The organism is Polyangium sp. 6x1, from assembly GCF_029946515.1.
GTDB lineage: Bacteria > Myxococcota_A > Polyangia > Polyangiales > Polyangiaceae > Polyangium.
Genome location: NZ_JARZHH010000025.1, coordinates 57672 through 141711 on the forward strand (window position 1 = coordinate 57672; position 84040 = coordinate 141711).

Genomic DNA, 84040 nt, shown 5'->3' on the forward strand with positions numbered 1-84040 from the left:
ACGCGACGATGTCGCGGATCTGCTCGTCGGTGACCATGCCGGAGAGGCCGTCGGAGCAGAGGATGTAGACGTCGCCGAGGTGCGGCTCGTCGCTCATCAGGTCGACGGCGACGCTGTCCTGCATGCCGAGCGCGCGGGTGATCACGTTGCGCGGCAGCTCCGCCCGTTGCTCCTCGGTGAGCTCGGGCATCGCCATGAGGTAGTCGTTGATCAGCGAGTGATCCCGCGTGAGCTGCTGGATCGTGCCGCCGCGGACGCGGTAGGCGCGGCTGTCGCCGACGTGGCCCACGTAGAGGCGGTTGCGCCGGCGCGAGAAGACGGCGCTGACCACGGTGGTGCCCATGCCGGCGCACTCACGCGAACGGATGCTCCGCTCGAAGATCCGCCGGTTCGCGACCATGATGCCGCTGAGCAGGCGGTTCTCGTCTTCGGTCAGGTTCGCGTCGAAGTGGATCGGCCAGGTCGCGTCGTCGTTCGCCGTCGAGCGGAAGAACTCGGTGATGGAGTCGGTCGCGAGTCGGCTGGCCACGTCGCCGGCGCGATGGCCCCCCATGCCATCGGCGACGATGAACAGATCGAACTCCTGGAGGACAGCGTAGCTGTCCTCATTGTGATCGCGCTGGAGACCGACATCGGTCATCCCGGAAGCAAATGCGCGCATAAACCTCGGCAACCTGGGACCGGGTCAAAACCGACGATTTTTACGGTTTCACGCAGCGTTTCCGCTGTCAAGCCGTCTTCCACGCTCGAGGCGTGGAAGGCGTGCCGCGCGTGGTCTTCGCCGCGGAGCGGCGAGCGCCTTGGATCTCGGCTGCCTTGGGCCATGCGTTCCCCCTCCTCTTGCCTCCTCTGGAGACGCCTACACCTCCAGGATGTCCTTTTCCTTGTGAGCGATGACGGCGTCGACCTGCTTGATGCCCTCGGCGACCGTATCCTCGATCTTCTTCTTCGTCCGATCGGCGTCGTCGCCGCTGACCTCGCCGTCCTTGTCCAGCGTGTCGACGAGCTCGTTCGCGTCCCTGCGGTGCTTGCGGATCGCGACGCGCGCCTCCTCGCCGTACTTCTTGGTCAGCTTGACCATCTCCTTGCGCCGGTCCTCGGTGAGCGCCGGGATCGGGATGCGGATGAGGTCGGCGTCGACCTGGGGGTTCAGGTTCAGGTCGCTCTCGCGGATCGCCTTGTCCACGGCCTTCACCTGGTTCTTCTCCCAGGGCTTGATCGTGATGAGGCGAGGCTCGGGCACGCTCACCGTGGCCATCTGGTGGAGGGGCGTCGGGACGCCGTAGTAGTCGACGCGGACGCCATCGAGCATCCCGGCGTGGGCGCGGCCCGTGCGCACGCGCGTGAGATCGCGGCGAAGCGCCTCGATGGATTTCTCGATGCCTGTCCGCAAATCATTCAACACGTCTTCCAGCATGCCGGTCTCTCCTCGGTCTCGTGCGGCGGGGGCGAGCTTAGCTCTCTTTTGTGCAGGAGGGGGCAGTTGCGGAGGGGCCCCGCGCACGGAACCGAGGAACAGGGCGGCCCCGACGGCCCGCGCCGAGCAAGGCCAGGCAGGCCGGATCCCCTCGTTCGCGAGGCGGGCCGCCTCTGCCCGCTGACCGAGGCCGGCCCTCCGTAGTAGGTGTAGGGGAGGCGCCATGCGTGACCTCGACTGGAAGAGCTTCGACGTCCTGGTCGTGGACGACGAGCAGGACAACCTCGACGCCTTCCGCTTCGCCTTCCGCAAAACGTTCTCGCTCCACTACGCCCTCGGCGGGACGCAGGCGCTCGAGGAGCTCGCGCGGCTCGACGCGGCCCTCATCGTGACCGACCAGCGCATGCCGGGGATGAGCGGGCTCGAGCTCTTGCGCCGCGCCAAGCAGATGCGCCCCGACGCGCTCGGGATCTTGCTGACGGCGTACGCGGATCTCCCCGTGCTCGTCGACGCGCTGAACTCGGGCACGGTCTACCGCTACGTGCAGAAGCCCTGGGACGGCAGCGAGCTCGCCGCCATCCTGCGCCAGGGGATCGGCGTGTTCGCGACGATGCGCGAAAACAAGCGCTTGCGGGATCAGCTCGCGCACTACGCGGGCTACCTCGAACGCGAGCAACGCGACCCGATCGACTTCGGCGAGCTCATCTGCAACTCCGCCGCGATGAAGGAGGTCTCGGCGCGCATCGGCGAGGTCGCTCCGACCTCGACACACGTGCTCGTCGAGGGCCGGGTCGGCGCCGAGAAGGAGATCGTGGCGCGCGCGCTCCACGTGGGCTCGCCGCGCGAGGAGCGGCCGTTCGTGAAGGTCACGTGCGCGGCGTTCCGCGGCGAGGCGCTCGAGCGAGAGATCTTCGGCTATCTGCGCGGCGCGTTCGAGGGCGCGACCGCCGATCGCGCGGGGCGCGTCGAGCTCGCGCACGGCGGCACGCTCTACCTCGAAGATCCCGGCCCGCCGACCGCGGCGTTGCAAGCACGGCTCGCTCGCTTGCTCGCGACGGGCGAGGCCGAGCGCGTCGGCGACGCGGCGTCGCGCCGGCTCGACGTGCGCCTCGTCGTCTCCGTCACGCCCGACCTCGACGAGGCGTGGGGCCGCGACGTGCTGCCCGAGCTCGCCTCGCGCCTCACCGTCTTCCCGATCCGCCTGCCGCCGCTCAGCGAACGCCGCGAGGACATCCGCCCGCTCGCGGAGCACTTCCTCCGCAAGTACACGCGCCGCAACACGCGCGCCGCGCGCGCCCTCTCGAACGAGGCGTTCGCGAAGCTCGAAGCCTATGCCTTCCCGGGCAACGTGCGCGAGCTCGAGAACGTCGTCGAGCGCGCCGCCATCCTCGCGCGCGGCGACGTCATCCAGCCCGAACACCTCGCCTTCGTGCCGCCCGTCGCCGCCTGGGAAAAAGCGGCGAGCTCGCCTCCCTCGCAGCCCGTGGCGCCGGTCGAGCCGGAGTCGGGCGCGCGACGGCAGAACCTCGACTCGCAGCTCGAAGAGATCGAGCGCCGCGAGATGCTCGCCGCGCTCGAGCGCTGCGGCGGCAACAAGGCCGAGATGGCTCGCTTGCTGGGCGTGCAACGGACGACGCTCTACTACCGGCTGAAGCGCCTCGGCATCGACGTGTAGTTCGTGGTGAACGGATCGTCCGCGTCGCGGGCGAACGCACGAAACACCTCGATCCCGAAGCGAGCCGAAGAGTTGACGGATCCTCCTCGCCTGCGCGATGATCCCGTGGTTTCCCGGTTTTTCCGGAGCGCCGCCTTGGCGCCGCGAAGAGGACGACGAGAGGCGATGGCTTTCTGGAGCACGGCCGATGTGGAGCTCGTTTCGCGCGTCGTCACGGCGAAGACGAAGAACGATCGCCGCGTGCGCGGCAAGCTGACCTTGCACTTCGCCGAGGCGCAGACGCAGGGGAATGCCGACGACGCCGCCGATCGGTGTGCCACGCTCGCCGAGGAGCTCTTCGGCGAGGCCGACGATCACGAGCAGCTCATCGGCGCCGAGGCCGAGCTCGCCGCCGCGCTGCGGCTCCGCCTCCCGGCGCGGTTCCCCTCGATCCGCTCGCTCGACCTCGCGGCGCTGCACGTCGTCGGCGATCCGGGCACATCGGCCGCGCTGCGGCGCGCGTCGACCACCACCATGCGCGCCGTGACCGGGCCCGTCTCCACGCCGGCGCCGAACACGATGCGAGGACGCGCCACGCCCTCGTCGATGCCCCCGAGCGGCGACGTTCCCTCGGGCAGCTTCCGCGTCGCGCAGCTCGGGAGCGCGCCTTCGGGCACCTTCCGCGCGCCGATCGCGAGCTCGGGGCCGGCGAGCGGGCCGATCTCGACGCCTGGACCTCGCTCCTCGCCGCCGACGCGGCGGGGCACGCTCGGCCGGATGCGCGCGATCATGCCGGGGATGATGCTCGCGCCGGGCGCGCCGCCGGAGGCGATTGGCCAGGGGCTCGCGCCCTTCGTGCGGGACTGCGCCGGCCGCATCCTCGTCGGCTTCCTCCGCGGCTACGACCTGCTCGCGCTGCGCGGCCTCGCGCTCGAAGAAGGCTCGGCCGAGATGCTGGCCGCGCTCGTCCCGGTCTCCGACGCGCCGCTCGGCGGCTACGAGGCGAGCCGCACGGCCGAGCTCGCGCGCTGGCAAAATGCCTTCGGCGAGGCCGTCTTCCAGCGCGTGCGCCGCGAGAGCCAGGTCGCGGCCATCTACCTCGCGCACATGGCGCTCGGCCGCCTCGGCGTGCCGCCCAGCGTCGGCTTGCCCATCCTGCAGGAGGCTGCGCCTGCGGCCTTCGCCGGCGAGCGCGGCACGGTCCTCGAGATGGCGCGGTACGTCTCGACCCCCGCGGAGAGCTTCGTGCCCGCGCTCTGCCAGAACCTCGTGGAGATCGTCGGCCACGGCGACGCGCCGCAGCTCGCGGCCGCGCTCGCCCCGCTCGTCACGTCGGTCGAGGAAGACATGGCCATCGCCGCGACGTTCGCCAGGGACGCGTCGGGCGTCTAGCCGCCCTGCGGTTCGGACGCGGACGCGCGTTCGACGTCGACGTGCTCGCCGGGCTCGTCGGCAACGGCTGGGGTCTTCGTCGACATGCCCGCCGCGCTTGTCGGCAACGGCTGGGGTCCTTGTCGACATGCTCGCCGTGGTTGCTGGCAACGCCCGGGGTCCTTGTCGACATGCTCGCCGTGGTTGCCGGCAACGGCTGGGGTCCTTGTCGACATGCTCGACGTGGTTGCCGGCAACGGCTGGGGGCCTTGTCGACATGCTCGCCGCGCTTGCCGGCAACGGCTGGGGTCTCTGTCGACATGCTCGACGTGGTTGCCGGCAACGGCTGGGGGCTTTGTCGACATGCTCGACGTGGTTGCCGGCAACGGCTGGGGTCCTTGTCGACATGCTCGCCGTGGTTGCCGGCAACGGCTGGGGTCCTTGTCGACATGCTCGCCGTGGTTGCCGGCAATGGCTGGGGTCCTTGTCGACATACTCGCCGTGCTTGTCGGCAACGGTTGGGGGCCTGCAGCTCGAGCACGTCGCCGTCCTCGTGGCCGAGGAACCGGAGGAAGCGGGAGATGTTCGCGGGAAGCCCTTCGTCCGCCGCGTCGTTCAGGCGCTCGCGGAGGTCACGCGCTCGTGGCGTCGGGTGGGACGGATTGTCGGGAGGATGGTCGGTGCGCGTGGTGTCCACGTGCGGGCAAAGCCTGGGGGGATGGCGGGCGGGGACACGCGACGCGCACGGGCGGTGAACGTAGCCGTCCACACGCTAACGCACCCGAGCGCGGCAATATCAAGGAATGATTCCGATCGCAGTTCTGCCCGCAGGCGTGAGTCCATATCGGACGCTGGGTGCGACCGCCGCCGCAACTTCCTCCACAAGTCCGCGCCGCCCCAACTCGGCGAGCACGTCTAGGAGGTTGGGGCGCTCAGCAAGCGCTATCGTGGAGAGTCTACGCTCGATCTGGTACCAGCCGAGTGGCTCGCCGGCACGTGCCAGGACCGTGAGCACGGCTCGCTCGAATTCGGTCATTGCATCACGCTCGGGTGATAGAGAACACCGGGACCCTCGACGAGGCCGTAATCAGCAAGCGTCGCGGAGAGCCCTCGCGAGGTCCGGCCGCCGCCTGAGCCGGCGAGGTTGTCCGAGGACGCGGCTCGGGAGTATGAGGACTGGGGGCTCACCCCGGCGGACGTCTCTGCGCTCGCGGAGGACCGCGGCAGGGAGTGTCTCGAGCGGATTTGCCATGCGCGCCACCAGAACTTCATTCCGAAGGGCAAGAAGCCCGCCGCGACGCACGACGGGCAGTCGCTGTCGACGGGGAGCGGGAGCGGCGGAGGAGGTGGCGCGAAGACGACGGTCACGACGACGAAGCCGGTGTCGGGCAGTAGCCGCAGCGGCGAAACAGGATCATACACGAACGCACGCCAGCGGAAAAACGTACGATGGGAAAGGTAGTCGAGAGCGCTCCCAGGTATCCGGTCGTCGCATCGAGCGGAAAACCGGAGACCAGCATGTAGCAACAGACTGGAGGCCCGCGCCAAACGGGAGAGAAGCTTTCAAGGAAGAAGCACGTCGGCTGCAGAAACACGGCGGTCCGGCTCGCCCTGACAACTACAACGAGATCGAGTCTCCGGGGGAAAAGCTACTCGAACAGAAAAAATGATGGATTACCCCAACGATGCCGATGGCGCCGCCCTGCGTCGCATAGCGACACGGTGCGACATGTCGAAGCCGATGGATATCGAATTCGTTGTATCAGTCCCGGATCAAGCTGCGGGAGCAGAATTGGCGCATCTGGTGACGAAGCATGGCTATACCCCGTCGCTCGAGTTCGAAGAAGAAGCCAAGGAATGGATCTGCTACTGCACCAAGCGGATGGTTCCTACATACGAGGCGGTCGTCGCTGCGCAGCAGGAGCTCGATGAGCTGGGCGCACAGGTGGGAGGGTACTCCGATGGATGGGGGACATTCGGAGAGTGAGCGCGGAGGTGTCCGAACCATACAAATTCGCTTCCCTCTTTCACCCGAGGACCAGGCTGCGGGAGTAGACGCAGAGAATCTCTGGGACGTTCGAGGAAGGCCATGGCAGCCGCGGTGCTGGTGGAACCCGATAAACCGGTCGAGTAGCGGGAGCGAAGGCGGATGCGGAGGCGGAGGCGGGAGTCAAGCGAGCGCGAGCGTCTTCAGGTGCTCTCGGGCGAGATGCAGGCGGCCGTGGACGGTCTTCGTCTTGAGCCCGAGCGATCCGGCAATCTCCTGGATCGAGCGGCCCTCCAGGTACGGCATCACCACGGCCCGGATGCGTGGTCGGAGTTTCCCGAGAAATCGCTTGAGCCGAAACATCCCGTACGTCGCCTGCACGAGCAGCCCCGTCGAATCCGCTCCTTCCTGCTCGGCGAAGTCATCCGCGAGCCCTGAAAAGACCTCTCGCTCGTGACGCACCAGGGCTCGGTGATTGCGTGCGTGGTTGAGCCCGATCACCAGGAGCCACGGACGCGCCTGCTCCGGCGTCACAAGGCGCGAGAGGTTCCGCCACGCCGTGATGAAGACCTCCTGCAAGACGTCCTCCACGTCCCGGGAAGGAATGAACTGTCCGAGAAGGAGACGGCGAAGGAAGTCGCGGTGTTCGAGGTAAAGCCGCCCGAGGAGGGCGTGCGCCGCCGTAAAGTTTGCCGGCGGAGGATGGACGAGTATCGTGCTCACAGCTTGTGAACTCCAGTTCCGTTGGGGTTTGCAGGTGAGACGCCGGTCGGTGTTGAAGGCGCCGGCTGGCGTCGCTTGTTTTGTCTCACAGGTTGGGGGAGAAGGAAATCTATAAATGCGGAGATTGGTTCGTCTTGGAAGAACCAGGATCCGCCGGGATTGCGTGACGGGGCCGCGGGAATGAGAAGGAGATCGTGGCTGCCGCTGCCGCTGCCGCTGCCGTTGCCGCTGCCGTTGCCGCTGCCGTTGCCGCTGCCGTTGCCGTTGCCGTTGCCGTTGCTGGGGGAAGGCGTGCCGCCATGGGGGACGGCACGCCCCGGTCATTACTGGCGTGTGAGGCGGTGCAGGGTGGCTACGATACGGTCGAGCGTGTCGAGCAGGTTCGTGTCCACTTTTTCGATGTACCCGAGCGCTTCTGCGACTTCCAGGCATGCGCGGACCTCCGATGCCGACCCCATGGCGGTGTACCACCGTGCCCGTGCGTTCCTTCCCTGCGAATACGCGCCTTCGCCCAGGTTCAGCGCAATGCTCGTAGCCGCGCGCCGTAGCTGATCCCCGAGATTCGGATCCTTCGTCCCGACTCGTTCGATCACCGGCCGCAAAGTCCTGAGCATCTCGATCGCCACGCCATAAATCCTGAGTACCATTGTTTCCTCCGTATCCCCGACCGGGGACCCCGGACCCCGGCCCGCGCGCGGAGGAAGGCGAAAGGCTGCGAGGCGAAGCCTCGCACCGCGCGCAGCCGCCCGGAGCCGCGCGCAGCGAAGCGAGCACGGCGAGGACGGCGAGCACGGCTCGGCCTTTCGCCTTCCGAGCACGCGGGCACAATCGACCTCCCCGGACGAAAACAAAGAACAACCGTCCCGAAAGCCCCGGCAACGGCAACGGCAACGGCAACGGCAACGGCAACGGCAACGGCAACGGCAACGGCAACGGCAACGGCAACGGCAACGGCAGCGGCAACGGCAGCGGCAACGGCAGCGGCTCAGACTCCGGGCCGTTTCCGTTCCCTCCGCGCTCGCAAAAGGCTAAAGCGTCGATCGTGCTCCCCGCGTCCGCCCGGCGTCTCGCTGCGATCCTCGCCATGTCCACCGCCTCCACCATCTCCGCATTGTCGTGCTCTCCCGCCGGTGGAGCGCCGCCCGTCCAACCCGAAGGCACCTCCTCCCCAGACACCTCCTCCGCGCCCGGCCCCGCCGCTCCTCCCGCCCCGCCCGACGCTCCCGATCGCACCTTCGCCGCACTCGCCGAGCGCTTCCTCTCGGGTTACCTCGCGCGCGAGCCTGTCGCGGCCACCGAGGCGGGCGAGCACGCGCATGACGCGCGCTGGCCCGATCGCAGCGACGACGGCGAGGCTGAGGCACGCCGCTTCTACGTCGGCCTCCTCGAAGAGCTCGACCGCATCCCTGCCTCGACGCTCGATGCGCAGGGCCGCGTCGATCACGCGATGCTCGGCAACCAGCTCCGGTACGCGGTCTTCGCGATCGATGAGCTCCGCGAGGCATCCGAGAGCCCGCTCTACTACACGCGCCTCGTCGGCGACGGCCTCGATCCGCTCGTCACGCGGAGCTTCGGCACGCCCGCTTCCCGCGCGAAGAGCCTCGCCGGGAGGCTCCAAGGCATCCCCGCGATCGTCGCGGCCGCGAAGAAACGGCTCGGTCGTCCTCCGCGCCTGCACACCGAAACGGCCATCGTGCAGAACCGCGGCCTCGTCTCGCTTTGCCGCGGCGACGTCCTCGCTCCCTACGGAAAACTCCCCGACGCGGCGCTCGTCTCCGAGCTCGCCGCTGCGAGCGAGCGGGCGGCCAAGGCGCTCGAAGACTACCAGGCCTTCCTCGAAAAGGACCTCCTGCCCCGCAGCGACGGCGAGATCCGCCTCGGCCGCGCGCGCTTCGAGAAGAAGCTCCGGTTCTACCTCGACGACGACGTCCACGTCGACGCGATCGCCAAGGACGCCCGCGCGCTGCTCGAACGCACGCAGGCCGAGATGGTCGAGACCTCGAAGGAGCTCTGGCCGACGCTCTTCCCCAAGCGAAAGCTCCCCACGACGACGACGCTCGTCGACCGCAAGCAGCTCGTGCGCGAGGTCCTCGCGGCGCTCGGCGACGAGCATCCGACGAACGAGACGATCGTCTCCGAGGCGCGTGATCTCGTGCAGAAGGCGACGACGTTCGTCCGCGAGCACGACATCGTGCGCGTGCCCGACGAGGTCTGTCAGGTCATCGAGATGCCCGAGTACCGGCGCGGCGTGGCCATCGCGTATTGCGACGCCTCGGGCCCGCTCGAGCCTCGCGCCGAGACCTTCTACGCGATCGCGCCCACGCCGAACGACTGGGACGACAAGCGCAGGCTCTCGTTTTACCGCGAGTACAACCGCAGCATGCTCGCCGACCTCACGGTGCACGAGGCGATGCCCGGGCATTTCCTGCAGCTCATGCACAACAACCGCTTCCCTTCGAAGCTCCGGGCCGTGTTCTCGAGCGGCCCGTTCGTCGAGGGCTGGGCCGTCTACAGCGAGTGGGTCATGGCCAAGCACGGCTTCGGCGGCCCGAAGGTGCGCATCCAGCGCGAGAAGATGGTGCTCCGGCTCGCGGTGAACGCGCTGCTCGACCACGGCGTGCACGCCGGCTCCATGACCGAGGCCGAGGGGCTCGCGCTCATGACGAACGAGGCCTTCCAGGAGGAGGGCGAGGCCGTGGGCAAGTGGAAACGCGCGCTCCTCACGAGCGCCCAGCTCACGACCTACTATTACGGCTTCACCGAGATGATGAAGCTCCGCGCGGCGAACGAGGGCGCTCCGGGTTTCACGGAGCGAACCTTTCACGACAAAGTGCTGAGCTTCGGCTCGCCGCCGATGCGCCACCTGCGCGACCTCGTCCGGCCGTAAGGGAACCGCGCGATCGCATGCTCCGTCGCCTCCGCCGCGCCCTGCGTCGACGCATGTTCGAGCGCAAGCTCGCGTCCTTGCCTGCGCTGCTCGAACGCGCGCGGATCGCCGAGGCCGAGGCCGCGGCGTCGGAGGCGCTCGGGATCGGCGAGGAGGTCTTCGGCGCCGAGGCCGCCGAGCTCACGACGCCGCTCTACGTGATGGCCGCAGCGCGGCTCTCGGCGGGCCGCACGGAGGACGCGCTCGCCGCCTGCGCGCGGGCCATCCGCATCGCCGAGGCGCTCGCCGGCGCGCCCACCGAGCCTCGCCTGCCGAAGCTCTACGAGCTCGCGGCCGCGATCCACGAGCGCGCCGGCCGCCTCGACGAGACGACGCGCCTCTACCGCAGGCTCCTCGCGGGCTACGAGCGCATGCGCAGCCCCGACGAGGCCGCGATCGCCGATGTCGCGGGCCGGCTCGGCCTGCTCCTCGGCAAGCAGAAACAGGCCGCGGAGGCCGAGCTCCTCCTCGCCCGCGCGCTCACCACGACCGAGCGTGTCTTCGGCGCGCGCTCGCGTCCCGCGGCCGAGGCCCTCTACAACCTCGGCACGGTGCTCGCGGCGGCGGGCCGGCGCGACGACGCGGCGCGGTCGTTGCGGCGCGCGATCGGCATCCTCACGGAGGGCGACGCGCGCGCGGACAGGGGGATCCTCGCGCTCGCGCAGCACAACCTCGCGACCCTCGTCGAGGCCGAGGGCCGCGCCGACGAGGCCGAAGACCTCTACCGACGCGCGCTCGACGCCCACGCCGGAGCGACGCGCGTCGATCCCCCGGAGATGCGCCCGACCCTCGTCCGGCTCGGCAACCTCCTCGAAGCGAAGGGCCGCGTGGACGAGGCGATCCCGCTCTACGACCACGCGCTCTCCCTCGCGGAGGCCGATCTCGGGCCGGATCACGAGGTCACGCGCGGGATCCGCGCCTTTCGCGAGGCCGCCGCCCGGCGGAAATCTCCGCCCGCGTGTTGAGATCCAGGACACGACATCCGTCCGTTCACCTGAAAAGCCACCTTTCAGACACCCCTCTGTCACGGTGCTGTGACGGACGTGCACCTAGCGTGCGGGTGCTCGGTCCAGTAAGGAGACGGCGCCCCGCGTCTCCGACGCGCGACCCCTCGGGTCAAGGCGCGGATGGACAGCCCCGGGGCGCCGAAAGGCTCTCGTCTGCATGGAGGCTCTTTTCGATCCGTCGCTCAGCAGCGGGGTGCGCGCGCTCCTCGCCCTCTGCCTCTTGATCGCCCTCGGCTTCGAGTTCGTGAACGGCTTTCACGACACCGCCAACGCGGTCGCGACGGTCATCTACACGAACAGCCTGAAGCCCCACGTCGCCGTCGTCCTCTCCGGCATCTGCAACTTCGTCGGCGTCTTCGCGGGCGGCATCGCGGTCGCCATGGGCATCATGAAGCTCTTGCCCGTGGAGCTGCTCGTCTCGAGCGGCGTGGGCGCGGGGCTCGCGATGGTGCTCGCCCTCTTGCTCGCGGCGATCTCGTGGAACCTCGGCACCTGGTACCTCGGCCTGCCCGCGTCGAGCTCCCACACCCTCATCGGCGCGATCCTCGGCGTCGGCATCGCCAACTCGCTCCTGCCTGGCCACAAGTTCGGCGACGGCGTGAGCTGGAGCAAGGCCGCGGACATCGGCATCGCGCTGCTCGTCTCGCCGCTCTTCGGCTTCAGCCTCGCGGCGCTGCTCGTCGTGCTGATCAAGCGCTACACGACGAACAAGACGCTGCTCGAGCCGCCGCCGAAGGACGCGCCGCCGCCGCGCGGGACGCGCGCCCTGCTCGTCTCGACCTGCGCGGCCGTGAGCTTCGCCCACGGCTCGAACGACGGCCAGAAGGGCGTGGGCCTCGTGATGCTCATCCTGATCGGCCTGGTCCCGGCCGGCTTCGCGATCAACATGGACGCGAGCCCCGCGGAGCTCGAGCGCACGCTGAAGGCGGCCGACAACGTCGCCGCGCTGGTGCGCGACCACCACGATCAGCACTCCAAGGTCGAGGCCGAGAAGACGATCGTGCGCCTCGACGAGCTCCACAAGTTCCTCGAGGGCCGCAAGTCCGCGGCCGAGATCCCGCGCGAAGACCGCTTCAAGTTCCGGCAGGACCTCCTGCTCGCGGACAAGTCCATCGACACCATGCAGAAGGGCGGCCACCTCGGCCTCACGCCCGAGGAGTCGAAGAAGCTCGCGGAGGAGCGCAAGGCCCTGCGTGCGCTCACGGAGTACGCGCCGAACTGGGTCCTCGTGGCGATCGCGCTCGCGCTCGGCATCGGCACGATGGTCGGCTGGAAGCGCATCGTCGTGACGGTCGGCGAGAAGATCGGCAAGAGCCACCTCACGTACGCGCAGGGCGCCTCGGCGGAGATCGTCGCGGCGAGCACGATCGGCGTCTCGGCCTGGCTCGGCTTGCCGGTGAGCACGACGCACGTGCTCTCCTCGGGCATCGCCGGCACGATGGTGGCGCAGCGCTCGGGCCTGCAGGGCTCGACGGTCCGCAACATCGGCCTCGCGTGGGTGCTCACCCTGCCCGCGTCGATGACGCTCTCCGCGCTATTTTTCCTGCTCTTCCGCGCGATCTTCAGCTGACGGGCACACGCGGCCCCCGAGGCTTCTCGGCCAGGGCTGCCTTCGATATCCTGCGCCTCGCCCATGCGCACCTTCAGCACCGAGGGTCCTTGTGATCCCGCGCGCCACTACCATCTGCCCGCGGCGCCGCGGCTCGCGGAGGGCCTCGGCCTCGTCGACGAAGGCGCGTATTTCCTGGTGCGAGCGCCGCGGCGCACGGGCAAGACCACGAGCCTCCGCGCCCTCGCGGCCGAGCTCCTCGCGTCGGGTCGGTATGCCGCGCTCGTGGCCTCCGCCGAGGTCGGCGAGCCCCTCGGGGACGACCTCGCCCGCGCGGAGGAATCCCTGCTCGCCTCGATCCGCCTCTCCGCGGAGCACGATTTGCCGCCCGAGCTTCGGCCGCCGCCGTTCCCTGCCTCGGCGGAAGGGACGCGGATCTGGGCGGCGCTCTCGGCCTGGGCGCGGGTTTGTCCGCGCCCGCTCGTCCTCCTCTTCGACGGCGCGGACACGCTGCACGGCGCCGCGCTCCGGACGGTCCTGCGCCAGCTCGAGATCGGTTTTCCGCGACGCCCTGCGGCCTTCCCGTGGTCCGTCGTCCTCGCTGGCCAGCACGACCTGCGGCTCGAACCTTTTGCGGCCGCGGGCGACGCGCCGGTTCGTCCGGGCCTCACGGGCCCTTTCGAGGTTGCCCTGTCGCCCGAATCGCTTCGTCGCTTCTCCGAGGACGAGGTTCGCGCGCTTTACGCGCAGCACACCCACGAGACGGGCCAGACCTTCGACGAGGCCGCGATCCGGGCCGCGTGGGAGGCGACGGCCGGTCATCCCTTCCTCGTGCAGGCGCTCGGCCGCGAGCTCGTGACGATCGTCCCGCGCGCCGAATCCATTTCCGAGGCGCACGTCCACGCGGCCGTCCATCACCTCGTCGATCGCCGCGTGACCCCGATCGACGCCCTCGCTGCGCGCCTCGCCGAGCCACGCGTCCGCCGCGTCGTCGAGCCGCTCCTCGCGGGCACGGCGCTCGTGGCGCGGGCCCACGACGACGACATTCGCCACGCACGTGACCTCGGCCTGCTCGCCGAGGACGACCCTGCGCGTATCGAGGGCGGCATCCATCGCGCGCTCGTCCCCCGCCTGCTCGCATCGGGCATCGGGCGCGCCGTCGCGGACGACCCCGCGCGGTTTTACAAGACAGACGGCGCCCTCGACGTCGAGGTGCTCCTCCATGCTTTCGCGGTGTTTTACAGGACGCACGCTCGCCATCTCGTCGCGGACGCCGCGTACGAGGCGGTCGCGCCCGAGCTCGTCTTCCTGGGTTGGCTCTTCCGCATGGTCGAGCGCCGCGGCTGGGTCGACGTTCACTGGGGCGGCTCGCACGGCCGGATCGACGTGACGCTGCGCGTGCCGCTCCAGAGCGGGGGTGAGCAGCACGAGGCGTTCGTCCTCTCGTCACGGCGCAAAGGAGAGCCGGGCGCCAAGGCGCGCGCGGTGGGCTTCCTGGAGGACGTGCTCGACGCGGAGGATCTCGCGAGCGGCACGGTCGTGCTCTTCGATCGCCGGGTCAAACGAGCCGCGGGAGAGCGCGTGAAGCTCAAGCAGACGACGACGGCGAAGGGCCGGGCCGCGCGGATGCTCCGGGCCTAGAACTTTCGCCCCGCCAAACGAAATTCTACCGAGACGAATCCTGGCCGGGGCACATCCATTTGACGAAATCCCCGTCGCGTGGGACGGTGGCCGGGGTGCAGACGCGTTACGACCAGGCCTGCAAGCAGCTCCTCCGCGCGGCGCTCGCGCCCCTCGGGGCATTCACGCCCGAGGTCGAGGTGAGCCCCGATCCTCAGCGCGTCGATGGCTGGTTCGTCCCCGATCCGACGCGCTCCTCTTCCGTCGGCGCGAGCCTCCTTGGCCGGATGAGCCGCGCGGCGTGCACCTTCGAGGTCTTCTCGGATACCCCCGACGACACCGAGATCGTCTCGTGCGTTCGCAAGCAGCTCAATTTGAGGCATGTGCTCCTCGGACGCGCGTCGCCCCCGCCCTTGCCTCATCTATGGGTCCTCTCCTCCGGGCGTCCCACGAAGGGCCTGCGCGCGCTCGCGGCGCGCAGCAAGCGGGCCTGGCCGCGCGGCGTTTATGGCATCGCGCCCGGGCTCCATACGTCGGTCGTCGCCGTGAGCGAGCTCCCCGAGGACCGGTCGACCCTGCTTCTCCGGCTCATGGGACGCGGACGAACCCTTCGGCGGGCCATCGGGGAGCTCAAAACACTCGGGGCGGACGACTTCGAGCGATGCATCGCGCTGCCGATCCTGATACGCTACCGTATCGAAGCCGCGACGGCCCCTGTCACCCCCACGGACGAGGAGTTGCTGATGAACACGCAAGAAATCATGGACATGTGGGAGCGCCAGGCCAAGGAGCAGGGTCGCCAGGAAGGACGCCAGGAGGGACGCCAGGAAGGACGCCAGGAGGGACGCCAGGAAGGCGCCCAGGAAGGCCTCCTCCGCGGGCAACGTCGCACCATGCTCCAGCTCCTGCGCCTTCGCTTCGGCGAGTTGCCTCCGGCGGTCGTTGCTCGTATCGAGGCTGCGGATTCGGCCGCCCTCGATCAATGGACGGCGCGGGTCCTCGCGGCGAAGACGCCCGAGGAGGTCGTGGCGTAGCTCCGATCAGGACTCGGTCGGCGTCAGATCCGCCACACGGTGGATCGTCCAGCGCTCCGTGCCGTCCACGATCACCGCGGCGAGCTGCTTCTGGTATTCCGCGTGGTACGGCACCGCGGCCATATCTCGCCACGCCGCTTCGAGATCGTCCACGTTATCGATCGGCACTTCGAGCTCGACCAGCGACTCGGGCCCGCCGATGCTGCCGGAGAGGACACGCAGCGACCGCCAGCCGATGCGTTGTGCCACGTCGACGTACCACTTCCGCAGCACCCTCAGACACTCGTCCCTGCGGCCGAACCGGGCCGTGAACTGCCAACGTGCAACGTACATGATCCGGGCTCCCTTCTGGCGCGATCGTCCGCCCCCCCGCAGGCGCCCGCGTGCGCGCGGCGCGCGGAGAGGCCCGGGTCGCGGGGCCCCTCGGACCTCGCGCACCCCCGTGAGCCCGGCATCATAATCCCCGACGCGCACTCCGGGATCCAAAAACGTTCGAGCGAAACGTGACACGTCGCGTCACGGATCATCATCGAATCACGATCACGCCCGGCTCGCCGTCGCGGTAGAGCGCCTCGACCAGGCGCGAGCGGCGCGTGAGGACCGCGCGCTGGTTGATGTACCCCTTGTCGGTGATCTCGCCGGCGTCGATGCTCGGCGGCTCGACCAGGAACATCACGCGCGCGATTCGCGTGCTGCTCCCGGGGTGCGCCTCGTTGTACGCGCGGAGGCCCGCCGTGAGGCATGAAAGGACCTCCGGACGCAGCACGAGGGATTCGAGCGGCTCGCCTTCGTTTGCCGCCGGGCAGAGCGAACGGCACCCGACGAGGCTCGGAAAGACGAGCAGCCCGATCTCGTCCCGATCGTGCCCCGCCACCACCGCGTCCTGGATCACGGGCGCTGCCGCGGCGATGGCCGTGATCCGCACCTGACCCACGTGCACCCACGTCGCGCTCGTCAGCTTGAAATCCTCGGCCACGCGGCCATCGAAGACGACCCCTTTCGCGGGATCGGCCAGATCCGCGAGCTTGCCGGCGTCGCCGATCTTGTAAAACCCTTCCTCGTCGAAGGCCTCACGCGTGAGATCCTCGCGACCGAAATAGCCGGGCGTCACGTTCGGCCCGCGCACGCGCATCTCCAGCTTGCTGCCGTTCGGCACCATCTTGAGCTCGCATCCGGGCGCGGGCAGGCCGATCACGCCCGCGCGATCGATCTGGAAATGCACCGTGGTCACCATCGGCGCGGTCTCCGTCGAGCCCCACGCCGAGACCATCGTGACGCGCTCGCCGCGCGCCCTTCGGCTCACGTCTTCGAGCCGCTTCCACGTGCTCTGTGGCAGCGCGGCGGCGGCATAAAACAGCAGATCGAGCTCCCGAAAGAAATGGTCGCGCAGGCCGGCGTCGTTCTCGAGGTGCGGCAGGATCGCGTCGAACCCGCGCGGCACGTTGAAATAGAGCGTGGGCGCGACCTCGCGCAGGTTTCGCACGGTCTTCTCGACGAGCTCGAGCATCGGGCGGCCCTCGTCGATGAAGAGCGTGCCGCCGTGGAACAGCACCATGTTGAAGTTGTGGTTGCCCCCGAACGTGTGGCTCCACGGCAGCCAATCGACGACGACCGGCGGCCTTTTTCGCAGGAAAGGCCAGACCTCCACGATCGCTTGCTGGTTCGAGCAGAGCATGCGGTGCGTGTTGAGCACGCCCTTCGGCTCGCCCGTGGATCCCGAGGTGAACAGGATCTTCGCGACCGTGTCGGGACCGACCTTTTCCATCGCGCGGCCCGCCCGCTCGCCCGGCAGTTCGCGGCAAAGATCGTCGAAACGTGTCGCCGACGAGCTGCCCTCGGTCACCACGACCTCCGCGCCTCCGAGGTCGAGCGCCCCGAGCGCCCTGCCAAACCGGCCCTCGTCCCGCGCATAAACGAGGCCCGGCTTCACGAGGCCGAGGATGTACCTGAGCTTCTCGAAATCACGCGAGAGCAGCGCATACGCCGGCGACACCGGGCACACGGGGACCCCCACGAGCATCGCCCCGAGCGCGAGCAGCGCGTGGTCGATGCCATTCTCGCTCAGGATCACGATCGGGCGCGCGGCCGACAGATCCCGCCGCGCGAGCGCCTCGCCGATCGAAGCCACGACCGCCGCGGCATCGCCGTACGTCACCCGACGCACGCCCCCGGATGCCTCCCGTTCGGCGAGAAAAACCCGATCGGGCGCGCGATCCGCCCAGGCGTAGAGCAGCTCGCCGAGGTGCCGCGGATAGGCCGGCAGCGGCCTCGGCGAGCGCAGGATCATGCCTCCGCCCGGCAGGTTCGTCACGACGACCTCCGGCGGCGCGAATTCGAGGCGGACGGCCTTGTTCATGACGAACCTCGTCAGATCGCGATATCGTTGGCGAGCGCCGCGGCGAGCGCGCGATCCTCCTCGTCCCGCACGAGGTCCACCCCGCGCGTGAGGAATCGCAGCGCCGCCGCCCGCGGGCGGCCGTCGTTCTGGTGCACGAGCGCGTGCGACGCGTGCCCCACGAGCAGCGCGAGCTCGTACGCGCGGCCGAGCGTCAACGCGAACCGCCGCGCGCCCGCCTCGACGCCGAGCGCGTCTTTCTGGAACGTCGCGGCGAGCCACCGCGCCGCGTGCGTCGCCGCGGCCACCGCCGCCTCCCCTGCCCGCCGGAGCGCGTCGTCCGGCGCCGCCGACACGAGCGATCGAATGTCGGCGAGCAGATCCTCGAGCGGCGCCTCCTTTTGCAGAGCGCGCAGCGTGTCGAGCGAGAGCACGTTCGTCGTGCCCTCCCAGATCGGCAGGACCTGCGCGTCGCGATAGATACGCGGAATCCCCGTGTCCTCGACGTACCCGGCGCCGCCGAAGCATTCGAGCACCTCGCTCAGCACGGTGACCGCCTGCTTGCCCGTCGTGAGCTTCGCGAGCGGCGTCACGAGGCGCAGAAGGCGCGCCTCCGACTCCGTGATCACGCCCGCCTCCTCGCGCCCGAGCAGCTCGACGGCGCGGAACGCGAGGTGAAAGGCCCCCTCGGCCTCGGCCGCGAGGTCGGCGAGCGTGTCGACGTGCAATGGTTTGTCCGAGAGCGACGCGCCGAACTGCACGCGTCGACGCGCATAATCCCGGGCGAGCGCGAGGCCGCGCCGCATGCCCGCCGCCGCGCAGACGGCGTTCCACGTGCGCGTCACGTTCAGCATCGGCGTGATGTTGCGAATCCCGTCCGCGAGCCCCTTCACCGGCACGGCCAGCGCGCCCTCGAGCGAAAGCTCCGCCGTCGGCACCTTCCGGGTCCCGAGTTTGTCCTTCAGGCGATTGACCTGGATCCCGTTCATTCGCCCGTCCGGCCCGAAGACCTCCACGTAAAACAGCGCGAGCCCGCGGCCGCCGGGCGGGTTCCCCTCCGGCCGGCCCAGCGTCAGCGCCATTTGCGACGTCGTCGCCGACGTGAACCATTTCGTCCCGTAGAGCCGATAATTCCCCTCCGCGTCCTTCCGCGCCTCCGTCTCGGAGAGCCCGACGTCGCTGCCGCCGGTCCGCTCGGTCATCCATTGCCCGCTCGTCCACGCGAGCGCCGGATCGCGGTTCGTCAGGCGCGCGAACGCCCTCGCCGCGAAATCGTTCTCGTCCCGCACGTCGCGGTGCGAGAGCAGCGTCTTGGCGGCGCCGTCGGTCATCGCGAGCGGACAGGTGTACACGTCGGTCGAGGCATCGAAGAGATAGACCAGGGCAAACTGGTGCACGCGCGAGACCGCGCCGCTGCGTTTTTCATAGGCCGTCGCGACCACGCCCTTTTCGGCGGCGATCCGCGCCGCCCGCTTCCAGACCGGCGTCACTTCGATCTGATCGACACGATGGCCCCACGCGTCCCACTGCGTCAGCTTGGGCTCGTTCAGACGGTCTTCGAGCTGGAGCCGGTAGAGCTCGCCGCCGGCGAGCTCGCCCATCTCGCGGAGACCGGGCTCGGCCTCACGGAGGACGTCGGGCGGGCACACACGCTGGAGGTACGAGCGGAGGACCCGGTCGTCGTCGTACTGGTTGCCGATCGCAGGGGGGGCTTGGTAGAAGGCCATCGCGCGGGAGTATACGCAAAATCGGCTTCCCGCGTGACGCAGAATCGACTAGGGACGCCGCCATGCACCAAGGCCGGTTCTCGCTCGCTCTCGTTATCTCGATCGCCGCGCTCGCCGCGGGTTGCGGCGCTTCCACGCCCCCGCCCGCCTCTGCCGACGCCGCCAAGGCGGCCCCGAAATCCGAGACGCCCGCGCCCGAGGGCGAAGCGACGGCCGAAGCGCCGCCCTCCGAGGAGGGCGAAGGCGAGGCCGAGCCCCCGGAGCCGAGCTTTGCGGAGCTGCGCAAGGCCGCGATGGCCTGCGCTGCCGAGGAGGACGGCTCGCTCGACAACTGCGAAGCCTTCGACCAATGGATCGACGCGGAGCAAGCGTTCGAGAATGGCAAGGCGAACCCGGAGCTCCTGAAGATGCTCGGGAGCCAGGATGCCAAGGAGCGACGCGTCGCGGCCGAGAAGCTCATCCAGACGCTGAACGAAGAGACCACCGACGCCGCGAAGGCGGACGCCGTGCTCAACGCGGCCGAAAAGGAGCGCGACGAGAACCTCGCCAAGCTGTTCGGGCGGTTCGTCGGCGGCCTGCCCCTCGTCAAGGTGGGCAAGATCGATCGGGCGATCACGATCGCCAAGGCGCACCCGGTCTCCGATTACACGGAAGCGTTCCTGTTCGCGGTGGCCTCCGACAATCGTGACCCCAAGGTCGTGGCCTACGCGATCGAGGCCAGCAAACACACGTCCAGCTCGCTGCGCAGCCTCGCGCTGCATACCCTCGGCGAGCTCGCCCCGCACTTTCCCGCTGAAACCTGCAAGGTCCTCAACGGCCTCCGCGCCGACAAGGACAATTTCGTGAAGAACCGCGCGGCCGAGAGGCTCGCCGCGGTCGACGCGTGCGCGTCCTTCACGGACAAGCTCCTCGCCGACCTCGCCGCCGTCGACGTGAAGAAAGACGTCAACCAGGATCTCGGAATCGCGCTGCAAAAGATCTGCAAGCGGAGCGATCTCACGCCCGCCCAGCGCAGCGCGGGGAGCAAGGCCGCTCGTCGCATCACGGAGGCCCCCGCCGTCCACACGAACACGCGGTATTACACGATGGCGGCCGTCATCGGCTGCGATCCCAAGGACGGCATGGCCTACGTCGCCAAATACAAGAACGACAAGGACAAGACGATCGCCGGCCGCGCGGCCGAGCTGACGAACAAGGGCTACTGACGTCGGGGCGCCCAGGCGGCGCCCTCGTACGTGAGCACCGAGAGCGGGTACGAGGGGGCGCCGGCGGCGACCGCATTCAGGATCTCGCGCGCCTCCTCCCCGCGCAGGGGCAAACCCTGCAGTTCGTCGAGCTTCACCCAGCGGGCGCCGAGGGAGTGCTCGTCGGGCTCGCTCTTCGGGGTCGGGTCGCCGTCGGGTCGCGCCAGGAAAAACACGCGGCAGCGCGCCGTGCCGCTCGGGTGCGGCGAGTGCTCGACGCGCAGGACGCCCTGGATCGCCGCGCGCACGCCGGCCTCTTCGAGCGTCTCGCGCACCGCGGCGTCGACGATCCGCTCACCCGGCTCGACGCGCCCGCCGGGCAGGTACCACGTTTGCCCGTGCCCGCGCTCGTGCACGAGCAGGTACTCGTCACCACGCCGCACGACGACCATCGCGAAGAACCAGGTAGGGATGGGCCTGCGGGACACCCGTGCAGGATACCCGGCGCTCGCCGGGAGGGGAAGGCTTCGATGGGCAGGCCAAACAGCACCCCGATGGTTGGGACGACAACCTCACATGCTCGTGATCCGGGTATCCACGACCACGACGTCGAGGACGGCGCAGCCATTTCCGCAAATGTGCTGCAAAGACAAACATCGCGTGATGGCGCGGTAGATGTGCCGCGAAAAAAGCCATTACGCACCATTCGCGGGCGCCGCTGCAATCGGCAGCGGTCGCTCGCTCCGCCCCCTCGCGCCAGGCTCGACCCGCCGCCCCGTCCCCGGTGCGCTCTCCGGTCATCGGTCCGGGGGTTCTTGACTTTTCCGATGCAACAACCTAGACCAGGCCCCGTGAAGCTGTCCAACAAAGGCCGCTACGGGGTGCGCGCGTTGTTCGACATCGCCTTCCACAACGATGGCGGCCCCACGCAGATCCGCGAGATCGCCGGGCGCGAGATGATCCCCGCGCGGTTCCTGGAGCAGATCTTCCAGGACCTGAAGAAGGCCGGCATCCTCGGCGCGAAACGCGGGCCCCGCGGCGGCTACCACCTCGCGAGGCCCGCCTCCGAGATCACCATCGGCGACGTCTTCCGCGCGCTCGAAGGCCCGATCGTCGTGTGCTCCGCCGAGGACGAAGGCGCGCCCGGCGCCGAGCGCAGCGGCCCGGACGCGACCGCGGCCGCCTTCAAGGACCTCGGGGTCGCCATCGAAAAAGCCTTCGACGACATCTCGATCGCCGACATCGTGAAGCGCGGCGAGGCCCTCGGGCTCCGCCGCGGCAGCACCGACCGGGTCGACTACGTCATCTAGGAGCGTGATGCACGAGCCCGGACAAAAGCCTGCATTGCCCTCGCATCCGCGCGTCGTCGGCTCGGTGCTCGACCTCGTCGGCGACACGCCGCTCTTCGAGATCCGGCGGCTCGCTACAGACGCGCCGCGCGGCCGCGTCTTCGCGAAAGCCGAGCAGCAGAACCCGGGCGGATCGGTGAAGGATCGCATCTGCCTCGCGATGATCGAGGCCGCCGAGGGGAGTGGCGCGCTCGGGCCGGGCGGCGTCGTCGTCGAGCCGACGAGCGGCAACACGGGGATCGGGCTCGCGCTCGTCTGCGCGGCGAAGGGGTATCGCTGCGTGCTCACGATGCCCGCGAGCATGAGCCTCGAGCGCAGGCAGCTCCTCGAAGCGTACGGCGCCGAGGTGATCCTCACCGAGGCCGAAGCGCAGATGGAAGGCGCCATCGAGAAGGCGCGCGAGATCGTCCGGACGACGAAGGGCGCGTTCATGCCGGGGCAATTCGACAACCCCGAGAACCCGCGCATCCATGCCGAAGGCACGGCCCGCGAGATCCTGCACGCGATGGCGAACGAGCCGATCCACGCGTTCGTCGCGGGCGTCGGCACGGGCGGCACCGTGAGCGGCGTCGGCGAGGTGCTCCGCCGCAAAGCCCCGCGCCCGCGGATCGTCGCGGTCGAGCCCGAGGCCTGCGCCACGATCTCGCGCGGCGAGCGCGGACCCACGAAGATCCAGGGCCTCGCGCCGGGGTTCGTCCCGAAGAACTATCTGCCCGAGCACGTCGACGAGGTGCGCACCGTGAGTGATCGCGCGGCGTACGAGACGAAGGTCGCGCTCGCCCGCGAGGAGGGGCTTCTCGTGGGGATCAGCGCGGGCGCGGCCGTCCGGGTCGCGCTCGACGTCGCGCGCGAGCTCGGCCCCGGCGCCAACGTGGTCACGGTGCTCTGTGACACGGGAGAGCGCTATTTCAGCCTCGACGAGTACTTCAAGTAGCAGCGAGACCAGACGCACCACGGAGAGATCAACATGCCTGTCGTTCGTATCCCCACCCCCCTGCGCACGCTGACCGGAAGCAAAGACGAGGTCGAGGCGACGGGCGCGACCGTCGGTGAGCTCATCGAGGACCTCGAGAAGCGCCACCCGGGCATCCGCGATCGGCTTCTCGACGAGAAGGGCGTCCGCCGCTTCGTGAACATCTTCGTCGGCGACGAGGACATCCGCTTCCTCGACGGCCTGAAGACGGAGCTCAAGGCGACGGATCAGATCTCGATCGTGCCCGCCATCGCGGGCGGCAGCGATCGCTAGGATGCGCTCCACGCTCGTGCGGTCGCGCCGCCTCGGCTCGGTGACCGAGGCCGTCGGCAACACGCCGCTCGTCCGGCTGGATCGCGTGGCCCGGGAGGCGCCGAGCGTCGAGGTGTACGCGAAGCTCGAGTTCGCGAACCCCGGCGGCTCGGTGAAGGACCGGGCCGCGCTCCGGATGATGACGAAGGCGATCGAGGAGGGGAAGCTCGGCGCGGGCAAGATCCTCATCGACTCGACGAGCGGCAACACGGGCGTCGCGTACTCGATCTTCGGCGCCGCGCTCGGCGTGCCCGTGCGCCTCGTCATGCCCTCGAACGTGAGCAAGGCGCGCAAGGACATCGCGCGCGCCTTCGGCACCGAGATCATCTTCAGCGATCCGATGGAGGGCTCGGACGGAGCGATCCGGCACGTGCGCGAGATCGTCGCGAAGGACCCGGAGACCTACTTCTACCCGGATCAATACTCGAACCCGAACAACCCGCTCGCGCACTACCACGGCACGGCCGTGGAGATCCTCGACGCGCTCGGCGATCGCCTCACGCACTTCGTCGCAGGGATCGGCACGAGCGGGACCATCGTGGGCACGTCACGCAGGTTGAAGGAGCACACCCGCCCGATCCGCTGCGTCGCCGTCGAGCCCACGGAGCCCTTGCACGGGCTCGAAGGGCTCAAGCACCTGCCGAGCTCGCTCGTGCCGGCGATCCACGACTTCGGCGCCTACGACGAGACGCTCCGCGTGACCACGGAGGACGGCTGGGACATGGCCGACAGGCTCGCGCGCGAGGAGGCGCTGCACGTCGGGCATTCGAGCGGGGCGAACGTGTTCGCGGCCGTGGAGATCGCCAAGAAGCTGCACCAAACGCAAGGCGGCGGGTGCGTCGTCGCGATCGTGTGTGATCGCGGCGATCGGTACTTCGCGCCGATGAAATGGGAGAAGCGTTATCTATGGTGACGGATCACCCGTGGACGCGCGGCAACCTCACGATCACGCGCGCCGCGCTCGACATCGTGGAGAAGGACGCGCTCCGGGGCTACGCGGCCGACGAGGAGGCGTGCGGGTATTTGCGCGGCCCCGCGGAAAGCCCGCTCCTCTGCGACGAGGCCCTGCCCATGCAGAACGTCGCGAACAAGCTGCATGCGATCGATCCGGAGCGGTACTTCCGCACGGCGCGCACGTACTTCTCGTTCAACGAAAAGAAGTTCGACGACGCGGTCCGCGCCGCGGCGCGTGAGGGCCGCCCCGTGAAGATCCTCTACCATTCGCACCTCGATGCGGGCGCGTACTTCAGCCCCACGGACGCGGCCGTGATGAGCATGGGCGAGCCGCCCGCGCACGAAGGCGGCGACATCACGATGGGCCCGGGCCCGGCCTGGCCGATCGCGTTCCTCGTGACGAGCGTGCGCGGCGGCGTCGTCGAGGAACACCGGCTCTTCGTGTGGGACGCGGAGGCGCGATCGTTTGTGGATCAAGCGATCACGGTCCTCGATGCGTAGAGGCTCGTGAGCGGCTTCGTCGTCTGGTTCACGGGCCTCAGCGGCGCGGGCAAGAGCACGCTCGGCGCGCTGCTCGCGGCCGAGCTCCGCGCGCGCGGCGTGCACGTCGAGGTCCTCGACGGCGACGAGGTCCGCACGCACCTCTCGAAGGGGCTCGGTTTTTCCCGGGAGGATCGCGACACCAACGTGCGCCGCATCGGCTTCGTGGCGAAGCTCCTCGCGCGGAGCGGCGCGTGCGCGATCACCGGCGCGATCAGCCCGTTCCGCGCGATCCGCGACGAGCAACGCGCGGCCATCGGAAGGTTCGTCGAGGTGTACTGCTCGGCGTCGATCGACGCGCTCGCCGAGCGGGATCCGAAGGGCCTCTACCGCAAGGCGCTGGCGGGCGAGATCAAGGGTTTTACGGGGATCGACGATCCGTACGAGCCGCCGGCGTCGCCCGAGGTCACCGTCTCCACGGACCGCGAGAGCAAGGAAGAGAGCCTCGCGAAGATCGTCGGCAAGCTCGAGGAACTCGGGTTCGTCCCACGGCGGGCGTCGGTCCTCACGAAGACGACGGCAACCTCGCTCGTGCCTCCGCACGGGGGTGAGCTCGTGATCCGCAGGGCGCCGTTCGATGGGCGCGAGGGCGAAGAGCGCGCATGCTCGCTGCCGGTGATCGACCTCGACGCCGAGGGTGAGATCGATCTCGCGCTACTCGCCCAAGGGGCCCTCTCCCCGCTCAAGGGCTTCATGGGCTCGAAGGATTGGCTCCGGGTCGCCCGCGAGATGCGGCTCGAAAATGGCCTCCCTTGGCCCTCGCTCGTCACGCTCCCCGCGAGCGAGGAGGTGGCGCGTGCGGCGCAGGTCCGCGGGGAGGCTGCGCTCCGCACGAGGGATCGTGAGATCGTCGCAATCCTCGAGGTCAGCGACGTCTACCGCGCGGAAGACCTCGTGCGAGGGCGCGAGCTCACAGGGCCGCTCGGCGCGGACGACCCCGAGATCACGAGACAGCTTCGCCGTGGACCTTTCCTCATCGGTGGCGAGGTGCAGGTATTCGCGCGGCCGCTCTCCCTCGCGACGCCGTTCGAGCACGCGCCGCACGCGACGCGCGCGATCTTCGCAGAACGGGGCTACACGCGCGTCGCGGCGCTTCGGGCGCGATCGATCCCCCGCCGCGCCGAAGAGCACCTCGGGCGGCTCGCGCTCGACCTCACGGGGGCCCTCTGGATCCAGGCGCTCGGCGACGTCGAGGACCGCGACCCACGGTCGGACTTGAAACGAGGTTTGTACAACCACCTCCTCGGTTCCTTTCCGTCCGGGCGCGTGCTCCTCTCGGAGGGCTTCGAGGTGCGACGATCCGGCGCGCGCAGGGCGGTGCTCGACGCGATCATCAGCCAGAACCACGGGGCCTCTCACGCCGTGATCACGCTTTCCGCGGAGGACGGCGGCGCGAGCGGTGCAGAGCGGGCGTTCCGCGTCTATGCTCCCGGAGAGCTCGGGGTCACACCGCTTTGCATCGAGGAACCGTTTTACTCGACCACCGTGAACGCGATGGCGACCGAGAGGAGCGCGCCGGGGGACGCGTCCACCCGGATCACGGCGACGGATGCCGAGATCTTCGACATGATCCGGCGCGGCGAGACGCCCCCGCCGGAGATCCTGCGCCCCGAGGTCGCGCGCGAGCTCCACGCCTGGTACGAGCGCCTGAAGGGCTGATCGCAGCCCTCGCGGCGTTCGTCGCAGCGACGTTCGTATCGACGAACGCGAGCGCCGATCTCGCCGAGGACGCCGAACGCCTCGCGAGCACCTGGAAATCCCGCGGCGCCGAGACCACGCGCCTCTCACCGATCTTCCTCGAACACGGCCGAGACACGCGCGTCAAGGTCTCCAAGGAGCGCCCCGAGGACGAGGTCCCCGGATGCACGACGGTCGTCCTGCTCGGCGCGCCGAGCGCGGATTTCGCCGTCCTCACGGCCTCCGAGGCCGACATGCCAGCGCTGCCGCCAGGCCTGCTCCCGCAAGGCCATCCCGTGCTCGACACGGAGGATCGCGGCACGAAGAGCTCGCTCGGCGCCGTGTCGCTCGTTCGATGCGGCCCCCGCCGCGCCGATCTCGCTTCGCTCGTCGTCTCGATGCGCTCGCCCCGCGGCGCGATCGAGATCCTCGTCTCACGCTCGCCCGCGCCGCTCGGCGATCTGCGCGAAGCGCTCCCCGAGCGCGCGTTTGGCCTCGTCGCGCCGCGCGGCAACCCGGGGAGGCCCATCGAGCCGGGGCCACTCGCCGAGCGCGCGGTCCGCGCCGAGGAGCGAGCGCACGCCGAAGGCGCGGAGCGGGTCACGCGCACGCCCACGGTCGCCTCGCCCGAAGGCGCGGGCGAATACCAGCTCCGCCTCGGCGACGGCTGCCATCGCGTGCAGATCATGGCCGCCGTCCCGTCGACCTTCCCGCATCGCGCGACCGACGTCGACGCCGAGGCGCGCGACGACGCGGGACGCACGCTCGCGCGCGATCGCAGCGAGGCCGCGGACGCGCGGCTCGACTTCTGCCTCGGCGAGGCGACACGCGTCACCGTGCCCTACGCGGGCGCCGCGGGCATGGTGCCGGTGATCGCGACGGACGCCGTGTGGCCGATTCCACGCGCGATCCCGAACCACTGGGGCGCGCGCACGCGCGCCGGCTTCGCGTACGCGCTTCGCAGGCGAAACGCGCCCGAGCCGACGACGGCGCCCGTCTTCGAATCGCTCGGCGTCGCGGGCCCGACGATGGTGCCGATCACGCTCGAGCCGGGCCGCTGTTACCTCGCGGCCGTCGCCGTCGCGCGCGGCGAATCGCGCGGCCTCCGGCTCGCGGCGACCGTCGGCGACAGGTACATGCGCGACGAGGTGGTCGATCGTCCCGAGGGCGCCGCGCTCGCGTTCTGCGCCGAGAGCGAGGAACTGGCGCGGATCGACGTCGAGGCGCGCGGCTCGGGTGTCTGGTGGACGTTCGCGCTCTTCGCGCTCGGTGGAGGGGAACCTTGATGCGCCTGCCCGCGCCTCTCGCCTCGCTCGTCCTCGCCGCGCTCGCCGCGGGGTGCGGCGGCGCGCCCGTGACGCCCACGAAACCCGCGACGGCGACCCCTGCGCCTCCCCGCGTGCTCTCGGGCCGCGCCGATGGACGCGCGCTCCTCACCGCGGACGCCGCGCGCGTGCAGGCCGCGGGCGCGGGCGCGCTGGAGGTCGTCTCCTCGGAATATCTCTCCGAGGGCGACAGGCTCGGCGCGTTCGTCGAGGTCCCGCTCGACGCGTGCGCGCTCGTCATGGCGCGCGGCTCTCCCTCGGTCGTCGACGTGGATCTCTTCGCGTACGAGGACGACGGCGCGAGCTTCGCCGTGGACGAGTCGACCGACGCGCGCCCCGCGCTCCTCGTCTGCCCGCCGCACCCGAAGCGCCTCTGGCTCGCCGCGCGTGTCGTGTCGGGCTCGGGCCTCGTCGGCCTCGGCGTGCAGAGCGTGCCGACGTCGGCCGTGGCCGCGGTCGAGCAGGCCGCCGGCGCGCGCGGCCGATCGGGCGGCGAGACGGGCCGGCTCGAAGCGTGGCCGGGGCTCGAAGCGAAGCTCATCGCGCATCGCGCGTGGCTCGGCGGCCGCTGGGAGGACGTGCGCCGCGCCGCCGTGCCGGTCGCGCCTCGCGCCGCCACGCGCCTCACGGTCGCCGTCGAGGCGGGCCGTTGCCTCGACGTCTTCGTCTCCCCGAGCGACGAGATCGGCTCCCTCGAGGTCCTCGCCGAGGACCCCGCGGGCCGCATCCTCGCCCGCGGCAAGGAGCGCGGCAAAGACCGCGCGATCGTCCTCTGCTCGGCGACCACCAACGAGGTCACGGTCGCGATCCGGCCGCGCGCTTCCACGGGGCTCGTCGCCGTCGTCGCGAGCCGCTCCGCGCCGGGCGCGGGCGCGGCCCTCGACGTGTCTGCCCGCGCGGAGCACGTCACCGAGACACGCGAGCTCGACGCGGCCCGCGCGGCCCTCGCGAAGGACCTCGCCGGCAAGGGCCTCGGCGCCCCGAAGACCGTCTTCGTCGGCTCGGCCAAGCTCGGCAGCCGCGCCGCCACCTCGCTCGATTTGCCCGCTGGCTGCGCGCGCATCGACGTCGTCGCGGGCAAGCCCCTCGCCGACGCCTCGGCCTCGCTCTGGAACGATCGCGGCGCGCTCCTCGCCGAGGGCCGCGGCGGCGCGGGCGTCACGCTCTTCGCTTGTGGCCCGAGCGGCCCTGCGCGGCTCGACGTCGAGGCCCTCGCGCGCCCGGGCCCCTTCGCCGTCGAGCTCCGCAAGGACGACGCCGCGCCTGCCGCGCTCGTCGCGCATCCCCTGGCCGCCGCGCGCCTGCTCGCCGTCCTCGACGCCGGCGGCGCGCGGATCTCGGCCGCGGCGGCCTCCGCGGCCCAGGTCGTCTCCCTCGACGCCGGGGCGCGGACGTCCTTGCCCTTCGACGTCCCTGCGCGCGGCTGCGTCGAGGTCGCGGCGGCGCTCGATCGAGGCGGCAGCGGCCTCGATCTGCGCCTCGCCGACGCCTCCACCGGCGAGAACACCGTCACCCGCGGCCGGTTCGTCCTGACCGACCGCCTCTGCGCCGGCGACGCGGGGGCCAAGGGCAACGCGGAGCTCCGCCTCCTCGCGGGCAAGGCGGACGCCCTCGTGCTCGTGCGCCCGCTCGCGCCCTAGAAACCACCGAAACCACCCGACCTCTCCTCCAGGACCGCCCCGCGGCGTTATGCTGGGGCCGATGTCCTCCTCGCTCCGCCCCGGTCTCCTCGTGTTCTCCCTCCTCGGGCTCGCGGCCTGCGCGGAGATCGAGGCCGCGCCTCCGCCCCTGCATCCTCGCGGGAGCGCCTCCTCCGACGCGACCGTCGCGGCCGCGGATCCTGCGCCGCCCAAGCCCGCGGCCCCTGCGGAGGGCGCGCGGAACGAAGCGCTCGCGCCGCGCATCGGCGTCGAGGGCGTGGCGGACGGCCACCAGGCGCTCGCCGACGCGATCGTCTCCGCCTCCAAAACGCCGATGGCCGAATGCCGCGCGAACGGCGGCGGCGGCACTGTCCGCATCCGGGTCGCGGGCAACCACACCTCCGCTTCCTTCGCCGTCGACCCTGGCTCCACGGCCGACGACAAGATGCGCCATTGCGTGCTCGAAGCCCTCTCCACGCTCGACGTCCCCGACACGCTCTCGCAATCGAGCCCCTCCTCGCGCCCCTCCTCGGGCTTCTCCTCGATCATCACCGTTCAGTGGTAAAGACCGCGCGGCATGCATTCGAGCGACGACACCGGAACCCCCACGCTCCACGCCCCGCAGAAGGACGCCTCCTCGGGCCTGCTCACCGTGCGTGATTTCGAGCGGGCCGCGCGCGCCGCGCTCTCGGCCATGGCCTACGATTATTATCGCTCCGGCGCCGACGCCGAGCGCACGCTCCGGGAGAACCTGCGCGCCTATCGCCGCTGGGAGATTCATTCGCGCGTCCTCGTCGACGTCTCGCGCCTCACCCTCGAAACCGAGATCCTCGGCGCGCCCGTCTCGATGCCGATCCTCATCGCGCCGACGGCCTATCACAAGCTCGCGCACCCCGAAGGCGAGCTCGCCACCGCCCGCGCCGCCACCCGCGCCGGCACGCTTTATACCGTCTCCACCCTCGCCACGACCTCCCTCGAAGACATCGCGCGCGCCTCGAAAGGCCCGCTCTGGTTCCAGCTCTACGTGCACAAAGACCGCGAGCTCACCCGCTCGCTCGTGGAGCGCGCCGAGGCCGCCGGATATCGCGCCATCGTCCTCACCGTCGACACCCCCGTCCTCGGCCGCCGCCTCCGCGACGTGCGCAACGGGTTCGGCCTGCCGAACGGCCTCGTCATGGCGAACCTCGTGGACACGAAGGTCGCCGCCGGCGCCTCGGGATCGGCCCTCCACCGGTACATCGCGTCGCGGCACGACGCCTCGCTCTCCTGGCGCGACGTCGAGTGGCTGCGCGGCATCACCCGCCTACCTTTGATCCTCAAAGGAATCGTTCGTCCGGACGATACATTGCTCGCGATCGACGCCGGCGCCGCCGGGATCATCGTCTCGAACCACGGCGCGCGTCAGCTCGACAGCGCGCCGGCCACGCTCGACGTCCTGCCGCGCGTCGTCGAGGCCGCGGGGGGCCGGGTCCCCGTGCTCGTCGACGGCGGCGTGCGTTGGGGGACGGACGTGCTCAAGGCGCTCGCGCTCGGCGCGCGCGCGGTCATGCTCGGCCGGCCTGTCCTGTGGGGGCTCGCGACGGCCGGCGAGGCGGGCGTCTTGCGGGTCCTCGACATCCTGCGCGACGAGCTCGCGACGGCCATGGCGCTCGCTGGTTGCCCCTCGCTCGCGTCGATTGATCGCGCTCTCGTCGAACGACGGCCGCGGTAGCTGCCGCTTACCGCCTCCGCTCCCGCTTCCGCTTCCGCTTCCGCTGCCGCCGCTGCCACCCGCGCCGCCGCTGCCTGCGGTTCCGCCGGTGGTGCCGTCGCGGGCGCACCCATCACCAGGAGCACCTCACGGCGCGTCTTCCTCTTGCTGTTCGACATGTCGGGACCCTCCTCACTCCAGGGCCATCCACGCCCTGCGAGAGTCACTCTGCCGGACAGATCTTTGAGAAATACTTAATGGTGGGAGGCTGTTGACGACTCAGGCGCCGCCGTCGTTGCCCCGCCGCAATGCCGAGGGGGTCCGTCCGCTGTGACGCTTCAAGGCACGGCGCAACGAGCGCGCGTCGGAGAAGCCGACCTGCTCTGCGATCTCGTCCAGGCTCTTGCCCGAGCGGTCGAGCAGCGCGACGGCCATCTCGTAGCGGACCCCCTCGAGTAGCGCGGAGAACCGGACCCCCGCCTCGGCCAGGTGCCGTTGCAGCGTGCGGCTCGTCACCCCGAGCCGCCGCGCGGCCGAGCCCAGCGACGCCTCCGCGGCCCCGTCGAGCGCCTCGCGCAGGCTCTGCCGCACGGCCTCGACGATGTCGTCCTCCCTGGCCACCTGCTCGACCAGCGCATCGGCCTGGCGGCGCAGGTAGGCCGCCAGGCCGGGATCGGCGCTTTGGTGACGCAGATCGAGCACGGACGCCGGCAGCACGAGTTCCACGAACGGCGCTTCGAAGCGAAGGTCGGTCGTCCCGAAAAGCGCCACGTGCGGGGCAGGATCGGCGGGCGCTGCGTGCGGAAAACTCACGCGAGTGGCTTTGATGTCCACGCCGGTGAAGCGCCGCAGGATCACGACAATCGCGCCGATGCCCGCCTCCACGAGCTGGCGTGGCCATGCTGCGTCGCGCGGATCAAGGACGTAGCTTAGGTGAAGCAGGCCGTCGTCGCGCACGTGGCAGCGTCTGTTCGGCGCGCTGGAGTCGAGACGGCGACCATAATAGCCGCCGATCTCGATGGCGTCGCGGACGCTCGTGAGGGTCATGCCGAGGACGCCGGGGAGGGACATCCAGCTCGGGTCGGCCTCGCGGGCGAGGTGAATGCCGAGATTCTCGTCCCTGCTGCGCGCGCAGATCTCTTTCAGAAGCGCGAGCGCACCGGCCTGCGGGACGCGCGCCGTGAGGTCGTCGAGCGCAGCGCGGCGGATGCCATGGTGCGCACAACGGTCCGTGAGCTCCTCCTCGGACCAGCCAGCGCGCGAGGCGTGGAGCACGAACGGTGAAATCAAGCTGGCACTGAGAGTCTTCTGTCGCGAACTGTCCGCAAAGTGTCGCATCGGGTCCTTGGAATATGACATGCGGCGGCTCAGACTCGACGCCCGGAGGATAGCATGCGAACTTTCCGACTTGCAATTCCCTCGTTGCTCGCGCTTACCAGCATCGTAGGATGCGGCGGGGCCGAGGATCCGAACGAAACCGGACCGACGAACGCCACCGAGCCCACGTACTACAAGGACATTGCCCCGATCGTGAACCGTGAGTGCGCCGGCTGCCACCAGGCGGGCGGCATTGGAAATTTCTCTCTCACCGACGCTGCAATCGCGGCGCAAATGGCGCCCGCGATGGCGGCTGCGACCCATGCCCGCACGATGCCGCCGATGCCGGTCAACAACGACGGCTCCTGCCAAACGTTCGAGAACGCCCGGTGGCTCACCGACGAGCAGATCGCGCTCTTCCAGAGCTGGTCCAAGGCCGGCGCGCCGCTCGGCGATCCGGCCGACGCGCCCCCGCCGCCCGAGGCCAAAGGACCCACGCTCGCGGGGGACGTCCTCCAATTCGACCTGGGCGTCGATTACACGCCCAAACCCCCCGCGGACAAGCCGGACGACTACCATTGCTTCATCGTCGATCCTGGGATCGGCGCGGATGTGTTCATCACGGGCTACGACATCCAACCGGGCGACGGGCGGATCGTGCACCATGTGGCGCTCTTCGCTCTGCCGGACGCCCAGGCCGAGGCCGATGCGGCAGTCCTGGATGCTGCCGAGGAGGGGGCGGGGTACACGTGCTTCGGCGGCGCCGGGACCAACGCAGTCTCGCTCGTCGGCTCCTGGATCCCCGGCAGCGGTGCATCGGTTTTCCCCGAAGGCACGGGGATCCGCTATGCAGCGGGCCGCAAGATGGTCGTCCAGATGCACTACAACGTCCCGGCGACCGGAGGCCCGTTCACCGACCGCTCCACGATGAAGCTTCAGTTCAGCAAGGATCCCGCGCTGAAACCGGCGCTCTTCCTGTCGACCGGGGCCCCCCAGATCTCGCTGCCGCCCGGACAGGAGGTCGCCGAGGCCAAAGGCGAGCTTCCTCTGTCGTTGCTTGCGCAATACTTCAACCTGCCTGATTTCAACGGGATCCGTGTCTGGGGCGTGCTCCCGCACATGCACACGGCCGGCCGCACGCTGCGAAGCAAGGCGACGACGACGCAGGGCGCGGAGCAATGCATCACCGACGTCGACCGCTGGGACTTCCACTGGCAGAACCTGTGGTGGAACGAGACCCCGTTCGATGTGAGCGCCGACAGCACCATCAGCGTCACCTGCGGCTACGACACGCGCGGGCGCACGGAAACGACCGTAATGGGCGAAGGGACAAGCGACGAGATGTGCGTCAACGTCCTCTACGCGACGCTTTACTGAGCGCATGCGGCCGGGGAGGTCTCCCCTCCCCGGCTTCGTGGAACGCCGCTAAAGCGCAACGTTGGTCGAGCATTTTCGTGGATTTCTGAGCGAGGCAGTCATGGCGAACTGGAAACTTTCCGATATTCCGGATCTGTCCGGGAAGACGGCAGTCGTAACCGGCGGCAATGTGGGGCTCGGCTTCAAGTCCGCCCTGGAACTCGCGCGAAAGGGCGCGGAGATCGTGATCGGCTGTCGCCGCCTCGTCAGCGGTGAGGAGGCGATCGGGCGCATCCGGCAGGAACTGCCCGCAGCGAAGCTCTCCTGCGTGGCGCTGGACCTGACCAACCTCGCTTCGGTTGCGGCGTTCGGCGCGGCCTACAAGGAGCGCCATGTTCGGCTGGACATATTGATGAACAATGCCGGCGTCGTGAACCTGGAGACCCTCCAGCGCACCAGTGACGGGCACGAAATGCATATGGCCACCAACCATTACGGCCATTTCGCTCTGACCGCGCATCTGTTCGGCCTGTTGTGCCGCACCCGGGGCGCGCGAGTGGTGACGCTGACCAGCGGGTCCTATCGGATGGGCGAGATCCGTTTGGACGACATGGACTGGCGCAAGCGGCGTTATTCCCGCAGATCCTATGGCGACAGCAAGCTGGCAAACCTGCTTTTCATGCGGTCGCTCCAGCAGCGGTTCGATGCGGCCGAGGCAGATGCTATTTCGGTGGCGGCCCATCCAGGCCTGACGGGCACCGAACGCCAGCAGAGCATCGGCGTCGGCGGCATGCTGGCCAAATGGATCGCTTCTCCCGTGTCGGTCGGCGTGGCCCCGCAACTTCGGGCCGCGACAGACCCAGGCGTGAGGAAGTGCGAACTGTACGGGCCCCGTTACGTCATTCGCGGCGATGCCGTCGCGAATGAGATCAAGGGACACGGCACGGATGCCGCACTCGCGGAACGGTTGTGGTCGTTCACGGAGGAGTTGACCAACTGCCGTTTCGAGGCGGCGCGCTGAACCGATCCGTGCCGTCATGTGGCGGCGGCTTTGTCGTCCGCCCCCCTAAGTAGGAGAGCAGCGCGAACACGACGCCCGTCGCGCCGTCGCTCCCGCAACTGCGTCCGCGCTCGGATCCTCGGCGTGTGTGCCACTCGAACCCAACGGCGGATTCACCGCACTCCATCAGGTATTAGGGCATGATGCACCCGTAGAGGTTGTCGAATTCCATCTCGCAACCTGTCACGGTCGGTCGATTCATGGCATCGCATGAAAACGTGGGCATCGTGCCGATGCAGGCGAGCATCTGGTTGAAAAGGATCATGCAAGTCATTTGATTTTGCATGCAACCTTGGACGCACGTCATTTGATCCGGGGGACCTCCGGAGCACTGAGCGGCGACCACCGGTACACAAACGTCATCACACGACAGGCATGGCGCGGGGAATACCTCGACATTCGTCCACGCTCCATCCGTGCACCGTAAGAGGTTGCAAAACGCGCAGGGGTCCTCGCAACCCGGACTGCAAACTTCACCCTCGGTCGTGCATGCGCTTCCTTCAACGGGCAAATTCATCGGATCGCATGTAACGACCATGGCTCCGCCACTCCCGGTCGAGCTCGCCGTGCTCGAACTGCTGCTCCCGCCCGCTCCGCCCTGATCGATTGTCGTGGAGCCGCAAGCTGCGCCGTTGGCGGCCAATGCACACCCTATCGCTCCCATCATGAAATGAAACCACTTGGCACCCATGTCGAACGCTCCTTTGTCTTGCAAACGAATGGCGGACAATTCGGCTCGAATCCACCACGCATGAGGCTTTCATATCACTGTGTGCCCCCTTCGTACACCTCGGTCCACGGCGCCCCCTTCCTCAAAAGCGGTACACAAACAAATTCCGTTTGCCGAGTCCGCTCCCAGACCCGCGACCGGTTCCGCAGCACCGATCGAAGCGGTTTCACGTATAGCGAATCGTGTTCGCGACGAAGAGCTGAGAGGACCTGTTCGAAGACGTGCGGCGTGGGAGCCGAGGCCGGCGCGGAGGGTGACGAGCTCGGCACGTGTTGCTTCGCGCTCATCGAGGGGTTCGGCGCGCTCGCATGGCGCGGGCGGCTGTTCGCGCGTGGTCAAGGAAGCAAGGACGCTCGCCGCGGAGGCGCTGGAGGCGCGTGGCCCAGGAGGCGACGGCGCTCGATTCTTTTCGTCCGTGCCGAGCATCACCTGGGTCATCGCGGGATCGCCGTGGACATCGAGCCCTGCATGCGGCGCGGGTGCACGCCGCCGGACGTATCGCCCTGGTTTCCATGTCCGCCTGTAGCTATCGAGCCACACCGCGAAGCGTGGGTGGCGAGCAATGAGGAGCGTGCGAAGGGAGCTATACCACGTACGTGAGAGCATGGTTTTGGAGCGCCTGCGGTACGCACGTGCGATGACGAATTTCAGACACGCCGCCAAACGCAGCATCGGCATGTGGCTTGCTTGGCTGAGGTGCGAGATGAGGAGCTTCCCCATGAAATCGAGAATATCGAAAAAGTGCTTTGGTGTCAGCGTTGCGATCCTCATCTGCCTCTGCGCCGCGCCGGCCGCCGCGCAGGATTCCATGGGCGAGGACGCCGCAAAGGCAGGCGACGTGCCGCCGAGCGATCTCCAGTTGGGCGGCTATGCGGGCCTCTTCGCGCCCGACAAGGAGGGGACCGTGCTCGGGCTCCACGCGCGATATCGGCTCGGGTGGTTCGAATTCGGTGGGTTTGGCGAACTTGGCTCCGAGTTCATCAGCAAGTACGCTGGTCTCGGGGCAACGGCGGGGCTCGCGTGGCGCACCCCCTTCGGCCTGCGCCTCGCCGCGTCTGGCGCATTCGGGCTCCACGCATATCGGAAGGTGGGGGCAGGCTTGTTGACCTCCGATCCAGGGGCAGACGGGACCACGCCTTTCGCGGGTGCGCGCGTCTCCGCTGGTTACATCTTCGGCCGCGGTCGGAATCACTTCGAGCTTGGGATGACGGGGCTTTACGACGGAGATCTCACGCGCCCGACGGTCACGACTCATTACATGGATGAGAACTGGTTCAACGGCAATACGTACGAAGCGACCTCCACCCACACCATCGGCACCGACCGATTCGGCGCTCTCGTCACCGTCGGTTGGACTCGCGACTCGCTTTGAGAGCGCGCATTTCAGACCGCAGAGCTCGCGCGCCTGTAGGTTCTTCGCACATTACTTCTCGGAGCTTAGACCCAGGGCCAAGCCAACACCGGAAGGGGCTGGAACGACGACGACCTCGCGTCGTCATCCGACCACCGACCAGCGCGTCGAAAACCTCCACGATCTGTGTCGACGAAGCCCTCGGGCGTTGTCGGCAACCACGGCGAGCATGTCGACAATGGCCTCGGCCGTTGCCGTCAACCGCGGCGAGCATTGTCGACAAAGACCCCAGCCCTTGCCAACAACCACGGCGAGCATGTCGACAACCCCCCGGCCGTTGCCGACAACCGCGGCGAGCATGTCGACAAAGACCCCAGCCCTTGCCAACAACCACGGCGAGCATGTCCACAATGGCCTCGACCGTTGCCGGCAACCACGGCGAGCATGTCGACAATGGCCTCGGGCATGTCGACAATGGCCTCGGCCGTTGCCGACAACCGCGGCGAGCATGTCGACAAAGACCCCAGCCCTTGCCAACAACCACGGCGAGCATGCCAACAACCACCCCAGTCGTTGCCAACAACCACGGCGAGCATGCCGACAACCCCCCCGGCCGTTGCCAACAACCACGGCGAGCATGTCGACAACCACCCCAGCCCTTGCCAACAACCACGGCGAGCATGCCTTGGACCCGAGCCGAGCTCGCTCGCGATCTCGCAGAGCATCGAACGGCTGGATGCTCTTGCTCGACCTACTTGCACACCGAAATGCCCGCCACGGCCCCCGCCGACGAGCAGATCTCCGACAGCGCGCAGTCCTGATTCGCGTGACAAACCACCCGCGGCGCCACCGTCGTCCCGAGCCGCGGGTGCGTAAACGTCCCCGCGCACTCGCCTTTCGGCACGCATACGGCCGCGATCGTCCGGTCGCCCGGGATCAGGCAACACGCATCCGCGCCGCAGTCCTCGGGCCCGTCGCACTCGAAGATCACGCCCTCCCCGTTCGCCGTCCGCGGACACGACCTCCCATCCTGCGCGCACGACGCCGGCTCGAACGTCGCGCAACACGCCGCATCACAAAGGTTTGTCCCGCAACGAATCTGCTTCTTTGCGACCACCGGCCGGGGCCCCTTCGGCTCCCCTCCCCGCGCGGCCGTTTGCGCGGCGACCGGCGCATCACAAACGCACGGCAAAAACCGCGCGCCCTCCTCATCGCAAACCTGCGTCCCCTGCGCGCCCGCTGGGCAGGCACACGCGACCTGCTGACCCGGCACGCACTCCTTCGATCGACAGCCGCCTGACACGATGGCCCAAACGAGCAGCGCGCCACGCGTAAGGAAGCGACGGACGCGGGCAGAGCGAGTGCGAGGGGCGCGCATCACGCGCAAGCTTGCCATGGAGCCCTGCCGAAGGATCGTGATATGCTCACAGGTGGCTTCATTTTGCCCGATCACGGTCGGGCTCGCGGGAGGAGTGACGGGGCGTGTCCATCGCAGAGGGAGCGATCATCGGGGGCAAGCTTCGGCTCGTGCGACCCCTCGCCAAAGGCGGCATGGGCGCTGTGTGGGTCGCGCGCCATCAGCTTCTCGACACGGACGTCGCCGTGAAGTTCATGGAGGTCAGCATCGCGTCGAACGAGTCGCTCCGGCAGCGATTCGAGCGCGAGGCCAAGGCCGCGGCCCTCATCAAAAGCCCCCACGTCGTGCAGGTCCTCGACTACGGCGTCGAGGACGAGACGCCGTACATCGTGATGGAGCTGCTCGAAGGCGAGGACCTCGGCGCGCGCCTCGAGCGCGGCGGCCGCCTCGATCTCGCCGAGGCCTACCGCGTCCTCGAGCCGCTCGGCAAAGCGCTCCGCCGCGCGCACGACCTCGGCATCGTGCACCGCGACCTCAAGCCCGGAAACATCTTCCTCGCGCGGAGCGGCGACGACGAGATCGTCAAGGTCCTCGATTTCGGCATCGCCAAGGACGTCACGATCACCGGCCCCGCGACCTCCACGAGCTCCGGCATGATGCTCGGCTCGCCCTCGTACATGAGCCCCGAACAGATCCAGGAGGCCAAGCAGGTCGATCATCGCAGCGATCTCTGGTCGATCGGCGTCATTCTTTACGAGGCGATCACGGGCCGCCTCCCCTTCGACGAGGCCGAAAACATCGGCAAGCTGCTCGTCACGATCTGCACCGATACGGCCCCACCGCCCTCGTCGCTCGTCCCCTCGCTCGATCCGGCCGTCGATCGTTTCTTCGAACGCGCGCTCGCGCGGGACAAGGCCGTGCGATTCCAGAGCATGGCCGAGCTCGTCGAGGCCTTTGGCCTCCTCGCTGGCATCCGCGCGCCCTTGCGATCGCGGCCGAGTGGCGAGCTCGTCCCGTCGAGCGGCAGGGTCGTCGACGCGCGCACGAACAAGCTCGGCACCGACGTCACCGTCGCCGCTCCGATGACGTTCGACGATCGCGCCTCGACGCCCCGTGCGTCCGCGCCCGACCCGCGGAGCACGCTCTCGCCCGCGGAGAGCGGCGCGCGCTCCTCCTCGTCGCGCAGGTTCGTCCCCGTCCTGCTCGGCGCTACCCTCGCGCTGGGCGTCGGCGCCGGGATCCTCCTCACGCGCGACCGCTCGAACACGGGCGCGGATGCCTCCCCCGAGGCGCGCGCCGCCTCCGCGCCCCCTGTGAACACCTCGCTTTCGGGAGGGCCCGCAGTCGCTCCGGGCGAGGCGCTCCGCTCCGCGCGCCTCTCGATCACCCCGCCCGACGCGCAAGTCGAGGTCAATGGCCGCAGCGCCCCCGTCGATCGCGACGGCTACGTCACCATTCACGGCTCGCTCGGCAGCACCCACGTCTTGCGCATCCACAAGGACAGCCACGAGACCCGCGTCGAGGTCGCCATCACCGCGAATGGCGCTTTACCAGACAAACTCACGCTCGACGTCGACGACACCAAGCTCGCGCAGACGACCGCGAAGCCCAAGGCCGGGGCACCGCCCACGTCCGCGGCGGCCTCCACAGGCACGACGCCCGCGACCGCGCCGGTCACGACGGCGGCGCATCCGACCACGAAGTCCACGTCCACCGCCGCGACGCCCTCCAAAGATCCCCAGCCCGTGCGGACCTTCGAATGAAACGCTCTGCGGCCCTCCCCTCCCCGATTTGCAAGGCGCTCGCCGTCGCGCTCGCCTCCACCTTCGTCACGACCGCGCTCGCGCAAAATGCGCCGGGTGGACAAACCAATCCCAAGCCGCAGCCCTCGTGGCTGAAGAAGGGCGGCCCGCTCCCGCCGCCGCCGCCGCCCCCGCCTCCGCCGCCGGACCCCGCGGCCGAGGCCGAGGCCAAGGCCAAGGCCGACGCGCGCAAGCATTTCGAGCAGGGCCTCGCGCTCTTCGACGCCGGCTCCATGGAGGCCGCGCTGCCCGAGTTCCTCACCTCGCTCTCCATTTACCCGACCCGCGCCGCCAAGAAAAACGCCGCGCTTTGCCTCCGCCGCCTCAACCGCTTCGACGAGGCGTTCGACATGAACGAAGAGCTCCTCGCGTTCCCGGGCGTGACCGAGGAGGAAAAGCAGCTCGCGACCCACGAGATCGCCGAGCTCCGGCCCCTCGTCGGCGACCTCGTCGTCGAAGGCGTCCCCGACGGCGCGACCATTTCGATCGACGGCAAACCCCGCGGCACGACGCCCCTCAAAGGCCCGATTCACGTCCCCGTCGGCGAGCGCACGGTGCGCATCTTCAAGGCTGGCTTCGAGACGCTCGAAGCGCGGCTGCAGGTCGTTGGAGGCAAAACGGCCAAGCTCCCCGCCGTCCTCTCGCGGCTCGAGCTCGCCGGCTGGCTCCAGGTCGACGAGGCCTCCGGGTATTCGATGGACGTCCTCCTCGACGGCGCGGCCGTGGGCAAGACGCCCTGGCGTGGCCTCGTCGCGTCCGGCGACCACCTCGTCAGCCTGCGCGGCGACAAACGCCTCGGCACGCAGCCCGCGCGCATCGAGGTCCGCCCGAGCCTCATCACCCCGATCCTCCTCATCGCCGAGGAGCTGCCCTCGGTCCTGCGCGTCGAGACCAAGACGAAAGACGCGGACATCTCCGTCGACGGCGTGCGCGTCGGCCGCGGCGCCTGGGAAGGCCCCGTCCGCGCCGGCGCCCACCGCATCGAGGTCACCGCGAATGGGTTTGTTCGGGAAGAACGACGTGTCGACCTCGAATCCGGCAAACGCGAGGCCGTCGCGGTCGCCCTGGAGCCCGTCCCTCCGCCCTTGGGGTTCTGGGCGGACAAACGCTTTTTCGGCGAGCTCGGCGCCACGTTCGCGATTGCGCCCACGTTCGGCGGCAGCCTCGACGGGACCTGCACGGGGCCCTGCGCGGCGTCGCTCGGGCTGGGGGGCGGCGGCGCGCTCCGCTTCGGCCTCGAAATTCAGCGCAAATGGCTCATCGGCGTCGAGCTCGGCGGCCTCTTCGCGCGCCGCACCTTCACCGATCGCCCCGACGCGGACGTGCACGTCTTCGGCAACATCGCCGCCAACAAGGGCCTCACGGACGACGTCCTTTCCCTTCAGGGCGCGCACGTCGGCGCCTCCGTCGCGCGCACCGTGGGCGAGCGTTTCCCCATCACGTTCCGCCTCGGCGCGGGCGGATTCTTCGGCTCGGCGCAGGACGACCGCTCCGGCGATTACAAGACGACCGCGCGTGACGTCCCCGACCCGACCAGCACCACCGGCATTCGGCGCAAGGACAGCGTGCCGTATACCGTCGATCGGGTCACCGAGACCCAGGCCATGCTCGGCGCCTATGTCGCGCCCGAGATACGCGCTGGCATGCGGATCTCGGACAAGCTCGACGTCGCCGTCTCGGTCTCGGCGCTCGTGCTGTTCGTCCCCGAGCCTCCGAGCTGGGTGCCCGAGCAAGGGTATGTCCAGGCGAGCACGGACGGTCAGGGCAAATATGACTCCGACACGTTGACCGGCGCCGTGATTTTCACGGTCTCGCCCGGTCTCGTGGCGACATACCGATTCTGACTTTCCTACCTTACAAGGGAGGCCACCATGGGGACGAGATGGCGCAGGGCGTGGGCATTCGGTCTCGCGGCGGTTTTATGTGGAGCGTGCTCGGCGGAGGGTGACGCCCCGGGCGCGGGAGACACCCTCGCCGCGCAAGCGCTCGCGCCGCCTCCGGACGCGCGCGTCGCGGTGGAGACCGCCGAGGCGCTCCGCCTCCACCTCGCGCGCGGCGCGTATACGCTCGTGGAAACGATTTCGCCCGCGCCCCGCGCCGACGTGCGCTTGCCCTCGCGCGCGAGCGACGCCTTTCGCGTCGCGGACCCGGAAAGCGGGCTCTCCGTCGAGGTCACCCTCGCGGGCGCTCGTGAGGTCGCAGGGGAAGCGGGGGCGGGGCTCGTCGCGTATCCGGCGGGATATCGCGGCGTCGCGGACATCGTGCACCGCACGACCGACAGCGGCGCCGAGGATTACGTGTTTTTCCGGAACGCCCTCCCGGACGCCCCCGAGCTCCATTACATGATCACGCTCGGCGACGACGTCGCCGGCCTCCGCCTCGTCGGCAAGACGCTGGAGCTGCTCGACGCCGGCGGCGTCCCGCGCCTGCGCATGGCGCCGCCCTGGGCCATGGACGCAGACGGAAAAACCGTCTGGATGAACGTCACGGTGGAGGGCTGCAAGATCAGCGGGGACCCGCGATTGCCGATGGGCCGCCCGGTCGTCGATCCGGGCGCGCGGCAATGCGAGGTAAAACTCTCCTGGGAGGGCGCGAGCGTGCGCGCGCCGCTGCTCGTCGATCCCGCGTGGACCTTGACGGAAAACATGATCATCCGGCGCGCTCGTCATACCGCGAATCTCCTGCCCGACGGCCGTGTCCTCGTCGCGGGCGGGGACAAGGGCAACGATACCGCGCTGGAGTTCGCCGACATCTACGACCCGAACCTCAAGAAATGGTTCCAGGCCGACACGATGAGCCAATCCCGGTTCGGGCACACGGCCACGACGCTCAAGGATGGCCGCGTGCTCGTCGTGGGTGGAAAGGGATTCGTGGGAGGGGTCCTCAACGTGGTCGCCACGGCCGAGATCTTCGTCCCCGGGAACAACGCTGGCAGCTTGGGAATGTGGGTGCCGGCCAAACCCATGGCCTCTCCGCGCGCCCTGCACACCGCCACCCTCCTCGCCGATGGTCGTGTCCTCGTAGCGGCCGGGAAAACCTCCGTCCTCGTCAATACGGCCGAAATTTACGATCCCGAGATCGATGCGTGGGAGCCCGCGGGCGAGCTCAACCAGGCGCGTTACATGCACACGGCCACGTTGCTCGACGCGGGCCGCGTCCTCGTCGTGGGCGGCGAAAGCAATGGCGCTTCGGCCTCGGCCGAGATCTGGGAGCCGGGGACCAAGACCTGGAAGACGACGACCCCGATGCCCAGGCCGCGCACGGGGCACACGGCGACGAGGCTCGGCTCGGGGCGCGTGCTCGTCGCCGGCGGCAGCCCGATGCTCGCCCAGGCCGTCGATGTCTTCGATCCCGCGACGGAGGATTGGTCTCCGGGGCTCAATTTGACGCTCCCGCGCAAGGACCATGCGGTGAGCGTGATCGCGGGGAATCGCATCCTCGCCTCGGGCGGCGGATTCGAGGAGACGCCGTACACCGCCGAGATCTTCGACCCCTTCACGCAAAGCTGGACCGGGACGCCGCACCTCCTGAAGCCACGCTCGTTCCACACCTCCACGACGCTGCTCAATGGCCGCGTCCTCGTCGCGGGCGGGATGGGCGCGCAGGGCGTCCTCCAGGACGGGGAGATCTTCACGCCGCTCGGCGCCATGTGCGACCTGAAGACCCCGTGTGACGACTCCTTCTGCGTCGACGGCGTCTGCTGCAACGCGCCCTGCGAGGGGCAATGCGAGGCCTGCGACGGCCCTCGCCTCGGCATCTGCTCGCCGGTCGAGGGCAAACCCCACGGGTCGCGCCTGCCCTGCGACGGCACGAGCGAGGCCTGCGCCACGTGCGACGGCGTGAATCCGCAGCAATGCTCCTATCCCTCGGGAAATGGCTGCGACAAGAAATGCGACGTGTCGACGCTCACGGTGTTCTCCTGCGACGGCGCCGGCAATTGCGTGGAGTCGTTCAGCAACAACTGCGCGCCGTATGCCTGCAATGACGTCGAGCTCTCGTGCGAGACGGATTGCACGAGCAACGCCGCGTGCGCCATCGGCTCGACGTGCAACACGGAGCAAAAGACCTGCGTCAGCTTGCCCACGACGTGCCTCGATAACGAGACCCTCCAGCTCCCGGACAGCACCAAGCAGAGCTGCGCGCCGTATGCCTGCCGCAACGGCGCCTGCCTCGCGACGTGCGCGTCCGTGGACGATTGCTCCGGCAGCGAGGTCATCTGCGACGAGAAGACCTCGAACTGCATGAACTGGAAGTCGTTCGAGAACGCGCAATCCGCCTCCTCGTCCGGGAGCTGCGCCGTGGCGCCCCCCGGCGCGCCCGCTCCTTCCCGCGCGGCCTGGCTCTTCGCCCTCGCCGCCGCCTCCCTGCTCGCCGCGCGCCGCAATCGCCCGCGCCCGTGATTCAGCGCGCCGCGCCCCGCCCCGCCGCGCGATAGATCCCCGTCACCCCTTTCCCCGACGCATCCGCCGACACGAACACCATTTCGGCCCCCGCCGGCAGGACCCGCACGGCGGGCTCGCGCTCGCCGAGATACGCCCGCAGGTTCACGAGCCGCGCGTACATCGGCCCCACCGGGTACAGGGAAAACGTCTTCAGATCGGTCGTCGCCGCGAGCCCGATCGAGTCATTGGGATCCGGCGGCAGCGCGCCCTCCGGCCCCACCGCCGCGCGCCCCTCCACTCCGCGCGCCGTGAATGCGATCCGCACGATAGCTCCTTGGACGAACGCGTGTGGCGCCCCGACCTCCGTCACGCCGCGCCAGAACGCAGGATCCTCCACGTCCGCGGGCGCGATCACCGGGTTTGGCGAGGTACGCATGCAGCCCTGCTCGGTCACCTGGCAGAGGCCGATCCCCCGGCCGTGTCCCCCCTCGTAAAACATGTAGGTCGCGCCGTCGAAATCGAACACCGACGGCGATCCGACGGCGCCTTCCTCCCAGGGCTCGGCCGCGGCGAGCGCGGGATCCTGGTCCACGACGAAGCTCCGCCCCTCGTCCGTCGAAATGGCCCGCACGATCCTCGCCGGCGCGCCGACCTCCGCATGAAGCTCCACGCGGGTCCCGCGCCGCCGCACGCTCGGCGCCCCCACCCGCGTCTCGCCGACGAGGACGAACACCGGCGCTTCCGGATCCACCCGCCACCGCGCGGGCCCCTCGATATGCGCACGCAGCAAGGACGTCTCCGCCCCGCGCGTGAGCTCCACGAATACGATCGGCTCGTCCCCGAGCAGCGCGGGCTCGCCGAGCTCGGCCACCTCGGCGACCGCCACGCACGTGCTCCCGCCACCACACGAAGCGCCGCCGCCGCAGAGCGACGCCGTGCAGACATTGTCGAGCGCATCGCAGGCCTCCCCGTGATGGCAATCGCCGTCCGAACCACACGACCGCGCGCATCCCCCGGAGACGCAACGCTCGCCCGACGCGCAATCCCCGTCCGCCCCGCAGGCCCGCGTGCACCGCCTGCCCCGACAAACCTCCTGCCCCTCGCACGAGCCCGCGCCCTGGCAAGGCGCGACCACGCACCGGCCGCAGATGCACCGCTCGATCCCCTCGCAATCGCCTTCGGCCGCGCAAGCGCGCTCTGTTTGTCCGTTCGGCACACATAACGCCGTCGCGCCAGTCGCCAGCACAGGCGCCACGATCCGCGCCGTCCCCCGACAAACCTCCACCGGTAGAGCCTCCCCGAACGCGCCCACGCCGTCCGCGGGAAAGTCTGCCGTGTCCCCCTCCCCCGACACGAGCCCGCACGAGGCGAGGAGCAGCATCCACGCGGCCCCTCTTTTCATCGAAACGCCGCCTCCACCGAAATCGCGCCGTGGTACACGCGACCCGAGACCACGTACCGCGCGTTCGGCAGCGCCGGGCTCGCCTTCTCCTCCGCTCGCTCCGAGAGAAACGACACCTGCGCCCCCATATCCGCCCGCAGATCCACCCCCCAGACCCGCCCGAACGCGACGCCGCCACCGAGCCCCACCGCGTGCCGCGTCGCGTCCGCATAACTGGTGAATCCACGTTGCGGCGGCACCGGCGACGGCGAGAGCGCATACCCCGCGCGGGCCGCCCACCGCCCGCTCGTCCATTCAATGCCGAGCCGCGGAACCAGCACGTCCCGGAAGTTCGGCGCGACGAACCGCACCTCCGTCCGCCCGGGCGACGTCCCGAGCGCCACGTCGAGCGACACGTCCGCGACCGGCGGCGGGGCCTCCGCATACCCCTGCCATTCGATCGAGCCCAGCGCCGAGAGCCCGAAGCCGAGCTTCGCCCGCGCCCCGAACACGAACCGCGCCGGATCGTACCCGCTCACCCCGCGCACGCGCACCCGCGTCGTCCCATTGAGCGGATTTTCCGTGAGCGCGATCCGCACGTCGCTGTCCACCGCCACGGAGACGCCGAGCCCGCCGCGGAACGAGGCCCCGAGCGCGACGCGACCGAGATCCACCATGAGCCCCACGATCGGCGCCGCTCGATACGCGAGCGAGATATCGGACGCCGCGTCCGCATACGTCCCCTCCGCGTCCTGCCCCAGCTCGAAGCGCGTCCCCTCGCCGCCCATGTCGAGCGAGAGCGCCGCGCCGATCCCGAGGGCAAACGGCCCGCGACGCAAGCCGAGCGCGAGGTCGAACGTCGCCCGCTGCAAGGCCGCCTCGTACCGGACGAACTGAGGCTCGGTCCCCGGCCGAAAACCTATCTTTGCGATCTGCGCGTCCGGCACATGCGCCGCGAGCGCGAATCCCAGGACGAACGACGCGCGCAACCGAAATCCCACCTGCGCGCCGAGATCCAGGCCCGACACGTCGGCCACGTCGGCCCGTCGATCCTCGATCCGCAGATCCAGAAGCCCATACCCGTACCCGAGCCGCACCCGCGCCCCGGGCGCCGCCGCGAGCGCCGCATTTTGCACGGGCGCGCCCGCCGGATCCGCGTCCGCCACGTCCGCCCGCACGAGCGCCGCGCTCCGCGCCCCGTGCCCGAACGTCGACGGCGCCGTCGCCTCCGCGCGCCCGGCGCCGAGCAAGATTGCCAGGACAACCCCTCTCGAAAGCCGCCCTCCGCTCACAGGTCCACCCCCACGCCGAGCGACGTCGAGAACAAACTCCCCGCCCCCGACACGAATTGGCCATTGCCGCCGAGCCCGATCCGGAGCGCCTTTGCGAGCACGTCCGGGAGCACGAGCGTCGCCCCGAGCCCGACCGTGAGTTTGTCCCCGTCGACCAGGTTTGTCCTCCCCTGGGGCGCGCCCGTCATCATCGTCGGCTCGCCGCCTACGCCGACACGCACCACGAGCGCCCTGCGTTTTCCGAGGTCGAAGCGCACATTCGACGCGACTCGCAGCGAGACCACGTCCCGAAAAAGTCGGCCGATCGGGCGGGATCCCAGGTTCACCCCCGGAAGCGTCGAGCGGACCGAAAGAAAGGGCCCCTCCCACGCCGACCATTGATGCCACGCAGCGTCGATCTCGAAGCTCGCGCGCCCCACGTCGAAGCTCGACGCGAGCACCACCGTCAGCGGATCGAACATCGCCCGCTTCGTCTCGATGTTCGTCGCGAGCGGCACGCCGCCCACGTCCGCCGTTGTCTCGATGCGCAGCGGAATGCCGAACGGCTGCCGCAACACGAGCGCGAGCCGCGCGCCCTCGGCCGGATCGAAGCGGACGCCGAACACGCCGCCCATCACCGTATTCGCGTCGATGTCGATCCGCGGCTCCGGCGCCCCCGTCGCGCCCGCCTCGAGCCGCGCCGGACCCCGCACCCCGGCGAGCACGTTGACCGTCACGCCGATTCCGAGGTTTCGCGTGATCCGAACACCGAGCGAGGGCAGCACGACGAGCCGCTGCGTCCGGTTGTCGTAATACGGCAAAAAAGCCCGGTCGCCCTCCCGCGCGAGCAGCCGAAGCGCCCGCGTCGGCAAAAAATGCCCCGCGAAGCCCAGCCGGATGCGCCCCGCGAACGGCCCCTCCAGGGGAATGGTCCCGCTCGCGAAGACCGCGATTCCGAGCGGATCTTCGAATGGCAAGCGCTCGCCCTGCGCTTGCAGCGTCGACACCGAGAGGATCGGCGCGACGCCGATCGACGTCCCCTGCCCGAGCGCGAGCCCGCCCGGGTTGAAGAACGCGGCCGTCCCGTCCTCCGCGCGCGCGCTCCGCGCCGACGCCTCCGCGACGCCCTCAGGCCCGAGCCCTTGCACCTCGAACGCGCCCGCCCGCGCGCGCGAAGGCGCCCCCACCCACGCGAGCGCGACGCCGAACGAGAGCAGGAGACGCAGCCGAACGTCAGCCATCGCGGAATCGCACCCTACCCAGAAAACCCACGGGGAGGAACTTTCCCGCCCGAGCGCCATCGGTAGGACATATCTCGTCCGTAGGACAAATTCCGTCCGCTTGCCCGCTTTCCCGAACGGCGTGCGTCTGCCATGCTCTCCCTCGCGCCTGTCGCCGCGCCCGTTGCGTGTCCCCTCCACACGTCGCGGGCGCGGCGCGGCGCTAAACGACGCGAGCGCGCAGGCCGGGGGCGAGCGCCGCGCGCGCGTTCGGCAACGCGCACGACGTCACGCGTGCCACTTGAACGACACCAGGCTGATCGTGAACGTCGCCGCCGCCCAGAGCGCCATCATCCCGAGCCCTCCGGCGAGGCTCGAAACGTCGGTCACCCCGTAGAGCAGCACCGCGCGCGAGAGCCGCACCATCTCGGTCGACGGCAAGAGCGCCCCGACCGTGGCCAGAAATCGCGGCAGCGATTCCAGCGGGAAAAACATCTCCGAGAGGAAGACGATCGGCATGTTGATCGCGCTGATCACGTCGACGAGCAGCTCCGCGTTGTCGATCGCCGTCGCGAGCGCGAAGCCCGCGCCGAGGAACGTGACCACGCCGAGCATCGAGATCACGAGCAACCAGCCGAACGAGGCGAGCGTCAGCGGCAAATCGAAGAAGAGCCGCGCCGCCCCGACCAGCAAGACGACCTGCACGAGCACGATCGACGACCGCGCCGCCACGTTCGCCGCGATGAACGTGCCCTTCGGCAAAGGCGTCGTCGCGAGCTTCTTCAGGAAGAGGTTCTGCCGGAACAGGGCCATCGGATACCCCATCCCGAACAAGCCCGACGCGAGCACCGAGAACGCGAGGATGCCCGGGAAGAGGTAATGCACGTACCCCCACGCCGGCCCCTGCACGACGTCGAGGCGCGCTGTCGCGGGCAGCGCCGCCGCGAGCCCCCCGCCGAAGATCCGATCCCGCGTCCCCACCCGCAGGACCACGCCCTCACCGTCCGGCGCGGCCGAGAGCACCGCGCTCGCCATGCGCGCGCGCAGCTTGCCGAGCGCCTCGGCCTCGGTCCGCTCGCGCCCCACGCGCACCTCCTCGAACGCCCCGAGCTCCGCCACGCACCGCTCGATCGCCGCGCTCTCGCCCGCGGAGACCACGGCCACGTAACGCCGCTCGAACGGGTGCCCGTTCATGAACACGAGCCCGAGCACGGCGAGCAGCACGACCGGGAAGATCAACGTGAACCCGACCGAGCTCCGGTTCCGGAGCGTGTCGAGCAGCCGCATTCGTACGAGCACCAAGAATGCGCTCACGTCGCCTCCCCGCGCCCGATCGCCTGGCCCTCGCGGATCTCGATCGCGCAGAAATGGAAGAACGCGTCCTCGACGCCGAGCCCGCGCCGCTCGGCCTCGGGCACCGCCTGCACGAGCTCGTCCTTCGTCCCGCTCGCGCGCACGCGCCCGCCCACGAGGAACAGCAGCCGATCCGCGAGCGCGTCCGCCTCGCGCAGATCGTGCGTCGTCATGAAGAGCGTCCGCTCCTCGGCGAGCTCGCGCAGCATCTCGCCGACGATCCGTTTGTTCTCGGGATCGAGGTGCGCCGTGGGTTCGTCCAGGAACACGAGCGCCGGATCGTGCACCACCGCCGTCGCGATGAAGAGCCGCGCCGCCTCGCCGCCCGAGAGCCGCGTCACGGCCGTCTCCGCGCGATGTTCGAGCCGCGACCGCGCGAGGATCCGCTCGGGCCCTCCGCGCACGCCGTAGATCGACGAGAACAGCTCCGCGTACTCGCGCGCCGTCACCCGCTCGATCTGCGCCTCCTTCTGCATCACCACGCCCACGCGCCTCCGCGGATACGGCCGCGGCTCCGCCCCGAACAGCCGATACGCGCCGCGCGTCGGCCCCGCGAGCCCCTCCAGGATGTCGAGCAGCGTCGTCTTGCCCGCGCCGTTCGGGCCGAGCACCGCGACGAGCCCCGGCCCTTCGACGACGAAGCTCACGTCTTCGAGCGCGACGGTCTCGCCGAAGCGCTTTGTGAGCCCGACGGCTGCGACGATCTCCTCGGCCCGCGCCTCTGTCATGCCGCTCCGAAGCCTATCCGATTCGTCACGCTCTTCGAGTATCCTCGAACCATCATGCAGGTCGCAGAGCGACTTCTCCACGAAACCACGAGCCTCTGCAAGGTGTGCAAGGACGCCCTCCCGGCCCGCGTCGTGGCGACGGCGAACGGCGAGGCCTGGATGCAGAAGCGTTGCCCGAAGCACGGCGAGCAGGAAGCGCGCCTCTCGACGAGCGCGTCCTGGTACGAGCGTACGCGCGCCATCGTGCCGAAGGAGGCGCGCCCCGCGAAGATCCGGCGCGCCGTCGAGCATGGTTGCCCCTTCGATTGCGGCCCATGCGAGAGCCACACCCAGAAGGTCCGCTTGCCCGTCGTCACCATCACGAGCGCTTGCGACCTCGACTGCCCGATCTGCTACGTCCACAACAAGAACGACGACGCGTTCCACATGAGCCGGGAGGAGTTCGCCCGCGTCCTCGATCACCTCGTCGAGGATCACGGCGGCGACCTCGACATCGTCAACCTCACCGGCGGCGAGCCGCTCCTGCACCCGCACCTGCTCGAATTCGTGTCGATGGCCCACGCGCGCGGGATCCACCGCGTCAGCGTGTGTTCGAACGGCGTGCGCCTCGCGCGCGACGAGGATCTCGTCAAGCGCCTCGCCGATCAGGGCGCGCGCATTGCGCTCTCGTTCGACACGTTCGACAAACACGTCGATCGCGCCTTGCAAGGCGCGACGCTCGTCGACCTCAAGGCCCGCGTCCTCGAGCTCCTGGACAAACACCAGGTCGACACGACGCTCATCCCCGTGATGACGCGCGGCTACAACGACAAGGAGGTCGGCCGGATCATCCGCATGGGCCTCGAGCTCTCCTGCGTGCGCCACCTCGAAATCCACACGATCACGTACACGGGGCAAGGCGGCGTCTCTTTTGATCGCTCGGGCCGCATCTCCATGCTGGAGGTGCTCGAATCCATCGAGGAGACGACGGACGGGCTGCTCCGCGTCTCCGATTTCGTCTCCTCGCCGAGCGCGCACCCGCTCTGCTACCAGATCGCGTATCTCCTTCTCGACGACGAGGGCGGCCCGGCGCTGCCGTTCCTGCGTTTCCTCGATCGCGACACGATGTACGATTGCCTCGCCGATCACCTCTACCTGGAGCCGGGCACGCGCCTCGAACGCGCGCTGCAGGACGCGATCGACATGCTCTGGGCGCGCGGCGACGAGGGCGACGAGCGAGGATTGAAGCTGCTCGACCAGCTCGTCCGCAAGCTCTTCCCGAAAGACAAACGCCTCTCGCCGGCCGAGGCGCTGCGCATCTCGGAGCGCGCCGCGAAGGCCGTCTACGTGCACTCGCACATGGACGAGGAGACGTTCGACGTGGAGCGCACGTACCAGTGCTGCGATTCGAATTGTTATGCGGACGGCTCGACGATCCCCGTCTGCAATTACAACATCCTCTACCGCGACAAGGAGGCGCGCTTCATGGAGAAGCCGCGCGTCTGGGGCGAGCGCGCGGGGAGGCGCTCGCTGCCGCTCGTGCAAAGGGGGACGTGACATGACGCGCCTGCTCGAAGGAAAACGTTGCATCGTCACGGGCGGCACGCGGGGCCTCGGCCTCGCGATGTGCGTCGCGTTCGCGCGCCACGGGGCCCGCGTGGCGCTCACCTACCACAAGGACGACGCGAGCGCGGAGGACGCAAAACGCGCCGTCGCCGCGGCAGGGCACGAGCCGCTCGTCTTCAAAGGATCGGTCGCGGACGGCGCGCACGTCAAATCCACGGTCGCGGCCGTCGTCTCGGCGTTCGGCGGGGTCGACGTGCTCGTGAACAACGCGGCGATCACGCAGGTGCTCCCCATTTCGCTGCTCGAAGAGTCGGACTGGGACGAGCTCATGGACGTGAACGTGAAGGGCGTCTACCTCTACAGCCGCGCGGTCCTCCGCCACATGATCCGGGCGAAGCGGGGCAGCATCCTCAACATCGGCAATTTCGCCTCCGAGCGCATCATCGAATCGCCGATCCATTACGCCGCCTCGAAATCGGCGTTGCGCGGGCTCACGGAGGCGCTCGCGCGCGAGGTCGGCCGCTATGCGATCCGGGTGAACCTGCTCGCGCCGGGGCTCGCCGAGGTCGGCATGGCGCAGGGATTGCCGCAGCACCGGCAGAAAGAATACCTCGACAAATGCCCGCTCGGCCGCCTCGCGCGGCCCGAGGAGATCGCCGAGATGGCCGCGTTCCTCGTCTCCGATTCGAACGCTTTCATGACCGGCTCCAAAGTGGTGCTCGACGGAGGGCTCTAGTGGATTCCTACGACGACATCCTGCGGCGTGGCTTCGACGAATACCGCGAGTTCGTGAACCCGCTCATCGCGCAGCGCGCCGCGCTCGCCGGCGAGCCCATCAAGCTCGTCCGCGCCGAGGGCGGCGTCCTGTACGACGACGAGGGCCACGCCGTCGAGGATTTCCACGGCACGCAGGCCTTCGGCCATCGAAACCCGTACATCGCCGACGCGATCCGCCGGTACCTCGACTCCGACGCGCCCTCCTGGTACCCCGCCCGCGTCAATCCCTTCGCCGGCCGCCTCGCGAAGAGGCTCTGCGAGCGCGCCGGCCATTACGATAACGCCTTCTTCGCCTGCACCGGCAGCGACGCGGTCGAAGCCGCCTTGAAGCTCGCCCGCGCGCTCACGAAGCGCCCGCGCCTGCTCGGCCTCGAAGGCGCCTATCACGGCTGCACGTTCGGCAGCGTCTCGCTCATGACGAAGGGGTATCTCCGCGATCCCTTCGCCCCGTTCGTCGAGGGCGCCGAGCACGTGCCATTCGGCGACGTGGACGCGCTCGCAAAGGCCCTCGCGCCCGGCGACGTCGCCGCCATCGTCGTCGAGCCCATCCAGGGCGAAGGCGGCGTGCGCGAATTGCCGGCGCCGTTCGTCGAGGCGCTCTGCGAGCTCACGGAGAAACACGGCACGCTGCTCGTCGCCGACGAGGTCCAGACCGCGCTCGGCCGCACGGGCCGCGGGTTCCTCGCCACCGCGAGCTGGCCGCGGCGCCCGGACGTGGTTCTCCTCGCCAAACACCTCGGCGGCGGCATCACGCCGATCTCGGCCATGCTCACGAAACGGGAAACCTTCCTCCGCGCCTACGGCGACCATTTCGCGTCCGGCGAGAGCCACAACACGACGATGGGGTTCAATGCGCTCTCCTGCGTCGCCGCGCTCGCCGCGCTCGACCTCCTCACCGACGAGCGAATCGAGCGCGTCGGGCGGCTCGGCGCGAAGCTCAAGAAAGGTTTGTCGGACACGCTCGCTCGTTCGCCGCTCTTCCGCGAGGCGCGCGGCGCCGGCTTCATGCAGGGCGTCGCACTGAACAGCCCCGATCACCCCTGGCTCTCGTTCGCGCATTTCGGCTTCGAGGACCTCGGTCAGAAATCGACCATCTCCCCGCTCGTCTGCCACCGGCTCTACCGCCGCGGCTTCTTCTGCTTCACCTGCGGCCACGACTGGAGCCTCTTCCGGCTCCAGCCTCGCTTCGACATCCCCGAGGAAAAACTCGACGCGTTCGTCGTCGCGGTGGCCGAGGAGCTCGAATACATCGAGGGTCTCGGATGAACGAATCGAAACGCAGAGCGCTCGTGCTCGGTGGCACGGGCGCGGTCGGGAGCGCCGTCCTCACGGAGCTCGCGCGCGCCGGCATCCCTTCCGCATTCACCTACCACCACGAAGAGGCCCGCGCCCGCGCGCTCGAACACGAGCTCTCGGCGCGCCCGCTAAAGCTCGACCTCGCCGATCCCGCGGCGCTCGGCCGCCTCGTGGCCTCCCTCGAAGCCGAAGGCGCGCTCCCGGACGTCGTGATTCATTGCGCCGCCATCGTCCGCCCGGCGCGGGTCTTCGAGGCGACCGACGACGACTGGGAGGCCACGATGGCCGTCAACGCCCGATCGGTCTTCCAGGTTTGCCGCGAATTCGGCCGGCGGCTCGAAGGCCGCGGCGGCGATCTCCTCTTCGTCTCGGCGCTCGACCGCACGCAATCGCTGCCCGTGCCCGCGGTCTTCGCCGCGTCGCAGGGCACGACGTCCGCGCTCGTGATGGCGGCGGCGAAGGAGCTCGGCCCGCGCGGCGTGCGCGCGAACGTCGTGGCCCTCGGCCTGCTCGATGCCGGAATCGGAAAAGAGCTCGATTCGAAGCTCGCCGACGAATACAAGAGCTTCAGCGCGCTCCGGCGCCTCGGGACGCCCGAGGAAGCGGCCAAAACGATCACGTGGCTCGCGCTGCACAACACCTACGCGAACGGAAAGGTCTTCAGCGCGAACGGCGGGATCTGATTCGCCTTCAGGCCGAGACGCGGGCCGGCTCGTGGCGCAGCAAGGGCAAATGAACGCGAAAGGTCGTGCCCTCCCCGAGTCGGCTCTCGACGTCGACACGGCCGCCGTGGGCCTCGACGATTTTCCGCGCGACCGAGAGCCCGAGCCCGACGCCGTGCGCCACCTTCCGCGTCGAGGTCGCGCGATGAAAAGGCTCGAAGATCCGCTCGATCTCCGTCGGCTCGATCCCGACCCCCTGGTCCGAGACGGCCACGACCGCCTCCTCGCCGATGCGATGCGCCACGACCCGGATCTCGCCGCCCGTGGGGGAATACTTGATCGCATTGCCGATCAGGTTGTCGAGAACCTGCTCCACCCGCGCCGCGTCGACGTCGCAGACCAAGGTTCCCTCGGGGATCGCGAGCGAGATGCGGTGGTTCGGCGACGTCGAGGCATAAAGCTCGACCGATTCATTCAGGATCCGGCAGAGATCACTCGGCTTCTTCGCGAGCTCGAGCTGACCGGCCTGGATGCGCGCGGCTTGCAGGAGATCGTCCGTCATCCGCGCCAGGCGATCGATTTGCCGATCCACGATGGACAGCGTCCGGAGCACGCGCGGCTCCGTGGAAGGCGCGCCGCGCGCGAGGACGGTGGTGGACATCTTGATCGCCGTGAGCGGGTTGCGGATGTCGTGGGCGACGGCCGCGAGCACGGCGATTTGCTCCTCGCGTTTTCGCGCGATCGACGCGGCCATGTCGTTGAACACCGCCGCGAGCTCGCGGATCTCGATGGGCCCGACGTCGGGGGCGCGGGTATGGTCGTCGCCGCGCGCGAAGCGCTCGATGGCGCCCCGGAGCGCGGATAGCGGCACGTAGATCTGGCTGCGCGCGCCCTGCACGAGCGCGAGGACGAGCAGGAGCAGGCCACTGATGACGACGACGCTCACCGTGTCCAGCGCGTCGTCCCAGAACTGCGCGCTCTTCCGCGCGTCCGCCGCGTCCGCCAGGTTGATCGTGACGAGCTCGGCCGCCTTCGCCAGCGCGTCATCGAAATCGATCTGGGTCTGCTGCAAGGCCTGGTCGAGCGGCAGGCGGGCCCGCTCCATCCGGTCCCGCGCCGAAAAATACGTCTCCGTCCGGGTCGAGAGCTCGCCGAGGACCTGCTTTTCCATGTCGCTCCCGACGTGCGCCTCGGCCTCGACCAGCCGCTCCTGAACGGCTCGATGGACCGCCCTTCGCTGGTCGTCCGGCTCGAGCCCGTCGCGCTCGGCGGCGTGCTCGGCGAGGCGCCCGTAATGCAGGAGCTCGAGCTCCACGTCACGCGCGAGGCCGGCGCCCGTCATGGCATTGTCGAGCCGCGCCGTGTTCCGATGAAGGACCGCGGTCGATAAAAACAAGGACAGCGCCGAGAGGATGACCAGGAACGAGAGTGCGGCGATCGCCAGAGAGAGAAGCCGGCTCAGCCGCAGAGGGCGCCCCCATTGCCACCGTGTATTGCGCTCACGCTCCATGGCTCAAGCATGATTCGATATCAACAGAGCCGCCAACCGCCCCGATAGCTGGCATGGGTCGAGGACGTTTGCCCGCGTTCGGTCTTTCTTGCCCCTGGTCGATCGCTTCGGCGCTATTTCAGCATTTCCGCGGCACGAGAGCGACCGCCCCCTCAAGCCCCCCACGCCGACGCGAGCGCCATCGTCCGCGCGTGGACCTCGACCTTTTCGAGAAAACTCCGGCGCAGCTCGGGCTCGCCGATTCGCGTCGCGCTGCCCAGGATCTCGGCCTTCGCCTTTTCAATCGCCGCCCGCGCCTCCTCCTTCGCGCCGGCCGCCCACAGCACCTCCGCGTGGACCAATCGCACGAGCTTGTCGAGCGTCTCCCGCTTCCCGCTCTCGACGATTGCATTCGCGCGCCTCGACTCCAGGAGCGCCTCCTCCACGCGCCCGAGCGCCACGAGCGCGCGCGCCCGCGACGCCATCGCCCCCGCGCAGAGCGGCGGCACGTTCAAGAGCGTCGCCTCCGCTTTGCGCGAAAGCGCCTCGGCCTCCACGAAATCGCCCCTGCGATAAGCAATCCCGGACCGATGCACCTCCGCCGCGCCCGCGATGCGATACCCGCCGTGCGCCCGGCCCTGCTCCTCCGCGCGCGTCGCCGCGATCGAAGCCTCCTCGAGCCGCCCTCGTTCCGCGAGCACGCGCGCCAGGTTCAAATGGCACGCGGCCTCCACCGTCCCGAGCCGCATCCGTTGCGCCGCTGCGAGGCACGTCGACAAGACCTCCTCGGCCCGGTCGAAATCCCCGAGCTCCGCGCAGACGTGCCCCAAGTTGATTCGCTCGACGCACGCTTGCCGCACGTGCCCGGCGCTCTCGAACAGCGCCATCGAGCGCACGTAGCCGCGCCGCGCCCCCGCGAGATCCCCCTCGTGCAGCGCGCGAAATGCCCGGAGCTGCCCGATGCGCCCCACCGCATAAGGTTCGAGGTCCCGGACCCCGCTCGCGAGCGCCTGCGCCCGCTCCGAGACCCGCGCCGCCCGCTCGGTCCGGCCTGCCTGTAAGAGCAATGTAGCGCCGGGACAAACGCATGCGATCTGCGCGCTCCGCGCCTCGCGGGAGGCTTCGAGCGCGAGCGCCTCGTCGAGCCAGCGCTCCACCTCGTCCCAGGCCCCGCGCCGCCCCGCCGACGACACGATCTCCCCGATGGCGCGGAAATACGCGGACGAGCCGCGCGGCAAGAGAGAGACGGCCTTCCTCGCCCACGACGAACCCCGCTCGGCGTCGCCGCTCCATCGGCTCGCCTCGGCCTGCACGAGCCGGAGGCTCCCGAGCATCTCGCCCTCCGCGCACCTCGCCCCGCGCTCCGCCCGCTCGATCGCCGCGTCGAAATCATTGCCCACGAGCGCCTGCTCCGCCGCCCGCAGCCACCAGCGGATCGCGAGCTCCGGCTCGCCGCCTCGCTCGAAGTGCGTCGCCACGAGCGCCGCGTCCGTCTCGCCCGACGCGCCGAGCCACTCGGCCGCGAGCTTGTGCCCACGCCCGAGGTCCTCCGGCGAGAGCATCGCATACGCCGCCTCGCGCACGAGCGCGTGCCGGAACGCGAGGTCGTCGCGCGACGCCTGCGCCGGATCCGGGCAACGGATCAGCACCTCGCGCTCCACGAGCTCATCGAGCGCGTCCGAGACGAGCGCCGCGTCGCCCCCGCAGAGCGCGCGCACGCCCGCCGGGGAGAACCGCTCGCCGAAGATACTTGCAGCTCGAAGGACCCGCTTCGACGCCCGCCCGAGCGCGTCGAGGCGCGCCTGCACGAGCCCCAGCACCGAGTCGGGCAGCCCCTCCTTGCCCTCGGCCGCGGCCCGGATCATCTCCTCCAGGTAAAACGCGTTCCCGCCCGCGCGCTCGGCCACGAGCCGCACCACGGCCGGATCCGCGCCCGCGCCGAGCACCGCGCGCGCGAGCCGCTCGCAGGCCTCCGGCCGCAGCGCCTCGAGCCGTATCCCCGTGACGCGCTCCTCCTTCGCGAGCGACGGAAAAAGCGCGTGCACCTCGGGCCGCGCGAGCGCGAGCACGTAAAGCGGCATGACGCGCGCGGCCGCGACGACGGAGGTCACGAGCTTGACCGTCGGCAGATCCCCCCAGTGCAGATCTTCGAGCAGGATCACCACCGGCGCGCGCGCGCATTCGGCCGCGATCCAGTCCTCGAAGGCCATCCGCGTCGCGTCGCCCATGAGCGCCGGATCCGAGCGCGCGGCCCGCAGCGCGGCGCTCGCGACGCCCGGCGCGGCCGGCACTTGCCCGAGCTCGCCGAGGAAATCGACCAGCCGACGCACGTCGACCGGGCTCACGAGCGGCGCGATGCGCGCCTCGATCTTGCGGCGTTGCGCTTCGGGAGGCTCGCCCTCGACGATCCCCGCCGCCCTCCGCACGAGGTCGGCGATCATCGCGTAAGGCGACCCCGCGCGCAGCGACTCGCCCCGACCGAGCAGGATCGTCGGCGCCTCGGCGCGCCCCGCGAGCCGCGTCGAGAGCTCCCAGCGGAGCCGCGATTTCCCCACGCCCGCGGGCCCCGTCACGAGCCCGAGCCGCGCGGCCCGCTCGGCGACGCACGACGTGAACATCGCTTCGAGCATCGCGAGCTCCCCATCCCGGCCCACCGTCGGCGTCGCTCGACCGAGCAGGCGCGGATGCGCGGGCACGTCCGCGCCGATCTCGCCGCAGAGGAGAAACCCTTGGTCGATCTCCTCGACCGCGAGCTGCGCGCCCACGAGCCGCGCCGTCGGCGCGTCGAGCACGATCGCCTCCCCGGCGCCCGGCGGCCGGAGCCCCGAGCCGCGCTCGATCACGTCCGCCGAAAGCCCCGTCTCGCCCACGCGCGCGCGCGACGTCGCCACCACGATCCGCACGCCCGGCACCCGCGCCCGCACCGAGAGCGCGAGCCGCGCGCCCCGCAGCGCCTCGTCCCCGGCCGACGCGGCGCTGCCGAACACGACGATCACCTGATGGCCGAGCGTGCCATGACAAACACCCCCGAGCTCCGCCGCGGCGAGCTCCAAGGCGAGCCGCCCGGCCGTCCTGTCCGCGGCGGCCGAGAGATCGGCGAAGACCGCGGTGATCACGCGTTGCTCGCCGCGCCCCGAGAGCAGCTCGCTCGCGGGCCTCGCTGGCGTCGCCGCTTGCGGCACCGGCGCGATCCCCGAGGCGGGCCTCGACGGATCGGCCCGCACCTCGGCCCACGACGGCGGCGGTCCGCTCGCGCGCCGGGCGAGCTCGATCGCCACGCCTTCGAGCGCGCGGGCCATTTCCAGCGCCGATCCGAACCGCTCGGCGGGGCGCTTCGCCAGCGCGCGCGCCACGAGGGCCGAGAGCTCCGCGGGCACGTCGGGGCGCGCGACGTCGAGCGGCGGCGGGTCGTGCAGCACGATCTTCGCCAGCACGATGAGCGTCCGGTCCCCGGTGAACGGGCGTCTCCCGGAGGCGAGCTCGTACAGCACGATCCCCAGCGAAAAGAGGTCCGAGGCCGCGGTCACGTCCTCCTCGCCGCGGGCCTGCTCGGGCGACATGTAGACCGGCGTCCCGAGCCGACTCCCCCGCTCCGTCAGGGCCCGTTCGCCCGAGGCGCGCGCGATGCCGAGGTCGATCAGTTTGACCGGAAACGATCCGAGCTCGGCGAGCCGCGCGGCGTCGCCCACGACGAAGAAATTCGCGGGTTTGACGTCCCGGTGCACGATGCCCTGCTCGTGCAGCGCGTGGAGGCCGAGCGCCGCGCGCCGGGCGATCTCCACGGCGATTTCGACTGGCAGCGGCCCGCGCCGCTGCACGTGCGCGAGATCCGTGCCCGGAAGCCATTCGAGGGCAATGCACGGTTTGCCCTGCCTGTCCATCCCTTCGGCCACGAAACGGACGACGTGGGGGCTCGTGATGCACGCGAGATATCGCGCCTCGCGGTGGAAGCGCTCGCGGAGCTCGGCGCTCGCGTCCGCGTCGAAGAGCCGCTTGATCGCCACGAGGCCGCCGGTCGCGTGATCCCGGGCGCGGAGCACCTCGCCGAACGAGCCCTTGCCGACGCGCTCGAGGATCTCGAACCGTCCGCCGATCACGCGCTCGGGCGCCCCCATGAATATCGCGTCCCCCCTCCGTATGCCCGCCGCCAGCCTCTGCCTCGATTTCCCGACGAAAAATACCGGAGGATCGATCCGCGGTAAAGCGCGGCCTTGCTACGATGGCGCGCGAGATCTCTCGCCCATGAACAAGAAACCCCGTTTCCGCGCCGACCCCGCGCTCCTCGGCGCGCCGGCGCTCGGCCTCTGGTTCGCGTACCGCGGCGACGAGCTCCTCGTTCGCCTCGTGGACGGCGACGCGCCCGCGCCGCCGTTCCCCCACGACGTCCCGTGCCTCGAAACCCTCGGCGCGCTCGGCCTCGAACCCGTCCGCGTCCAGCCGCTCGGCTGGCTCGACGCCGTTCCTTGTCGATCGGCCGAGCTCCCGCGAGACGCGCCCGTCCCGCCCGGCTTCGCCTATGCATCGCTGCGCCGCCTGCATGGCCGCATCGATCCGGACCTCGAAGTCGCCGCGGGCACGGCGTATCAGGTGCAGTACTGGGACCGCACGCACCAGTTCTGCGGGATATGCGGCGCGCCGCTCGACCTCGAAACCGGGCGTCGCTCGAAGCGCTGCACCGGCTGCGCGCACCAGCATTTCCCGCACGTCACGCCTGCGATCATCGTCCTCGTCGAGGATGGCCCGCGTATCTTGATGACACGCCAGCCCCGTTTTCCCCCGGGCATGTACGGCCTCGTCGCGGGGTTCGTCGAGCCCGGCGAGACGCTCGAGGCCTGCGCCCAGCGCGAGACGCTCGAGGAGACCGGCATCGAGATCGACGATATCCGTTACTTCGGCAGCCAGCCCTGGCCTTTCCCTCACCAGATCATGATCGGCTTCTTCGCGCGCCGCGTGGGCGGCGAGCTCGTCGTCGATCGGAACGAGCTCGAAGAGGCCGCGTGGTTCGACCGGAGCGCCCTCCCCAAGCTCCCGGGGCCGATGAGCATTGCGCGCAAGCTCATCGACGAATGGCTCACGCGTCTCCCCTGACGCGAGCGCGCCCCGACGCGCATCGGCATGTTCGTCCGGTTCCCCTCACGCACTGCATTCGTGCGATTGCTTTCTGGTCGCTCTCCTGACCAGTGAAACATGCCACTGCGCTCTCGGTTTTCCGCGCGACGCGAGGGTTGATGGGCAAGCGGCGTGGTTGTAGAAATGGTCGTGTGGCGGCGCGCGGCCGATTGTCCGGCCCGCGCATTCCTTGGTTTCCGATTCGCGGAGGCACCATGCGATCCAGTCATCTCTTCGGACTCTTGCTTTCGACGCTGTCGCTCGTGGCCGTCGGCTCCATGGGAACGGGGTGCGGCGACGACCCCGGGGGGACGGCGGGCAGCGGCGGCAGCGGCGCGCAGGGCGGCAGCGGCGGCAGCGGCGCGCAGGGCGGCGGCGGGCCGGACACCGACGGAAACAACGGCTGCGACACCGCGGAGGTCCTCGACCTGCTCGGGGAGGATCTCCCGTCGAAGCTCGACCCGGTCACGTCCGACAGGGATTACTACAAGGTCGACCTCAAAAAGGGTCAGGCGATCTACCTCGGCGCGACGAGCAAGCCCGACGCGGATCCTTATGGCGAGACATACCCCGACACGGTCATCACGCTCTGGTCGGCCGACGGCAAGACGCAGATCGCGCAGAACGACGACATGTCGGGCAGCAACAACAGCGAGCTGCTCTACCTCGTGCCCGAGGACGGCACGTATTGCCTCGAGGTCTCCGAGTGCGGCGTCGTCTTCGGCCCCGATTTCTGCGCGCCGGCCGAGGGCATCACGAACCTCGATTACAGTGTGGGCTCGTTCGAGCTCAATCCGGCGGGCGATCTCATCACGGCCGAAAAGGAGCCGAACGAGACGCCCGCGAATGCCACGCCCGTCAACAAGGTCTCCTTCCCCGAGGGCGGCCCCGTCGAGGGCTACCAATCGATTGGCTGGGGCGCGTTCTCCGCGGTCACGGACAAGGACGTCTTCACCTTCAAGGTCGAAAACGACGTCGCGGTCGACGCGAACAGCCGCGCGCTCTGCATCTTCGACTTCTGGGCCCCCGCCGGCACCGACGGCAGCGGCTCCACCGCGACGAACGGCGTCCTCGTGCGCGTGGCCGCGGCGAGCGCGCCCGACGTCGCGCTCGCCCAGACCGACATGAGCGTCCTCGACGTCACGTTCGGTTATCCCGAGCTGCCGAGCCTCACGGTGCCCTGCGACAAGGGCAAGGATTACCTCGTCTTCCTCTCGCGGCCCGACGGGATCACCGCCGGCACGAACGACTTCTATTTCTTCTCGCACGTCCAGGCGGCCTCGAACACCGTCGAGAAGGAGCCGAACGACAACAATGCCCAGGGCCTCGAGCTCTCGCCGACGGACGACGGGACCGGCCACGTCACGGCCGTCACGGGCAACCTCGGGGCCGGCGACAGCGACGTCTTTTCGGTCCCCGTCCCCGCGGGCATGGGCCTCGCGAGCGCGTACTGCACCGCGGAGCGCAGCGGCTCGGGCATCCGCGGCCTGCAGGTCTCGCTGCTCGACAACAATGATCAGTTCCTCAAAAACGGCTCCGGCGCCGAAGGCCAGGACCACGCGCTCTGGATCGACGGCGCGCTGATCACGACCGGCGCGACGAACGTCAAGATGCAGGTCAAGGCGGATTCGCAGGATCCGGCCGTCACGGGGACCTATTACTACTGCTCGTTGATCCTGAACCCGCAGTGACGGACAGGTGATAAAAATCACCTCGACGTAGCCTGTATCCATCATCCCCAATGATGCCCACCCGCAGGGCATCACGTCGGCCCTCGACGAAACATTTCACGAATTCGAGGGCCATTTCGCTCCCACTGCGCCATTTCCTCCACGCCCCGTCCGGGGCATCGGTGTACCCTCGCCGACCGAGGAGGAAAACGATGCCTCGTTCCATAACTTCCCAAAGGCCGCGCCCGAGGAGGCGCGGCGGGTCCCTTCCCCCGCTCGTCCTCGCCGCGGTGCTCGCTCCGGCCGCGATCGGGTGCTCCGGCGACGATGCGCCCCCCGCGACGGACCCCGGGCGCGTCACCATGCACCGGCTCAACCGGGCCGAGTACGACAATACCGTCCGCGACCTGCTCGGGACCGCGCTTCGGCCCGCGGAGGATTTTCCCGCCGACGATCGCGGCTACGGCTTCGACAACATCGCCGACGTGTTATCGATCTCGCCGCTCCAGGCCGAACTTTATGCCCGCGCAGCCGAGGACCTCGCCCGCGAGGCGATGAACCTCCCGTCGCACTCCACGACGCTGCGCGTAGAAGCGGAGACGCTCACGGGCCAGGTCGGCGCTGCCGGGGGCGAGGACTGGAACCTGTGGAGCGGCGGCGAGCTGCCACTCACGCATGAATTCCCCTCGTCGGGAAAGTATCGCATCGCCGCGCGCGTCTGGGGGGATCAGGCGGGCCCGGATCCCGTGAACGTGAATTTGCTCGTCGGCGGCACCATCGCCGGCACCTTCGACGTCAGCGAGACGAGCGCGAATCCCGTGGTCGTCGAGGCCGAGGCCGACGCGAACGCGGGCACGCAGGTCGTGTCCGTCGAATTCACGAACGATTATTACGACGAGGCCGCGAGCGCCGACAGAAACCTCCACGTCGACTGGATGGAGATCGAGGGCCCGCTCGGGGTCGTCGGGGAAAACCCGATTCGGGAGCGAATCGTCGTCTGCGATCCGACGGGCGGCGCCGCGTGCGTCCGGGAGATCCTTCAAAAATTCGCCGAACGTGCGTTCCGCAGGCCCGTCACGGAGGCCGAGCTCGACAGGCTCGCGGGCGTGGTCGCGCTCGCCGAGCAGCAAGGACAAACCGTCGACATCGGCCTCGAAATCGCGCTCCGCGCCATCCTCACGTCGCCGCATTTCCTGTTCCGGCCGGAGCTCGATCCGAACCCGAACGCCGATGCGCCGGCGCACCCGCTCGACGATTTCGAGCTCGCGTCGCGGCTCTCGTATTTCCTCTGGAGCAGCATGCCGGACGAGGCGCTCTTCGCGGCCGCGCGCGAGGGCAAATTGCAGGATCCGGCCGAGATCGAGGCGCAGGTCGAGCGCATGCTCGCCGATCCGAAGGCCGATGCGCTCATCGACAACTTCGCCGGGCAATGGCTCTTCACCCGGGCCCTCGACGATCACCAGCCCGACTATTACGCGTTCCCGACCTGGGACGACGCGCTGCGCGAGTCGATGCGAGAGGAGACGCGCCTCTTCTTTCGCGAGTTCCTGAAGAACGATCTCCCGATCCCCGGGATGCTCACGGCCGATTTCACGTACATCGACGAGCGGCTCGCGACGCATTACGGCATGCCCTCGCCCGGGCCGGACGGCTTCGTCAAGGTCACGATCGAGGATCCAAACCGGAAGGGCCTGCTCGCGCAGGGCAGCATCCTCACGGTCACGTCTTACCCGACGCGCACGTCGCCGGTGAAGCGTGGCAAATGGGTGATGACGCAAATGCTCTGCACCGAGCCCGACGCGCCGCCGCCGGGCGTCGAGGGGCTCGTCACCGAGGAGGTGCCCACGGGCTCGATCCGGCAGCGGCTCGAAATCCACCGCGCGAACCCGATCTGCGCCGGCTGCCACGTGGAAATGGACAACCTCGGCTTCGGCTTCGAGAACTTCGACGGCATCGGCTCGTTCCGCACGGAGGACCTCGGCTTCCCCGTCGATGCGAGCGGCGAGCTGCCGGGCGGCAAGACGTTCACGGGCCTCACGCAGCTCAGCGGCATCCTCGCGGAGGACCCGCGCTTCATGCATTGCGTCTCCGAGAAGATGCTCACGTACGCGCTCGGCCGCGGCCACGAGCCGGCCGACGCGGACGACCTCGAACACCTGACGAAGGCGCTGAACGATCGCGGGCAGAGGTTCGTCGATCTGATCAAGCTCGTCGCGACGAGCGAGCCGTTCCGGATGCGGCGCGGAGAGACGCCGGGAGGTGCAAAGTGAAACGTTTCAAGCTGTCGCGACGCGCGTTCCTCGGCGGAGCGGGCGCGCTCCTCGCCCTGCCGGCCCTGGAGATGTTCTCCCCGAAAAACGCGAAAGCCGAGCCGAACGACCTCCGACGCATCCTCGCGTTTTACGTGCCAAACGGCATCCACATGCCCGCCTGGACGCCGACGACCGAGGGGGAGCAATACGAGCTGCCCACGATCCTCGAGCCGCTCGCCCCGATCCGGGACAAAGTCCTCGTCCTCTCGGGCCTGGCGAACACGCCCGCGCGGCCCGACGGTCCCGGCGATCACGCCGCGGGCACGGCCGGCTTCTTGACGTGCCGCCACGTCGTGAAGACCGAGGGCGCGAACATCAAGAATGGCATTTCGATGGACCAGGTCGCCGCGGCGCACCTCGGCCAGTTCACGCGGATCCCCTCGCTCCAGCTCGGCATCGACGGCGGATCGAGCGCGGGTGATTGCGACTCGGGGTATAGCTGCGCCTACGCGCGAAACATCTCCTGGGCCTCGGAGACGCAGCCGCTCCCGAAAGCCGTGAACCCGCAGGTCGTCTGGGACATCCTCTTCGGCGGCTTCGACCCCAAGGCCACGGCCGAGGAGCAGGCGCGGCAGAAGATCTACCGCACGAGCGTCCTCGATTACGTGCTCGAAGAGGCAAACTCGCTGAACGGCAAGCTCGGCACGACGGATCGGCGCAAGCTCGACGAGTACATGACGGGCGTCAACGAGCTCGAAAAGAAGATCCAGAAGACGGGCGAGGGCCCGCAATGCACGCCGATGAACCGCCCGCCGGGCGACCTGCCCTACCCCGAGCACGTGCTCATGATGCTCGACCTCATCGCGCTCGCGGTCCAATGCGACGCGACGCGGGTCGTGAGCTTCATGCTGGGCAACGCGGGCAGCGGCCGGAGTTATCCGTTCCTGCTCGTGAACGAGGGCCATCACGAGATCTCGCACCACCAGAACCTCGATACGAACTACGCGAAGCTCACGACGATCGACCGCTGGGAGGTGGAGCAATTCGCCTACCTGCTCGGCAAGCTCCAGGCGATCGACGAGGGCAATGGCCTGAGCGCGCTCGACACCTCGGCCGTGTTCTTCTCGAGCGAGATCGAGGACGGCAACGCGCACAGGCACACGAACCTGCCGGTCCTCGTCGGCGGCGGCCTCGGCGGGGCATTCAAGCCCGGCAGGCACGTGGTGTACCCGGACGAGACGCCGCTCGCGAACCTGTTCCTTTCGATGCTGCAGGGCGCGGGCGTCCCGGCGACGACGTTCGGCGACAACGGCACGGGCCCGCTGCCGAACCTCTGATGCACGCGGCGCGGGCGGCGATCCCTCGTCGCCCGCGCATTCCCTTCTCAGGGCACTTCCGCAAGAACGCGCATCGCATTGCCCCGGAGGATCTTCCCGATCGTCTCCGGCCGCATCCCCGCTTCGAGCAGCGCGTCCGTGAGCAGCGGCAATCGCGCGGCGTCGCAAAGATCACGGGTCGGCACGATGAACCCGTCCCAGTCCGACCCGAGCGCGGGCGTATCCTCGCCGCAGACGTCGATGATGTGCTTCATGTGCTTCACGACGGGCGCGAGCCCGTCGCCGCCGAGGAATTGCGGGCAAAAGATGACGCCCACGACGCCGCCCTTGCCCGCAATGGCGCGGAGCTGGTCGTCGTCCACGTTGCGCCAGTGCTCGAACGCGCCGATGACGCCGGTGTGGCTGACGATCGGAGGGCGCTTGGCCATCTCGCACGCTTCGAGGAACCCCGCGCGATTGATGTGCGCGAGGTCCACGACGACGCCGAGCGCCTCGCAAGCCGCGACGACCTCGCGGCCGAACGCCGTGAGCCCGGCGTCGTCCTTGCGCCCGCGGCCATACGCCGGATAACAGAGCTCGTTCCGGCTGAAATGGCAGAGGCCGAGATAACGCACCCCACGTCGCGCAAAATGCGCGAGTTTGTCGAGCGAACCCTCGAGCGCGTGCCCGCCCTCGATGCCGAGCAGCGCGCCCACCTGCCCGCGCGCCCGCGCCGCCTCGATCTCGGCCGCCGTGCGCACCTTGGCGAGGCGGTGCGGCGCGCGCGAGATCTGCCCTTCGAGCGCGTCGATCTGCTCGTCGACGACCCGCGCGAGCCCATGCCGCTGGCCGATCGGCAGCGAGACGAGCCCGAAGAACTGCGCCCCCATCCCGCCCTCTTTCATGCGCGGCACGTCGACGTGCCCGCCGAGCGCGGCGCGCGGCAGCGGCGGATCGTGCCGGGCGTGCAGGTCGTAGCCCACCCAGCGCGACCACATCAGGCTGTCGGCGTGCAAATCAATCGCGGGATAAAGGTCGTGGAGCGCGCGCGCTTCGGGGGAGCCGTGCATGGCGCGCCGAGGATAGCAGAAAACGCTACGACCGGGACCAACCCCCAAGCGCGAAGCCGGGGTGCGACTGCAAGAACTTCACGACGGCGACGGGCGGGGTCGACCAAGGCGCGAATCGCTCGGGCATCCATTCGCTCGGCACGATGGCGCTCCGCGTGTACCCGCTCCAGAGGCCGTCGCTGCACACATAACAATCGGCACGCGCAAACTGCGCGTCGATGCGGAGCCCACCGCGCTCGCCATGGACGGGGAGGATCTGCACGAGCTCGGGCACATCTTCTTGTTGCCGCGCCTCCTCCGGATCCCTGTCGCCCTCGTCGAGCAGGGACTCGGCGCTGCGCGCGAGCGCGTCCTTGTTCGGCAGGTGGTGCATGAGATCGATCTCCTTGCCCGCCTCCGCGTCCCACAGCTTGAAGCTCGCCGCGGTGTTCCCGTGCGCGCCGCACGCGAAAATGAACACGTCTTCGCGCACGAAGAGGTACGGCCCGACGCTGCCGAGCAGCTCGACGCGATGCGAGAGCTCGCCGGCGCCGTCGCCGTCCTCGCCAGGATCCACGACCACCTGCCGCGCCTGATCGTCGCGCGGCCCGAGCCAGGCATGCGTCACGGTCCCCGGCCCGAGGCTCTCCAAAGGCCCGCCCTCGCCGCAGCCGGTGAGCTTGATCTCGGCCTCGCGCTCGCGCCAGACGAGCTCGCCGCGGCTCGTCGCAATCACGATCCCCGGCTCTTCGCCGAGCACATGCCCGTCGTCCGCCACGCGATACGTCATCGGTCGCCCGTCGCCCTGCTTGCCCCAGACGAGCACGTCGCCGTCGCGCTCCGCCTCCGGAGGCGTAGCGCGCGGCCCCGCGGCGAGATCGACGGCAGGGGCCACGGCCGGGCGATTTCCGCCGCAAGCCGAGGCCAGGGCGATCGACGCCGCGAGGAGGGCGAACGGGCGCACCGACACGTGCATCACGCGCCTTCGACGACGACGCGGTTCATGCGGACGGGGTTGACGGGTCGATCGTTGCGATCGGTGGGGGTCTTCTCGATCTGGTGCACGACGTCCATGCCCTCGATGACGCGGCCGAAGACGGGGTGCTTCGATTCGCCGGGCGTGAACCAGTCGAGGTAATGGTTGTGCACGGTGTTGATGAAGAACTGGCACGAGCCGCTGTTGCGCTCGCCGGTGTTCGCCATGGAGAGCGTGCCGGGCTCGTTCGAGAGCTTCGCGTCGGCCGGATGCTCGTCCTTGATCGTCCCGTCGGGCCCGTCGCCCGTGCCCGCGCGCGGGCTCTTCGGGTCGCGGCTGTGCGGACAGCCGAACTGGAGCATGAACTTGTTGATGACGCGGTGGAAATGCAGGCCGTCGTAAAAGCCGCTCTTCGCGAGCTTGATGAAGTTATTGGCCGTGATCGGCATCTTGTCGACGAAGAGCTCGACCTTGATGTTGCCGAGAGAGGTCTCGAGGAGTGCAGTCGGGTTTGCCATGAGCGCGGAGCGTAGGCCCTCCGGGGCGAGGTCGGCAAGGGGCTCGGGAACAAACATCCTCTTGCGCGAAGGGCTTCTCGAGCGTACGCCCCGGACCGACGACATGCGAACCGAGCGGAAGAACCGGGGCGAGGTGATGCGTTTCTTCGCGACGGCCGCGAAGGGGACGGAAGGCGCGCTGCGCGACGAGCTGCGCGAGGGGCGCTTCCGCGAGGTGCGCGCGGATCGAGGCGGCGTGCACTTCGAGGGCCCGATCGAGGAGGGCATGCGCGCGTGCCTCACGCTGCGCATCGCGGTGCGCGTGCTCGCGCAGCTCGCCGAGTTCGAGGCTGCGTCGGGAGAGGCGCTCTACGAGGGCGTTTCGCGCGTGGATTTCAGCCCATACGTCGACCCCAAGCGCACGCTCGCGGTGCGCGCGGCGTGCAAGGACAGCCGCCTGACGCACACGCAGTTCATCGCGCAGAAGACGAAGGACGCGATCGTCGATCAGGAGCGCAAGCAGCTCGGCGCGCGATCGAGCGTGGATCTCGACGACCCGGATCTCTCGGTGTTCGTGCACGTGGTGCGGGATCGGGCGAGCCTGTACGTGGATCTCGCGGGCGAATCGCTGCACCGGCGCGGCTACCGCACGCGCATCGAGGAGGCGCCGCTCAAGGAGACGCTGGCCGCGGCGATCCTGCGTCTCTCCGGCTGGGATCGGCAAAGCCCGCTCGTGGATCCGATGTGCGGCTCGGGGACGATCCCGATCGAAGCGGCGCTCTGGGCGCGCGACGTGGCGCCGGGGCTCCTCAGGCCGCGGCACGGCTTCGAGCGGTGGCCGAGCCACGACGAGACGCGGAAGAAGCGAATCGCCGAGATGCGCGAGGCCGCGCGGGCGCAGGTGAAGAGCGAGGGGCCGTTCATCGCGGGGAGCGACGTGTCGCCGCAGGCGATCGAGACGGCGAAGCAAAACGCGAAAGCCGCGGGCGTGCGGATGCATTTCTCGCGCGCAGACGTGCGGGACGTGGAGCCGCTGGAGCCGCCGGGGTTCATCGTGACGAACCCGCCGTACGGAGAGCGTTTGACCGGGGGAGAAGAGCTCTACCGGGGGATGGCGGATGCATTTCGGCGGTTGTCGGGGCATACCGTCGTTCTGCTCGCGGGGACACCGGAGATCTCGCGGGCGATGCGGATCCGGCCGGACAAGGAGATCACCGTCTGGAATGGGCCGATCGAGTGCCGGTTGTTTTCCTATTCGATACGGTGATAGGAAAACACCCATGAGAACCGCCGGGGACATCTCTCGACTCGAAGAAGCCCGCCAGGTGCAAGGCTTCGCCTCCATCGCGCCCGAATCCATCCGCGTCGCCGGCGGGATCGCCTGCTTCGCGGGGGTCGGCTCCTGGTGCAACGTGGTCGTCGGAATCGGCCTCGAAGGGCCCGTCACGGCCGAGGAGCTCGATCGGATCGAGGCGTTTTACGAGGGACGCGGCGTGCCGATCCGGATGGAGCTCTCGCCGTACGCGGACCCGGGGCTGCTCCCCCTGCTCGCCGCGCGGCGGTTCGTGCTGACGCGCTTCGAGAACCTACTCGCGCGGGAGCTCTCCGCGGACGAGGATCCGCTGGCCGGCGCGGCGCTGCCCGAGGGCATCGTGGTGCGAAAGGTCGCGCCGGGCGAGGAGGAGCAGTTCGTCGAGGTGTCCAGCAGCGGATTCCGGCCCGAGGGCGAGCCCCTGTCGGATGCCGATCGCGAGGTGAGCCTGCGCATGGCGCAGAACCCGCGCGCGATCAACGTGATGGCCTGGGCCGGCAGCGAGGCGGTGGGCGCGGGGGGCGCGGAGGTGCGGGGCGAGGTCGCGTCGCTCTTCGGGACGAGCGTCCTTCCGGCGTGGCGGCGGCGCGGCATTCAGCAGGCGCTCATCCGCGCGCGGCTCGCGGAGGCGCGGGCGCGGGGCGCGACGGTGGCGACGATCGGATCGATGCCCGGCGAGCCCACCGAGCGAAACGTGCAACGGGTGGGCTTCCGGGTCGTTTGCACGCGCGTGCACCTCGAACGAGCGTGACGCACGCGCCGCCGGCGCCGCCTCAGAATCGCAGCACGATCTTTCCGAAATGCCCGCCGGTCTCCATGTAGGTGAGCGCCTCGCGCGCCTCGCCGAAGGAGAACGTCTTGTCGTCGATCACCGGCCGGAGCGCGCCCGCCTCGATCGCGCGGTTCATCGCCTCGAACATCGCGCGTGAGCCGACCATGATGCCCTGGAGCCTGAGGTGCTTCATCAGGATCGGCAGCACGCTCATCTCCTGCGCGCCGCCCGAGAGCACGCCGATCACGCTCACCGTGCCCGCGATACGCGTGGCGCGCATCGCGCGCGCGAGCGTGCCTGCGCCGCCGACCTCGACCACGTGGTCGACGCCCGCGCCGCCCGTGAGCTCGAGGGCCTTCTTGTCCCAGTCGGGCGTGGTCTTGTAGTTGATCGTGGCCCACGCGCCGAGCGCTTTGGCGCGCTCGAGCTTCGCGTCGCTGCTCGACGTCACGATCACGCGCGCGCCTGCGAGGCGAGCGAATTGCAGCGCGAAGATCGACACGCCGCCCGTGCCTTGCACGAGCACCGTATCGCCCGGAGAAACCCTGCCGGAGAAAAGGAGCGCATTGTACGCCGTCACGGCCGCGCAGGGGAGCGTCGCGGCTTCCTCGTCGGAGAGGTGGGCGGGCACCTTCACGAGCCCCGACTCGCCCGTCACGAAGAGCTCGGAGAGCACGCCGGGCAGGGGCCCGCCGAGCGTCGTCTTGAGCTTCGCGGCGTCGAGCTCGCCGTCTTGCCAGGCTTGCGCGAAGATGGGGCAGACGCGGTCGCCTTTTTTGAGGCGCGTCACGGAGGGGCCCACCTCGATCACCTCGCCGACGCCGTCCGAGAACGGCACGAGCGGGAGGGGCTGACGGGGGTTGTATTGGCCCCGCACCATCATGAGGTCGCGATAGTTGAGCGACGCGGCGCGCATCCGAATCACGACCTGGCCGTGCCCGGGGGTGGGATCGGGCAGCGTGACCTCGGCCAGGGAGCCGAGCCCGAACGAGCCCTGAACGACGATTGCCTTCACGAAAACCTCCTGATCCTCAGCCTCCGCCCGTTCCCACGGTCCGAAGGCGGCGTCAACCCTCGGATCGAAAACGACCGATCGCGGGGCGCGCGGGGGCGCGATCGGACATTCTGTGGCTCATCATTGCCGCGATGCCTCCAGCCCATGGGACATATTGCGTCCGCGCGTGATCCGGAGAGGCCGTCTTCGATGCCGAAGCGGGCGACCCGATCGCGGATTTCTCGTGTTCAGGTGGGACATTCTTCGTCGCATCCACCCCGATCGAGGGGCAGCATTCGAATCACGTTCGTGATAAATGTGGAATCGTGATGTCGACCTCGGGGGGGCTCGACATTCCGGCCCGGAGCCGCACGGGAGGATTCCCCATGGAGAAGGTCTCGCTGACGTACTTCGTCGACTTCGTGCTGAGATCCGGGACACCCAAGCTGACCGGCGTCCGCGAATACAAGGAACGCAAGGACGAGCTGAGCACGGATTTTTATCGCTCGATCCGGGAAGGCATCGTGGCCATGCACCGGCGCGGCGAGTGCGAATCCGTCCTCGACACGGTCATCGCGGGGCAGACCGACGAGAAAAGGAGACGCATCTACCCCCAGGTCGTCGCCGGATACCGGAAATTCCTGGCCGTGGGTGACAAGCGCTGGTTCGAGCCCCCGCACGGCGCAATGAAGCTCGGCGACCTCGAGATCAACCTGAACCCCGAGGTCGGCTTCGTGATCGACAAGAAGCCCCACCTCGTCAAGCTCTATTTCCGCCAGGAGCCGCTCGCCTCGAAGCGCAGCGGCGTGGCCCTCGCGCTGCTCACGAGCGGGCTCGCGCGCCTGTATCCAAATCACGTGATCACGATGCTCGACGTGCCGCGCGCAAAGCTCCACACCGCGAAGGAACTGCCGAATCCGCGCCTCGAGGTGCTCCTGCGCGGCGAGGCCGCCGCGTTCTCGACCATTTACGACGCGCTCTGACGCAAACGGACGCGAAACGAGTTTCGCAGGGGTGGTCGCTCCACTTTCCGGAGCGCGTCGATTTCCGCGCTGGATCGTGTTGACCTGGACGCAAGGATCCCGCTGTAGGGGTCCGCACGGACATTTTTCGTCAGGGGAAGTCTGCCATGGCCGGTCGGCGCGCGGGGATCCGTGGTATGGAAGCGTGTGCCGGTACGCAAGCGGCTGCTTGTCCTTGAAGATGTGGCGGAGGGATCATGGATAGAATCTCGCTGACGGGATTCGTCGACTTCGTGCTCGAAGCTGGTGCGGGCGGCGACGCGGATCCGTTGAAGGAGCGCAAGGGAGACGCGTCCCCCGATTATTATCGTCCGCTCCGCGACGCGATCGTGACGATGCACCGCGAGGATCTCCTGCCCGTGACGCTCGACGCAGCGGTCACGCGCGAGACGAGCGAGAAGAAGCGCCGCGTGTTCGCGCGCGCCATCGAGGGCTACCGGCGCTTCCTTTCGACCGGGACCATGAAATGGTTCGATCCGCCCCGGACCAGCTATCGCATGGGCGCCCACAACGTCGACGTGAACCCGGAGCTCGGGCTCGCGATCGACGAGACGCCCCACGTGATCAAGATGTACTTCCGCGGCGAGCCGCTCACGCCGCGCCGCACGAGCGTGATGCTGAGCCTGCTCGCAGGCCGCCTCGGCCGCATCTGCCCAGGGCACGTATTCGCAGTGCTCGATGTCCGTCACGGCAAACTGCACGCCGTGAGCACGCCGGAAGAGCGCTTCGGCATGTTGCGCGCCTCGAACGAAGGGCGCTGACGGAAGCGCCCGCCGGCCGCCCGGCCGCTGGATCTTGGCGGGCCGTGGTACGTCTGTAGAGGTCCCGCGCGCGCCCCTCCCCCACCCGAGCGCCCGATCGAGGTCCCCCGATGAAGCTCCAAAACGTCGCCCTGCTGAGCGCCCTCGGCATGCTGGTGTCCGGTTCAGCCGTGTACTTCCTCGCCCCCACGTCCTCGGGCGCCACGGCGCTCGGCGCAGCCCCAGAGGCGCAGAGCGGCGACGTCGCGCCGGAGACGACGCCCCAGGACGTCGCCGCGACGTTCAGCACGGGCACGACGCTACGAATGGAGGGGCGGCTCGGGCACGGGCGGCTCGAAAAAGGCGCGGCGCGGACGACGTACGTGATGGTCGAGGTGAAGGCCGACGGGGCCGAGGACGGGAGGCGCGTCGCCGAGAACCACCTCGCGATCGTGATCGATCGCTCGGGCTCGATGAAAGGCGACAGGCTCCCGCGGGCGCTCGCAGCAGCAAACGCGGCCGTCGATCACCTCGAAGACGGCGATCGCGTCAGCGTGATCTCGTTCGACACGCTCCCCACGACCGACGTCCCCATGACGACGGTCAACACGTCGACCCGCCAGGCGATCCGGTCCCGGATCCAGACCATCTCCCTCGGCGGCGACACGTGCATCTCGTGCGGAATCCAGGCCGGCGTCGAGGAGCTGCGGAAGAGCGAAGGCGCGGCCGATCGAATGATCGTGCTCAGCGACGGCGACGCGACAGCCGGCGTGCGCGACGTGCCAGGCTTCGAGTCGATCGCCCGGTCCGCGCGAGACGCCGGAATCGGCGTGAGCACGATCGGCGTGGGCACCTCGTACAACCAGAAGATCATGGGCGCGATCGCGCTGCACTCGGGCGGGCGCCACCATTTCATCGAGGACGCCGCCTCGCTCGAGCGCGTCTTCCTCGCCGAGGCCGACAAGCTGCGCAAGACCGTCGCAGTCTCGGCCGCCGTGACCGTCGATCTCGCCGAAGGCGTCACACTGGAGCGCGTCTTCGATCGTTCGTTCACGCGGAACGGGCAGCGCCTCACAGTCCCGCTCGGCAATTTCTCCGCAGGCGACACGAAGACGCTGCTGCTCGAGCTACGCGTGCCCGCCGAAGCCGAAGGAATCACGCCCGTCGCCGACATGCGCCTGCGGTTCGACGATCGAAAGACGGGCAGCGAAGGCTCGTGCAACGGCAAGCTCGACGTGCGCATCGGCGCAGACGGGGAGCCAGGCTCGGAGCTCGATCCAATCATCGCGACGCGCATCGAGCGGACCCGGACGGCCGACACACTCGACGCCGTGAACGAGCTCTTGGAGCAAGGTCGCACCGAGGAAGCAGAGGCAAAGCTCGCAGCGCAGGAGAAGTCGCTGCGCGAGGTGACCGAGCGGGCGAGGCGCGCAGGAGGAGGGACCAAAGGCGAGGCGCTCGCCCAGGATCTGGAGGCGCAGACGAGCACGATCTCGGGCGCGAAGATGGACGTCGCCGCAAAGCCGAAGGGGATCGACAAGGCTCGCGCGCAGCGGAAGTACGTGGAAGCAGCGAACCCCTATCGGGAGTAGCGCCGCAGGCCGTCGCGCCGGGGCTCTGCCCCGGGCCCCGCGGGGGCTATCCGCCCCTCGACCCGGACCAGGGCCAGCCCTGGACCTCTGGGCATCGACTGCGCGAAGCGCAGTCGATGCGGGGAAAGATTTTCAAGCTGTCCGCCCCCTCTTTGCAGGGCCAGCCCTGGACCTCAGGGGGAAGAACTGCGCTGCGCGCAGTTCTTCCCACAGGCCGTTGGGACCGCGTCGCCGGCTGCACCAGCCCCGCTGCCGTCTTGGCTGGCAGGGTCGTCGCTCGTCTTGACCCGGCTGTTCGATGAACTGCGCGGAGCGCAGTTCATCGACCCTCAGTCCAGCGCGGGCGCTGGTCCAGGTCCAGGAGCGGACAGCTCCTGGTGGGGCCTGGGGCGACGCCCCAGCGAGGCGCCCTCGAGAACCTCACGACCGCATCGCGGCTTCCACCTCCGACGCGTCCTTCGGGACGAGCGAGGTGAGCACCTCGGGATCGCCGTTCGTGCAGAGGACATCGTCCTCGATGCGGATGCCGCGCACGTCGGCGTATCGCGCGAGCACGTCGCGGCGCAGATCGTCGCCGACGGCGCCGACGTAGCGCGCGTCGCGGAGGATCGCCGGGACCTGGTAAAACCCGGGCTCGATGGTCACGGCCATGCCGGGCTCGAGGTCGCGATCGAGCCGGAGGTAGCAGTCGCCGAACGACTTCGAGCGCGCGCGGCCGGGCGCGTAGCCGGCGCGATCGCCGAGGTCTTCCATGTCGTGCACGTCGAGCCCGATGAGGTGGCCGATCCCGTGCGGGAAGAAGATCGCGGCCGCGCCGCGCTCGAGCAGGCCGCTCGGATCGCCGCGGAAGATCCCGAGGTGGCAGAGGCCTTCGACGATGATGCGCTTGGCTGTCTCGTGCACCTCGCGGTACGGGACGCCCGGACGAACCTTGTTCACGGCGGCGCGCTGGGCGGCGAGCACGACGTCGTAGATCGCGCGTTGCGTGGGGGAGAACGTGCCTGAGACGGGCCAGGTGCGGGTGATGTCGCCGGCGAAGCCCTCGGGCGTCTCGCCGCCCACGTCGGCGAGCAGGAGGTCGCCTGCGGCGAGTGCGCCGTGGTGGTGCTCGTTGTGCAGGACCTCGCCGTGGACCGTGACGATCGGGCCGTAGGCGTCCTCGAAGCCCTCGCGGCGCAGCGAGCCGATCATCACGCCTGCGACCTCGGCCTCGGTGCCGCCTGGGCGCGTCGCGCGCATGCCTGCGAGGTGCGCGCGCGCGCTCACCTCGCCTGCGGCGCGGAGCTGCGTGATCGCGGCCTCGTCGTGCCGCAGGCGCAGCCCGATCATCGCCTCGGCGAGCCCGGCGTCGGGGCTCTCCGCGGCGAGTTTGTCCCCGCCCGTGGCCGTGATCACGCGGCCGAGCCGCTGCGAGAGCCATGTGGCGCTCGGCGCGTCCTCGGTCGGGAGCGTGGCCACGGGCGCGCCGAGATCACGCAGCACCGCGTCCACGTCGGCGAGCGCGCGGACCTCGTCGACGGCGTGCGCCGCGCGAAGCTCCTCGAAGGACGGGCGTGGCCCGTGCCAGAGCGCATCTCCGTCGGCCTCTGGCTCGACGAACAGGATCTGCCGCTCCCGCGTGACGAGCAGGGCTGCGCCGGCGATGTGCGCGCCGACGAGGTAGAGAAAGTGGCTCTTGGCGCGGAACGGGTAGGTGTTCGCGCGGTACTGGCGCGCCGGGGGAAGACCGGCGGCGAGGAGCACCGGGGCTTTCGTGCGCTCGGCGAGCGCGCGGCGGCGGGCGACGAAGACGGCGGAGGGGGTGCGCGGGGAGAGCATGGATCCGAGTATAGCCTCGCCTTGAAGCGGCCAGGGAAAACGGCTAGACACGCGCCGCCCTCATGAAAATCCTGACTTCCCTCCCTCTTATCGCGTCGGTCCTTGCCCTCGGGTGCGCCTCGACGCAGCCGCCGACCGACGGCGCGGCCCCCACGACCACGGTCGCCACGGTCCCCGTCGAGCCCGTGCCCACGGCCGAGGTCCCTGTCCCTCCGCCGGACAAGACGGCGGACACGGACGCGCCCCCGCCCGGAGACAAACCCGCGGGCCGGCTCGCGTTCCAGGCGTGCTCGGAGGAGGCGCGCAAGGCGGCGGGGTGTACGAGGGATCTGCGGCCCGTCTGCGGCGAGATGGATAACGGCATCCGCTGCATCAAGGCGCCCTGCCCCTCGACGACGCCGCGCACGTTCGCGAACCCGTGCACGGCGTGCATCGAGCCCAAGGTGACCGGCTACTGGCCCATGTCCTGCGAGGACATGAACAAGCCCACGGCGCCGTGAACGAAGGCAAAGGCGGAGGGGACATCGTGCGAAAAACACGGGAGCCCGGGTCGTTCCGGTGGTTCGCCTCGGCGGCGCTCGCGGGGCTCGTCGTCGGCCTCGGCTCGCTCGGCGGAGGCTGCCAGAGCGAAACGGCGTCGTATTGCGAGGCGCGCTGCGATTGTCAGGGTTGCAGCCAGCGCGAGACCGAAGACTGCGCCGACGACGTCGAAGACGCCGAGCGCCTCGCGGAGCACGACGGCTGCGCGAACGAGTATTCGAGTTATCTCACTTGTTACGTGGATGAAGGGACGTGCGAGAATGGCGCCTTCATCGTGTCGAGCTGCAAAGCGGCGGTCGACGCGCTCCGGGCTTGCTCGTCGCGGTCGGCGACGTTCATCAAGACGGCCTGCCAGGAAGAGCGCTTGAAGCGCGAGTCGTGCGGGCTCAGCGGCGGCGGCGGCCCGACGTGCACGGGCGGGGACGAGTGCGCGGCGTACTGCGGGCTCAAGGCGAGCTGCGAAGAGCTCTCGGACCCGCAGCCGAATTCATCGTACGTCAATTGCGTGGTCGCCTGCTCGAACGGGGGCTCTGGCTCCGGCGGTAGTGGTCCGTGAGCGGGAGGAGGACACCGATGGAAACGAAGAATCGGCGGGGCTCGAACGTGCGTCCCTCCCCGCTCGCGAGGCTCGGCGCGTGGCTCGCCCTCGGCGTCGGGCTCGCGTCGTTCGCTGGGTCGGCGGGCGGCTGCAGCCCCGGGGCCTCGGACATCTGCGAGCTCAAGTGCGGGTGCGAGGGTTGCTCCGAGGCGGAGCGCGACGATTGCATCAACGACATCGAGAGCACGGTGACGCTGGCCGAGAGCAAGGGCTGCACGGACCAGTACGACGCGTGGCTCGTCTGTGTCGAGAGCGAAGCCGAGTGCCGGGACGGGACGAAGTTCGCCTTCGACGGCTGCGACATCGAAGAGGACGCGCTCGCGGAGTGCGGCGGCGGCAACCAGTGCAGCGCGGCGGCGAAGAAGCTCTGCGACGAATGCAACTTCGTCTGCTCGGAGCCGGACCCGGACAAGTGCACGGGGCAATACGCGTGTGAATCGGCGTGCATCGTGAATGCGACATGCACGGAGATCGCGAGTCCGACGCCGGGCGGCACGTTCGACAAGTGCATGCAAGGTTGCTGACCGCCATGGACCTGCGCTCCTTCCTCAGCATCGCCGCTGCGGCCGCGTTTTTCTGCGTCGGCTGCGGCGGCAAGGTCGTCATCGACCGCGAGTCGCCCGACGATCCGCCCGATCTCACGCCGCCGCCGTGCGGCCGTGACCCGCTCGCGGAGCCCGCGCCCGACGACGCGCTCGGGCTCCTCCGGTATGGGTTCGCCGCGAAATGGCGGGGGATGGCAAAGACCCCGCCCGGCTGGGTTCCCTACGACGAGTATCCGGTCGAAATCACGTTCGACGCGCTCGGGCGGTACGAGGCCAAGTGCCTCTTCGAGAATTGTGCGGCCTTTTATTATGGGACCTCCTCGCCCGTCCCGGAGCAGACCTACGAGATCTTCGGCATCCTCGTGGACGGCTCAGGCTTCGGGCCGATCCGCATTTCCTTCGCGGGCACGTCGGGCAGCGTCGAGTCGGGCGGCCTCTCGGACATCCGCGTGAGCGAGGACCTCGCGCACCTCACGTTCCTCTTTTCCCCGTCGTGGACCAGCAACGACCACGTCGAGCCCATCAAATACGATCTCCGCTGCGCGCCGGAGTGAAGGGGCGAGGGCGCCCCCGCCGCCGCCCGTGCCGGCGCTGCCACCCCACACAGCCGCTCCCGCGAAGGGCACAGTCGCTCGCACGAAGGACACAGCCGCTCGCGCGAAGGGCACAGCCGCTCGCGCGAAGGGCACAGCCGCTCGCGCGAAGGGCACAGCCGCTCGCGCGAAGGGCACAGCCGCTCGCGCGAAGGGCACAGTCGCTCGCGCGAAGGACACAGCCGCTCGCGCGAAGGGCACAGCCGCTCGCGCGAAGGGCACAGCCGCTCGCACGAAGGGCACAGTCGCTCGCACGAAGGGCACAGTCGCTCGCACGAAGGGCACAGTCGCTCGTCCGCGCCCTCGGCGACCGTATCCGAGCGAACCCCCCACCGCGCCCGAGCCCTGCCTGATCGCGAATCCAGGCTCGGAGACCCAACCCGCCCGTTTGTCAAGCTCTCCCTGGTGACGATTCCGTGACTTGGACGCCTCGTCACGACGCACGGCGGCGCGGCCTGGTTCCGGCCCCTCGAACCCCCCCGTTTTTCGGGGGCGTCCGGGCGAACCCTGGATCCTAGGCTCCTCTGGTGTGTTCACCTACCACGTTTTTCCCTTGAGCCACGCGGGGCATCCTGCCTAGGTTACGCCCGCTCGATGCGCTTCCGACGCTTCTTGGCTCCCCTCCTGGCCGCACCCCTGGTCGCGACCTTGGCCCTGGGCTCGGGCTGTGAGACGTCCGCGCCCACCCCACGCCTCAAGGGTCAGACACACCTGACCCTCATCCATACCTCCGACATCCACTCACGGCTCTATCCGTACAACCTGCAGCTCGGCCAGGTCGACGCCGGGCTCGGGCTCGGCGAGGCGCTCAGCATCGCCAACGTCGGCGGCGCCGCGCGGATCTCGCATATCGTCGGACGGGAACGGGCCCGCGCCTCGCGGGTCCTCCACGTGGACGGCGGCGACTGCTTCCAGGGCGCGCCCGTCTTCAACTTCTTCTCCGGCGAGGCCGAGATTCGCGCGCTCAGCGCGATGGGCACCGACGCGATGCTCGTGGCGAACCACGAGTTCGATCGCGGCGCCCTGAACCTCGGGCTCCAGCTCCAGAACTGGGCGAGCTTCCCGGTCCTCGCGGCGAATTACATGCTCGAGGATCCCTCGCTGCCCGGCGCCTCGCCGCTCGGCGCGGTCCTGCAGCCCTACACCGTGTTCAACCTCGACGGGCTGCGCGTCGGCCTCATCGGCATGGGCAACCTGTCGAGCATGACGTCGATCTTCGACGCGCCGAACCGGCTCGGGATCACGCCGCTCAACACCGTCGAGGTCGCGCAGTTCTACACCGACCTCGTCCGGCCCCTCGTCGACGTCGTCGTCTTCGTCACGCACCTCGGCCTCGAGGTCGACGAGCGCATGATCCAGAACACGACGGGCATCGACGTCGTGCTCGGCGGGCACAACCACATCGTGCTGCAGCCGCCGAAGCGCGTGCGGGATTGCTCGGCGAACTTCGACGCCGCGGAGAACAGCTACTACATCGAGCTGAACGATCCGAACGCGGGCGGCGGCAAGGTCCGCAGGTATTGCCGGCCGCGCGACGTCGTCCTCTCCCATTCCGGCGCGTTCGCGAAGTTCGTGGGCCGGCTCGACCTCGTCGTGTCGAACGACCCGGCGGATTTCCCCTCCGAGACGAACGGCGTGTCGGACTACGATCCGGTGAATGGCTTCGAGGTCATCTCGAAGGATTATCGCCTCTTCCCGGTGACGGAGGACGTGCCCGAGGATCCGATCGTGCTCGCGACGCTCGAGCCGTATGCGCAGAGCCTCGACGCGCTGGCGAACCTCGATCTGCTCGTCGGGTATGCGCGGGACGGGTCGCGGCGCTTCTCCACGAGCGGCGGCGATTCTCCGCTCGGCAACATGATCTCCACCGCGATGTGGCTGCGCCTCGGCGTGCAGACCGACTTCTCGCTGACGAACACCACGGGCATCCGCGCCGATCTCGTGCCCGGGCCGGTGACCGTCGAGCAGATGTACAACATCTTCCCGTTCGACAACTCGATCTCGAAGATGCAGCTCTCGGGCGTCGAGGTGCAGGACCTCTTCGATTTCGTGGCGCGCAGGTCCGCCGGCCGCGGCTGCGTCTCGCAGGTGCAGATCGCGGGCGCCCGCATCGTGGTCGATTGCACGCAGCAGAAGACGCCCGACAGCCCGCCCGGGATCGCGACGAACATCTACATCGGCGCGCGCAACCCCAAGGTCCCCTGCACGAGCGACGCGCAATGCCCCGACAAGGGCCTCGGGAGCTGCGACGTCGAGGGCGGCGTCTGCTGGCAGCCGTTCGATCCGCTCGCGAGCTACGAGCTCGCGACGTCGAACTACCTCGCGGCCGGCGGCAGCGGCTTCCGCGTCCTGCAGCGCAACACGACGCAGTTCGACACGCAGATCCAGCAGCGCGACGCGCTCATCGATTACATCCGCGCCGGCGAGCCGTGCACCATCCGGCCCCCTTGCCCCGCCGACGTGAACGGCAACGGCCAATCCGACGAGTGCGGAAAGCTCCTCGGCCTGCCCGCCACGTGCACGAACGACGGCGTGTGCGACCACGACGAGCCCATCGATTGCAAGGTCGACGCCGATTGCCAGAAGCTCGACAAGGACTTCGTCTGCGCGTGTCCCGAGTCCGTCGTCGAGGGGGACGTTTGCGCCTCCGACGCGACGCGCCCCTGCGCGGCCGGGACGTGCGTGCTCAGGGCCTGCCGCGACGACATCGCGGCGTTCCAGCGGACGGTCTGTGAGAATGCGCCGTCAGCCGCGATCGAGCGCGAATGCGAGCAGGAGCTCGCGCCCTGCAGGACCGCGGGCGAGACCTGCAAGTACCTCGCTTGCGTGGATCGTTACATCGGAAACTTCTCCGATGGTCGCATCCGGATGGTCGGGCAATGAAATTCTTCACGGCTCCCGCCAGGGCTTCTCTCGCCCTCGCCTCGCTCCTCGCCCTCGCCGCCTGCAGCGATCAGGTCGCGCCGCTGAGCGGGGCCTCGACGTTCGTCGTGCGGATCACGCAGGTGAACGACGCGGACGCCCCCTCGGAGGACGCGCCGCTGCCCGCGAACCGCGGGGATCGCAAGGATACGTGGGCGTTCGAGATCGAGGCGCGCTCGCCGTACGGTGAGCCCGTCGATTTCGACGGCACGGTCCGGCTCAGCGTGGAGCCGGGCGTCGTCCTCGACGTCACCGGCGACGGCGCGGCGGGTCGGAACATCCGCGTCGTCGATGGCAAAGCGAAGGGCGTCGCCACGGTGACGGCCGTGTACGGCCCGTCGCGGCTCTGGGTCGAGGATCTCGGGTATACGCCGGTGCCGCTCGCGGACAAACCCGCCTGCTCGAACGGCAAGGACGACGATGAGGACGTGCTCATCGATTTCCCCGCCGATCCGGGCTGCGCGTTCGCGGACGACGACAACGAGGAGACGGGCACGTTCGCGGCCGGCATCTCGCCGCCCGTGCATTACGAGCTCCCGCGGATCAGCGACATCCAGGGCTTCGGCGCGACGACGCCGTTCCCGTACGAGGCCATCGAGATCAACACGCATCGGCCGAAGCCGCTCGTCGTGACGCGCATCGCGAGCGATGGGTTTTACGTGACGGACCTGTCGGAGCAGGCGACGGGGTACAACCACATCTTCGCGTTCAACTTCTCGACGCCGCCCGGGATGCGCGTCTGCGACCGCGTGACGTTCCTGACGGGCACCGTGGTCGAGTTCTTCGGCTTCACGGAGCTCTCGTTCCCCTCGTACGTCGTGAGTTATCCGCTCGAGGGCGAGGACACGTGTGAGGTGCCCGAGCCGGTCGTGCTCGAGGACGCCACGATCGCGAATTCGGACGCGATGGAAAAGCTCGAATCCGGCCTCGTGCGGCTCGAGGGCTTCCGCGTCGCCACGAAGTTCGGCCCGAAGCCGGTCGTCGACAACAAGCCGGACGAGGATCACTCGAATTGCGACCTCAATGGCGACGGGCAGGTCGATTTCGAGAGCCAGGCCGAGGGCGCGTGCTCGGACGCCTGCGCCGCGGATGAGCAGTGTACGGAGTGGACGTCGTACTCGGCCCGCGGCAATTACAAGGTCTTCAAAGGGAACACGCAGATCCAGATCCAGACCGGCACCGCGGCTGGCTTCGATCCGACGGGGCACAAGGGCGAGCTGCTCGACGCCGTCACCGGCACGCTGCGCAATTTCTCGGGTGGCTCCTTGAACTGGACCGTCGAGACGCGCTGCTCGGACGATCTCGTGTGCCAGTCGCAGGGGTGCGTGAAGGCGGTCGTGCCGTCCACGAAAGCCTGCGTACGCCTCCGGACCATCGACGACAACGATCAAGGCTCGAACTGAAGGACCCTCGATTTCATGCATTCCCGCATGCGACTCCGCAAGGCCGCTGGCACGTCTCTGGCCCTGATCCCTGCCCTCCTCCTCGCGACCGCCGGCGCGTCTGCGCAGCCGGTTCCGCCGACGGATCCGGCGGCGGCGCCTCCCGCCGGGGCGGCCCCCCAGCCCACGGAGACGAACCCCGGGACCCCGCCCCCGCCGCCGCCCGCGCCGACGACCGAAGCGCCGCCCCCGCCGCCGCCGCCCGCCGCC

Annotated in this window: 68 protein-coding genes and 1 pseudogene (1 of these 69 running past the window's edge); 45 read left to right on the forward strand and 24 right to left on the reverse strand. The window is 69.4% G+C overall.

Annotated features, from left to right (window positions below):
• Both QHF85_RS23345 and frr read right to left on the reverse strand, forming a co-directional pair.
• Positions 1-661 carry the 5' portion of a Stp1/IreP family PP2C-type Ser/Thr phosphatase gene (locus QHF85_RS23345; protein ID WP_281329492.1) on the reverse strand. It extends 188 nt beyond the left edge of the window, so the window shows 661 of its 849 coding nt (coding positions 1-661); the start codon lies at positions 659-661; its stop codon lies off the left edge, out of view.
• A 198-nt stretch (positions 662-859) separates the two neighbouring features.
• On the reverse strand, positions 860-1417 hold the full coding sequence (gene frr / locus QHF85_RS23350; protein WP_281329493.1) for a ribosome recycling factor: 558 nt from the start codon (positions 1415-1417) through the stop codon (positions 860-862).
• A gap of 223 nt (positions 1418-1640) precedes the next feature.
• Here frr and QHF85_RS23355 point away from each other — a divergent pair, with 223 nt between their 5' ends.
• Both QHF85_RS23355 and QHF85_RS23360 read left to right on the forward strand, forming a co-directional pair.
• On the forward strand, positions 1641-3092 hold the full coding sequence (locus QHF85_RS23355) for a sigma-54 dependent transcriptional regulator (protein WP_281329494.1): 1452 nt from the start codon (positions 1641-1643) through the stop codon (positions 3090-3092).
• Between the two features lie 165 nt (positions 3093-3257).
• On the forward strand, positions 3258-4463 hold the full coding sequence (locus QHF85_RS23360; protein WP_281329495.1) for a hypothetical protein: 1206 nt from the start codon (positions 3258-3260) through the stop codon (positions 4461-4463).
• 775 nt (positions 4464-5238) lie between these two features.
• On the opposite strand, the gene QHF85_RS23365 is transcribed toward QHF85_RS23360, so the two are convergent.
• The gene (locus QHF85_RS23365) at positions 5239-5478 is read right to left on the reverse strand and encodes a hypothetical protein (RefSeq protein ID WP_281329496.1); all 240 of its coding nucleotides are present in this window, start codon (positions 5476-5478) and stop codon (positions 5239-5241) included.
• A gap of 630 nt (positions 5479-6108) precedes the next feature.
• Here QHF85_RS23365 and QHF85_RS23370 point away from each other — a divergent pair.
• Positions 6109-6429 (forward strand): ribonuclease E inhibitor RraB, encoded by a 321-nt coding sequence (locus QHF85_RS23370; RefSeq protein ID WP_281329497.1) that lies wholly within the window; start codon positions 6109-6111, stop codon positions 6427-6429.
• A gap of 183 nt (positions 6430-6612) precedes the next feature.
• Here the strand turns inward: QHF85_RS23370 and QHF85_RS23375 are convergent, their stop codons facing one another.
• Both QHF85_RS23375 and QHF85_RS23380 read right to left on the reverse strand, forming a co-directional pair.
• A complete protein-coding gene (locus QHF85_RS23375) occupies positions 6613-7152 on the reverse strand; it encodes a sigma-70 family RNA polymerase sigma factor (protein ID WP_281329498.1) in 540 nt (179 codons plus the stop codon).
• A gap of 323 nt (positions 7153-7475) precedes the next feature.
• Positions 7476-7778: a four helix bundle protein gene (locus QHF85_RS23380; RefSeq protein WP_281329499.1), complete on the reverse strand. Its 303-nt coding sequence runs from the start codon at positions 7776-7778 to the stop codon at positions 7476-7478.
• Between the two features lie 458 nt (positions 7779-8236).
• Between QHF85_RS23380 and QHF85_RS23385 the strand changes: the two genes are divergently transcribed.
• The 5 genes from QHF85_RS23385 (at position 8237) to QHF85_RS23405 (ending at position 15288) form a co-directional block, all read left to right on the forward strand.
• On the forward strand, positions 8237-10039 hold the full coding sequence (locus QHF85_RS23385; RefSeq protein ID WP_281329500.1) for a DUF885 domain-containing protein: 1803 nt from the start codon (positions 8237-8239) through the stop codon (positions 10037-10039).
• A gap of 17 nt (positions 10040-10056) precedes the next feature.
• Positions 10057-11043, forward strand: coding sequence for a tetratricopeptide repeat protein (locus QHF85_RS23390; protein WP_281329501.1), 987 nt, complete (start codon positions 10057-10059; stop codon positions 11041-11043).
• A 199-nt stretch (positions 11044-11242) separates the two neighbouring features.
• Positions 11243-12655, forward strand: coding sequence for an inorganic phosphate transporter (locus tag QHF85_RS23395; RefSeq protein ID WP_281329502.1), 1413 nt, complete (start codon positions 11243-11245; stop codon positions 12653-12655).
• Between the two features lie 63 nt (positions 12656-12718).
• Positions 12719-14275, forward strand: coding sequence for an ATP-binding protein (locus QHF85_RS23400; protein ID WP_281329503.1), 1557 nt, complete (start codon positions 12719-12721; stop codon positions 14273-14275).
• A 95-nt stretch (positions 14276-14370) separates the two neighbouring features.
• Complete coding sequence (locus QHF85_RS23405; RefSeq protein WP_281329504.1) at positions 14371-15288, forward strand: hypothetical protein; 918 nt, start codon at positions 14371-14373, stop codon at positions 15286-15288.
• A gap of 6 nt (positions 15289-15294) precedes the next feature.
• On the opposite strand, the gene QHF85_RS23410 is transcribed toward QHF85_RS23405, so the two are convergent.
• The 3 genes from QHF85_RS23410 to QHF85_RS23420 all read right to left on the reverse strand — a co-directional run bounded on the left by QHF85_RS23410 (position 15295) and on the right by QHF85_RS23420 (position 19350).
• The gene (locus QHF85_RS23410) at positions 15295-15621 is read right to left on the reverse strand and encodes a hypothetical protein (RefSeq protein ID WP_281329505.1); all 327 of its coding nucleotides are present in this window, start codon (positions 15619-15621) and stop codon (positions 15295-15297) included.
• A gap of 193 nt (positions 15622-15814) precedes the next feature.
• Positions 15815-17644: a feruloyl-CoA synthase gene (locus tag QHF85_RS23415; protein WP_281329506.1), complete on the reverse strand. Its 1830-nt coding sequence runs from the start codon at positions 17642-17644 to the stop codon at positions 15815-15817.
• A gap of 11 nt (positions 17645-17655) precedes the next feature.
• Positions 17656-19350 (reverse strand): acyl-CoA dehydrogenase family protein, encoded by a 1695-nt coding sequence (locus QHF85_RS23420; protein WP_281329507.1) that lies wholly within the window; start codon positions 19348-19350, stop codon positions 17656-17658.
• 62 nt (positions 19351-19412) lie between these two features.
• On the opposite strand from QHF85_RS23420, the gene QHF85_RS23425 reads away from it, so the two are divergent.
• Positions 19413-20555, forward strand: coding sequence for a hypothetical protein (locus QHF85_RS23425; protein ID WP_281329508.1), 1143 nt, complete (start codon positions 19413-19415; stop codon positions 20553-20555).
• On the opposite strand, the gene QHF85_RS23430 is transcribed toward QHF85_RS23425, so the two are convergent.
• On the reverse strand, positions 20549-21022 hold the full coding sequence (locus tag QHF85_RS23430) for an NUDIX hydrolase (protein WP_281329509.1): 474 nt from the start codon (positions 21020-21022) through the stop codon (positions 20549-20551). The genes QHF85_RS23425 and QHF85_RS23430 overlap by 7 nt on opposite strands.
• Before the next feature lie 363 nt (positions 21023-21385).
• On the opposite strand from QHF85_RS23430, the gene QHF85_RS23435 reads away from it, so the two are divergent.
• From QHF85_RS23435 to QHF85_RS23480, 10 genes are all read left to right on the forward strand, one after another.
• Complete coding sequence (locus QHF85_RS23435; protein WP_281329510.1) at positions 21386-21844, forward strand: Rrf2 family transcriptional regulator; 459 nt, start codon at positions 21386-21388, stop codon at positions 21842-21844.
• 7 nt (positions 21845-21851) lie between these two features.
• Positions 21852-22817 (forward strand): cysteine synthase A, encoded by a 966-nt coding sequence (cysK, locus tag QHF85_RS23440; protein WP_281329511.1) that lies wholly within the window; start codon positions 21852-21854, stop codon positions 22815-22817.
• Positions 22818-22850: 33 nt separating this feature from the next.
• Positions 22851-23129 (forward strand): MoaD/ThiS family protein, encoded by a 279-nt coding sequence (locus tag QHF85_RS23445; protein ID WP_281329512.1) that lies wholly within the window; start codon positions 22851-22853, stop codon positions 23127-23129.
• Between the two features lies 1 nt (position 23130).
• Positions 23131-24081 (forward strand): cysteine synthase family protein, encoded by a 951-nt coding sequence (locus QHF85_RS23450; protein ID WP_281329513.1) that lies wholly within the window; start codon positions 23131-23133, stop codon positions 24079-24081.
• Entirely contained in the window at positions 24075-24623 is a 549-nt protein-coding gene (locus QHF85_RS23455; protein WP_281329514.1) for a Mov34/MPN/PAD-1 family protein, read from the forward strand. Before QHF85_RS23450 ends, QHF85_RS23455 begins: the two co-directional genes overlap by 7 nt.
• Before the next feature lie 6 nt (positions 24624-24629).
• On the forward strand, positions 24630-26321 hold the full coding sequence (gene cysC / locus QHF85_RS23460) for an adenylyl-sulfate kinase (protein ID WP_281329515.1): 1692 nt from the start codon (positions 24630-24632) through the stop codon (positions 26319-26321).
• A 272-nt stretch (positions 26322-26593) separates the two neighbouring features.
• On the forward strand, positions 26594-27625 hold the full coding sequence (locus QHF85_RS23465) for a hypothetical protein (protein WP_281329516.1): 1032 nt from the start codon (positions 26594-26596) through the stop codon (positions 27623-27625).
• Positions 27622-29304 (forward strand): hypothetical protein, encoded by a 1683-nt coding sequence (locus tag QHF85_RS23470; RefSeq protein WP_281329517.1) that lies wholly within the window; start codon positions 27622-27624, stop codon positions 29302-29304. Before QHF85_RS23465 ends, QHF85_RS23470 begins: the two co-directional genes overlap by 4 nt.
• Positions 29305-29365: 61 nt before the next feature.
• Positions 29366-29869: a hypothetical protein gene (locus QHF85_RS23475; protein ID WP_281329518.1), complete on the forward strand. Its 504-nt coding sequence runs from the start codon at positions 29366-29368 to the stop codon at positions 29867-29869.
• Between the two features lie 12 nt (positions 29870-29881).
• On the forward strand, positions 29882-31015 hold the full coding sequence (locus QHF85_RS23480; RefSeq protein WP_281329519.1) for an alpha-hydroxy acid oxidase: 1134 nt from the start codon (positions 29882-29884) through the stop codon (positions 31013-31015).
• Positions 31016-31273: 258 nt separating this feature from the next.
• On the opposite strand, the gene QHF85_RS23485 is transcribed toward QHF85_RS23480, so the two are convergent.
• On the reverse strand, positions 31274-32353 hold the full coding sequence (locus tag QHF85_RS23485) for an AraC family transcriptional regulator (RefSeq protein ID WP_281329520.1): 1080 nt from the start codon (positions 32351-32353) through the stop codon (positions 31274-31276).
• Between the two features lie 33 nt (positions 32354-32386).
• On the opposite strand from QHF85_RS23485, the gene QHF85_RS23490 reads away from it, so the two are divergent.
• Positions 32387-33688, forward strand: coding sequence for a hypothetical protein (locus QHF85_RS23490; RefSeq protein WP_281329521.1), 1302 nt, complete (start codon positions 32387-32389; stop codon positions 33686-33688).
• Between the two features lie 100 nt (positions 33689-33788).
• A complete protein-coding gene (locus tag QHF85_RS23495) occupies positions 33789-34688 on the forward strand; it encodes an oxidoreductase (RefSeq protein ID WP_281329522.1) in 900 nt (299 codons plus the stop codon).
• A gap of 172 nt (positions 34689-34860) precedes the next feature.
• On the opposite strand, the gene QHF85_RS23500 is transcribed toward QHF85_RS23495, so the two are convergent.
• The gene (locus QHF85_RS23500; RefSeq protein ID WP_281329523.1) at positions 34861-34992 is read right to left on the reverse strand and encodes a hypothetical protein; all 132 of its coding nucleotides are present in this window, start codon (positions 34990-34992) and stop codon (positions 34861-34863) included.
• A 1069-nt stretch (positions 34993-36061) separates the two neighbouring features.
• Between QHF85_RS23500 and QHF85_RS23505 the strand changes: the two genes are divergently transcribed.
• Positions 36062-36829 (forward strand): hypothetical protein, encoded by a 768-nt coding sequence (locus tag QHF85_RS23505; RefSeq protein WP_281329524.1) that lies wholly within the window; start codon positions 36062-36064, stop codon positions 36827-36829.
• A gap of 730 nt (positions 36830-37559) precedes the next feature.
• Here QHF85_RS23505 and QHF85_RS23510 read toward each other — a convergent pair.
• Positions 37560-37799, reverse strand: a complete 240-nt coding sequence (locus QHF85_RS23510; RefSeq protein WP_281329525.1) for a hypothetical protein — start codon at positions 37797-37799, stop codon at positions 37560-37562.
• A gap of 491 nt (positions 37800-38290) precedes the next feature.
• On the opposite strand from QHF85_RS23510, the gene QHF85_RS23515 reads away from it, so the two are divergent.
• The 3 genes from QHF85_RS23515 to QHF85_RS23525 are packed head-to-tail and all read left to right on the forward strand — an operon-like array spanning position 38291 to position 44367.
• Positions 38291-39928, forward strand: a complete 1638-nt coding sequence (locus tag QHF85_RS23515; RefSeq protein WP_281329526.1) for a serine/threonine-protein kinase — start codon at positions 38291-38293, stop codon at positions 39926-39928.
• Entirely contained in the window at positions 39925-41811 is a 1887-nt protein-coding gene (locus QHF85_RS23520) for a PEGA domain-containing protein (protein ID WP_281329527.1), read from the forward strand. Before QHF85_RS23515 ends, QHF85_RS23520 begins: the two co-directional genes overlap by 4 nt.
• Before the next feature lie 27 nt (positions 41812-41838).
• The gene (locus tag QHF85_RS23525) at positions 41839-44367 is read left to right on the forward strand and encodes a kelch repeat-containing protein (protein WP_281329528.1); all 2529 of its coding nucleotides are present in this window, start codon (positions 41839-41841) and stop codon (positions 44365-44367) included.
• Between the two features lies 1 nt (position 44368).
• Here QHF85_RS23525 and QHF85_RS23530 read toward each other — a convergent pair whose 3' ends face one another.
• The 5 genes from QHF85_RS23530 to QHF85_RS23550 all read right to left on the reverse strand — a co-directional run bounded on the left by QHF85_RS23530 (position 44369) and on the right by QHF85_RS23550 (position 50302).
• Positions 44369-45751 carry a hypothetical protein gene (locus QHF85_RS23530; protein WP_281329529.1) on the reverse strand — a complete coding sequence of 461 codons (1383 nt, stop codon included), beginning with the start codon at positions 45749-45751 and terminating at the stop codon, positions 44369-44371.
• Positions 45748-46980, reverse strand: a complete 1233-nt coding sequence (locus tag QHF85_RS23535) for a hypothetical protein (protein WP_281329530.1) — start codon at positions 46978-46980, stop codon at positions 45748-45750. Before QHF85_RS23535 ends, QHF85_RS23530 begins: the two co-directional genes overlap by 4 nt.
• Positions 46981-47018: 38 nt before the next feature.
• Positions 47019-48242 carry a hypothetical protein gene (locus tag QHF85_RS23540; RefSeq protein WP_281329531.1) on the reverse strand — a complete coding sequence of 408 codons (1224 nt, stop codon included), beginning with the start codon at positions 48240-48242 and terminating at the stop codon, positions 47019-47021.
• A gap of 267 nt (positions 48243-48509) precedes the next feature.
• Positions 48510-49535, reverse strand: a complete 1026-nt coding sequence (locus QHF85_RS23545; RefSeq protein ID WP_281329532.1) for an ABC transporter permease — start codon at positions 49533-49535, stop codon at positions 48510-48512.
• The gene (locus QHF85_RS23550) at positions 49532-50302 is read right to left on the reverse strand and encodes an ABC transporter ATP-binding protein (protein ID WP_281329533.1); all 771 of its coding nucleotides are present in this window, start codon (positions 50300-50302) and stop codon (positions 49532-49534) included. Before QHF85_RS23550 ends, QHF85_RS23545 begins: the two co-directional genes overlap by 4 nt.
• Positions 50303-50356: 54 nt before the next feature.
• Between QHF85_RS23550 and QHF85_RS23555 the strand changes: the two genes are divergently transcribed.
• The 4 genes from QHF85_RS23555 to QHF85_RS23570 are packed head-to-tail and all read left to right on the forward strand — an operon-like array spanning position 50357 to position 54603.
• Positions 50357-51838 (forward strand): radical SAM protein, encoded by a 1482-nt coding sequence (locus QHF85_RS23555; RefSeq protein WP_281329534.1) that lies wholly within the window; start codon positions 50357-50359, stop codon positions 51836-51838.
• Position 51839: 1 nt separating this feature from the next.
• Positions 51840-52583 carry an SDR family oxidoreductase gene (locus QHF85_RS23560; protein ID WP_281329535.1) on the forward strand — a complete coding sequence of 248 codons (744 nt, stop codon included), beginning with the start codon at positions 51840-51842 and terminating at the stop codon, positions 52581-52583.
• Positions 52583-53890: an aspartate aminotransferase family protein gene (locus QHF85_RS23565; RefSeq protein WP_281329536.1), complete on the forward strand. Its 1308-nt coding sequence runs from the start codon at positions 52583-52585 to the stop codon at positions 53888-53890. The genes QHF85_RS23560 and QHF85_RS23565 overlap by 1 nt, the downstream gene beginning before the upstream one ends.
• The gene (locus QHF85_RS23570) at positions 53887-54603 is read left to right on the forward strand and encodes an SDR family oxidoreductase (protein WP_281329537.1); all 717 of its coding nucleotides are present in this window, start codon (positions 53887-53889) and stop codon (positions 54601-54603) included. The genes QHF85_RS23565 and QHF85_RS23570 overlap by 4 nt, the downstream gene beginning before the upstream one ends.
• A 7-nt stretch (positions 54604-54610) precedes the next feature.
• Here QHF85_RS23570 and QHF85_RS23575 read toward each other — a convergent pair whose 3' ends face one another.
• The gene (locus tag QHF85_RS23575) at positions 54611-56092 is read right to left on the reverse strand and encodes a HAMP domain-containing sensor histidine kinase (RefSeq protein WP_281329538.1); all 1482 of its coding nucleotides are present in this window, start codon (positions 56090-56092) and stop codon (positions 54611-54613) included.
• Between the two features lie 152 nt (positions 56093-56244).
• Complete coding sequence (locus QHF85_RS23580; protein ID WP_281329539.1) at positions 56245-60186, reverse strand: serine/threonine-protein kinase; 3942 nt, start codon at positions 60184-60186, stop codon at positions 56245-56247.
• A 127-nt stretch (positions 60187-60313) separates the two neighbouring features.
• Between QHF85_RS23580 and nudC the strand changes: the two genes are divergently transcribed.
• The 4 genes from nudC (at position 60314) to QHF85_RS23600 (ending at position 66439) form a co-directional block, all read left to right on the forward strand.
• A complete protein-coding gene (nudC, locus tag QHF85_RS23585; protein WP_281329540.1) occupies positions 60314-61159 on the forward strand; it encodes an NAD(+) diphosphatase in 846 nt (281 codons plus the stop codon).
• Positions 61160-61395: 236 nt separating this feature from the next.
• The gene (locus QHF85_RS23590) at positions 61396-62871 is read left to right on the forward strand and encodes a hypothetical protein (RefSeq protein WP_281329541.1); all 1476 of its coding nucleotides are present in this window, start codon (positions 61396-61398) and stop codon (positions 62869-62871) included.
• 191 nt (positions 62872-63062) lie between these two features.
• Positions 63063-65120 carry a DUF1592 domain-containing protein gene (locus tag QHF85_RS23595; RefSeq protein ID WP_281329542.1) on the forward strand — a complete coding sequence of 686 codons (2058 nt, stop codon included), beginning with the start codon at positions 63063-63065 and terminating at the stop codon, positions 65118-65120.
• Positions 65117-66439, forward strand: a complete 1323-nt coding sequence (locus tag QHF85_RS23600; RefSeq protein WP_281329543.1) for a DUF1552 domain-containing protein — start codon at positions 65117-65119, stop codon at positions 66437-66439. Before QHF85_RS23595 ends, QHF85_RS23600 begins: the two co-directional genes overlap by 4 nt.
• Positions 66440-66486: 47 nt before the next feature.
• Here the strand turns inward: QHF85_RS23600 and QHF85_RS23605 are convergent, their stop codons facing one another.
• The 3 genes from QHF85_RS23605 to QHF85_RS23615 are packed head-to-tail and all read right to left on the reverse strand — an operon-like array spanning position 66487 to position 68961.
• The gene (locus tag QHF85_RS23605) at positions 66487-67488 is read right to left on the reverse strand and encodes a dipeptidase (protein ID WP_281329544.1); all 1002 of its coding nucleotides are present in this window, start codon (positions 67486-67488) and stop codon (positions 66487-66489) included.
• A 25-nt stretch (positions 67489-67513) separates the two neighbouring features.
• Positions 67514-68446: a hypothetical protein gene (locus tag QHF85_RS23610; RefSeq protein WP_281329545.1), complete on the reverse strand. Its 933-nt coding sequence runs from the start codon at positions 68444-68446 to the stop codon at positions 67514-67516.
• Complete coding sequence (locus QHF85_RS23615; protein ID WP_281329546.1) at positions 68443-68961, reverse strand: peptidylprolyl isomerase; 519 nt, start codon at positions 68959-68961, stop codon at positions 68443-68445. Before QHF85_RS23615 ends, QHF85_RS23610 begins: the two co-directional genes overlap by 4 nt.
• Before the next feature lie 103 nt (positions 68962-69064).
• Here QHF85_RS23615 and QHF85_RS23620 point away from each other — a divergent pair, with 103 nt between their 5' ends.
• Together QHF85_RS23620 and QHF85_RS23625 are read left to right on the forward strand one after the other, a co-directional pair.
• Complete coding sequence (locus QHF85_RS23620; protein WP_281329547.1) at positions 69065-70207, forward strand: THUMP domain-containing protein; 1143 nt, start codon at positions 69065-69067, stop codon at positions 70205-70207.
• 13 nt (positions 70208-70220) lie between these two features.
• Positions 70221-71003 carry a GNAT family N-acetyltransferase gene (locus QHF85_RS23625; protein WP_281329548.1) on the forward strand — a complete coding sequence of 261 codons (783 nt, stop codon included), beginning with the start codon at positions 70221-70223 and terminating at the stop codon, positions 71001-71003.
• 22 nt (positions 71004-71025) lie between these two features.
• On the opposite strand, the gene QHF85_RS23630 is transcribed toward QHF85_RS23625, so the two are convergent.
• Positions 71026-72039, reverse strand: a complete 1014-nt coding sequence (locus QHF85_RS23630; RefSeq protein ID WP_281329549.1) for an NAD(P)-dependent alcohol dehydrogenase — start codon at positions 72037-72039, stop codon at positions 71026-71028.
• Between the two features lie 365 nt (positions 72040-72404).
• Between QHF85_RS23630 and QHF85_RS23635 the strand changes: the two genes are divergently transcribed.
• The 3 genes from QHF85_RS23635 (at position 72405) to QHF85_RS23645 (ending at position 75372) form a co-directional block, all read left to right on the forward strand.
• Entirely contained in the window at positions 72405-73001 is a 597-nt protein-coding gene (locus QHF85_RS23635) for a hypothetical protein (protein ID WP_281329550.1), read from the forward strand.
• Positions 73002-73237: 236 nt separating this feature from the next.
• Positions 73238-73801: a hypothetical protein gene (locus QHF85_RS23640; protein WP_281329551.1), complete on the forward strand. Its 564-nt coding sequence runs from the start codon at positions 73238-73240 to the stop codon at positions 73799-73801.
• A 110-nt stretch (positions 73802-73911) separates the two neighbouring features.
• A complete protein-coding gene (locus tag QHF85_RS23645; RefSeq protein WP_281329552.1) occupies positions 73912-75372 on the forward strand; it encodes a VWA domain-containing protein in 1461 nt (486 codons plus the stop codon).
• A 420-nt stretch (positions 75373-75792) separates the two neighbouring features.
• Here QHF85_RS23645 and QHF85_RS23650 read toward each other — a convergent pair whose 3' ends face one another.
• Positions 75793-77190, reverse strand: a complete 1398-nt coding sequence (locus QHF85_RS23650; protein ID WP_281329553.1) for an aminopeptidase P family protein — start codon at positions 77188-77190, stop codon at positions 75793-75795.
• A gap of 62 nt (positions 77191-77252) precedes the next feature.
• Here QHF85_RS23650 and QHF85_RS23655 point away from each other — a divergent pair, with 62 nt between their 5' ends.
• The 7 genes and pseudogenes from QHF85_RS23655 to QHF85_RS23685 all read left to right on the forward strand — a co-directional run.
• Complete coding sequence (locus tag QHF85_RS23655) at positions 77253-77690, forward strand: hypothetical protein (RefSeq protein WP_281329554.1); 438 nt, start codon at positions 77253-77255, stop codon at positions 77688-77690.
• A gap of 26 nt (positions 77691-77716) precedes the next feature.
• Complete coding sequence (locus QHF85_RS23660) at positions 77717-78286, forward strand: hypothetical protein (RefSeq protein ID WP_281329555.1); 570 nt, start codon at positions 77717-77719, stop codon at positions 78284-78286.
• Positions 78287-78303: 17 nt separating this feature from the next.
• A complete protein-coding gene (locus QHF85_RS23665; protein WP_281329556.1) occupies positions 78304-78852 on the forward strand; it encodes a hypothetical protein in 549 nt (182 codons plus the stop codon).
• A 5-nt stretch (positions 78853-78857) separates the two neighbouring features.
• A complete protein-coding gene (locus QHF85_RS23670) occupies positions 78858-79427 on the forward strand; it encodes a hypothetical protein (protein ID WP_281329557.1) in 570 nt (189 codons plus the stop codon).
• Positions 79428-80060: 633 nt separating this feature from the next.
• Entirely contained in the window at positions 80061-82349 is a 2289-nt protein-coding gene (locus QHF85_RS23675) for a bifunctional UDP-sugar hydrolase/5'-nucleotidase (RefSeq protein WP_281329558.1), read from the forward strand.
• Positions 82346-83791: a hypothetical protein gene (locus tag QHF85_RS23680; RefSeq protein WP_281329559.1), complete on the forward strand. Its 1446-nt coding sequence runs from the start codon at positions 82346-82348 to the stop codon at positions 83789-83791. Before QHF85_RS23675 ends, QHF85_RS23680 begins: the two co-directional genes overlap by 4 nt.
• 27 nt (positions 83792-83818) lie before the next feature.
• Positions 83819-84040, forward strand: a pseudogene (locus tag QHF85_RS23685) (hypothetical protein); the annotation flags it as partial.

Bases quoted from the DNA above. Each gene is read 5' to 3' on its own strand.
- QHF85_RS23625 (WP_281329548.1), top strand. From the start codon at position 70,221: ATGAGAACCGCCGGGGACATCTCTCGACTCGAAGAAGCCCGCCAGGTG.
- QHF85_RS23495 (WP_281329522.1), top strand. From the start codon at position 33,789: ATGGCGAACTGGAAACTTTCCGATATTCCGGATCTGTCCGGGAAGACG.
- QHF85_RS23675 (WP_281329558.1), top strand. From the start codon at position 80,061: ATGCGCTTCCGACGCTTCTTGGCTCCCCTCCTGGCCGCACCCCTGGTC.
- QHF85_RS23640 (WP_281329551.1), top strand. From the start codon at position 73,238: ATGGATAGAATCTCGCTGACGGGATTCGTCGACTTCGTGCTCGAAGCT.
- QHF85_RS23445 (WP_281329512.1), top strand. From the start codon at position 22,851: ATGCCTGTCGTTCGTATCCCCACCCCCCTGCGCACGCTGACCGGAAGC.
- QHF85_RS23475 (WP_281329518.1), top strand. From the start codon at position 29,366: ATGTCCTCCTCGCTCCGCCCCGGTCTCCTCGTGTTCTCCCTCCTCGGG.
- QHF85_RS23555 (WP_281329534.1), top strand. From the start codon at position 50,357: ATGCAGGTCGCAGAGCGACTTCTCCACGAAACCACGAGCCTCTGCAAG.
- QHF85_RS23525 (WP_281329528.1), top strand. From the start codon at position 41,839: ATGGGGACGAGATGGCGCAGGGCGTGGGCATTCGGTCTCGCGGCGGTT.
- QHF85_RS23355 (WP_281329494.1), top strand. From the start codon at position 1,641: ATGCGTGACCTCGACTGGAAGAGCTTCGACGTCCTGGTCGTGGACGAC.
- QHF85_RS23400 (WP_281329503.1), top strand. From the start codon at position 12,719: ATGCGCACCTTCAGCACCGAGGGTCCTTGTGATCCCGCGCGCCACTAC.
- QHF85_RS23385 (WP_281329500.1), top strand. From the start codon at position 8,237: ATGTCCACCGCCTCCACCATCTCCGCATTGTCGTGCTCTCCCGCCGGT.
- QHF85_RS23410 (WP_281329505.1), bottom strand. From the start codon at position 15,621: ATGTACGTTGCACGTTGGCAGTTCACGGCCCGGTTCGGCCGCAGGGAC.
- QHF85_RS23580 (WP_281329539.1), bottom strand. From the start codon at position 60,186: ATGGGGGCGCCCGAGCGCGTGATCGGCGGACGGTTCGAGATCCTCGAG.
- QHF85_RS23665 (WP_281329556.1), top strand. From the start codon at position 78,304: ATGGAAACGAAGAATCGGCGGGGCTCGAACGTGCGTCCCTCCCCGCTC.
- QHF85_RS23360 (WP_281329495.1), top strand. From the start codon at position 3,258: ATGGCTTTCTGGAGCACGGCCGATGTGGAGCTCGTTTCGCGCGTCGTC.
- QHF85_RS23465 (WP_281329516.1), top strand. From the start codon at position 26,594: ATGCCAGCGCTGCCGCCAGGCCTGCTCCCGCAAGGCCATCCCGTGCTC.
- nudC (WP_281329540.1), top strand. From the start codon at position 60,314: ATGAACAAGAAACCCCGTTTCCGCGCCGACCCCGCGCTCCTCGGCGCG.
- QHF85_RS23645 (WP_281329552.1), top strand. From the start codon at position 73,912: ATGAAGCTCCAAAACGTCGCCCTGCTGAGCGCCCTCGGCATGCTGGTG.
- QHF85_RS23635 (WP_281329550.1), top strand. From the start codon at position 72,405: ATGGAGAAGGTCTCGCTGACGTACTTCGTCGACTTCGTGCTGAGATCC.
- cysK (WP_281329511.1), top strand. From the start codon at position 21,852: ATGCACGAGCCCGGACAAAAGCCTGCATTGCCCTCGCATCCGCGCGTC.
- frr (WP_281329493.1), bottom strand. From the start codon at position 1,417: ATGCTGGAAGACGTGTTGAATGATTTGCGGACAGGCATCGAGAAATCC.
- QHF85_RS23500 (WP_281329523.1), bottom strand. From the start codon at position 34,992: ATGATCCTTTTCAACCAGATGCTCGCCTGCATCGGCACGATGCCCACG.
- QHF85_RS23485 (WP_281329520.1), bottom strand. From the start codon at position 32,353: ATGTCATATTCCAAGGACCCGATGCGACACTTTGCGGACAGTTCGCGA.
- QHF85_RS23455 (WP_281329514.1), top strand. From the start codon at position 24,075: ATGGTGACGGATCACCCGTGGACGCGCGGCAACCTCACGATCACGCGC.
- QHF85_RS23680 (WP_281329559.1), top strand. From the start codon at position 82,346: ATGAAATTCTTCACGGCTCCCGCCAGGGCTTCTCTCGCCCTCGCCTCG.
- QHF85_RS23540 (WP_281329531.1), bottom strand. From the start codon at position 48,242: ATGGCTGACGTTCGGCTGCGTCTCCTGCTCTCGTTCGGCGTCGCGCTC.
- QHF85_RS23550 (WP_281329533.1), bottom strand. From the start codon at position 50,302: ATGACAGAGGCGCGGGCCGAGGAGATCGTCGCAGCCGTCGGGCTCACA.
- QHF85_RS23670 (WP_281329557.1), top strand. From the start codon at position 78,858: ATGGACCTGCGCTCCTTCCTCAGCATCGCCGCTGCGGCCGCGTTTTTC.
- QHF85_RS23490 (WP_281329521.1), top strand. From the start codon at position 32,387: ATGCGAACTTTCCGACTTGCAATTCCCTCGTTGCTCGCGCTTACCAGC.
- QHF85_RS23590 (WP_281329541.1), top strand. From the start codon at position 61,396: ATGCGATCCAGTCATCTCTTCGGACTCTTGCTTTCGACGCTGTCGCTC.
- QHF85_RS23370 (WP_281329497.1), top strand. From the start codon at position 6,109: ATGATGGATTACCCCAACGATGCCGATGGCGCCGCCCTGCGTCGCATA.
- QHF85_RS23655 (WP_281329554.1), top strand. From the start codon at position 77,253: ATGAAAATCCTGACTTCCCTCCCTCTTATCGCGTCGGTCCTTGCCCTC.
- QHF85_RS23575 (WP_281329538.1), bottom strand. From the start codon at position 56,092: ATGGAGCGTGAGCGCAATACACGGTGGCAATGGGGGCGCCCTCTGCGG.
- QHF85_RS23520 (WP_281329527.1), top strand. From the start codon at position 39,925: ATGAAACGCTCTGCGGCCCTCCCCTCCCCGATTTGCAAGGCGCTCGCC.
- QHF85_RS23570 (WP_281329537.1), top strand. From the start codon at position 53,887: ATGAACGAATCGAAACGCAGAGCGCTCGTGCTCGGTGGCACGGGCGCG.
- QHF85_RS23420 (WP_281329507.1), bottom strand. From the start codon at position 19,350: ATGGCCTTCTACCAAGCCCCCCCTGCGATCGGCAACCAGTACGACGAC.
- QHF85_RS23425 (WP_281329508.1), top strand. From the start codon at position 19,413: ATGCACCAAGGCCGGTTCTCGCTCGCTCTCGTTATCTCGATCGCCGCG.
- QHF85_RS23480 (WP_281329519.1), top strand. From the start codon at position 29,882: ATGCATTCGAGCGACGACACCGGAACCCCCACGCTCCACGCCCCGCAG.
- QHF85_RS23450 (WP_281329513.1), top strand. From the start codon at position 23,131: ATGCGCTCCACGCTCGTGCGGTCGCGCCGCCTCGGCTCGGTGACCGAG.
- QHF85_RS23560 (WP_281329535.1), top strand. From the start codon at position 51,840: ATGACGCGCCTGCTCGAAGGAAAACGTTGCATCGTCACGGGCGGCACG.
- QHF85_RS23365 (WP_281329496.1), bottom strand. From the start codon at position 5,478: ATGACCGAATTCGAGCGAGCCGTGCTCACGGTCCTGGCACGTGCCGGC.
- QHF85_RS23615 (WP_281329546.1), bottom strand. From the start codon at position 68,961: ATGGCAAACCCGACTGCACTCCTCGAGACCTCTCTCGGCAACATCAAG.
- QHF85_RS23650 (WP_281329553.1), bottom strand. From the start codon at position 77,190: ATGCTCTCCCCGCGCACCCCCTCCGCCGTCTTCGTCGCCCGCCGCCGC.
- QHF85_RS23390 (WP_281329501.1), top strand. From the start codon at position 10,057: ATGCTCCGTCGCCTCCGCCGCGCCCTGCGTCGACGCATGTTCGAGCGC.
- QHF85_RS23415 (WP_281329506.1), bottom strand. From the start codon at position 17,644: ATGAACAAGGCCGTCCGCCTCGAATTCGCGCCGCCGGAGGTCGTCGTG.
- QHF85_RS23620 (WP_281329547.1), top strand. From the start codon at position 69,065: ATGCGAACCGAGCGGAAGAACCGGGGCGAGGTGATGCGTTTCTTCGCG.
- QHF85_RS23530 (WP_281329529.1), bottom strand. From the start codon at position 45,751: ATGAAAAGAGGGGCCGCGTGGATGCTGCTCCTCGCCTCGTGCGGGCTC.
- QHF85_RS23605 (WP_281329544.1), bottom strand. From the start codon at position 67,488: ATGCACGGCTCCCCCGAAGCGCGCGCGCTCCACGACCTTTATCCCGCG.
- QHF85_RS23505 (WP_281329524.1), top strand. From the start codon at position 36,062: ATGGTTTTGGAGCGCCTGCGGTACGCACGTGCGATGACGAATTTCAGA.
- QHF85_RS23395 (WP_281329502.1), top strand. From the start codon at position 11,243: ATGGAGGCTCTTTTCGATCCGTCGCTCAGCAGCGGGGTGCGCGCGCTC.
- QHF85_RS23595 (WP_281329542.1), top strand. From the start codon at position 63,063: ATGCCTCGTTCCATAACTTCCCAAAGGCCGCGCCCGAGGAGGCGCGGC.